At 66.3% G+C, this 101,224-nt stretch carries 90 protein-coding genes, 3 tRNA genes and 1 riboswitch; of the genes, 26 read left to right on the top strand and 67 right to left on the bottom strand.

Features of this window, described 5'->3' with window-relative positions; translation table 11 throughout:
• Positions 1-34: 34 nt before the first annotated feature.
• From AL3_RS15345 to AL3_RS15335, 3 genes are all read left to right on the top strand, one after another.
• Positions 35-1,180: a pyridoxal phosphate-dependent aminotransferase gene (locus AL3_RS15345; protein WP_066302652.1), complete on the top strand. Its 1,146-nt coding sequence runs from the start codon at positions 35-37 to the stop codon at positions 1,178-1,180.
• A gap of 282 nt (positions 1,181-1,462) precedes the next feature.
• Positions 1,463-4,393: a beta-glucosidase gene (locus AL3_RS15340; RefSeq protein ID WP_161599358.1), complete on the top strand. Its 2,931-nt coding sequence runs from the start codon at positions 1,463-1,465 to the stop codon at positions 4,391-4,393.
• A 167-nt stretch (positions 4,394-4,560) separates the two neighbouring features.
• Entirely contained in the window at positions 4,561-5,790 is a 1,230-nt protein-coding gene (locus tag AL3_RS15335; RefSeq protein WP_151724063.1) for a ScyD/ScyE family protein, read from the top strand.
• 144 nt (positions 5,791-5,934) lie between these two features.
• Here AL3_RS15335 and rbfA read toward each other — a convergent pair whose 3' ends face one another.
• From rbfA to rimP, 5 genes are all read right to left on the bottom strand, one after another.
• On the bottom strand, positions 5,935-6,411 hold the full coding sequence (gene rbfA / locus AL3_RS15330) for a 30S ribosome-binding factor RbfA (RefSeq protein WP_066302644.1): 477 nt from the start codon (positions 6,409-6,411) through the stop codon (positions 5,935-5,937).
• A gap of 132 nt (positions 6,412-6,543) precedes the next feature.
• Positions 6,544-9,456 carry a translation initiation factor IF-2 gene (infB, locus tag AL3_RS15325; protein ID WP_066302642.1) on the bottom strand — a complete coding sequence of 971 codons (2,913 nt, stop codon included), beginning with the start codon at positions 9,454-9,456 and terminating at the stop codon, positions 6,544-6,546.
• Positions 9,457-9,602: 146 nt separating this feature from the next.
• Positions 9,603-9,992: a YlxR family protein gene (locus AL3_RS15320; protein WP_151724066.1), complete on the bottom strand. Its 390-nt coding sequence runs from the start codon at positions 9,990-9,992 to the stop codon at positions 9,603-9,605.
• 57 nt (positions 9,993-10,049) lie between these two features.
• On the bottom strand, positions 10,050-11,021 hold the full coding sequence (nusA, locus tag AL3_RS15315; protein WP_066302640.1) for a transcription termination factor NusA: 972 nt from the start codon (positions 11,019-11,021) through the stop codon (positions 10,050-10,052).
• The gene (rimP, locus tag AL3_RS15310; protein WP_066302638.1) at positions 11,022-11,648 is read right to left on the bottom strand and encodes a ribosome maturation factor RimP; all 627 of its coding nucleotides are present in this window, start codon (positions 11,646-11,648) and stop codon (positions 11,022-11,024) included.
• Between the two features lie 86 nt (positions 11,649-11,734).
• Here rimP and AL3_RS15305 point away from each other — a divergent pair, with 86 nt between their 5' ends.
• Together AL3_RS15305 and AL3_RS15300 are read left to right on the top strand one after the other, a co-directional pair.
• A complete protein-coding gene (locus AL3_RS15305; protein WP_157075271.1) occupies positions 11,735-12,829 on the top strand; it encodes a DUF4439 domain-containing protein in 1,095 nt (364 codons plus the stop codon).
• A 262-nt stretch (positions 12,830-13,091) separates the two neighbouring features.
• Positions 13,092-14,084, top strand: a complete 993-nt coding sequence (locus AL3_RS15300; RefSeq protein WP_066302634.1) for an aminoglycoside phosphotransferase family protein — start codon at positions 13,092-13,094, stop codon at positions 14,082-14,084.
• Positions 14,085-14,118: 34 nt separating this feature from the next.
• Here the strand turns inward: AL3_RS15300 and AL3_RS15295 are convergent, their stop codons facing one another.
• The 3 genes from AL3_RS15295 to AL3_RS15285 all read right to left on the bottom strand — a co-directional run bounded on the left by AL3_RS15295 (position 14,119) and on the right by AL3_RS15285 (position 17,529).
• Positions 14,119-14,916, bottom strand: coding sequence for a sulfite exporter TauE/SafE family protein (locus AL3_RS15295; protein ID WP_066302632.1), 798 nt, complete (start codon positions 14,914-14,916; stop codon positions 14,119-14,121).
• A 9-nt stretch (positions 14,917-14,925) separates the two neighbouring features.
• The gene (locus tag AL3_RS15290) at positions 14,926-16,725 is read right to left on the bottom strand and encodes a proline--tRNA ligase (protein WP_066302630.1); all 1,800 of its coding nucleotides are present in this window, start codon (positions 16,723-16,725) and stop codon (positions 14,926-14,928) included.
• 120 nt (positions 16,726-16,845) lie between these two features.
• Positions 16,846-17,529, bottom strand: coding sequence for a FadR/GntR family transcriptional regulator (locus AL3_RS15285; RefSeq protein ID WP_066302628.1), 684 nt, complete (start codon positions 17,527-17,529; stop codon positions 16,846-16,848).
• A 23-nt stretch (positions 17,530-17,552) separates the two neighbouring features.
• Between AL3_RS15285 and AL3_RS15280 the strand changes: the two genes are divergently transcribed.
• On the top strand, positions 17,553-18,836 hold the full coding sequence (locus tag AL3_RS15280; protein WP_083521804.1) for a CynX/NimT family MFS transporter: 1,284 nt from the start codon (positions 17,553-17,555) through the stop codon (positions 18,834-18,836).
• A 33-nt stretch (positions 18,837-18,869) separates the two neighbouring features.
• On the opposite strand, the gene AL3_RS15275 is transcribed toward AL3_RS15280, so the two are convergent.
• From AL3_RS15275 to AL3_RS15205, 15 genes are all read right to left on the bottom strand, one after another.
• On the bottom strand, positions 18,870-19,781 hold the full coding sequence (locus AL3_RS15275; RefSeq protein WP_306303039.1) for a GNAT family N-acetyltransferase: 912 nt from the start codon (positions 19,779-19,781) through the stop codon (positions 18,870-18,872).
• A complete protein-coding gene (gene ispG / locus AL3_RS15270; protein ID WP_066302623.1) occupies positions 19,735-20,901 on the bottom strand; it encodes a flavodoxin-dependent (E)-4-hydroxy-3-methylbut-2-enyl-diphosphate synthase in 1,167 nt (388 codons plus the stop codon). The genes AL3_RS15275 and ispG overlap by 47 nt, the downstream gene beginning before the upstream one ends.
• A gap of 124 nt (positions 20,902-21,025) precedes the next feature.
• On the bottom strand, positions 21,026-21,319 hold the full coding sequence (locus tag AL3_RS15265; RefSeq protein WP_066302621.1) for a YciI family protein: 294 nt from the start codon (positions 21,317-21,319) through the stop codon (positions 21,026-21,028).
• A gap of 20 nt (positions 21,320-21,339) precedes the next feature.
• On the bottom strand, positions 21,340-21,810 hold the full coding sequence (locus tag AL3_RS15260; protein ID WP_066302619.1) for a hypothetical protein: 471 nt from the start codon (positions 21,808-21,810) through the stop codon (positions 21,340-21,342).
• 62 nt (positions 21,811-21,872) lie between these two features.
• Positions 21,873-22,499 carry a MarR family transcriptional regulator gene (locus AL3_RS15255; protein WP_306303038.1) on the bottom strand — a complete coding sequence of 209 codons (627 nt, stop codon included), beginning with the start codon at positions 22,497-22,499 and terminating at the stop codon, positions 21,873-21,875.
• A gap of 79 nt (positions 22,500-22,578) precedes the next feature.
• A complete protein-coding gene (locus tag AL3_RS15250; RefSeq protein WP_066302616.1) occupies positions 22,579-23,919 on the bottom strand; it encodes a M50 family metallopeptidase in 1,341 nt (446 codons plus the stop codon).
• Between the two features lie 31 nt (positions 23,920-23,950).
• Positions 23,951-25,249: a 1-deoxy-D-xylulose-5-phosphate reductoisomerase gene (gene dxr / locus AL3_RS15245; protein ID WP_083521803.1), complete on the bottom strand. Its 1,299-nt coding sequence runs from the start codon at positions 25,247-25,249 to the stop codon at positions 23,951-23,953.
• A 47-nt stretch (positions 25,250-25,296) separates the two neighbouring features.
• Complete coding sequence (locus AL3_RS15240; RefSeq protein WP_066302614.1) at positions 25,297-25,974, bottom strand: SDR family oxidoreductase; 678 nt, start codon at positions 25,972-25,974, stop codon at positions 25,297-25,299.
• A gap of 79 nt (positions 25,975-26,053) precedes the next feature.
• Entirely contained in the window at positions 26,054-26,872 is an 819-nt protein-coding gene (locus AL3_RS15235) for an HpcH/HpaI aldolase/citrate lyase family protein (protein WP_066302612.1), read from the bottom strand.
• 86 nt (positions 26,873-26,958) lie between these two features.
• Positions 26,959-27,474 (bottom strand): MaoC family dehydratase, encoded by a 516-nt coding sequence (locus AL3_RS15230; RefSeq protein WP_066302665.1) that lies wholly within the window; start codon positions 27,472-27,474, stop codon positions 26,959-26,961.
• 28 nt (positions 27,475-27,502) lie between these two features.
• Positions 27,503-28,144, bottom strand: a complete 642-nt coding sequence (locus tag AL3_RS15225) for a CoA transferase subunit B (RefSeq protein WP_066302611.1) — start codon at positions 28,142-28,144, stop codon at positions 27,503-27,505.
• Positions 28,144-28,941 (bottom strand): CoA transferase subunit A, encoded by a 798-nt coding sequence (locus AL3_RS15220; RefSeq protein WP_066302610.1) that lies wholly within the window; start codon positions 28,939-28,941, stop codon positions 28,144-28,146. Before AL3_RS15220 ends, AL3_RS15225 begins: the two co-directional genes overlap by 1 nt.
• 44 nt (positions 28,942-28,985) lie before the next feature.
• Positions 28,986-30,149, bottom strand: coding sequence for an acyl-CoA dehydrogenase family protein (locus tag AL3_RS15215; protein WP_066302609.1), 1,164 nt, complete (start codon positions 30,147-30,149; stop codon positions 28,986-28,988).
• A 15-nt stretch (positions 30,150-30,164) separates the two neighbouring features.
• Complete coding sequence (locus tag AL3_RS15210) at positions 30,165-32,267, bottom strand: acetyl/propionyl/methylcrotonyl-CoA carboxylase subunit alpha (RefSeq protein ID WP_066302603.1); 2,103 nt, start codon at positions 32,265-32,267, stop codon at positions 30,165-30,167.
• Between the two features lie 6 nt (positions 32,268-32,273).
• A complete protein-coding gene (locus AL3_RS15205) occupies positions 32,274-33,878 on the bottom strand; it encodes a carboxyl transferase domain-containing protein (protein ID WP_066302602.1) in 1,605 nt (534 codons plus the stop codon).
• Positions 33,879-34,024: 146 nt separating this feature from the next.
• On the opposite strand from AL3_RS15205, the gene AL3_RS15200 reads away from it, so the two are divergent.
• Both AL3_RS15200 and AL3_RS15195 read left to right on the top strand, forming a co-directional pair.
• Positions 34,025-34,639, top strand: coding sequence for a TetR/AcrR family transcriptional regulator (locus AL3_RS15200; RefSeq protein WP_066302601.1), 615 nt, complete (start codon positions 34,025-34,027; stop codon positions 34,637-34,639).
• Between the two features lie 37 nt (positions 34,640-34,676).
• Positions 34,677-35,144, top strand: coding sequence for a GNAT family N-acetyltransferase (locus AL3_RS15195; protein ID WP_151724061.1), 468 nt, complete (start codon positions 34,677-34,679; stop codon positions 35,142-35,144).
• A gap of 143 nt (positions 35,145-35,287) precedes the next feature.
• Here the strand turns inward: AL3_RS15195 and AL3_RS15190 are convergent, their stop codons facing one another.
• Genes AL3_RS15190 through pdhA form a run of 3 tightly spaced genes read right to left on the bottom strand, consistent with a single transcriptional unit; the run spans position 35,288 to position 38,984 of the window.
• Positions 35,288-36,817, bottom strand: coding sequence for a dihydrolipoamide acetyltransferase family protein (locus AL3_RS15190; protein WP_066302598.1), 1,530 nt, complete (start codon positions 36,815-36,817; stop codon positions 35,288-35,290).
• Positions 36,814-37,836, bottom strand: coding sequence for an alpha-ketoacid dehydrogenase subunit beta (locus AL3_RS15185; RefSeq protein ID WP_066302595.1), 1,023 nt, complete (start codon positions 37,834-37,836; stop codon positions 36,814-36,816). The genes AL3_RS15190 and AL3_RS15185 overlap by 4 nt, the downstream gene beginning before the upstream one ends.
• A complete protein-coding gene (pdhA, locus tag AL3_RS15180) occupies positions 37,833-38,984 on the bottom strand; it encodes a pyruvate dehydrogenase (acetyl-transferring) E1 component subunit alpha (RefSeq protein ID WP_066302593.1) in 1,152 nt (383 codons plus the stop codon). Before pdhA ends, AL3_RS15185 begins: the two co-directional genes overlap by 4 nt.
• Positions 38,985-39,152: 168 nt before the next feature.
• Here pdhA and AL3_RS15175 point away from each other — a divergent pair, with 168 nt between their 5' ends.
• Positions 39,153-39,629: an Lrp/AsnC family transcriptional regulator gene (locus AL3_RS15175; protein ID WP_066302591.1), complete on the top strand. Its 477-nt coding sequence runs from the start codon at positions 39,153-39,155 to the stop codon at positions 39,627-39,629.
• Positions 39,630-39,715: 86 nt separating this feature from the next.
• Here AL3_RS15175 and AL3_RS15170 read toward each other — a convergent pair whose 3' ends face one another.
• Positions 39,716-41,338: a monocarboxylic acid transporter gene (locus AL3_RS15170; RefSeq protein WP_066302589.1), complete on the bottom strand. Its 1,623-nt coding sequence runs from the start codon at positions 41,336-41,338 to the stop codon at positions 39,716-39,718.
• Entirely contained in the window at positions 41,335-41,706 is a 372-nt protein-coding gene (locus AL3_RS15165; protein ID WP_066302588.1) for a DUF485 domain-containing protein, read from the bottom strand. Before AL3_RS15165 ends, AL3_RS15170 begins: the two co-directional genes overlap by 4 nt.
• A 218-nt stretch (positions 41,707-41,924) precedes the next feature.
• Between AL3_RS15165 and AL3_RS15160 the strand changes: the two genes are divergently transcribed.
• From AL3_RS15160 to AL3_RS15145, 4 genes are read left to right on the top strand one after another with little or no spacing between them, the layout of a single operon-like run.
• A complete protein-coding gene (locus AL3_RS15160) occupies positions 41,925-43,121 on the top strand; it encodes a sensor histidine kinase (protein ID WP_066302587.1) in 1,197 nt (398 codons plus the stop codon).
• 37 nt (positions 43,122-43,158) lie between these two features.
• Complete coding sequence (locus AL3_RS15155; RefSeq protein WP_066302663.1) at positions 43,159-43,890, top strand: LytR/AlgR family response regulator transcription factor; 732 nt, start codon at positions 43,159-43,161, stop codon at positions 43,888-43,890.
• Positions 43,887-44,264, top strand: a complete 378-nt coding sequence (locus AL3_RS15150; RefSeq protein ID WP_066302586.1) for a hypothetical protein — start codon at positions 43,887-43,889, stop codon at positions 44,262-44,264. Before AL3_RS15155 ends, AL3_RS15150 begins: the two co-directional genes overlap by 4 nt.
• An 18-nt stretch (positions 44,265-44,282) precedes the next feature.
• A complete protein-coding gene (locus tag AL3_RS15145) occupies positions 44,283-45,758 on the top strand; it encodes a sodium/solute symporter (RefSeq protein ID WP_066302661.1) in 1,476 nt (491 codons plus the stop codon).
• Positions 45,759-45,786: 28 nt separating this feature from the next.
• Here AL3_RS15145 and AL3_RS15140 read toward each other — a convergent pair whose 3' ends face one another.
• The 6 genes from AL3_RS15140 to rpsB all read right to left on the bottom strand — a co-directional run bounded on the left by AL3_RS15140 (position 45,787) and on the right by rpsB (position 50,893).
• Positions 45,787-46,365, bottom strand: a complete 579-nt coding sequence (locus AL3_RS15140) for a DivIVA domain-containing protein (RefSeq protein ID WP_174522151.1) — start codon at positions 46,363-46,365, stop codon at positions 45,787-45,789.
• A 112-nt stretch (positions 46,366-46,477) separates the two neighbouring features.
• Entirely contained in the window at positions 46,478-47,356 is an 879-nt protein-coding gene (locus AL3_RS15135) for a phosphatidate cytidylyltransferase (RefSeq protein ID WP_066302583.1), read from the bottom strand.
• Between the two features lie 77 nt (positions 47,357-47,433).
• The gene (gene frr, locus AL3_RS15130) at positions 47,434-47,991 is read right to left on the bottom strand and encodes a ribosome recycling factor (protein WP_066302582.1); all 558 of its coding nucleotides are present in this window, start codon (positions 47,989-47,991) and stop codon (positions 47,434-47,436) included.
• A gap of 157 nt (positions 47,992-48,148) precedes the next feature.
• A complete protein-coding gene (gene pyrH / locus AL3_RS15125) occupies positions 48,149-48,880 on the bottom strand; it encodes a UMP kinase (protein ID WP_066302581.1) in 732 nt (243 codons plus the stop codon).
• Positions 48,881-49,036: 156 nt separating this feature from the next.
• Positions 49,037-49,876 (bottom strand): translation elongation factor Ts, encoded by an 840-nt coding sequence (tsf, locus tag AL3_RS15120; RefSeq protein ID WP_066302579.1) that lies wholly within the window; start codon positions 49,874-49,876, stop codon positions 49,037-49,039.
• Between the two features lie 135 nt (positions 49,877-50,011).
• Positions 50,012-50,893, bottom strand: a complete 882-nt coding sequence (gene rpsB, locus AL3_RS15115; protein WP_066302578.1) for a 30S ribosomal protein S2 — start codon at positions 50,891-50,893, stop codon at positions 50,012-50,014.
• A 525-nt stretch (positions 50,894-51,418) separates the two neighbouring features.
• Here rpsB and AL3_RS15110 point away from each other — a divergent pair.
• Positions 51,419-52,132 (top strand): M23 family metallopeptidase, encoded by a 714-nt coding sequence (locus tag AL3_RS15110; RefSeq protein ID WP_306303037.1) that lies wholly within the window; start codon positions 51,419-51,421, stop codon positions 52,130-52,132.
• Between the two features lie 27 nt (positions 52,133-52,159).
• Here the strand turns inward: AL3_RS15110 and AL3_RS15105 are convergent, their stop codons facing one another.
• The 14 genes from AL3_RS15105 to AL3_RS15040 all read right to left on the bottom strand — a co-directional run bounded on the left by AL3_RS15105 (position 52,160) and on the right by AL3_RS15040 (position 67,377).
• Positions 52,160-53,344 (bottom strand): acyl-CoA dehydrogenase family protein, encoded by a 1,185-nt coding sequence (locus AL3_RS15105; RefSeq protein ID WP_066302574.1) that lies wholly within the window; start codon positions 53,342-53,344, stop codon positions 52,160-52,162.
• 293 nt (positions 53,345-53,637) lie between these two features.
• Positions 53,638-53,711 (bottom strand) — tRNA-Ile (locus tag AL3_RS15100).
• Between the two features lie 363 nt (positions 53,712-54,074).
• Positions 54,075-55,271 (bottom strand): glycosyltransferase, encoded by a 1,197-nt coding sequence (locus AL3_RS15095; RefSeq protein ID WP_066302573.1) that lies wholly within the window; start codon positions 55,269-55,271, stop codon positions 54,075-54,077.
• A gap of 43 nt (positions 55,272-55,314) precedes the next feature.
• The gene (locus tag AL3_RS15090) at positions 55,315-56,241 is read right to left on the bottom strand and encodes a DMT family transporter (protein WP_066302572.1); all 927 of its coding nucleotides are present in this window, start codon (positions 56,239-56,241) and stop codon (positions 55,315-55,317) included.
• Positions 56,242-56,280: 39 nt separating this feature from the next.
• Positions 56,281-56,913, bottom strand: a complete 633-nt coding sequence (locus AL3_RS15085) for a CDP-alcohol phosphatidyltransferase family protein (RefSeq protein ID WP_083521799.1) — start codon at positions 56,911-56,913, stop codon at positions 56,281-56,283.
• A 33-nt stretch (positions 56,914-56,946) separates the two neighbouring features.
• A complete protein-coding gene (locus AL3_RS15080; RefSeq protein WP_066302571.1) occupies positions 56,947-57,741 on the bottom strand; it encodes a phage holin family protein in 795 nt (264 codons plus the stop codon).
• Between the two features lie 100 nt (positions 57,742-57,841).
• Positions 57,842-59,311, bottom strand: coding sequence for a sugar porter family MFS transporter (locus AL3_RS15075; protein WP_246168699.1), 1,470 nt, complete (start codon positions 59,309-59,311; stop codon positions 57,842-57,844).
• 205 nt (positions 59,312-59,516) lie between these two features.
• A complete protein-coding gene (locus AL3_RS15070) occupies positions 59,517-60,686 on the bottom strand; it encodes an NAD(P)-dependent malic enzyme (protein WP_066302567.1) in 1,170 nt (389 codons plus the stop codon).
• Positions 60,687-61,042: 356 nt separating this feature from the next.
• Positions 61,043-61,118 (bottom strand) — tRNA-Asn (locus AL3_RS15065).
• Positions 61,119-61,245: 127 nt separating this feature from the next.
• Positions 61,246-61,318: transfer RNA gene (locus AL3_RS15060), tRNA-Asn, on the bottom strand.
• Positions 61,319-61,424: 106 nt separating this feature from the next.
• On the bottom strand, positions 61,425-63,419 hold the full coding sequence (gene dnaG, locus AL3_RS15055) for a DNA primase (RefSeq protein ID WP_066302565.1): 1,995 nt from the start codon (positions 63,417-63,419) through the stop codon (positions 61,425-61,427).
• 61 nt (positions 63,420-63,480) lie between these two features.
• Positions 63,481-64,764 carry a deoxyguanosinetriphosphate triphosphohydrolase gene (locus tag AL3_RS15050; RefSeq protein WP_066302563.1) on the bottom strand — a complete coding sequence of 428 codons (1,284 nt, stop codon included), beginning with the start codon at positions 64,762-64,764 and terminating at the stop codon, positions 63,481-63,483.
• Positions 64,765-64,770: 6 nt separating this feature from the next.
• A complete protein-coding gene (dusB, locus tag AL3_RS15045; RefSeq protein ID WP_066302558.1) occupies positions 64,771-65,943 on the bottom strand; it encodes a tRNA dihydrouridine synthase DusB in 1,173 nt (390 codons plus the stop codon).
• 51 nt (positions 65,944-65,994) lie between these two features.
• Entirely contained in the window at positions 65,995-67,377 is a 1,383-nt protein-coding gene (locus AL3_RS15040; protein ID WP_083521798.1) for a YibE/F family protein, read from the bottom strand.
• A gap of 208 nt (positions 67,378-67,585) precedes the next feature.
• Here AL3_RS15040 and AL3_RS15035 point away from each other — a divergent pair, with 208 nt between their 5' ends.
• Genes AL3_RS15035 through AL3_RS15025 form a run of 3 tightly spaced genes read left to right on the top strand, consistent with a single transcriptional unit; the run spans position 67,586 to position 71,001 of the window.
• Positions 67,586-68,263 carry an ATP-binding cassette domain-containing protein gene (locus tag AL3_RS15035; protein WP_066302556.1) on the top strand — a complete coding sequence of 226 codons (678 nt, stop codon included), beginning with the start codon at positions 67,586-67,588 and terminating at the stop codon, positions 68,261-68,263.
• Entirely contained in the window at positions 68,263-70,386 is a 2,124-nt protein-coding gene (locus AL3_RS15030; RefSeq protein WP_066302555.1) for a YhgE/Pip family protein, read from the top strand. Before AL3_RS15035 ends, AL3_RS15030 begins: the two co-directional genes overlap by 1 nt.
• Before the next feature lie 51 nt (positions 70,387-70,437).
• The gene (locus tag AL3_RS15025; RefSeq protein WP_066302554.1) at positions 70,438-71,001 is read left to right on the top strand and encodes a TetR/AcrR family transcriptional regulator; all 564 of its coding nucleotides are present in this window, start codon (positions 70,438-70,440) and stop codon (positions 70,999-71,001) included.
• A gap of 97 nt (positions 71,002-71,098) precedes the next feature.
• On the opposite strand, the gene AL3_RS15020 is transcribed toward AL3_RS15025, so the two are convergent.
• From AL3_RS15020 to AL3_RS15010, 3 genes are all read right to left on the bottom strand, one after another.
• A complete protein-coding gene (locus tag AL3_RS15020) occupies positions 71,099-72,004 on the bottom strand; it encodes a GNAT family N-acetyltransferase (protein ID WP_066302553.1) in 906 nt (301 codons plus the stop codon).
• Positions 72,004-73,392: a glycine--tRNA ligase gene (locus tag AL3_RS15015; protein WP_066302551.1), complete on the bottom strand. Its 1,389-nt coding sequence runs from the start codon at positions 73,390-73,392 to the stop codon at positions 72,004-72,006. The genes AL3_RS15020 and AL3_RS15015 overlap by 1 nt, the downstream gene beginning before the upstream one ends.
• Positions 73,393-73,550: 158 nt before the next feature.
• Positions 73,551-74,537 carry a DMT family transporter gene (locus AL3_RS15010; protein ID WP_066302549.1) on the bottom strand — a complete coding sequence of 329 codons (987 nt, stop codon included), beginning with the start codon at positions 74,535-74,537 and terminating at the stop codon, positions 73,551-73,553.
• Positions 74,538-74,635: 98 nt separating this feature from the next.
• Between AL3_RS15010 and AL3_RS15005 the strand changes: the two genes are divergently transcribed.
• Positions 74,636-74,866, top strand: a complete 231-nt coding sequence (locus AL3_RS15005) for an RNA-binding S4 domain-containing protein (RefSeq protein ID WP_066302547.1) — start codon at positions 74,636-74,638, stop codon at positions 74,864-74,866.
• Here AL3_RS15005 and AL3_RS15000 read toward each other — a convergent pair.
• Complete coding sequence (locus AL3_RS15000; protein ID WP_066302654.1) at positions 74,863-75,516, bottom strand: alpha/beta hydrolase; 654 nt, start codon at positions 75,514-75,516, stop codon at positions 74,863-74,865. The two genes, AL3_RS15005 and AL3_RS15000, sit on opposite strands and share 4 nt — an antisense overlap.
• Positions 75,517-75,617: 101 nt before the next feature.
• On the opposite strand from AL3_RS15000, the gene AL3_RS14995 reads away from it, so the two are divergent.
• Positions 75,618-76,520: an SGNH/GDSL hydrolase family protein gene (locus AL3_RS14995; RefSeq protein WP_083521807.1), complete on the top strand. Its 903-nt coding sequence runs from the start codon at positions 75,618-75,620 to the stop codon at positions 76,518-76,520.
• Positions 76,521-76,532: 12 nt separating this feature from the next.
• Here AL3_RS14995 and metX read toward each other — a convergent pair whose 3' ends face one another.
• Positions 76,533-77,669 (bottom strand): homoserine O-acetyltransferase MetX, encoded by a 1,137-nt coding sequence (gene metX / locus AL3_RS14990; protein ID WP_066302545.1) that lies wholly within the window; start codon positions 77,667-77,669, stop codon positions 76,533-76,535.
• On the bottom strand, positions 77,666-78,982 hold the full coding sequence (locus tag AL3_RS14985; protein ID WP_066302544.1) for a bifunctional o-acetylhomoserine/o-acetylserine sulfhydrylase: 1,317 nt from the start codon (positions 78,980-78,982) through the stop codon (positions 77,666-77,668). The genes metX and AL3_RS14985 overlap by 4 nt, the downstream gene beginning before the upstream one ends.
• Positions 78,983-79,050: 68 nt before the next feature.
• Positions 79,051-79,168, bottom strand: a riboswitch (SAM riboswitch).
• A gap of 145 nt (positions 79,169-79,313) precedes the next feature.
• Between AL3_RS14985 and AL3_RS14980 the strand changes: the two genes are divergently transcribed.
• On the top strand, positions 79,314-79,955 hold the full coding sequence (locus tag AL3_RS14980; RefSeq protein WP_066302542.1) for a VOC family protein: 642 nt from the start codon (positions 79,314-79,316) through the stop codon (positions 79,953-79,955).
• 800 nt (positions 79,956-80,755) lie between these two features.
• Positions 80,756-81,544: a hypothetical protein gene (locus AL3_RS18520; protein WP_157075270.1), complete on the top strand. Its 789-nt coding sequence runs from the start codon at positions 80,756-80,758 to the stop codon at positions 81,542-81,544.
• Between the two features lie 241 nt (positions 81,545-81,785).
• Here AL3_RS18520 and AL3_RS14975 read toward each other — a convergent pair whose 3' ends face one another.
• The gene (locus AL3_RS14975; RefSeq protein ID WP_066302541.1) at positions 81,786-83,711 is read right to left on the bottom strand and encodes a glycoside hydrolase family 2 protein; all 1,926 of its coding nucleotides are present in this window, start codon (positions 83,709-83,711) and stop codon (positions 81,786-81,788) included.
• A 6-nt stretch (positions 83,712-83,717) separates the two neighbouring features.
• A complete protein-coding gene (locus AL3_RS14970) occupies positions 83,718-84,503 on the bottom strand; it encodes a CPBP family intramembrane glutamic endopeptidase (protein ID WP_066302539.1) in 786 nt (261 codons plus the stop codon).
• Positions 84,504-84,662: 159 nt separating this feature from the next.
• Between AL3_RS14970 and hutH the strand changes: the two genes are divergently transcribed.
• Positions 84,663-86,237, top strand: coding sequence for a histidine ammonia-lyase (hutH, locus tag AL3_RS14965; protein ID WP_066302538.1), 1,575 nt, complete (start codon positions 84,663-84,665; stop codon positions 86,235-86,237).
• A 9-nt stretch (positions 86,238-86,246) separates the two neighbouring features.
• Positions 86,247-86,552 carry an acylphosphatase gene (locus tag AL3_RS14960; RefSeq protein WP_066302536.1) on the top strand — a complete coding sequence of 102 codons (306 nt, stop codon included), beginning with the start codon at positions 86,247-86,249 and terminating at the stop codon, positions 86,550-86,552.
• Positions 86,553-86,809: 257 nt separating this feature from the next.
• On the opposite strand, the gene AL3_RS18515 is transcribed toward AL3_RS14960, so the two are convergent.
• The 9 genes from AL3_RS18515 to AL3_RS14915 form a co-directional block, all read right to left on the bottom strand.
• The gene (locus AL3_RS18515; RefSeq protein WP_151724059.1) at positions 86,810-87,934 is read right to left on the bottom strand and encodes a hypothetical protein; all 1,125 of its coding nucleotides are present in this window, start codon (positions 87,932-87,934) and stop codon (positions 86,810-86,812) included.
• A 185-nt stretch (positions 87,935-88,119) separates the two neighbouring features.
• Positions 88,120-89,211, bottom strand: coding sequence for an NAD(P)/FAD-dependent oxidoreductase (locus AL3_RS14950; protein WP_066302529.1), 1,092 nt, complete (start codon positions 89,209-89,211; stop codon positions 88,120-88,122).
• Complete coding sequence (locus AL3_RS14945) at positions 89,204-90,004, bottom strand: protein phosphatase 2C domain-containing protein (protein ID WP_066302527.1); 801 nt, start codon at positions 90,002-90,004, stop codon at positions 89,204-89,206. Before AL3_RS14945 ends, AL3_RS14950 begins: the two co-directional genes overlap by 8 nt.
• 20 nt (positions 90,005-90,024) lie before the next feature.
• Entirely contained in the window at positions 90,025-90,921 is an 897-nt protein-coding gene (locus tag AL3_RS14940; RefSeq protein WP_066302525.1) for an aminoglycoside phosphotransferase family protein, read from the bottom strand.
• A 141-nt stretch (positions 90,922-91,062) separates the two neighbouring features.
• Entirely contained in the window at positions 91,063-92,580 is a 1,518-nt protein-coding gene (gene gatB, locus AL3_RS14935; protein WP_066302524.1) for an Asp-tRNA(Asn)/Glu-tRNA(Gln) amidotransferase subunit GatB, read from the bottom strand.
• Positions 92,580-94,082 carry an Asp-tRNA(Asn)/Glu-tRNA(Gln) amidotransferase subunit GatA gene (gatA, locus tag AL3_RS14930; protein ID WP_066302519.1) on the bottom strand — a complete coding sequence of 501 codons (1,503 nt, stop codon included), beginning with the start codon at positions 94,080-94,082 and terminating at the stop codon, positions 92,580-92,582. Before gatA ends, gatB begins: the two co-directional genes overlap by 1 nt.
• Positions 94,083-94,090: 8 nt before the next feature.
• Entirely contained in the window at positions 94,091-94,387 is a 297-nt protein-coding gene (gene gatC / locus AL3_RS14925; protein WP_066302518.1) for an Asp-tRNA(Asn)/Glu-tRNA(Gln) amidotransferase subunit GatC, read from the bottom strand.
• Positions 94,388-94,523: 136 nt separating this feature from the next.
• Positions 94,524-95,018 (bottom strand): GNAT family N-acetyltransferase, encoded by a 495-nt coding sequence (locus AL3_RS14920; RefSeq protein ID WP_066302517.1) that lies wholly within the window; start codon positions 95,016-95,018, stop codon positions 94,524-94,526.
• 170 nt (positions 95,019-95,188) lie between these two features.
• Complete coding sequence (locus tag AL3_RS14915) at positions 95,189-95,635, bottom strand: TraR/DksA family transcriptional regulator (RefSeq protein ID WP_083521795.1); 447 nt, start codon at positions 95,633-95,635, stop codon at positions 95,189-95,191.
• 292 nt (positions 95,636-95,927) lie between these two features.
• Here AL3_RS14915 and AL3_RS14910 point away from each other — a divergent pair, with 292 nt between their 5' ends.
• Positions 95,928-96,179, top strand: a complete 252-nt coding sequence (locus tag AL3_RS14910) for a hypothetical protein (protein WP_151724058.1) — start codon at positions 95,928-95,930, stop codon at positions 96,177-96,179.
• Positions 96,180-96,195: 16 nt separating this feature from the next.
• Here the strand turns inward: AL3_RS14910 and AL3_RS14905 are convergent, their stop codons facing one another.
• Both AL3_RS14905 and ligA read right to left on the bottom strand, forming a co-directional pair.
• Positions 96,196-97,005, bottom strand: coding sequence for an inositol monophosphatase family protein (locus tag AL3_RS14905; RefSeq protein ID WP_066302514.1), 810 nt, complete (start codon positions 97,003-97,005; stop codon positions 96,196-96,198).
• Positions 97,002-99,251, bottom strand: coding sequence for an NAD-dependent DNA ligase LigA (ligA, locus tag AL3_RS14900; protein WP_066302512.1), 2,250 nt, complete (start codon positions 99,249-99,251; stop codon positions 97,002-97,004). Before ligA ends, AL3_RS14905 begins: the two co-directional genes overlap by 4 nt.
• Positions 99,252-99,428: 177 nt before the next feature.
• Between ligA and AL3_RS14895 the strand changes: the two genes are divergently transcribed.
• Complete coding sequence (locus tag AL3_RS14895) at positions 99,429-99,872, top strand: YciI family protein (RefSeq protein WP_066302510.1); 444 nt, start codon at positions 99,429-99,431, stop codon at positions 99,870-99,872.
• A gap of 4 nt (positions 99,873-99,876) precedes the next feature.
• The gene (locus AL3_RS14890; RefSeq protein WP_066302509.1) at positions 99,877-101,133 is read left to right on the top strand and encodes an RNA polymerase sigma factor; all 1,257 of its coding nucleotides are present in this window, start codon (positions 99,877-99,879) and stop codon (positions 101,131-101,133) included.
• The last annotated feature ends 91 nt before the right edge of the window (positions 101,134-101,224 follow it).

Below are 101,224 nucleotides of genomic sequence, written 5' to 3'. Positions count from 1 at the left end.
CCGGCACCGGGCACCCCGCCGGTAGCATTCGGGTATGCCACAGCTCGCCGCTCACGTGCGTACCGTCGACCCTAACCAGATCCGCGAAATCACCCAGGCCGCATGGGCCGTCCCCAATGCCGTTGTCCTCAGTATCGGCGAGCCGGGCTTCCCAACCCCCGCCCATATCCTCGAGGCGGGGGAGGCAGCACTGGCGCGGGATGAGACGGGGTACACACCGAACGCGGGCATCGCTCCCCTGCGCGCAGCGTTTGCCGACCGGGTGTCCCGGATCTCCGGCAGCACGGTTGACCCCTCCCGGGTGTTCGTCACCGCGGGCGCCCAGCAGGGCCTGCACCTGGCCATGAGCCTGCTGCTGGACGCCGGGGACGAGATCCTGGTGCCGAACCCGGGGTATCCCACCTTCGCCATGACGGCCCGGCTGCTGCACGCGGTGCCGGTGGAGTATCCCCTCCACCCGGCAGACGGTTTCCAGCCTCGGCTTTCCGAGATCGAATCGAGGATCACCGCCCGGACCAGGGTCCTGCTGCTGAACTCCCCCTCCAACCCCCTGGGATCCGTCTTCAGCGCCGAGCTGACCCGCGGGCTCGTGGAACTGGCCCGGCGGCGGGGACTGTGGATCCTCTCCGACGAATGCTATGAGGCGTTTACCTACGATGTGCCCCATGTGAGCCCGCTGGAGTTCGACGGCGGCGGGGAGCTGGTGCTGGCGTCCTACACGCTTTCCAAGACCTACGGCCTGACCGGACTGCGGATCGGGGCCCTGGTCACGCCGCCGGGGCTGGAGGCACGCATGAGCACGGTGATGGAGTCGATCGTTTCCTGTGTGGCTTCACCGTCGCAGTATGCAGCCCTGGCGGCGCTTACCGGACCGCAGGAATACGTGGAGACGGCCGCCGCGCATTACCGCGCCAACCGGAATGCGGCATCCGCGGTTTTGGCAGACAAGGGCCTGCCGTTCCTGGCCGCGCAGGGCGCCTTTTATCTGTGGGCTGACCTGTCCTCCGTTTCCGGCGGCGATATCCGCCAGTGGACCCGGCGGTTCCTCACGGAATCCCAGGTGGCCCTGGCGCCCGGGACCGCCTTTGGATCATTTGGGGAAGGCTGGGTCCGGATCGCCCTGTGCGGCCGGCGGGAGGACCTGGTGGAAGGGCTCAGCCGGCTTCCTGCCGCCGCTTAGCGGGACAGGCTAGCGGCGCGGTGCATGCACCGCAGCCCCGCGCTCCAAAGCCGAACCTTTTCAGGAATTTCACGGCTGCAGCACAGGTTCCACTCAACTTCGCGTTTACAGGTCACATCCGTGTACCTAGTCTGTGGACTGTTTTTCGGCTGGGGAAACGGTTTGGGGTTCCGCGCCGGAACGAGTCTCGCATTGAGCAGGCCCAATGCGAAGGAGACACTCGTGGGAAAAAAGCCAGCAGTATTTCAGACGGTCCGCCGCGGCCTTTTACAGCACGGAAGCATGCGCAGCGGCCGTGCCTCGGTCCCCCGAAGTACGCTTCCATCCAAGCGGCGGAGGCGTGCTGCCCGCACCCTGGCGGCGGTGGTCTGTGCGCTCGCACTCGTGGCTCCGGCTACGGCCAACGCCCACCGCGGCAGCAATCAGCCCCAGCCCCCGGTCTCCTACTGGGACACCGACCAGTCGGCAACCGCCCGTGCCGCCGCCCTCCTGGGCCAGATGACGCTCGATGAAAAAGTGGACATGCTCCACGGAGAGCTCAACAATGACTACGGCTTCTACAACGCTCCGATCGAACGCCTGGGCATTCCTGCCCTGACCATGACTGACGGCCGCAACGGCGTCCGGCTGGGCTCAACTGAATTCAACGGCGGGCGCTCCACCCTGCTGCCTTCGGCGATCAGTGCGGCTGCCTCCTGGGACGCTGAGGTGGCAGATCTGCATGCCGGGGTCACCGCCGACGAGGCCTTCCGGACGGGCATGAACACGGTGCTCTCCCCCTCGGTCAACATTGCCCGGGTACCGCAGAACGGCCGCAACTTCGAGTCCTTCGGCGAGGATCCGCTGCTGATGTCCGCGATGGGTAATGCCTGGAACGGCACCATCCAGGAGTACGGCGGGCTGCTTGGGAATATCCAGGACTGGGCGGTCTACACCCAGGAATACAACCGGCTGCAGGACGCCAACATGGTGGTGGATGACCGCACCCTGCAGGAAATCTATAACCGTCCCTTCGCCGAGATCATCAACGGGACGCATCCCGGATCCGTGATGTGCGGGTTCAACAAGGTCAACGGGGAGTACTCCTGCGGCAACGATTTCCTGATCAACCAGATCCTGAAGGAACAATACGGCTTCCAGGGCTTCGTGATGAGTGACTACAACGCTGCCCACGAGACCCTTGACATCAATGCCGGCCTCGACCAGGACCAGCCGGGCAACTACACACCGGGACAGGTGGGCGACTGCCTGTTCTGCCAGCCGCTGATCGATGCGGTGAACGCCGGGACAGTGTCGATTGACCGGATCAACGACGCCGTGACGCGGATCCTGCGGCCAATGATCGGACTGGGGCTTTTCGACCGGACGCTCGACCAGCTGCCCATCGACGAAGCGCTGCACAACACGCAGTCCGCCGAAGCGGCAGCCCAGGGCATGGTCCTGCTGAAGAACGACGACGTGCTGCCGCTGGCGGAGGACCTCGGCTCCCTTGCGGTGATCGGCACGGACGCCGACGAAGTGGTCCAGGGCGGCGGCAGCTCCCACATCATGAATCCCACGTCGGAAACGTCACCGCTGGCAGGCATCCAGGCCAGGCTGGCAGGCACCGGGACTGAGGTTAGCTACGTTCCGGGCACCGACCCGGTAACATCGGCAGCCCTGCTCCCCGGCGCAGCACCCATTCCGTCATCGTTCATGACACCAGCCGGCGGTGCCGCAGGAACCGGACTCTCGGCCGAGTATTTCCTGAACCAGGACTTCTCCGGTGCCCCTTATCTGGACCGGGTCGAACCGTACGTTGGCCTCAACACCGGTTTCTACAGCTTCACGGCCTTGAACGCCGATTCACCGCATTTCCCGGACATCCCCCAGGATCTGAACACCAACATGTCAGCACGGTGGAGCGCCACCCTCACGGCACCGGTCACCGGAACGTACGAGCTGCAGGTCGTCACCAACGGAAAGACAACCCTGACCGTTGACGGAACCGAAGTGGTCAACGTGGCCGACTTCTTCACGCCGACGCCGTCCCAGCAGAACCAGACCGTCTCTGTTCCGCTGGACTTCACCGCCGGCTCCACCCATTCCATCGAACTGACCTACATCTACGACACCAGCTCCACCTGGAACCAGGTCCAGTCGCAGCTCAAACTCGCGTGGGTTCCGCCGGAAGGCGTCGTTTTGCCGCAGGCCGCCAACGCAGCCGCGCAGGCAGCGGAGTCCGATGCCGCCGTCGTCCTGGTGCGGGACTACTCCACCGAGGGTGGAGACCTCAGCACCCTCGAGCTGCCGAACTGGCAGGCGGACCTGATCCGCGCCGTCGGTGCTGCCAACCCGAACACCGTGGTGGTGCTGACGGTGGGCGGTGTGGTTGAGGTGGTTGATTGGCAGGACGCCGTTGGCGGCGTCATCCATGGCTGGTACCCCGGGCAGAACCAGGGAACTGCCATCGCCAGCGTGCTGTTCGGGGATGTTAATCCCTCCGGAAAACTGCCGATTACCCTGCCCGTCAACGCGGACGAGACCCCGGTCAGCACCCCGGCGCAGTACCCGGGCGTGGATGGACTCAATGCCGAATACACCGAAGGGATCTTCGTCGGCTACCGCGGCTACCAGCAGTTCGGCATCGAACCGGCGTATCCATTCGGCTACGGGCTTTCCTACACCAGCTTCGACTACTCGGACCTGCGCATCACCTGCAGGATCTACAGCACGGGTGGAAAGAACGGAAAGTTCGATGCGCTGGAGGGCGAGGCCGAAACGCCGGGAGCGGATGCAGAGGCCACGGCTTCCGGCGACGCCGGTGTTGGAACCCCGCTGCACGGAAGCAACCGCGGATGGGGCAAAGGCAAGGGCCACCATCACGGCTGGGACAAGGGCAGGTCCTGCAGGAACAAACCCCTGCAGGCGTCGGTGCGCATCACCAACACCGGTGACACGGCAGGCAGCGAAGTTGTGCAGGCCTACGCCGGAGCCAACCCCAACGCACCGGTCCAGATGGCACCGAAGTCCCTCGCCGGGTGGACCAAAGTGGATCTCGCACCGGGCGAAAGCACCCGGGTACGGATCCCCTTGGATATTGAGTCCTTCTCCTACTGGGATGTGAACACCGACCGCTGGGTCACCCCCACGGGAACGGTGCCCGTGTACGTCGGCCCCAACTCCGAGGACACTCCGCTGACCGCTGATCTGCGGATCCGCCCGCGCCGCTGACCGCGGCCCCATCCTCGGGGGCGGGGGACGCGGACTGTTCCCCCGGTTCCCGCTCCCCCGCCCCCGGCACCACACGCGGCGGCCGCGCCGCGGCCCCACTCACCCACCCATCCACCCATCCACCCATCCACCCATCCACCCATCCACCCATCCACCAGGAGATCATCATGAAAAAACGAGCATCATCCCTGTTGCCGCTCGTGGCAGCAGGGGCCCTGCTAGCAGGGCTTGCCGGCGCACCGCCGGCGGCTGCCCATAACCGGCACCACCCCAAACCGCTGCCGGTGGCAGGAGAGGTGACCACGCTGGCAACCGGGCTGGTCACTCCGCTGCGGATTGCCCTGGGCAGCTACCGGTCCGTCGACGTCGCCCAGACCTTTGCCGGCAGTGTGAACCGCATTGGCCAGGACGGCACGCTCACTACCCTGGACCCGGGAATTCCCGGCTACATCTCAGACGCCGTGTCCCGGGTAGGCGGCACCACGTACTACTCACTGACAACGGGCGAAGGCCTCGGGATGCCGGAGAACAACGTCGCGCTCCTGCGTTCCGTGGACCGCCGGGGCACCATCCGGACCATCACCGACCTGGCAGTTTATGAACGGAGCGCCAACCCGGATCAGGTCAACACGTATGGATTCCGGGACCTGGATGCAACGTGCCTCAGCCAGATTCCTCCCGAAATTCCTGCCAATTACACGGGGATGATGGACTCCCACCCCTACGACACCATGCGGGTCCGGGGCAGCATTCTGGTAGCGGACGCCGGAGCCAATGCCATTCTGCGGGTTTCGGAGCGCAGCGGGCAGACCTCCACCGTGGCCGTGCTGCCGCCGGTGCCGGTCACCATTACCCAGGAATCCGCCGATCAGCTCCAACTGCCTGCCTGCACGGTGGGCCATGACTACTATTCGGAGCCCGTGCCCACTGACATGGCCATGGGACGTGACGGCCAGCTGTACGTCACGTCGCTCCCGGGCGGCCCGGGCGGTGGTGCCGGCTCCGTCTACCGGGTCAACCCGCGCAGCGGATCGGTGGATCTGGTGGCATCGGGACTTGTGAGTCCGACGGGCATTGCGGTCAGCAGCCGCGGAGACATCTTCGTCGCAGAGCTGTTCGCGAACCGGATTTCAGTCATCCCGCGGGGAACGGCCACACCCCAGCCCTGGTACGAGGTCACCGGCCCGGCAGACGTGGAGCTCCGCGGCTCCGCCCTGTACGCCAGTGTTGATGCCCTGCCGCCGGGCGGTATACCCGAACCGGGTGCGCCGGTTGATCCGAACGCCCCGCCACCGGTCTTCGACGGAAAGGTCATCCGGATCCAGCTCACCAGCGGCGGGGACCCGCACGGGCTGGCACAGCCCGGCGGTGAACCTGCCGAGCCAAACAGTGATTAGCGAACTAGTGGACCAGCGGATTGACGGCGTGACTGGCTGACACCCGGCCCGCCGCCAGCAACACAACACAGAAGGAGCGGCACCATATCAAATGGTGCCGCTCCTTCTGATGCAACCAGCCGGTTGTGGGCGCCGGCCGCGGGATTAGCTGCGGGCGTCCGAGTCTTCAGCCGGAGCGTCCTGCAGGTCCTCTTCGTCGTCTTCTTCGTCCCTGCGGTAGGGGTCAGCGTCTCCGGCGTAGGCGGCACCCTTCTTCAGTGCCGCCAGCTCCTCGTCACGCTTCTTGGCTTCCCGGATGAGTTCTTCCAGGTGGCTCGCGTTGACCGGGATTTCGTCTGCGACGAATTCCAGGGTGGGTGTCAGCCGGACCGTGATGTTCTTCCCGACCTCCGAGCGCAGGATTCCGCGTGCGGAATCCAGGGCTGCCTTGGTGTCAGCCTGCTGCGCCTCATCACCAAAGACGGTGTAGTAGACGGTGGCATGCTGCAGGTCATTCGTGACGCGGGCGTCGGTGATAGTCACAAACCCCAGCCGCGGATCCTTGATCCGGCGCTCGAGTGCCTGGGCAACCACTACCTTGATACGGTCAGCGAGTTTCGCAGCGCGTGCTGGATCTGCCATTGCCTCTCCTTCAGTAAAGTCTGGGGTTTCGCTGCGGCGGCCGCCGGACTGGCCGGCGGCGCCGTCGTGCGATGGTGGCTGCTAAAGCAGCCGGTGCGGGGCTGCCGGAAAACCGGCAGCCCCAGCCGGGAATTAGACCCGCGGCTTCTCGCGCATCTCGAAGGTCTCGATGATGTCGCCTTCCTTGACGTCGTTGAACGAGCCCAGGCCGATACCACACTCGAAGTCCGTCCGGACCTCGGTGGCGTCGTCCTTGAACCGCTTGAGCGAGTCAACGGTGAGGTTGTCACCGATGACCTTGCCGTCGCGGGTGACCCGTGCCTTGGCGTTTCGGCGGATGACACCGGAGCGCACGATCGAGCCGGCAATGTTGCCGAACTTGGAGGAACGGAAGACTTCGCGGACCTCGGCGGTGCCGAGCTGCACTTCCTCGTACTCCGGCTTGAGCATGCCCTTGAGGGCCAGCTCAATGTCATCAATTGCTGCGTAGATGACGGAGTAGAAGCGCATGTCCACGCCTTCGCGCTCGGCCAGGTCGGCCACACGCTCGGCAGGCTTGACGTTGAAGCCGATGATGATCGCGTTGTCCACGGTCGCCAGGTTGACGTCGTTCTGCGTGATGGCACCAACGCCGCGGTGGATAACGCGCAGCTGCACGCCGTCCCCGACGTCGATCTTGAGCAGGGAGTCTTCCAGGGCTTCCACGGCACCGGACACGTCACCCTTGAGGATGAGGTTGAGGGTGTCAACCTTGCCATCGGCCACAGCCTGGTCGAAGTCCTCCAGGCTGATGCGCTTGCGGCGCTTGGCCAGGGCGGCGTTGCGGTCCGCAGCTTCACGCTTCTCGGCGATCTGGCGGGCGGTGCGCTCGTCGTCGGTCACGAAGAAGGTGTCGCCGGCACGCGGGACGTTGGACAGGCCCAGGACCTGGACCGGACGCGACGGCCCGGCTTCGGTCAGGTTGTCCCCGTTCTCGTCGAACATGGCACGGACGCGGCCGTGGGCCGTTCCCGCCACGATCGTGTCGCCGACCTTCAGCGTTCCGGACTGCACCAGGACGGTCGCGACGGCGCCGCGGCCCTTGTCCAGGTTGGCTTCGATCGCGATACCGCGAGCGTCCTTGTCCGGGTTGGCGCGCATATCCAGGGCTGCGTCCGCGGTGAGCAGGACAGCCTCGAGCAGCGCATCGATGTTCAGGTGCTGGCGGGCAGAGACCTCGACGAACATGGTGTCGCCGCCGTACTCTTCCGGAACCAGTCCGTATTCGGTCAGCTGGCCGCGGACCTTGTCCGGGTTAGCGCTTTCCTTATCGATCTTGTTCACGGCGACCACAATCGGCACGTTCGCTGCCTGTGCGTGGTTGAGCGCTTCAACGGTCTGCGGCATCACGCCGTCGTCCGCTGCAACAACCAGGACCGCAATGTCGGTGACCTTGGCGCCACGGGCACGCATGGCGGTGAACGCCTCGTGGCCCGGGGTGTCAATGAACGTGATGGCACGGTCGGTGCCCTCGTGCTCGAACTCGATCTGGTAGGCACCGATGTGCTGGGTAATACCGCCGGCTTCGCCTTCAACAACCTTGGTGTTGCGGATGGCGTCGAGCAGGCGGGTCTTACCGTGGTCAACGTGGCCCATGACGGTGACTACCGGAGGACGTGCCTCGAGTTCGTCGTCGCCTTCGGCTTCCAGCTCAGCCTCGAAGTCGATGTCGAAGCTGCTGAGCAGTTCACGCTCTTCGTCTTCCGGCGAGACGACCTGGATCTTGTAACCCAGTTCCTCACCGAGAACGCCGAACGTTTCTTCATCCAGCGACTGCGTGGCTGTTGCCATTTCACCGAGGTGGAACAGCACGGTGACCAGAGCTGCCGGGTTTGCCTCGATCTTGTCGGCGAAGTCCGTGATGGACGCGCCGCGCCGCAGGCGGACAACAGTGTTGCCGTCGCCGCGGGGTACCGAAACGCCGCCCAGCGACGGAGCTGACATCTGCTCCAGTTCCTGCCGCTTCGCCCGCTTCGACTTGCGCTGCTTGCCGCGTCCTGCGCCGCCCTTGCCGAAAGCACCGGCCGTGCCGCCGCGTCCGCGGCCGCCCTTGCCGAAGCCGCCGCCAACGGGAGCACCGCCGCCGGCGCCGGGAGCGCCGCCGGGACCGCGGCGGGGACCGCCTGCACCCGGACGTGCCGGGGCTGCGGGCCGCTCAGTGCGGTTGGGCATCATGCCCGGTGTGGGCCGGGGGCCGGAGGTTCCGCCGGGGCGGGGTGCTCCGGTACGGGGAGCACCGGGGCGCGGTGCACCCGGACGCGGAGCGCCCGGACGGGGACCGCCTGCACCGGCTGCCGGACGGGGCCCTGCGGCGCCGGGCGTGCCGGTCCGCTCGGTCTCGTCACGGCGCTGGCCGGGCCGGGGCATGCCCTGGGACGGGGCGAACGGGTTGTTGCCGGGGCGGGGACCGCCCTGGCCGCGCTCACCCTCGCCGCGTCCGCGGGGACGCGGCATGCCCTGTGAGGTTGCGAAGGGGTTGTTGCCGGGGCGCGGGCCGGAAGCTCCGGGCCGCGGTGCACCCGGACGGGGTGCGGAGGATTCAGCCGGGGCCGCCGGAGCAGCAGGCTTTTCCTCGGACTTGGGTGCCGGTGCCGCCGGCTTGCTGGCTGCCGGAGCAGCTTCGGCGGCGGGCTTCTCGGCTGCGGGGGCGGCCGGAGCAGGTGCTGCCGGTGCCGGAGCAGCCGGCGCTGCCGGAGCAGGAGCTGCCGGAGCAGGAGCTGCGGGCTTGTTCGCTGCCGGAGCAGCTTCCGCGGCGGGCTTTTCAGCTGCCGGAGCTGCCGGAGCGGGTGCTGCCGGACGCGGTGCGGATTTCGCGGCACCGGAGTCGCCGGCTGCGGGCTTACCCGCTGCGTCGGGGAATGCCCCGCGAAGTTTCTTGACTACGGGTGCTTCGATTGTCGAGGATGCCGAACGGACGAATTCGCCCAGTTCCTGCAGTTTTGCAACTGCATCCTTCGAAGTGATGCCGAGCTCTTTGGCGAGCTCGTGTACGCGGACCTTGGCCACATTTCTCCTGTCTCAGTCCGCACCGAGCCAGGCACGAACCGTCTATTTACTGCGGGCTTCCACTGCAGGTGCAGGGTTGCCCATCACAGAGCACAACAAAGTACTCATCGTCGGGTACTCATCGCTGGGTACTCATCGGGTTTCCATCAGATTTCAGACCCGCTTTCAGGTTGGACGGTTTCGAGGCGTCCCCGGCTGGGACCCGCCTCTTGAGCTTCGAACCACTGTTCCACTGCCGAGGAATCGACCTGCGCCCGGAAGGCACGGCCGAAAGCCCGGCGTTTCACAGCGGTTGCGAGGCATGCTGCCTCGGGGTGCAACCAGGCACCCCGGCCAGACATGCGGCGGTTTTCATCGACCAGGACGGCAGGTGTGCCATCCCTCGAATCCAGCGCCAGCCGCATCAGAGCAGCCTGGTCATCCTTCTTCCTGCAGCCAATGCATGTCCGTTGCGGAACGTGACTGCTGCCTGCCGCAGGCCGCACCGATTCCACGGGCTCCTGCGGTTGCTGGAAGGCGGACGGTGACCCGGCCATGAACATTCTACCGCTTTTCTTTTCTCTTGCCCTCATCCGGCCTCCCGGAAGAGGAACTTAGGCAGACTTCGCGTCGGAAACGATGTCGATCCGCCAGCCGGTCAGCTTCGCGGCGAGGCGGGCGTTCTGCCCTTCCTTGCCGATCGCCAGGGACAGCTGGTAGTCAGGCACCACTACACGGGCGGAGCGGGCGTCCTCATCGGTGATGGTGACGGAGTTGACGCGCGACGGCGAGAGGGCGTTGGCGATGAACGTCGCCGGGTCCTCGCTGAAGTCCACGATGTCGATCTTTTCATCGTGCAGCTCCGTCATCACGGCGCGGACCCGGGAGCCCATTTCGCCGATGCAGGCGCCCTTGGCGTTGATGCCGGGGGTGTGTGCCTTGACCGCGATCTTGGTGCGGTGACCGGCTTCGCGGGCCAGCGCCACGATCTCCACGGAACCATCGGCGATCTCGGGGACCTCCAGTTCGAAGAGCTTGCGCACCAGTCCGGGGTGGGACCGGGACAGCGTGATGGACGGTCCCTTGAAGCCGCGGCGGACGTCGACGACGAACGCACGCAGGCGCGAACCGTGCAGGTACTTCTCTCCCGGGACCTGTTCGGTCGGCGGGAGCAGCGCTTCGACGGAGCCCAGGTTTACCTGGATCATGTGCGGGTTGTTGCCCTGCTGGATCTGGCCGGAGACCAGTTCGCCTTCGCGGCCCTTGAACTCGCCCAGGATGTTGTCATCCTCCACGTCGCGCAGGCGCTGGAGGATGATCTGCCGGGCCGTGCTCGCGGCAATGCGGCCGAAGCCGGCAGGCGTGTCATCGAATTCCCCGACGGCCTCGCCGTCGTCGTCGCGCTCAGTGGCCCAGATCGTGACGTGGCCGCTCTTGCGGTCCAGCTCGGCGCGGGCTTTATCCTGCGATCCGGTGGTTTTGTGGTAAGCAACCAGCAGTGCCTGTTCGATCGTGGGGATCAGCAGGTCCAACGGGATTTCCCGTTCCGCCTCAAGCAGCCGCAGCGCACTCATATCAATATCCATTTAGGCCTCCTCGGCTGTGCTTTCAAATCCGTTGGCGTCTTCGCCTGCCGGGTCGTCCTCAAGATGGGCGAATTCAACTTCCACGCGGCCCTTGGCGATACCGTCAAAGGGCAGCCGGGTTTTCTCGCCCTGTTTGGGCTTCATGCCCTTTTTCACGGGCAGTTCGGGAACCAGCGTGATTCCCTCCGCGTCCGCCTCCAGCAGGCGCCCGGTCACCGCGTCGCCTGACACCGGGGTCACCAGGACCATCCGGCCGATGTTCCTCCGCCAGTGCCGGGGCTCGGTCAGCGGCCGCGACACTCCCGGGGAGGAAACCTCCAGGCTGTAGGGGCGGCCGTCGTCGTGCGGATCCTCGTCCATCGCGTCCGAAAGAACACGTGAAATGTCCGCGATCCGGTCCAGGCTGACGCCGCCGGTTTCGGTTTCAGGAAGGTCCACCGTGACGTGGACCGTGCGGTGGACGCCGGCAATCCTGATTTCGATGTCCTCCAGGAAGAGGCCTTCCCCGGCTACGGTGGGGGCAAGATAGTCCTTCAGCCGCTGCGTCTCTGCCGCGGTCTCGGCGCGCTGGGCGTTCTTGCGGTAGTCCGACGAAGTGTCTTTTTTGGGGCTGGGCCGAACCGCCATTATTGCCTCCCACTAGATGATGTTGTATCTCCTAGCCTACCGACTTTCCCGGGCGCCCGGGTCACGGCCGCAAGCGAAGCGGGTTCGTGACATCATCGAGTGTTGTGAACACGCGTCCCTCTCCTCCGACGTCCCCTGCCCCGCGCCCGTCCCGGGCCGCTGCTGCAGCCGGCGTCCTGCGGCGTACGCTGACGCTTGGTGTCCTGGCCTGCGTGATCGCCAGCTTTGGGCTCACACTGGGCACCCGCGCGGAGGCTGACCGGCCGCGGACATTCTCCGAGAAAGCCCTGAATGAGGCGTTCGCCACTGTCCGGATCCTCGCAGCGGAGGCTGATGCCCTGGCCGCCTCCGGAACCGGCGCTTCAACCGGTGAAATGCAGCGCCAGGCCCAGACGCTGAAGGACCAGGCACTGCTCCTGACCAGTCCCGGCGGGGCTGCCGCCCATGCGGCCGCCCTGCAGTCCCCCGGCAGCGAGGAAGGTGCCTACCCGGCGGCGATGGAGAGCGCGGCGCGGGCCAATCTGGAAGCCGCCGGCCGGGCCGACTACGGCACTGCGCGCCTCCTGGCCTCGGTTGGAACCGCCCAGCTGCTGCTGGCCGAGCGCGCCGGAGATGTGCTGGGCGTGCCGGTGGAGACCGCCGGTGAGTCGCAGTGGACACCCGTTCTTGATGAGGAAACCACCGTCCGCTGCACCACCAGCGGCGATGCCTCGGCCCGCACGGAGCTGCGCGACCGGCCCGGCGCTGCCGAAGCCCTGCAGTCCGCACTGGACGCCGAGTACGGGGCCGTTTATGCGTATGAAGTGGCCCAGGCGCAAAGCAGCGGAACGGCAACGGTGCTGGGTGAAGCGCTGGCCGGGCGCCGTACCGCGCATCTGGAGGCCGGCCGCAGCGGAGTCGAGCTCCTGCCCGCCCTGTGCCTGCCGAAGGTAAGCCCGGTTCCGGCCTATTCCCTGTCCGCAGGATTTTTCACTGATCCTGCCCGGTCCCTGGCGGGCATGGAGGCAGCCTTGCCTGCCGTCTATGCCGATCTGGTGGGCTCCAGCGACGGAGCAGTGCGTTCGTGGGCAATCGACCGGCTCGTGGAGGCCTCCCGCCTGGTGTACGCCGGCGCAGGCACTGTACCCGCCTCCCCCGGCCTTGATGCTGAGCCGGCAGCACTGCCGTGGGTGGATGGCTGAGACTGATCGCTGGGCCGGCGGGCTGACCCGGTTGACTGGGGAGGCCGGCTGAGGCTGCCGGGACGTTTGGCGTGAAATCCAGGCCGGCTGGGGTGGCTGGACCGCTTCCACCCCCTTTAGGCTGGTCAGGTGCCCGGCGGACCGAACCGCTGGACCGGTTTGCTGAATCCGCCCGGTTGGCGGCTCCCCCGCCCATTCCCCAGCTGCGCTGGAGGCCCTGGCATCCCACCCCAGCCCATCCCAGACCATCCAGGAGGAATCCATGGCTCCCGCCGTCGTCGTACCCGAAGCGCTGCGCCAGCGCTATCTGCGGACGAGGGGCGGCCGTGACTGGCTGGATGGATTGCCGGCCCTGGTCCAGGAGAGCCTTCAGCATTTCCGGATGCGCCCTGATGCCGCTGCCGGGACCGCTGCGTGGCATGGGTACGGTGCTCTGGTGCTGCCTGTCGTCGCCGCTGCCGGGGATGCCCCGGCTGTACTGAAGTTCCCGTATCCCCATCCTGAGGCCGTGACGGAACCGGCTGCACTGGAGCTTTGGGACGGCAACGGGGCAGTGCGCCTGCTCGAACGGAACGCCTCCGGAACTGCCCTGCTGCTGGAGCGGCTGGACCCTGGGAGCACCCTGCTGGATGTCCCAATGGAAGCGGCAGTTCAGATCTGGGGCGGATTGGTCCGCCGCTTGGGACTGCAGGGCGGCGACGAGCCACAGTGGGCCGCGGTTCCCTCCGTTGCTGAGCGGGCCGAACAGTTCTCCGACGAACTCCCGGCGGAGTGGGAGGCATTGGGCCGTCCCTTTGAGCGCTGGCTGCTGGAAGCCGCGTTGGAGGTCTGCCAGACACGGGGCGCGGTGGGGCGCCGGTCCGGCCGGGATGTCCTGGTCCACGCGGACCTGCACTACGGCAATATCCTCCGCCGGATTGACGGTTCCGGAGAATACGCCGCCATCGATCCGCAGGCGGTGTTCGGGGAAGCGGAGTACGCCGTCGCGCCGATGCTGTGGAACCGGTTGGAGGACCTGGATCGGGCGGCACCGCAGCAGGCCCTGCAGGACCGTCTCTCGGCCTTGTGCACCGCTGCCGGCCTTGATCCCCAGGCGGCGCGGGAGTGGAGCATCCTGCGCGAAGTGGAGAACGCCCTGGATTACCTTCGGGACGGTCTGTCCGGAGACGCCCAGCGTTCGGTGTGGGTTGCCGCCGCACTGGCCGGGCGTGATCATCCGGGGCTTCCGTCGGTGGGCGATCTGCCGGCGGCTTAGGCGGCTGTAACGGCTGTGCCCGCGGTGCGGGAAGCTAGCCCTGGAAGTTCTCCATCCAGACATCTGTTCCGAGCTTGATGATCAGCGCGCCAACCACCACCAGGAACACGATCCGGATGAATTTGCTGCCCTGCTTCACGGCCATCCGTGCCCCGATGTAGCCGCCGGTCATATTGGCGATGCCCAGGATCAGGCCGATGCCCCACAGCAGGGAGCCGTGCGGCAGGAAAAACGCCAGGGCACCGATGTTCGTGGCCATATTGACGATTTTGGCCTTGGCGCTGGCGGCCAGGAAGTTGTAGCCGAGCAGCGTCACCATCGCGATGATCAGGAAGGATCCGGTGCCGGGTCCGATCAGTCCGTCGTAGAAACCGATAACGCCGCCAATCGCCCCGGCCGTGATGTAGTGCCGGTTGCCGGTGTGCCGCAGTTTGGTCAGCTCCCCGACGGTGGGCTTGGTGGCGGTGAAGATGGCTACGGCGATCAGCGCCACCACGATGATGGGCTTGAAGACCGACGCCGGCAGGGACGCCGCCAGGATCGCTCCCCCGAAACTTCCGGCCAGGGCGACGCCGGCCATCGGCAGGGCCGTTTTCAGGTCCGGGTGGGCACGGCGGTAATAGGTGACGGCGCTGGTGGTGGTTCCGAAGACCGAGCCCATCTTGTTGGTGGCGAGGGCCTCGACGGGGGCGATTCCGGGCACGAGGAGAAGAGCCGGCAGCTGGAGCAGGCCGCCGCCGCCTACGACGGCGTCGACCCATCCGGCCGCCAGGCCAGCCACCACGATCAAAAGGATGGTGGCGAGCGTTATCTCCTCGAGCCCGGAGACCAACTATGCTGCTTAGGCCCGGGCAGCGCGGAGTACGTACTCCACGGCCTCGGCAACCGGCACGTTCTCGGCCACGCCGGTGGCGCGGTCCTTGATTTCAACGACGCCGTCCGTCAGTCCGCGGCCAACCACCAGGATGGTGGGCACACCGATCAGCTCGGCATCGCCGAACTTCACGCCGGGGGAAACCTTCGGCCGGTCATCGTAGATGACCTCCAGTCCGGCGGCTTCGAGTTCCTCGGAGAGCGTGGCTGCCGCTTCGAAGATCTCCTCGCCGCGGCCGGTGGCAACAACGTGCACGTCTGCCGGCGCGACCGAGCGCGGCCAGATGATGCCCTTGTCGTCGCGGTTTGATTCGGCCAGCGCTGCGACGGCGCGGGTGACACCCACGCCGTAGGAGCCCATGGTGACGGTCGCGAGCTTGCCGTTTTTGTCCAGGACCTTCAGACCCAGGGCCTCGGCGTACTTGCGGCCGAGCTGGAAGATATGGCCCATTTCGATGCCGCGGGCGGCTTCCAGGGGGCCGGAACCGTCCGGAGCTTCATCGCCTTCGCGGACCTCAACGGCTTCGATGACGCCGTCCCAGCCGAAGTCGCGGCCGGCGACCAGGCCGATCACGTGCTTGCCCGGCGCATTGGCACCGGTGACCCAGCTGGTGCCGGAAACAACGCGCGGGTCCACCAGGTACAGCAGGCCGGTCGCGGATTCGGTGCCGAGGACGGCTTCGTCCAGGCTCAGGCCCGGGCCGATGTAGCCCTTGACCAGGCCGGGGTGCTTCTTGAGGTCCTCTTCAGTGGCAGCTTCAACGCCCAGTTCACCGGACATCCCGACGTGGGAGCCGATGTTGGCTTCGATGCGCTTGAGGTCCACGGCACGGTCACCCGGGACGCCGACGACGACGATCTGCCGTTCACCGGTGGGCAGCGATACCGCCAGCACCACATTCTTGAGCGTGTCAGCCGCGGTCCAGGCGCCGTCGTCCTTCGGGAAGCGGGCGTTGACGTCCTCGACCAGGGTGTCGATGGTGGGGGTATCCGGGGTGTCCACGACCATCGCTGCGGGCGCTGCGGAATAGTCGAGGGGTGCCGGTGCGACCGTGGTGACGGCTTCGACGTTGGCTGCGTAGCCGCCGGCGGAGCGGACGAAGGTGTCCTCGCCGACCGGGGTCGGGTGCAGGAATTCCTCGCTCTTGGAACCGCCCATGGCACCGGAGACAGCGGAGACCACAACGACGTCGAGGCCCAGGCGCTCGAAAATGCGCAGGTAGGCACCGCGGTGTGCCTGGTAGCTGGCCTCCAGGCCTTCGTCGTCAATGTCGAAGGAGTAGGAGTCCTTCATGATGAACTCGCGGCCGCGGAGCAGGCCGGCACGCGGACGGGCTTCGTCGCGGTATTTGTTCTGGATCTGGAACAGGGAGACCGGCAGGTCCTTGTAGGAGCTGTAGAGGTCCTTGACCAGGAGGGTGAACATTTCCTCGTGGGTCGGGGCGAGCAGGTAGTCCGCGCCCTTGCGGTCCTGCAGGCGGAAGAGGTTCTCGCCGTATTCGGTCCACCGGTTGGAGGCTTCGTACGGTTCGCGCGGCAGCAGAGCCGGGAAGTGGACTTCCTGGGCGCCGATCGAGGCCATTTCTTCGCGGATGATGGTCTCAACCTTGCCCAGCACGCGCAGGCCGAGCGGGAGCCACGAGTAGATGCCCGGGGCAGCGCGGCGGATGTAGCCCGCCCGGACCAGCAGGCGGTGGCTGGCGACGTCGGCATCGGCCGGGTCTTCGCGCAGGGTGCGCAGGAAAAGAGTGGAAAGTCGAAGGACCACGCTGGGAATCCGTTTCTGCAGCAGTGCTGCACGCTAAGGAAGAAGTTCTCCCTACTAATCTAGCCGCTTGCTCCGGGGTTCCCGGACAGGCTTTGCGTGTGGCGGGCGCCGGAAGGGCGGCTACGAATCACCCATGAGGTCGGCGCGGGCGTGGAAATCGGCGGCCGCCCCGTCGTGTCCGCGGATTGCCTGCACAATGGCCTCGTGCGGCCGGCGGGTTCCGGGCTGCATTGCGCCTATGCGCCGGCGCAGGATGCTGCGCCAAACCTCGTCGAGATCCGCGTACAGGCTGATGAGCGAGGCGTTGTGGCTGGCAGCGACAATCGCGCGGTGGAATTGTGCATCAGCTTCCAGATAGTTTTCCAGGCCGCCAGAGTCCCAGGCCCGATCGCGCTGCTCCAGCAGCACTTCGAGCCGCTCCAGATCCGCGTCGGTGCGGCGCTGCGCAGCGAGCCGGGCACCGCTGGCTGCGAGCTCACGCAGCAGTTCGGTGACGTCTTCGGTTGAATCCTGCGCAAACCGCCGCTGCATCACTCCCGCCAGTTCGCTGGTGGCGATGACGTAGGTGCCGGAACCCTGGCGGATATCCAGCAAGCCGTTGTTCGCCAACGCGCGCACGGCTTCCCGCACCGTGTTCCGGGCAACGCCAAGCTGTTCAACCAGGGCCTGTTCGGTGGGGATGCGCAGCCCCACCGGCCAGTCGCCCCGCGTGATCCGGCTGCGGAACTGCTCAATAACCTGTTCCACCAAGGACTCACGCCGGGGCTGCGGCAGCAGGCCGGCGGGATCTGACGAGGCATTCATCCCATCATTATATGATCAGTTGAATGCGCAAGAATCCTAGCCCTGCCCCCTGGTTTCCGGCCGTCCTTTTGACGGGGATCCTGCTGGCCGCAGTGAACCTGAGGCCGGCTATTTCTTCGCTGGGGCCCTTGCTTGACAGCGTTATCGCTGACCTGCGGCTGAGCGGTCTGATCGCTGGCCTGCTGACGGCTGCCCCGGCCGCGTGTTTTGCCCTTTTCGGCTCCCTGGCACCGAAGCTGGCGCTGAAACGCGGCCCGGAGGTCATTGTGCTCGGTGCAATGACGGCAATCGGGCTGGGGCTGCTCCTGCGTGCGGCAGCGCAAAGCACTCCGGTCTTCCTGTTCTTCAGCGCTGTGGCACTGAGCGGCATTGCCGTGGGCAACGTGCTGATGCCGGTGCTGGTCAAACGCTGGTTCCCCGACCGGATCGGCAGGGTCACCGGGCTCTATACAACAACGTTGTCCCTCGGGACGGCCGTTGTTGCGGCGGTCGCGGTTCCGGTCAACGACGCCTTCGGGGGCAACTGGCGGCTGGGACTCGGGGTCTGGGCTGTTCCCGCACTGGTGGCGGTTGGGGTCTGGGCCGCCGTGTATGTCGGCGTGCGCAGGATGCGGCCGGCCGGCGGGACGGCAGCCCCCGTCCAGACACCGGTCCACACGCCGGTCCGGGTCAATCCGTGGCGGAGTTCGACGTCGTGGTGGCTGGCGGTGTTTTTTGGCCTGCAGGCCAGTGCTGCCTACATCAGCATGGGCTGGCTCGCAAAGATATTCAGTGACAACGGCCTCAGCGAAGCCACAGCAGGCCTGCTCCTGGCGATCGTTATGGGCGTTTCGATTCCGCTGGCCTTTGTTATTCCCAACCTCGCAGCACGCCGGCCCCATCAGGGACCAATAGTCCTGGTGCTGGGCTTCTGCGGCCTGCTCGGCCATATCGGACTGTGGATTTCCCCGGCCACGGGATCTTTCGTGTGGGCTGCGCTGCTGGGAATCTCCTCCTGCACGTTCTCCCTGGCCCTGACCATGATCGGCCTGAAATCACGCAGCAGCGTCGGTGTGATCAAGCTTTCGGCATTTACGCAGAGCGTCGGGTACCTGATTTCGATTCCCGGACCGCTGGTGGTGGGCGTTCTGCATGAGCTCACCGGCGGCTGGCGGGCGTCGATTGGCTTCATGACGGCGCTGCTGGTGGTGCAGATCTTCGCGGGTTACATGGCAGGGCGTCCCGGAACGGTTGAGGGACCAGTTCAGGCAGAGGGCACGCTGCCGGAACCACGGAAAACTGCACCAAAGGACGTCCGGAGCTCCTAGGATCTTCGGCCCGGCGTCAGCTTCGGCCGAACCTCAGAACAGGATCGTTGCGAACGTACCGACCTGGGTGAATCCCACGCTCTCGTACGTGGCCCGGGCCGGAGCGTTGTAATGGTTCACGTAGAGACTCGTGACAGGTGCCAGCTCCTGGGCGAAATCCACCACTGCGGACATGTAGGCGGCGCTCAGGCCGCGGCCCCGGTAGGCCGGGTTCATCCACACGCCCTGCACCTGGACAGCGCTGGAAGAGACAGTCCCCAGTTCGGCCTTGAAAATTACCTGGCCGGCGGCATCGAATTCCACGAGGGAATGGCCGTTTTTGATGAGGGAAAGCACGCGCTGGCGGTAATGCCGGCTTCCGCCGGACACCGGAGAGTAACCAACTTCTTCCTCGAACATGGCGGTGCAGGCCGGCAGCAGGAGGTCCAGGTCCTCCGGGCGGGATTTGCGCAGGCCGGGGGCCGGCGGCACAGCGGAGGGACCGGTGATTTCCAGCAGGGGCTGGTCGCTGCGGATATCGAACGGACGCGGCGAGGCATGCCGGAGCTCGGACCACAGGGAAAGGACGGCTTCGGCGGGACCGAACAAGGAGGAGAACCTGCGCCCGGTCCGGGCCAGGTACGCACCAATTTCCGGACCGGTTTCCGCGGTGACGCCCGTGGGCACCACATTGACGCCGACCCAGCAGGCGGCCGTCAGGTGTTCGCCGTCGAAGACGCCAAGCACCTGCCCGCCTGCCGAGGTGGGTGCGGCTGTGCCCGTGATTTCCAGATGGGAGAGCAGGAAGGTGTTCGCCACCGGGTCAGCGGCCGCGAGGCCGGTCAGCGCCGCGGTATCAGCGGCGCCCAGAACCCGCAGCGTGCCCGAGGGGTGTCCGCTGCGGATTTCCGTGCCTGCTTTAGCCGACTGTAACCATGGGGCCACCCGTGCCAGCATTTTCGCCATCGGCCTCCCCCATATCCTCTGCGATCCTCATCGCTTCTTCGATAAGGGTTTCCACGATCTGGTCTTCGGGAACAGTCTTGATGACTTCGCCCTTGACAAAAATCTGGCCCTTGCCGTTACCGGAGGCTACACCCAGATCGGCTTCGCGTGCTTCTCCGGGTCCGTTCACGACGCAGCCCATCACGGCGACGCGCAGCGGAACCTCCATGCCTTCGAGGCCGGCGGTGACCTGCTCGGCCAGGGTGTAAACGTCCACCTGGGCCCGGCCGCAGGAGGGGCAGGAGACAATTTCCAGTTTCCGCGGGCGCAGGTTCAGCGACTGCAGGATCTGGTTTCCAACCTTGATTTCCTCCACCGGCGGAGCGGAGAGCGAAACCCGGATCGTGTCGCCGATGCCCTTGGACAGCAGCGCGCCGAAGGCGGTCGCTGACTTGATCGTCCCCTGGAAGGCGGGGCCGGCTTCGGTGACACCCAGGTGCAGCGGCCAGTCGCCGCGTTCGGCCAGCAGCTCGTAGGCGCGGACCATCACCACCGGGTCATTGTGCTTCACGGAGATCTTGAAGTCGTGGAAGTCATGCTCTTCGAACAGGGAGGCTTCCCAGACGGCGGACTCCACCAGGGCTTCCGGCGTGGCCTTGCCGTATTTCGCCATCAGGCGCGGGTCGAGCGAGCCGGCGTTGACGCCGATGCGGATCGAGACGCCGGCGGCCTTGGCCTCGTTGGCGATCTGCTTGACCTGGTCATCGAACTTGCGGATGTTTCCGGGGTTCACCCGCACGGCGGCACAGCCGGCGTCGATCGCTGCATACACATACTTCGGCTGGAAGTGGATGTCTGCGATCACCGGGATCTGGGACTTCTTGGCGATGATCGGCAGCGCCGCAGCATCGTCGGCGCTGGGGCACGCGACGCGGACAATGTCACAGCCCGACGCCGTCAGCTCGGCGATCTGCTGCAGTGTCGCGTTGATGTCGGTGGTCGGCGTGGTGGTCATCGACTGGACACTGATCGGGAAGTCCGACCCGACGCCGACGGAGCCCACCTTGATCTGGCGGGTCTTCCGCCTCGGGGCGAGGACGGGCGGCGGTGCTGCTGGCATTCCAAGGTTGACCGAGGTCAAAACTTCCTCCATGTGCCCGGGGGCAAATATGTGGTCTGTGAACAGTGCGGAGTTAGCGCACCGTTCCTATTATCCACCCGGCCGCGCAGCCCGCGCTGACCGAGGGGGGAATATCACTCTGGGCTTAGGACGCCAGGTGAGCGAAGGCTCCGGTAACCGGCTTCCATTCCGTGGTCTTCAGCCCGGAAATTCCGCCGCCCACGGCGAGGGGATCCTGCTTCAGCAGGTTGTTCAGGTCTTCTTCATCTTCGGCCGTGAGGATCAGCAGGGCGCCGGCGCCGTCGCTGAACGGTCCGCTGGCCAGGACACGGCCGTCCTCCACCAGGGCGGCCAGCCACTCACGGTGCGCGGGGCGGTGCTGGTCGCGCAGGTCTGCGGATTCGGCGTCGTACACGTATTCAACGGCAAAGATACTCATGGAATCCACCCTAAGGTATCTCAGCCCGGCAGCAGCGCCGTCCGCACCGCCACCGCAACTCCCACGGCCCACAGCATCGAGGTCAGCGTGCCGATGATGAAGCGCTCCGCCGCTGCGGGGGTTTCCTTCAGCTCGGCGTACCGGCCCAGTCCCTTGATGGCGACCACGTAGGCGATCGCGACGGGTTCATCGGCCAGGACAGCGGTGGCGACGGCCAGGCGCTCCAGGAAGCCGATGACCAGGCCGCCGCGCAGGATCACCGGCCCCGCCGGCGCCGGCGGCCGCGCGGGCAGGGGCGGCAGCGGCGCATAGCGTTCCTGGGCAACACCACCGGCCAGCTCATGCACCTGGTCGGCAGCGGGATCGTGCCGGGGGTCCCTGCCTGGACGGGCCGCCTCCACTGCACGGGCGGCCCTGAGCACGGCTGCTGTCACCGGCCATCCGCCGGCGGCAGCAACCACCAGGCCCAGCACAATCCATAAGACTTCCATGCAGCTGCCTTCCTCTTCCTGTCAGGACCGGCCGGACCGGGGTCACCGGATCCGGAGACGGTTCAGGGCGTTTCTCCGGCCACTACCCGTTCCACCCGCTCCAGCAGGGCTGCCGCAGCGGGCCTGGCTGCCCATTCCTCGTTCCAGCCGGCGCGCTGGACGGCGTTGCTGACTGCCTGGGAGCTGATGCCGAGCTTACGGGCTGCCGCTGTCTGCGCTCCCCATTTGAGCGGTTCGACGTGTTCCAGGATGCGCCATTCGGCTTCCGTCCGGTCGCGGACCAGCCGGGCGATCAGCACCAGGACCGCCTCGGCGTCGGCGGCCGCAGCGGCTGGCCCGGCGCCCGGGGACGGCTCCGCCACGGCGACGGCGAGGGGCGGCCGGTCTCCGGTTTTCTTTGCCCGCTCGACGGCGGTGCGCGCCGCGATGAACGCGTCTCCCCCGGCCTCCCGGGAGGACGCCGGGAGGGGCAGGTCCACGGTTCCGGCGCCGATCCCGACAGACCAGCCCCCGAGACGAAGGACCTGCAGGGCGGCGTCGACCACCACCGCCGCCGAGGACGCGGCAGCCTGCACTTCATCCCCCACCGTCCGTTCGAACGGCAGGTCAAGGTCCAGTCCGCGCAGATGCCGGAGGAGCTCGGGCACACGGTCCGCGGTATTACGGCTGTCCTTCTGGTCAATCGTCATAACGAACATGATGAAACCATATTCGCTTGCAAATTGAATTACAACCTAAATACGCTTCAATCAGTTTTGAAACCAGAGGCTAGAAGAGGCTGACCGGCTTCACGATGTCCGCATAGATCAGCAGGGCTCCCATACCCATCAGCAGCACAGCCACGGCGTAGGTCACCGGCAGCAGCTTCGCCATGTCGAAGGGTCCGGGGTCCGGCCGCTTGAAGAGTTTGGCGACCCGCCGCCGCAGGCCTTCCCACAGCGCGCCGGCAACGTGTCCGCCGTCGAGCGGCAGCAGCGGGATCAGGTTGAAGACGAACAAAGCCAGGTTAACGCTGCCGACCAGGCCGATCAGCGTCGCAACCCGGTTCTGGACCGGAGCCTCCTCCATCGAGGAGATCTCCCCGGCGATCCGGCCCACTCCCACAACACTCATAGGCCCGTTGGGATCGCGTTCCTCGGAGGAGAAAGCAGCCTGCGCCACATCAGCCAGCCGCTGGGGCAGGTTGATAACGACGCCGGCAATCCCCTGCAGGTTCTCGCCCACCATCGGCAGGACTTCGGTGGCGGGCTGGCGCACCAGGGCGGTCTGCGAACCGACGCCGATGAAGCCCACTTCCTGGGTCACCGGGTTGCCGCTTTCGTCCAGGACCACTGTGCCGTCCTCCTCAGTCACGGGACGTTCGGTGAGCAGCGGCGTAATGGCGGCTTCAGCCTCCACGCCTTCGCGCTCATAGGTCACGGTGACACTTCGGCCGGCTGCCTCGCGGATCAGCTCCGAGAGTTCGGCCCAGCCTTCCACCGGCTTACCGTCGAAGCCAGTGATCTTGTCCCCGGGCAGCAGCCCTGCCTGGTGCGCCGGAGCCGCGGGATCGGACTCCGTGCACTCCGCCTGCCCGGCCGCTGCCTGGCTGCCCGTGACCACGCATTCGCTGACCGAGGCCAGGGTGGTGGTGCTCTGGGCGGTGCCGAAGCCCATCAGCAGGACGGCAAAAAGGACGATCCCGATCAGCAGGTTCATAAACGGCCCGCCTAGCATGATGATGATCCGTTTCCACACCGGCAGCTTGTAGAAAACGCGGTCTTCGTCCCCCGGTTCCAACCGGTCGGTTTCGGCCTGCCGGGCGTCGACGGCCAGCTGCTGGAACATCCCGGTGCTGGACCGGCGGACACCGCCGTCGGCCGTTTCCTTGTTGGGCGGGAACATACCCACCATCGAAACGTAGCCGCCCAGCGGAAGCGCCTTGAAACCGTATTCGGTTTCACCGCGGCGCCGGGAGAAGACCGTGGGACCGAAACCGATCATGTACTGGGTGACGCGCACCTTGAAGGCCTTGGCGGGTACCAGGTGGCCAACCTCATGCAGCGCAATCGACACTGCGATCCCGACCGCCACGAACAGCACGCCCAGGATAAAGAGTAAAACGCTCAACGGACTTCCTTTGGATCAGAGCGGACTTCGCTTACCTGCCGCAGCGGGCGCGGGCGGCGGAGCGTGCCCATTTTTCAGCGGCCAGCACCGATTCCAGGGTCAGTGGGCCTGAGTCGGTGTGCTCTGACAGCACGGCCGAGATCGTATCAACTATGTCTGTGAATCCAATGAGTCCGTCATGGAAGGCATCCACGGCTTCCTCGTTCGCTGCGTTGTAAACGGCCATGCCGGTTCCACCGGAGGCTGCTGCCTCCTTCGCCAGGCGCACTGCCGGAAAAGCGTCTTCGTCGAGGGGTTCGAAGGTCCACTCCGCGGCCCTGGTCCAGTCGCAGGGCGCAGCGGCGCCCGGCACCCGGTGCGGCCAGCCCATTCCCAGGGCGATGGGCAGCCGCATATCCGGCGGCGAGGCCTGCGCGATGGTGGAGCCGTCGATGAACTGCACCATGGAATGCACCACCGACTGGGGATGGACCACAACGTCGATCCGGTCCAGTGGAATATCGAACAGCAGGTGCGCTTCGATCACCTCAAGGGCCTTGTTGACCATGGAGGCCGAGTTGGTGGTGACCATCCGGCCCATCTTCCAGGTCGGGTGGGCCAGCGCCTGTTCCGGTGTGACGTCCGCCAGTTCTTCGCGTGCCCGGCCGCGGAACGGCCCCCCGGACGCCGTGACCACCAGCCGGTCAACTTCCTCCGGGGCGCCGGAGCGCAGGGCCTGGGCCAGTGCGGAGTGTTCAGAATCCACCGGCACCAGCTGGCCGGGGCGAGCGGCCCGCTTTACCAGGGCACCGCCCACGATCAGGGATTCCTTGTTGGCCAACGCCAGCAGATGCCCGGCGGCCAGTGCCGCGAGGGTCGGTTCCAGCCCGATCGATCCGGTCATGCCGTTGAGCACAACGTCCGCCTCCGGCCACGCAGCGACGGCGGTGGCTGCACCGGCGCCCACGAACAATTCCGGATCGTAGCCGGTGACCGAAACCTCGGCAGCCGCCCGTGCAACCGCGGCCTTCAGGGTAGGCAGATCCACCGCGGCGCAGCCGACGGCGTCCGCCCGGGTGTGGACTGCCTGCCGGGCCAGCAGTTCCAGGTTGCCGCCGCCCGCGGCCAGGGCCACGATGTCGAAGCGCCCGGGTGCGGCATCGGCGACGTCGATGGCCTGGGTTCCGATCGAACCGGTCGATCCGAGCAGCACCACACGGCGGGGCGCAGCTTCGGGCGCACCGGCATCCGCACCCCAGATCCGGGATGGCGCTGGGGTTCCCCGGTGGCGGCCGGGCGCACCGGAACCTTCTGCACGGAACTGGGAATCGGAAGCCTCGGGATTCTGCATGCTCCAAGTATCCCGCATGCGGTTCTGCCTTGCGCCGCCGCTGTGCCTCACAAAGCGACGGGCAGGGCAGCGACGGCGTCCGGAATGGGTTCTGTTCCAGTGACCAGCTCCAGCACCTGGCCGCCGCCCCGCCCGCTGCTGACCAGCTCTGCCAACACTGCCGCGACGTCATGCCGGGGAATGGTGTTCTGCGGGACATCGACAGCCAGGTCCACCAGACCCACGGGCTCGCCGTTGGTCAGCATCCCTGGCCGCACGATGGTCCAGTCCAGGGCGTCGCGTGCCTCGAGGTCCTCTTCTGCTGCCAGCTTGGCCACCAGATAGGCGTACATCGCGTCGGCGAGTCCGTCCGGGCGCCGGCCGCCGCGGACCGCGTCCGTCCCCATGGAGGAAACCTGGATCAGCCGCGCCACACCGGCCAGCTCCGCGGCCTCTGCGAACAGGACCGCTCCGCCTCGGTCCACGCTGTCCTTGCGTGCAATGCTGCTTCCCGGGCCGGCTCCGGCCGCGAAAATGGCGAGGTCTGCTCCGGTGAGGACCTGGGTGACATCCTCCGTGGTGCTGTTCTCCAGGTCCAGGACCACGGGGGCTACCCTGTCTGCTTCCAGGTCAAAGGCCTGGTCCGGATTGCGGATCAGCCCCGCTACATCGTTGTCAGCGGCTACCAGGAGGCGGCCGAGTTCGCGTGCAATCTGCCCGTGGGCTCCAGCTATGACTATGCGCATACCCCAGTATCAGCGGGAGCACCCCGCTGAGTCCCGTGCGCGCACAAACTTATCCCCGCCGCGCACTGAATGCCTCCGTTTAGCCCGGAATACCTGCCCGGCGCAGCGTCTGCTCTGCCTGGCGGAGCAGCGGTCCGTCGATCATTTCGCCGCGGAAACTGAAAACTCCGCCCTGGCCGCGGGCTGCTTCGAGCAGCTCCCGGGCGTAGGCCTTTTCCTCGTCGGAGGGCGCGTAGGCAGCGCGGACCGCGGCGACCTGGCCGGGATGGATGCAGGCCTTGGCAGCAAAACCGGACGCGGCGCCGTCGCGTGCTTCCTCCGCCAGCCCGGCGGTATCCGCAATGTTGCCGTAGATGGAGTCGATGGCACCCTTTCCGTACGCTCCGGCAGCCAGCAGCACCGTGGACCGGGCATGGACGGCCACCCCGCGGTAGCTGCCCTGCGCGGTCCGGCTGGATTCTCCGCCCAGGGAGGCCAGCAGGTCCTCGGCTCCCCACATCAAGGCCTCAACGTTCTTTTCCCGGGCGAGGTCTGCGGCACGCAGCACCCCCAGGGCAGTCTCCACCAGGGCGATCACGCTGACGTGCCGCAGGGCGTGCCCGATCTCCCCCGGGTCCTCGGCCTTGGCAGCCATCACGTACCGGTAGTTGGTGGCGGCGAGCGCTTCCAGGTCCGCGCGGAAGGAAGTGCTGCTCACGGGGTTCACGCGCACGATCGTCTTGTCCGGGTCCAGGGCGGAGGCAGCCAGGTTCTCCCGTGCCTGTTCCTTGGCTTCGAAGGCGACGGCGTCTTCCAGATCCAGGATCACGGCGTCTGCACGCTCTGCGGCCTTGGCAAACCGGTCCGGCCGGTCCGCGGGACAGAACAGCAGTGCGGGTCCCATGGGAAAGGTGGTCATGTTGGGGTGCTCCTTACGCGGCTTCGACTTCCAAGGCTTCTCCAACTTACCGGTGCGGGCGCCGGGCGGTTACCCGTTGAACCGGTTCAGCTCCCGTTCCGGGCCTGTTGGTAACCGGACTCCGTCCACATCAGGGCGGTCCGGGAGAACGTGGCCACTACGGCGCCGTCCTGATTGAATCCGGCGTGTTCCAGCGTCACGATCCCCTGGCCGGGGCGGGACCCGGAGATCCGCTTGGCCGCCACCCGGGTCTGCGAATACAGGGTGTCCCCGTGGAACAGCGGAAGCGGAAACGCCACGTCGGTGAGGCCCAGCTGCGCCACCAGGGTGCCCTGGGTCAGCTGCCCCACGGACTGCCCGACCATCACCGCAAGTGTGAGCATGGAGTTCACCAGCCGCTGCCCGAAAGGCTGCCCGGCGCTGTAGGCCGCGTCCAGGTGCAGCGGCTGGGAATTCATGGTGAGCGTGCTGAACAGGACGTTGTCCGCTTCGGTGAGGGTCCGGCCGGGACGGTGCGCGTACACCGTTCCGGGCTCCAGTTCCTCGAACCAGAGGCCACGCTGGAGAACCACGCGCTTCGGTCCGTCCGGCTGGCCGGCCAGCCCCGGGCCGCCCGCCGGCGTCCGGGGCTCAGACACCAAGGGCCACTTCCAGCGGTGCTCCCGTGGCGGCCACCACGTCCTCCACGGTGACTCCGGGGGCAGTCTCCAGGAGCACCAGGGACTCCGGGCCCACTTCGATCACCGCAAGGTCGGTGATGATCAGGTCCACGCAGCCGCGGCCGGTCAGCGGGAGGGAACATTCGGAGACGATCTTCGGCGCGCCGCTGCGGTCCAGGTGCTCCATCATGACGATCACCCGTTTGGCCCCGAAGACCAGGTCCATGGCCCCGCCCATACCCTTGACCATTTTCCCGGGAACCATCCAGTTGGCCAGGTCCCCGTTGGCGGCGACCTCCATGGCGCCGAGCACGGCAACATCCACGTGCCCGCCGCGGATCATGCCGAAGGACGCCGCGGAATCAAAGAACGCCGCGCCCCGGTTGACGGTCACGGTTTCCTTCCCGGCGTTAATCAGGTCAGGATCCAGCGCGGACTCCTCCGGATACGGCCCGACGCCCAGGATCCCGTTTTCGGAGTGCAGCACCACTTCCACGCCCTCGGGAATGTAGTTGGGGATCAGGGTGGGCATTCCAATACCCAGGTTCACGTACTGCCCGTTCTGCAGCTCCTGCGCCACCCGGGCCGCGAGTTCATTGCGTGTCAGTGCCATTACAGGCCTTTCCTGGGTGCTGTGCCGGCTGAAGTGTCTGCTGTCCTGGGTGCCGACACCGTCTTCTTCTCGATTCGTTTCTCCCCCGGACCGGCAAGGACCACGCGCTGGACAAAAATGCCCGGAACATGGATCTCCCCGGCATCAAGGTCACCGGCTTCCACCAGTTCCTCGACCTCGGCGATCGTGACCTTTCCGGCCATCGCGCAGAGCGGGTTGAAGTTCATGGCCGAGGCATGGAACACCAGGTTGCCGTGCCGGTCACCCTTCCAGGCATGGACCAGGGCAAAATCCGGGGTCAGGGATTCTTCCAGGACGTAGTCCTGGCCGCGGAAGGCGCGGACCTCCTTGGGCTCCGATGCCTGCGCGACGCCGCCCTCGGCGTCGTACTTCTGCGGCAGTCCGCCTTCGCTGACCTGGGTGCCGACGCCGGCGCTGGTGTAGAACGCCGGGATTCCTGCCCCGCCGGCCCGGAGCTTCTCGGCCAGGGTGCCCTGCGGGGTGAGGACCACCTCCAGTTCGCCGGCCAGGTACTGCCGGGCGAATTCCTTGTTCTCTCCCACATAGGAACTGACAGTGCGGCGGATCCGGTGATCGGCCAGCAGCAGGCCGAGCCCCCAGTCGTCCACGCCGCAGTTGTTGCTGACCGTTTCCAGCTGGTCCGCGCCCTGATCGTGCAGGGCCTCGATCAGGGCCACGGGGATCCCGCAGAGCCCGAATCCGCCGACGGCCAGGGAAGCGCCGCTGGGGATGTCGGCCACGGCGTCCGCTGCCGTCGCCACTGTCTTGTCAATCATGGAACCGTCCGTTCGTTAATCACCGTTGACCAACTTTCGCCGCTTCAGAGCCCCAGTTCACGGGCAATCAGCATCAGCTGAACCTCGGAAGTGCCTTCACCGATTTCGAGGATCTTCGAGTCGCGGTAATGCCGTGCCACCGTGAACTCGTTGATGAAACCGTAGCCGCCAAAGACCTGGGTTGCATCCCGTGCGTTGTCCATGGCGGCTTCTCCCGCGATCAGCTTAGCCATGGCTGCCTGGGTCTTGAACGGTTTGCCGGCAAGCATCCGGGCCGCGGCGTCATAGTAGGCAAGCCGGGCGGTGTGCGCCCGGGTCTGCATCCGCGCGATCTTGAAGGCGATGGACTGGTTGCTGCCGATGGGCGCACCGAAGGCATAACGTTCCGACGCGTAACGCAGGGCCTCGTCCACGCAGCCCTGCGCGGCCCCGGTGGCCAGCGCTGCGATCGCGATCCGGCCCTCATCCAGGATCTGCAGGAAGTTGGCGAATCCGCGGCCCTCGGCTCCCAGCAGGTTCTCCTGCGGCACGCGCACATGATCCAGGGTCAGCGGATGCGTGTCCGAGGCGTTCCAGCCCACCTTGTTGTAGGGCTTCTCCACGGTGAACCCTGGGGTTCCGGCCGGGACGACGAGCGTGGAGATTTGTTTGCGCACGGTTCCGTCGGGTTCTTCGGAGGTGCCGGTGACGGCAGTGACGGTGACCAGGGAGGTGATGTCAGTGCCGGAGTTGGTGATGAATTCCTTGCTGCCGTTGATCACCCATTCCCCCTCCGCCAGGCGGGCGGTGGTTTTGGTGCCGCCGGCGTCGGAACCCGCTTCGCGTTCGGTGAGTCCGAACCCTGCGAGCGCGGTTCCCTCGGCCAGGGCCGGCAGCCACTGCTGCTTTTGTTCCTCGGTGCCGAAGCGGTAGATCGGCATGGCACCGAGGGAAACACCGGCTTCCAGCGTGATGGCCACCGACTGGTCCACCCGGGCCAGCTGCTCCAGGGCAAGGGCCAGGGCAAAGTAGTCGCCGCCCATACCGCCGTATTCCTCAGGGAAGGGAAGCCCGAAAAGGCCCATCTCCCCCATCTGCGCCACCACCTTATAGGGGAAGCTGTGCTCCTCGTCGTGCTTGGCGGAGACCGGGGCCACCACCTCGTCGGCAAATTCCCGGACCGTGTCCGAGAGCACCTGGTGTTCCTCGCTGAGCTCAAAGTCCGGCATGCCCTGCTCCTTCGGTTAGGTGTGCGTTTCCGCGGCCGGGATCGGGCCGTCGGATGCTGGGGGTTGGGGTGGTGCGGCAGGCGGGGACACGGTGGCCAGCACCTGACCGGCCTTGACCAGGTCCCCCGGGCGCAGGCTGATGGAGACCGTGCCGGCCACGGGCGCGGTGAGCTGGTGTTCCATTTTCATGGCTTCCACGCTGAGCAGTGCCTCGCCGGCGTCCACGGTGTCCCCGTTCCCGACGGCGACGGTTACGACGGTGCCGGGCATCGGCGAGCGCAGAACGGGATCCGCTGCGCCTTCGGCGCGTCCCGCGGCGGCCAGGGAAGCACGGAGCCGTTCCCTGCGCTCCGGGAGGTCCAGCGCAGCGGTGAAGCCGTTCCTGGCGGTCCAGAGCACCTGGCCCTGGCCGGGCGGCGGCACCGGAGCGGCGAGCCAGAGGAAATGGACCACACCGTCAAGGACCAGCCGCGCCCGGCCTCCGTCCAGGTGCAGGGCCGCCCGGCGAACCCCCGCACCGTCAACGCGTACCTCCGCAGCAGCCGGAGTGCCGGTGACCTCCACCGTGTGTGTGGTGTCTCCTGCGGTGACGGTGACCGTCAGCGGCCGCGCCGCGCCGATGCGCCAGCCGTCGGCGCGCTGCCAGGGGGCCCCGGGGCTTGGCGCTGCCCCGTGGTTCTGCAGCGGGGCCGCCTTCCCCTGCAGCACAGCGAGCCGGAACAGGGCAGCGGCAGCCAGTTCGACGTCGTCGGGCGCCTGGAACTGCAGGTCCGGGAGCCGGCGTTCGATCAGGGTGGTGTCCAGATCCCCCGCCTGGACCTCAGGATCCGCCAGCAGCAGCCGCAGGTATTCGATGTTGGTGCCGATCCCGAGGATCACGGTTTCGGCGAGCGCTGCGTCCAGCCGGGCGAGGGCCTGCCGCCGGTCCGGTCCCCACGCGATGACCTTGGCAAGCATCGGATCGTAGCTGGTGGACACCTGCTGGCCTTCGAGCAGCCCGGAGTCGGTGCGCACCCCGTCGCCGGAGGCTTCGTGCAGGAGCTGCACGGTCCCGGCGGTGGGGAGGAATTCCCGGGCCGGGTCCTCGGCATACACGCGGGCTTCCACCGCATGGCCGTTCAACCGGACCGTTTCCTGGGCAAATCCGAGTGGCTCGCCGGCGGCGATGCGGACCTGCCACTCCACCAGGTCTATGCCGGTGACCATTTCCGTGACCGGATGTTCAACCTGCAGCCGGGTGTTCATCTCCATAAAGAAGAACTCGTCCGGGGCTTCTCCGGAGACCAGGAACTCCACGGTCCCGGCCCCGGTGTACTCCACCGAGCGGGCCGCTTCGCAGGCGGCGGCTCCGATCCGGCCGCGGGCGGCTTCATCGAGCAGCACGCTCGGTGCTTCCTCGATGACCTTCTGGTGCCGGCGCTGCAGGGAACACTCGCGTTCGCCCAGGTGGATGACGTTGCCGTGGGTGTCCGCGAGGACCTGCACCTCGATGTGGCGCGGCGCGGGAACCAGCCGTTCGAGGAAAAGCGTGTCGTCGCCGAAGGCCGAGGCCGCCACCCGGCGGGCGGAGGCCAGGGCGGCCGGCAGCGCGGCGGGGCTGCGCACGGCCTGCATGCCCTTGCCGCCGCCTCCCGCTGAGGGCTTGATCAGCAGCGGGTAGCCGACCCGCCCGGCGGCAGCCGCCAGGTCCTCATCCGTGAGCCCGGGCTCAGCGATACCGGGGATGACCGGAACACCGTACCCGGCGACGTGGTTCTTGGACCGGATCTTGTCCCCCATCAGCTCCAGTGCTTTCACGCCAGGACCGATGAAGGTGATTCCGTTTTCCTGCAGCAGGCGCGCGAAGGCGGCGTTTTCGCTCAGGAACCCGTAGCCGGGGTGCACAGCCTGGGCGCCGGAGGCCCGGCAGGCGGCCAGAACGGCACCGGCGTCGAGGTAGCTTTGCCGCGGATCAGCCGGGCCCAGCCGGATGGCCGTGTCAGCTTCCCGCACGTGCCGGGCATCGGCGTCGTCGTCGCTGTAGACGGCGACGGTCCGCAGTCCCAGCCGTTTCAGCGTGCGGATGATGCGGCAGGCGATTTCGCCGCGGTTGGCCACCAGTACGGTTTCGAAAGTCATGGGGGGTCACATCCGGAAGAGGCCGAAGGAAGTTGCGGGCAGCGGAGCATTGGCGCAGACGTCCAGGGCCAGGCCAAGGACGGTGCGGGTGTCCTGCGGGTCGATGATGCCGTCGTCCCAGAGCCGGGCCGTGGAATAGTAGGGGCTGCCCTGGGCCTCGTAGTCCTGCCGGATGGGTTCGCGGAATGCGTCCTCCTCCTCGGAGCTCCATTCCCCGCCCTGGGATTCCAGCGCGTCCCGCCGTACCGTCGCCAGCACGGCGGAGGCCTGGTTTCCGCCCATGACGGAAATCCGGGCGGCCGGCCACATCCACAGGAAGCGCGGCGAGTAGGCCCGTCCGCACATCGAATAGTTCCCCGCCCCGAAGGACCCGCCAACCACCACGGTCAGTTTCGGAACCCGGCAGGTAGCGACGGCGGTGACCATCTTGGCGCCGTGGCGGGCGATTCCCCCGGCCTCGTAATCCCGGCCGACCATAAAGCCGGAAATGTTCTGCAGGAAGATCAGCGGGATGCCGCGCTGGTCGCAGAGTTCGATGAAGTGGGCACCTTTCTGCGCGGATTCGCTGAACAGGACACCGTTGTTGGCGACGATTCCCACCCGGTGTCCGTGCAGCCGGGCGAAGCCGGTGACCAGGGTGGTGCCGTACTCCTTTTTGAACTCGTGGAATTCGCTGCCGTCCGTGAGACGGGCGATGATCTCCCGCACGTCGTAGGGGGTCTGCAGGTCAGCGGGCACTGCACCGTAGAGTCCGTCCGGGTCCACGGCGGGTTCCGCCGAAGGCCCCGGTTCCCAGGCACGCGCCGGGGCCGGAAAGGTCTCAGCGATGTTCCGCACTATTTCCAGGGCATGGGCGTCGTTTTCGGCCAGGTGGTCCGTGACCCCTGAAATCCGGGAGTGCAGTTCCCCGCCGCCGAGCTCTTCCGCTGTGACGACTTCTCCGATGGCAGCCTTCACCAGGGGCGGACCGCCCAGGAAGATAGTGCCCTGGTTCCGCACGATCACGGTTTCGTCGCTCATGGCCGGGACGTAGGCACCGCCGGCGGTGCAGGAACCCAGCACGGCGGCGACCTGCGGAATTTTCGCGGCGGACATCCGGGCCTGGTTGTAGAAAATCCGACCGAAGTGATCCCGGTCCGGGAACACCTCGTCCTGCAGGGGCAGGAAGGCGCCGCCGGAATCCACCAGGTAAATGCACGGCAGCCGGTTCTCCAGCGCGATTTCCTGGGCCCGGAGGTGTTTCTTCACCGTCAGCGGGTAGTAGGTGCCGCCTTTGACCGTGGCGTCGTTGGACAGCACCATCACATGCCTGCCGTGCACCAGCCCGATGCCGGCGATCAGCCCCGCTCCCGGGCAGTCGCCGCCGTACATGCCGTTGGCCGCCAGCGGTGCGATCTCCAGGAACGGGCTGCCGTCGTCGAGCAGCATTTCCACCCGTTCCCGGGGAAGCAGTTTCCCCCGCCCGGTGTGACGCTCACGGGACCGGGCCGGACCGCCCTGGGCGGTTTCGGCGAGCAGTTTGCGCAGCTCCCCGGCGAGGATCCGCTGGGCCGAATCATTGGCTGCGTAGGACGCCGAGGCGGCATCCACACCGGTAACAAGGGTCTCCATCGACTTCCTCTGGTTTCACCGCGTGGGAACCTGCGCCAGTGCCGACGCCGGTTAATGACCACTAACCCAAATTAGGTTAGTGGCTATTAACTGACCTGTCCACCACAATGGAGGAGTTGCCCATACAGGACCGCGGAAAGGCAGGCATGGAAGTCACCAAGACCACCCCGCGCACCACAACCGGCCGCAGCGCGGCCAAGGCGTCGCGCCGTGCCGCCATGCTCGATGCCGCTGCGTCGCTGTTCGCGGAGCGCGGCTACAACGGTGTCTCAATCGAAGAACTCGGCGCGGCCGCCGGAGTCAGCGGACCGGCCGTGTACCGCCACTTCAGCGGTAAGCCGGCGGTGCTGGCCGCCCTGCTGATCGGTGTGAGCAAGGATCTGCTGGAGGGCGGGACCGCCGTCGTCGCCGAATCAAGTACCGCCGAGGACGCATTGACCGGCCTGATCGAATTCCAAGTGGACTTCGCCCTGCGCCAGTCCAACGTCATCCGGGTCCAGGACCGGGACCTCGCCAGCCTGCCGGAAGAGGACGAGCGCACGGTGCGCTCCCTGCAGCGCCAGTACGTCGAGGTGTGGGTGGACGCCATTTCCGCCCTGCACCCCGATTCCGGCCTGCCGCTGCTTCGCCACCGCGCGCAGGCGGTGTTCGGCCTGATCAACTCCACGTCCCACACCCTGACCAGCAAAACCACGGCGCGGGAGACAGTGCGGCTGCGCGCCCTGCTGGAACGAATGGCGTGGGCGGCACTGAATGCCTAGTACGCTGGACAAAACACCCCGAGCAGAAAGACCTGCCGTGATTGAGCTTCGTGCCGTTGTTCCAGCCGATCTGGATGAATTCTTCAACCATCAGCTGGACCCGGGCGCCAACCATATGGCCGCCTTCGCCGCCAAAAATCCGTCAGACCGGGGCGTCTTCGACCTCCACTGGCAGCAAATCCTCAGCGACCCTTCGATTACCGTCCGCACCATCGTGGCCGACGGCGATGTGGTGGGATCCATCCTGGCCTACCGCGAGGGCGACGTCCCGGAGATCAGCTACTGGATCGACCGTTCCCGCTGGGGACAGGGGATTACGACGGCGGCCGTGGGCCTCTTCCTCGAAGAGTTCCCCGAGCGTCCGGTGCGGGCACGCGCTGTCGCGGACAATGTCAGCTCCATCCGCATCCTGGAACGCTACGGCTTCAAGATGATCGGTGAGGAACGCAGCTTTGCCAACGCCCGCGGCGCCGTTGTCCGGGAACTGGAACTCGAGCTGGCCTAGGCCTGCCCCGCAGCAGTTCCGCCAGGGCCCGCTCCCGCACTTTGCGTGGGAGCGGGCCCTGACGCATTCCTCCGGACTTTCCAGCCTGGTTTCCCCGCCTGGTTTCCCCGCCTGGTTTCCCTGCCTGATGACACCGCCCGGCCTCAGGCCAGCGCCAGGACCATGGCGGGTTCGGTCAGGACATCCCCGATGTCCCGTAGGAACGCTGCCCCCTCCGCGCCGTCCACCAGCCGGTGGTCAAAGGACAGGCTCAGGGTGGCTACCTCCCGCAGGGCAATGTTGCCCTCGTATTCCCAGGGCTGGCGCCGGACAGCCCCCAGCGCCAGGATGGCTGCCTCACCGGGGTTCAGGATCGGCGTCCCGGCGTCCACACCGAACACTCCCACATTGGAGATCGACATGGTTCCGCCCGACAGTGCCGCCGGCGGCGTCCGGCCGTCACGGGCGGTGCCGGCCAGATCTGCAATCGCCAGCGCCAGTTCGCGCAGGCCCAGCTCCTGTGCGTCCTTAATGTTTGGCACCAGCAGCCCCCGTGGAGTCGCGGCAGCGATGCCGAGGTTTACATACCGGTAGCGGATGATCTCCCTGGCCTCCTCATCCCAGCGGGCGTTCAGGCCCGGATGCCGCTGCAGTGCCAGGCAGACTGCCTTGGCGGCCAGGACCAGCGGAGTCAGCCGGACGCCCTCAAATTCCTGCCGGGCCTTCAGTTTCTTCAGCAGGTTCATTGAGCCCGTCACGTCCACCGTGAGGAAGACCGTAGCGTGCGGGGCCGTAAAGGCACTGCTCACCATTGCCGCCGCCGTATGCTTCCGGATTCCGGAAACCGGTATGCGCTCCTCACGTGCCCGGCCCGGGTGCGGGGCGTCCTCGCCCACGGCGTGACTCCTCGGAACAGCGTCGTTCCTCGGGACAGCTTCGTTCCCGGCCGCCGCTGGGGCGCCGGTGCCAGTGCCAAGACCGGCGCCAGTGCCCGTGCCCGTGCCGAGGCCATCCGCGCCGGCCGGCAGGACGGCCGCTTCAACGTCCGAGCGCAGAATCCTGCCGTCCGGTCCGGTCCCGGGGACAAAGGCCAGATCGATTCCTAGGTCCCGGGCGAGTTTCCGGACGGGCGGGGTGGAGCGCAGGCGCTCCACCGGCGGATGGGCGTTCGGCTGGCCGGCGACCGGCTGCCCGGCCTTGGGCTGCATGGGAGGATTCGGTTCTTCCGCTGGACGGGCGTCCGGGCCCCGCGTCTTCGTCAGTCCAGGGCGGGGTTTCCTGACCGGGCGCCCTGCCGGCTCCGGTTCGGCACCGTATCCCACCAGGGTTGGCTGCCGGCGCGGCGCCTCCTGGTTCGAGGCCACCTGGCCCGGCGCCTCCTGCTGGGGCACAGCGGATATGGCGGCAGGCGAGTCGTCCTGTGCTCCGCCGTCGCCGTCCAGCGGCCGCTCCGGATCCGGAATGTCGAAGGAGATGATGGTCGATCCCACCTCCACGACGGTTCCCGGCAGCTCATGCAGCCGGGCCACCACACCGGCAAAGGGAGACGGCAGCTCCACCACGGCCTTAGCGGTTTCCACTTCGGCGATGACCTGGTTCAGCGCCACCGTCTGCCCCTCCGCCACCCGCCAGTTGAGGATCTCCGATTCAGTCAGGCCCTCCCCCAGGTCCGGAAGCCGGAATTCGCGGATCATCCCTGGGCTCCTTCCAGGACGGCCGGCCGGTCCAGCGAGTTGGGCCGGCGCATCACCCGGTCCACTCCGTCTAGGATCCGGTCCAGGTCCGGGAGGTGGTGTTTCTCCAGCCGAGCCGGCGGATAGGGAACGTCAAACCCGGTCACCCGCACCGGGGCATGCTCCAGATAGTCGAAACAGCGCTCGGTGATGCTTGCCGCGATCTCCGCGCCCAGGCCGCCGGACTGGGCTGCTTCGTGGGTGATAACCAGCCGGCCGGTCTTCCGCACGGAGGCTTCCACGGCGTCGTAATCTATGGGTGCCAGCGAGCGCAGGTCGATCACTTCCACGGACAGGCCTTCGTCCTGTGCCGCGGCGGCCGCATCCAGGGCGGTCATCACCAGCGGCCCGTAGGCCACCAGGGTCACATCGGTACCCGGTGCGGCCACCCGCGCCGCACCCATCGGCAGGGCTTCATCCAGTGTCAGGTCCACCTCACCCTTGGTGTGGTAGCGCCGCTTGGGCTCGAAATAGAGAACCGGATCATCGCAGGCGATGGCCTGCCGGATCATGGTGTAGGCATCCTGCGGATTCGAGACACTGATGACCCGCAGTCCGGAGGTGTGCGTGAAGTACGCTTCCGGCGACTCGGAATGATGCTCGGGGGAACCAATCCCCCCGCCGAACGGCACCCGGATGGTCAGCGGCAGCTTCACCGCCCCGCGCGTCCGGTAGTGCATCTTGGCGACCTGGGACACTATCTGGTCAAACGCCGGATAGATGAACCCGTCGAACTGGATTTCCACCACCGGCCGGTAGCCGCGGTACGCGAGCCCGACGGCGGTCCCCATAATCCCGGACTCGGCCAGCGGTGTGTCGATCACCCTGCGGGGACCGAAATCGGCCTGCAGCCCGTCAGTTATCCGGAAGACGCCGCCCAGCTTGCCGATGTCCTCCCCCATCAGGAGCACCTTCGGGTCCCCGGCGAGGGCCTCGCGCAGTCCGGCGGTGATGGCGCGGCCAAAGGTCATGCCGGTCATCGCAGGCCTCCTTCCGCGGCGCTGCCCATCATGGCGAGATACTGCCGGTAGTGCTCCTGCTGGCGGTCCAGCCAGCTGTTGGGCGTCGAGTAGACGTGGGCAAAAACGTCCAGGGGCGCCGGCTCCGGCATTCCCGTGCAGGCGGCGCGGAGCTCCCGGGCCAGCGACTCGGCGTCGTGCTCCACTGCTCTCCGGAAGGCGTCGTCGAACTCCCCTTCGGCTTCCAGGAGCGCGCCGACCCGGCTGATTGGATCCTTCGCCTGCCAGGCCAGGAGTTCAGCGGGATCCCGGTAGCGGGTCGGATCGTCGGCTGTGGTGTGCGGGCCCATCCGGTAGGTGACAGCCTCGATGAAGGTGGGGCCTCCCCCGCTGCGCGCCCGGTCCAGGGCTTCCCGCGTGGCTGCCAGCGTAGCCAGGACGTCGTTGCCGTCCACACGGGTGGACGGGATGCCGAAGCCCGGCGCCCGGTTGGCGACCGGGATCTGTGCCTGCAGCCCCACGGGTTCGGAGATCGCCCACTGGTTGTTCTGGCAGAAGAAGATCACCGGTGCCTGGAAGCTCGCCGCGAAGACCATTGCTTCGTTGACGTCGCCCTGGCTTGTGGCGCCGTCGCCAAAGTAGCTGATGGCGGCGTCGTCCAGACCATCCTGCTGGATGCCCATGGCATAGCCGGTGGCGTGCAGGGTCTGCGCTCCGATGATGACCTGGGTGGGTGCCATGTTCACCGAATACGGATCCCAGCCAGCGGAGGCGTTGCCGCGCCAGACCCGCATCAGGTCCTCGAACCCCACTCCGCGGACGAACGCCACGGCGTTCTCCCGGTAGCTGCTGAAAACGAAGTCGGAGGGCCGCAGCGCCCGGGCCGAGCCCACCTGCGCGGCTTCCTGTCCAAGCAGCGGTGGCCAGAGGCCCAGTTCACCCTGCCGCTGCAGGGATGTGGCCTCGGTGTCGATCCGCCGAACCAGGACCATGTCGCGGTACAGGCTGCGGAGCGCCGCGGCGTCGATGTCCTCGACCCAGCGGTCGTAGAGGGCGTCGCGGACGCGGGAACCATCGGGGCGGATGAGCTGGACTACTGGATCGTGCGGTTCCGTCCCGGTGTTTTCGGGATGGTCCGCCGGGATATGCAGGGACACTTTGATACGCATCCTTCCGTGGTGGAACCCCGGGGGTGGTGGGGTTCAAACCTGTTGCCGGGCACCGTTGCCCAGTTAGGTGTGACACTACTCACACCGGGCAGGCGGTACAACTGTGCCCGCTCGGATTGCGCATCCTGCCCTGCCGGGAGCGATTTCGCCGTGCTAGCGTTGCGCACTATGCAGATTTTGGACGGCACCGACTTCAGGGTCCTGCGGGCCATGGCCACCGATCCGAGGCGGACTGTCGTGGCCCTGGCCGGCCGGCTGGGCATCTCCCGCAACACTGTCCAGGCACGGCTTTCCAGGATGGAATCCAAGGGTGCCTTCCTCACCTTCGAACGCCGGATCAACCCCGTGGCGCTGGGCTACCCCCTGATGGCCTTTGTCCATGTCCACGTCCAGCAGCAGCGGCTCGCTGAGATCACGGCGGAACTCTCGGCCATCCCCGAAGTAGTGGAAGCCCACGGTCTCACCGGCGCCGCGGACATCCTGCTGCGGACGGTCGCCGTCGATGCCGAGGACCTGTTCCGGGTCAACAAGGCCATCCTGGCGGTGCCCGGCGTCGAACGCTCCGACACCACCCTGGCGATGGGTGAGCTGATCCCCTACCGGGTGGCTCCGCTGCTGGACCGCGGCCCGGCCGATGGGGACTGATCTTCCGGCTGGCTTATGGCTTAACGGGACAGGCGCCTCCCCCTGCGGGGAAGGCGCCTGTCCTGTCCGCTGTCGGGCCGGCGGACCTAGTGGTCCACGGCCTTTTCTGCTCCGACGCCGGTCAGCGAGCGGATTTCCATTTCCGCCTGCTTTTCCGGCGACTCGTTGTCCTTGCTCGTGATCGTACCCAGCCAGCCCAGGAAGAAGGCCAGCGGGATCGAGACGATACCCGGGTTGTTCAGCGGGAAGAAGGAGAAGTCGACGCCGGAGATCATCGAGGTTTCCGCACCGGACATCACCGGCGAGAAGATGATCAGGCCGATGGCCGAGCCCAGGCCGCCGTACATGCTCCAGAGGGCACCGCGGGTATTGAAGCGGCGCCAGTAGAGCGAGTAGAGGATGGTCGGCAGGTTCGCGCTGGCGGCGACGGCGAAGGCCAGCGCCACCAGGAACGCGACGTTCTGTCCCTGGGCTCCAATGCCGCCGAGGATCGAGACGACGCCGATGACCAGCACCGTGCGGCGGGCCACCTTCACTTCACTCTCGGAATCAACCTTGCCCTTCCGCACCACGTTCGTGTAGATGTCATGGGCGAAGGACGCCGCCGCCGTGATGGTCAGGCCTGCCACAACCGCCAGGATAGTGGCGAATGCGACGGCGGATATGAGTCCCAGCAGCACCGGACCGCCGAGCGCGAAGGCCAGCAGCGGAGCAGCCGAGTTCACTCCACCCGGGGCGGAGGTGATGGTTTCGCGGTCAATCATGGCGGCGGCACCGTAGCCGAGCACCAGGGTGAACAGGTAGAAGAGGCCGATCAGCCAGATCGCCCAGACCACGGAGCGCCGGGCTTCCTTGGCGGTCGGCACCGTGTAGAAGCGCATCAAGACGTGCGGCAGGGCCGCAGTGCCAAAGACCAGGGCCAGGCCGAGCGAGACGAAGTCCAGCTTGGAGGTTTCCGACTTGCCGTACTGCAGTCCCGGATCCAGGATCGCGGCGTTGCCTGAGGTCTCGACGGCGGCACCCAGCAGCTCCGAGAGGTTGAAGCCGTTCAGGGCAAGAACCCAGACCGTCATCACGGCGGTGCCGGCGATCAGCAGGCAGGCCTTGATGATCTGCACCCAGGTGGTGCCCTTCATCCCGCCAACCAGTACGTAGATGATCATCAGGGCGCCAACGATCGTGATCACCAGGGACTGGCCGATCTTGGAGTCAATGCCCATCAGCAGGGACACGAGTCCGCCGGCGCCCGCCATCTGCGCCAGCAGGTAGAAGAAGCAGACCGCCAGCGTGGTGATCGCGGCGGCGATGCGCACGGGGCGCTGCTTGAGCCGGAAGGACAATACGTCCGCCATGGTGAATTTGCCGGTGTTGCGCAGCATTTCAGCCACCAGCAGCAGGGCCACGAGCCAGGCGACGAGGAAGCCGATCGAGTACAGGAACCCGTCATAGCCGTTGATCGCAATGGCGCCGACAATGCCCAGGAAGGACGCCGCCGAGAGGTAATCGCCGGCAATGGCGGTTCCGTTCTGCGGTCCGGTGAAGGAACGTCCGGCAGCGTAGTAGTCCGCCGCGGTCTTATTGTTGCGGCTGGCACGGAGCACCACCACAAGCGTGACAGCGACGAACAGGCCGAAAATCAGCATGTTCAGCCAGCCGCTCTCCTGCACCTTCTCCGCGGTGACGGTGGCGGAGATGTTCAGCGTGTTCATTTGGTCTCCTCCGGAAGGGATACGCCCTTGGCTTCGAGTTCCCCGCGCAGTTCAGCAGCAATCGGGTCCATCCGGCGGTTGGCGTAGCTGACGTACCACATGGTGATGCCGAACGTGCTGACAAACTGCAGCAGGCCCAGAATGATGCCGATGTTGACGTTGCCGAACACTGGCGTCGACATGAATTCGTGGGCGTAGTCAGCGAGCAGGACGTAAGCGAAGTACCAGATCAGGAAGACTGCGGCCATGGGAAAGATGAAGCTGCGCTGGCGTTTGCGCAGCTCCTGGAACCGAGGCGACCGCTGGACTTCCTGGAAGTCGACCGGTGCCGCGCTTCCGGGGTGTGATTGTGGCTGGTGTTCAGCCATCTCTCCTCCTTGGGTTGGGCACGTGCGGTACGGCATCCGGGTCCGGGAACCGTAACGGACCCCGAACACCACGCACCGTCTGTGATGGCCATCACTTTTCCAACTCCGGGAGCCTCCTGCCACTTTCGCCGCGCCCAGGTCGGTGAACGGACCGTTCCGTGCGCCCAACGGCATGTCAGCGGCCGGTTGACCGTCGCGGGACTGGGTAGGGTTTAGGCATGCCTGCAGCCGTCGACGTCGCCCTGGTCTGCGCCATTGCCGTGCTCACGCTCGCGGCGGTAGGTGCTCTCGGCTACCGGCTGAGCCGCTCGCAGCGCGATTTGGGCACCGACGCTGAGCGGGCTGCGTACGCCACCCTGCACACCGCATCACTGGCGGCCAGGCATTTGAGGTCCGGCCTGACGCCGGCCGGTGCGTCCCGCGCGAGCCGGCATCTGCGGGGGCTGCTGCGGTGCGAGACGCTGCTGCTGACAGATACCTCTGCGGTGCTCGCCTGGGAGGGCTCACTGGCGGACACTCCGGAACGCCGCGAGCGTGTGCTGCTGGCCGCGCGGGGTGTCCAGGACAGCGGCCGCACCAAGGTATTCCGCGGTCCGGCGCTGCGGGCGCTGGGCCTTGACGACGGCGGTGAGCTGCTCATCTGCCCGCTGCGGGTGAACGGGCAGGCGGCAGGAACGCTGGGGGTTTTCGCCCCGGCGCTCAGCGCCGGGCTCATCCGCGCCACGAACGATGTGGCCGACTGGGTGGCGGCGCAGCTGGAACTGACCGAGCTCGACACCTCGCGTGCCCTGCTGATGGAAGCCGAGGTGAAAGCCCTGCGGGCCCAGATCAGCCCGCATTTCATCTACAACTCGCTGAACGCCATCGCCTCCTACATCAACACGGACCCCGCCCGGGCGCGGGAACTGGTGGTGGAGTTCGCCGATTTCACCCGGTACTCGTTCCGCCGGCACGGAGATTTCACCACGCTGGCCGAAGAGCTGACCTCCATTGACCGCTACCTGCTGCTGGAACGGGCCCGCTTCGGCGAACGCCTGAAGGTCAGCCTGCAGATCAGTCCCGAGGTCCTGGGCGCCGTCATCCCGTTCCTGTCTCTGCAGCCGCTGGTGGAGAATTCGGTGCGGCATGGCCTGGAGGCGATCGACGGCGTTGGGCAGATCTCCATTTCCGCCCGTGATGCCGGGGCGATGGCGGAGATTACCGTGGAGGACAACGGTGTGGGTATGGATCCGGACGCGCTGCGCACACTGCTCGCGGGACACGCCGACGGGGATCATGTGGGGCTGCGCAATGTCGATGTGCGCCTTCGCCAGCTCTACGGTGATGCCCACGGCCTGGTGATCGACACGGCCGAGGGTGCCGGAATGCTCATCACGATGCGTGTGCCCAAGTCGCAGCCCGGACATCGAACCTAGAGCAAGTAGTCTGTGTCACATGTCCAAATCCGCAAAGCTGCTGAACGTGGTGGTTGTCGACGACGAAGCGCCGGCAGTGGAGGAACTGGCGTTCCTGCTGGGCCGGGACGCCCGGATCGGGACCATCCTGCGTGCCTCCAGCGGGGCCCAGGCCCTCCACGCACTCGAGACCGCCGACGTCGACGCCATTTTCCTGGACATCCACATGCCCGCACTGTCCGGGCTGGACATCGCACGTGCCCTCGCCCGCAGCGAACGTCCGCCCGCCGTCGTTTTTGTCACCGCCGATGAAGAGCACGCGCTGGATGCCTTCGAACTCGCGGCCCTGGACTACCTGCTGAAACCGGTGCGCCCCGAGCGGCTGGCCGAGTCGGTGCGGCGGATCAGCGAGTCGCTGGCCGGCGCGGAGCCGGCGGCAGCCGGCGGCGGCGATGTGGTGACGGTCGTCCAGGGGGCCACCACCCGGATGATCCGGCGCGAGGATATCCGGTATGTCCAGGCGCAGGGCGATTACGCCCGGCTGCACACCGCGGAAACCAGCTACCTGATCAGGATTCCGCTGGCGGAACTTGAAGCGCAGTGGGCGGACGCCGGCTTCCTTCGCATCCACCGCTCGTATTTGGTGGCGCGGCACCAGATCCGGCAGGTTCGGCTCTCCGCAGGCCGCGCCAGTATCCGCATTGGCACGGTGGAGCTGCCGGTCAGCCGCAGGCACCTGCCGACAGTGCGCAGCACACTGGCCACCGGCCGGGTCAGGCCCACCGCATGACCGCTGAAAACCGCCCGCAGCGGGTCCGGGTGACCGCCCCGTCCCGCCCAGGCTCAGCCGCGCCGGTTTTCCCGGTTGCCCGCGAACTCGATGAGCAGTCCGAGGTGGGGGAAGTCTTCCTGTCCTCCCTGATCCGGTCGCAGCTGCGGCTGTCTCTGGTGGTGGCCGGAGGATTCGGCCTGATCCTGCTCGGTGTTCCGCTGCTGCTCGCAGCCGTCCCGGAGATCGGTGAACTGGCGGCATTCGGCATTCCGGTGCCCTGGCTGCTGCTCGGCCTGGGCGTGTATCCGCTGGTGATTGTCAGCGGGGCGTTGTATGTGCGCAGCGCCAACCGGAACGAGGCCCGTTTCCAGGACCTGCTCGACGATGCGTAGCCCCGCGTGACCTGGGAGGTGAGTGCCGGCGTCGGATACGCTGCCCTGGCCGCCGTGACCGCCGCAACCCTGCTGATCGGTGCCTACGGGCTGCGGATTTCCCGCACCACCAGCGATTTCTATGTTGCGTCCCGAACCGTGAAACCGTGGTGGAACGCCTCAGCGATCGGCGGCGAGTATCTTTCCGCGGCGAGTTTCCTGGGAATCGCCGGCCTGGTGCTGGTCTCCGGGGCCGATGCCCTGTGGTTCCCCATCGGATACACGGCCGGCTACCTGATGCTGCTGCTGTTCGTGGCGGCTCCCCTGCGCCGGTCGGGCGCGTACACGGTTCCGGACTTCGCCCGGGCAAGGCTGGAGTCCCTGCCGGCCCGCCGGGTCACCAGCCTGCTGGTGGTGGCGGTCGGCTGGCTGTACATCGTTCCACAGCTGCACGGTGCCGCCCTGACCGTCAGCCTGACCACCGGCCTGCCCGGATGGGTTGGGTCCGCGGCAGTGGTGGTGATTGTGTGCCTGAGCGTGCTGAGCGGTGGAATGCGCTCCATCACCTTCGTCCAGGCCTTCCAGTACTGGCTCAAGCTGGCGGCCCTGGCCGTACCTGTCCTCTTTATCCTCTTCCGGCTCGGCGCCGAAGGTACCTCCTGGACCGGCAACGGCGCAGCCTTTGCGTCCGGGCTGGATCCGGTCATGGCGGACTCTGTTTACCGCAATGTCTCGCTGAGCATCGCGCTGCTCTGCGGCACGCTGGGCCTGCCGCATGTCCTGGTGCGGTTTTATACCAATCCCGACGGCGTCTCCGCCCGGCGCACCACCCTGATTGTGCTTGGACTGCTGTCCGTGTTCTACGTTTTCCCCACCCTCTACGGGATCCTTGGCCGGGTCTACCTGCCGGAGCTGGCGGTGGAGGGCAATGCGGACGCCACCGTCCTGCTGCTGCCTGCACAGATTTTTGACGGCGCGCTGGGCGACCTGCTGGCAGCCTGCGTGACGGCGGGAGCGTTCGCCGCTTTCCTCTCCACCAGCAGCGGGCTGATCGTGTCCCTCGCGGGGGTGATCAGCCAGGAGCTGTTCCGCGGCAGCGTCAGCGGATTCCGCGCCGGAACCCTGCTGGCCGGGGCGGTTCCGCTGGGCCTGGCCCTGCTGACGAACACGCAGGCGCTGGCCGGCAGCGTGGGGATGGTCTTTGCGTTCACGGCGTCCACGCTGTGCCCCCTGCTGCTGCTGGGTATCTGGTGGCGGCGGCTCACGGCGGCCGGCGCGGTGGCCGGGATGCTCACCGGAGCACTGCTCTGCGGCGGAGCCATCGTGGCCGGCGGCGTGCTCTCCCTCTCCGGAGCTGCTGTGCCGGTCTGGCTGGAGCAGCCTGCCGCGTGGACGGTTCCGGCAGCGTTTGCGGTTACCGTGGGGGCCTCGCTGCGGGGCCCGGGTGCGGTGCCGGCGGGAACCGCACGGTTCCTGGCCAGGCTACATACCCCTGAGCGCCGGGTCAGCCGCTAGCAGCGCCGGTGTTTCGGTCCTCTGCTAGTTAGTCGATTGCGGCCATGAGTTCGACGACGCGGTCCAGGAATGCGTCCACCTGGGTTTCCTCATAGCCTGCGTCGCCCTTGGCTTCGCGGAAGACGGCCCTGCGGACGACGTCGACGCTCAACGGCTTGTCGTGTTCGAAGTAGCCGAGGAGTTCGTTGCACAGCGCGTCGACGTCCCGCACGTTGTAACTGTGCGCCCGTTTTTTGGACGGACGGCGGAACCGCTCCCCCGGTTTACGGTGCAGGCGTGCCCGCAGGACGGCTGATGTACGGCCGATCTGGAGCAGCCAGGCTTCTTCGCCCTTTTCCTGAATGAGGCGGTCGCGCTCACGCTGGGAGAAAACATCTTCCAGCCGGTCCAGGGCTGCGTCGACTGCCTGTGCTTCGTAGCCGCCCTTGGCGGGGTCGAAGGCCATGGAACGGACGTGAGTGCTGGTAATGACTTTCGCTCCAGGTTTTTCAGAGTTGTAGTAATTCCGGGCCCTGGTCAGGAAATCGTCGACCTGGCGGACGTTGTAGCCGTACTCCCTGCGGCCCACACGCTCAAAGGGGGCACTGGCCTGCCTCACATCGTTCATGGTCAACTAATCCTTTAGTGTCAAGTCTTCTTCCGCCACGGGATGCGGGACCGTCGAAAATATCTTACGTGCAAACCGGCCCGGGACCCGGTAAAGACTCCCCGGCCGGGCGCTACATTGCCCCGGGCACCAGCAGGACGGAGAGCAGGAAGACCACCGGAGAAGCGAAAACCACCGAATCCAGGCGGTCCATGGCTCCGCCGTGGCCGGGCAGCAGGTTGGACATATCCTTCACGCCCAGCTCGCGTTTGATCATCGATTCCGAGAAGTCACCGGCCGTCGCCGCCGCAACTGTGGCTACCGCCAGCACCAGGCCGAACCACCACGGCTGGTCCAGGAAAAGTACGGCCGCGAGAATGCCAACGATGGTGGCACCGGCAACTGATCCGCCAAACCCTTCCCAGGATTTCTTGGGGCTGATCTTCGGGGCCATCGGATGCTTGCCGGTGAGGGCTCCCACCAGGTATCCGCAGGTGTCATTGGCAACCACCAGCAGCAGCAGGACAGCGACCCTGATCTGCCCTTCCGGCTCGCGGAGGAGCAGCAGGGCGAAGCTGAGCAGGAACGGAATCCAGAGGACGACGAACACGCCGGCGAGGATGCTGCGCAGGGCGTCCTGAGCCGTATCGATGGCCCGCCACAGCAGGATCGCGATGCCGGTCCCGGCCAGCGCAAACGCCAGGGCTTCGGTGCCGCCGAAATAGGCTGCCAGCGGCACGGCTACGGATCCCACCAGCACCGGCACGTGCGGAACCTTGATTCCGCGCACCTCCAGCGCACGGGAGACCTCCCAGACGCCGACGACGGAGAAGGCTGCGGCAATAGCCACGATCGCCAGCGGGCTGAACAGCAGGCCCACCATGAGGGCGCCCAGGAGGACGACGCCGACTGCTATGGCAGCGGGCAGGTTCCGCCCCGCTTTCGAAGGCTTGCGTTCGGCACGCTTGCGGGCAGCGGAGTTACGTGCCCGTCGTCCGTCAGGAACGCTCATATCCGTGCCCTTCGCTGCCGGGCCTGCCTCAGGAGACGGGGAACCGCCAGCCTGGGTTGGAGGCTGGGATTGGCTCATCAGACCTCGAGCAGCTCGGCTTCCTTGCGCTTCAGCAGGTCATCGATGGACTCTGTGTGGGCCTTGGTCAGTGCATCCAGGTCCTTTTCGGCACGCGCGCCGTCGTCTTCGCCGATTTCGCCGTCCTTGACCAGGCGGTCCAGTGAATCCTTGGCCTTGCGGCGGATGTTGCGGACCGAGACCTTGGCGTCTTCGCCCTTGCCGCGGACGATCTTGACGTATTCCTTGCGGCGGTCCTGGGTCAGCTCCGGCATAATGACGCGGATGACCTTGCCGTCGTTGGAGGGGTTCGCGCCCACCTCGGAATCGCTCAGAGCCCGCTCAATGGCGCGCAGGGCGGTCACATCGTAGGGGGTGATCAGGAGCGTGCGGGCATCCGGCGTCGCGAACGAAGCCAGCTGCTGCAGCTGGGTCGGGGAGCCGTAGTAGTCCACCAGGACCCGGGAGAACAGCGCCGGGTTTGCGCGCCCTGTCCGGATGGTCGAGAAGTCCTCCTTGGCGACCTCCACAGCCTTGTCCATTTTGACGGCCGCCTCTTTCAAGGTCTCTTCGATCACGGTGTCTCCTCAGTGCAGGGAAGGCCAATGCAGGAAAATACCCATGCAGTGGCACGGTTGGGCTCTCTTACCATCCTAACCCGCGCGACTCCCCGCCTGCGCACCTGCGGCGGTACCGCAGGTGGGCAGGCGGAGAACAGCCGCCGGGCGGGAGGCGCTAGTTGGAGACGACTGTTCCGATCTTTTCACCGCGGATGGCCCGGGTGACGTTGCCTTCGCCTTCCATGCCGAACACCACCATGGACAGGTCGTTGTCCTTGCACATGGTCATCGCCGTCTGATCCATGACCCGGATATCCTGGCGCAGCGCGTCGTCGTACGTCAGCGTTTCCAGCCGGGTGGCCGTGGCGTCCTTGTTCGGGTCAGCGGTGTAGACACCGTCCACACCTGACTTCGCCATCAGGACCTCGTCGGCATGGACCTCGAGGGCGCGCTGGGCAGCGACGGTGTCCGTGGAGAAATAAGGCAGTCCGGCACCGGCACCGAAGATGACCACGCGGCCCTTCTCCAGGTGGCGGATGGCGCGCCGCGGGATGTAGGCCTCGGCCACCTGGCCCATGGTGATGGCGCTCTGGACGCGGGTTTCCACGCCTGCCTGCTCCAGGAAGTCCTGCAGGGCGAGGCAGTTCATCACCGTGCCGAGCATCCCCATGTAGTCCGCGCGTGAGCGGTCCATGCCGCTGAGGGAGAGCTCAGCTCCCCGGAAGAAGTTGCCTCCGCCCACAACAATTGCGGTTTCGACCTCGCCGACCGTTGCAGCGATCTGCTTGGCGACTCCGCGTACCGTCTCGGGGTCCACACCTAGCTTGCCGCCGCCGAACACCTCTCCGGACAGCTTGAGCAGTACGCGGCGGCGCGGGGTTTCGGTTTCATTCAGGGCATGATCCATGGTGCCTCCCGGGGCATTGGCTGAGGATAAGTTTGTCAGCTGTTTTCAAGAATAGTGAGGTGTTTCGGACAGGCAAAAGGGGTGGCCACCTTTCGGTGGCCACCCCCTCTATGCCATCATGGCGCGTCCGCGATGCGTCCGCAGTTGCTTAGGGCCTTAGGCGCCTACGCGGAACCGGGCGAAAGCAACCGGCTTGACGCCGGCTTCGTTCAGGACGGCAGCGACAGTCTTCTTGGCATCCTTGGCGAATGGCTGGTCCAGCAGGACGATCTCCTTGAAGAAACCGGTCAGGCGGCCTTCGACGATCTTCGGCAGCGCGGCTTCCGGCTTGCCTTCGGCGCGTGCGGTTTCATCCGCGATGCGCCGCTCGTTCTCCACGATGTCCGACGGAACTTCGTCCCGGGTCAGGTAGGTCGGAGCGTAGGCAGCGGTGTGGACTGCGACGTCGTGGGCTGCGGTGAAGGCAGCGTCTCCTTCGCCGTCAACAGCGAAGAGCACGCCAACCTGTGCCGGCAGATCCTTGGAGGTCTTGTGCAGGTAAGCGTCAACGGTCTTGCCTTCAACGCGTGCTACGCGGCGGATGACGACCTTCTCGCCGAGGATGGCGCCTTCTTCGACGACGATCTCGGAGAGCGGCTTGCCGTCAACTTCGTAGGCCAGCAGGGTCTCGGCATCGGCAGCGCCGGATTCGATTGCAGCAGCCAGCACGCGGTCTGCCAGTTCAATGAACTTGGCGGACTTGGCGACGAAGTCGGTCTCGCAGTTGAGTTCGATCATCACGCCGGCGGTGCCGTCGATGACCTTGGCAGCAACCAGGCCCTCAGCGGTCGAACGGCCTTCGCGCTTGGTGGCGCCCTTCAGGCCCTTGATGCGGATGAGCTCCATGGCCTTGTCGGCATCGCCGTTGGCCTCGTCGAGAGCTTTCTTCACATCCATCATGCCGGCGCCTGTGCGCTCGCGCAGAGCCTTGATATCAGCAGCGGTGTAGTTCGCCATTTGGACTCCAGTCCTCCCGTAATAAAAGTAATGGTGCTGTTCCGCCGCGCGGCCGGCAGGGAATCCCGGCCAGCCGCGCTGAGCAGATTTCCCAAAGATGGCCGCCTCGCGGCAGCCATCTTTGGGGACTTCGTTTTACTTCTCCGTTGCGTCCTCAGCGGGAGCTTCGGCAGCCGGTGCTTCTGCAGCTTCGGCGGCCGGTGCTTCAGCGGCTTCAGCAGCCGGTGCTTCGGTGGCTTCAGCGGCCGGAGCAGCTGCGCCTTCGAGCAGTTCGCGCTCCCACTCAGCCAGCGGCTCTGCCGGGGCTTCGGTGTTGCCGGCCTTGTTGTGGCGGGCGATCAGGCCCTCCGCAACGGCGTCAGCAATAACGCGGGTCAGCAGGTTGACGGAGCGGATGGCGTCGTCGTTGCCCGGGATCGGGAAGTCGACGTCGTCCGGATCGCAGTTGCTGTCGAGGATGGCAACAACCGGGATGTTCAGCTTCTGGGCCTCGTCAACTGCGAGGTGTTCCTTCTGGGTGTCCACGATCCAGACCACGGACGGAGCCTTGGTCAGGTTGCGGATGCCGCCGAGGTTGGTTTCCAGCTTGGTCAGTTCACGCTTGAGGAGCAGGAGCTCCTTCTTGGTGTGACCGGAAGCCGCGACGTCGTCGAAGTTGATCTCTTCGAGTTCCTTCATGCGCTGGATGCGCTTGGCGACAGTCTGGAAGTTGGTGAGCATGCCACCGAGCCAGCGCTGGTTGACGTAGGGCTGGCCAACGCGGGTGGCCTGCTCAGCGATGGCTTCCTGGGCCTGCTTCTTGGTACCGACGAACAGTACGGTTCCGCCGTGGGCAACGGTGGCCTTGACGAACTCGTAGGCGCGGTCGATGTAGGACAGCGACTGCTGCAGGTCGATGATGTAGATGCCGTTGCGCTCGGTGAAGATGAAGCGCTTCATCTTCGGGTTCCAGCGGCGGGTCTGGTGGCCAAAGTGGACGCCGCTGTCGAGCAGCTGGCGCATTGTAACGACGGGCATGTCGTCACTCCTTCCGGCAGCCGGCGGCGCTGAGCGCACGCAGGATTTTCTGCCATTGACGGTTGATTGCGAAGCACCCGGCGGGTGCTGCTCCTGGTGCCCATCAGCCGTCGTCCTGTGACAGATGCCGGCGTGCGTCCCTTACCGGTGTTGACCGGACCGCAGGAACGCACCCATATTCCCGTTACCGGGACCATGGATAATTGGGGCACGCGTAGTCAGCATGCGGCGCGTGGATCTGTTCCGCTCTCCGTCCGGAAAGGGTTCCGTCAACCGTTTTGAGGCGGTTACCCGGGAAATCCTGACTGGGCAGAGTGAATCAGCACGCAGCAAACTGCTTCGTCAAGTGTACTACAGCAGCGGCCCCGCTCCGTCCCGTTCTCCTCCACAGCCAAGGTGTTCCTGCCTCAGGTTCCCGGCCGGTCCACAAACCGGTTGACAGTCACCCGATCTACCGGGCGCCGGAGTGGACTGTGCATCATGTCCGATCACGCCGCTTACCCTCAGAAACCGGTTGGAAATCCAGTGTGCCGCTCCTCCCCCGGCGGCGCTGAACCCACTCCGCACCCTGCACGGGCCGGCGGTCGCCCTGCTGCCGCTGCTGCACTGCTGGCGGCGGTGCCCGCGGCACTCCTGGTGGCGTTCCTGGTGGCGCTCACCGTGGATATCCGGCCGACGGACGCCGCATTACCCGCTGCGCCCGCTGACCGGCTGGCTCCCGCCGGCCAGTGGAGCTGGCCCCTGGCACCTGCGCCCGCCGTCGTCCGTCCGTTTGACAAACCGGGCCAGCGCTGGCTGGCCGGACATCGCGGAGTCGACCTCGCCGCTTCCGCCGGTGATGCCGTCCGAAGCCCGGCTGACGGCACGGTCCGGTTCACCGGGTACGTGGTGGACCGCCAGGTACTCACAGTCGACCACGGCAATGGGACGGTGAGCAGTTTCGAACCCGTTACGGCCACCGTGTCCGTGGGGAAACCGGTTAGCGCCGGCCAGAGCATTGGAGTGGTGGACTTCCGCGGAAGCCTGCCCGGCGGCGCCGCTGATGGGGCTTTCACTGACAGGGTTCTCGCTGATGCGAAGGCACCGGAAAGCAGGCAGCCGCACTGCCCCCGCAGTTGCCTGCATTGGGGAGTGCGGCTGGACGGGGAGTATGTGGATCCCCTGCGCTATCTCATGGACCGCCGGCCGAGCGTTCTGCTCCCGCCGGCCGGTGGGAGCAGAAGCCCGGCCCGGCCCTAAGCACCGGAGGCCGGACCGGATAGCCGGCTAGACGAATGCGGCGATGCCGGTGATCGCCCGGCCGGTGACCAGGGTATTGATCTCGTAGGTTCCCTCGTAGGAGTAGATCGCTTCGGCGTCGGAGAAAATCTTCGCCATCCCGTAGTCCGTCACAATTCCGTTGCCGCCGAGGATGCTGCGCCCCAGGGCAACCGACTCACGCATGCGGGCCGTGGTGAAGGCCTTCGCCAGTGCGGACTGCTCATCCTTGGCACGGCCCTCATCCTCGAGCTGGGCCAGGCGGACCATCATGCCCATCGAGCTGACCGTGTTGCCGAGAATCTGCACCAGCTGCTCCTGCACCAGCTGGAAGGAAGCCAGCGGTTTGCCGAACTGCTCCCGCTCCACCGCATAACGGCGGGCAACGTCAAACGCTGCCATCTGCTGGCCGACGGCCTGCCAGGCAACGGCAAGCCGGGTCACTTTGAGAACCTTGTTGGTATCCCGGAAGCTGTTGGCCCCCTTGAGGTGGAAGTCATCGCTCACGACGACGTTGTCCAGCACAATGTCGGCGTTCTGCACGGTCCGCAGCGCGATCTTGTTTTCGATCTTGGTGGCCGAGTAGCCCTCGGTCCGGGTATCCACGAGGAAACCCTTCACCTGGTTGTCCGCTTCGTCGCGGGCATAAATGACCACCCAGTCGGAGAACGTGGCGTTCCCGATCCAGCGCTTGGCTCCATTGAGGATCCAGTTTCCGCCCTCGCGCCGTGCAGTGGTGCGGGTTCCACCGGCGACATCCGAACCACCCAGGGGTTCGGTGAGCCCAAAGGCGCCGATCTTCTTCAGCGAGTAGATATCCGGAAGCCAGGCTTCCTTCTGTTCGTCGGAGGCCAGCGCTTCGATCGACCCGGTGAAAAGGCCGTCATGCACGCCCATAAACGTGGCAAAGGAAGTGTCGGCGCGGGTGAACTCGGCATGGCAGAGACCGGCGAAGAGATTCGAATAGCCCTGCCGGTACACCGGGGAGACGACGTCGAGTTCGGCCAGCTTGGGAATCATGTGCATCGGGAATTCCCCGGCGTTCCACCAGTCGTTGGCGTGGGGCTTGACCTCAGCCGTGAGCCAGGACCGGACCTCATGCAGGCGGTCCCGCTCCTTATCGCTGAGCAGGTCCTCGAATGCGTAGAAGTCACCGTCCGGGTACGGGAGGTTATCGACGTCGATAGTTGCCATGAGATGTCCTTCGCTGATCCTGGGCTCATCCGGACAGTCAAGCCGGCTGCCCTTATGTTACCCACGAGTAACATCGAAGCACAATCCCCCAATCCACGCGGCCGCCCTTCCCTGCAGGGCCCGGGCCAGTGCGCCTGCGGATCACAAAAAAACACCCCGGACCGAAGACCGGGGTGTTCCTGTTGCCGCGGCTCAGCGGACTGTGTGCAGACTTAAGAACTTTGTGCAGACTTAAAGGAGAACCGGGAACCCTCGGAGGCTTCAAATACCTCCGAGAATCCCCGGAAACACGGTAGGGCTGGTGGGGCTTGAACCCACGACCCACGGATTATGAGTCCGCTGCTCTGACCGGCTGAGCTACAGCCCCGTGTGAACCCGCCGTATCCGGCAGGCAGTATAGACATCCTAAGGTGCAGCGGGCCCGGCAGCCGAATTTCCCGGACGGGCCTGGGCATACCAGGCCTGGGTACGCTCCAGGAGGGGTTCCCTCCGGCATCGTTCGGCGAGTTTCTGCTGGGTTCGGCATCTCCCGGCGAGTCTCTGGTGTCCCCTCCGTTGTGGGACTTCCCTGCCAGCCCGGAACTTCCCTGCCGCGGTGCCGCGGCAGGGAAGTTCCAGACTCGAAGGATTGTCCCAAAACGGGGCAAGTCCACGGACCGGCCGGGACTGAGTACATCCGGGTAGAGACTCAGTACGTCCTGATAGAGACTTAGTACATCCGAGTAAAGGCTTAGGGAATCCCGGCCACGCTGCTTGCGCCGCGGTAGAGGTCCTCGAAGGTGGACAGGGTGCCTTCCAGGCTGTGCGGCTCCACCATGGCGCGGCTGTGCCGGCCCATGGCAGCGCGCTCCTCAGCGGGCAGCGTCAGGATTTCTGTAATCCGCTGGGCCAGCTCGGCGCTGTCGCCGGGCTGGAACAGGTAGCCGTTGCGGCCGTGGTCCACGAGGTGCGGGAGCGCCATGGCGTCGGCAAGGAGAACCGGTGTCGAGGCGGACATGGCTTCGAGGGTGACGAGGGACTGCAGTTCGGCGGTGCCCGGCATGCAGAACAGGTCTGCGCGCAGGTAGGCCAGGCGGAGTTCGGCGTCGTCCACCAGCCCGCGGAACACCACCCGGTCCTGGAGGCCAAGCCGGGCAGCTTGGGCCACCAATGCGGACTTCACCTCACCCCCGCCCACGATTTCCACGTGCACGTTGAGCTCCCGCGGAGTCTTCGCCACTGCGTCGATGATGACGTCCACGTGTTTTTCCTCGGCGAGCCGGCCGACGAACAGCACGGTGGGATGATCCGGGCGCTGGATCTCCTCCCCGGGCAGGGTTTCGTATGCCGAGGCATCAATGCCGTTGGACAGCGGCAGCACGTCCGGCAGGGATGCGTATTCCGTCATGGCCTTCGCCGCCAGCGGAGTCGGAGTGGTGACGACGGCGGCACTGCCCATGACCCGGCCCATGTCACGCCACGAGTTCCGGGCGACGATCCGCTTGAACCATTTGGGGAAGGGCAGGAACGGGTCCAGGTTCTCCGGCATGAAGTGGTTGGTCGCGACCACACGGATCCCGCGCCTGCGGGCTTCATAGAGGGTGTATTCGCCCACCATGTAGTGGCACTGGATGTGCACAACGTCCGGCTTGACCCGGTCCAGCAGCATCGAGATGTGCTTCCTGATTTCCCACGGCAGGCAGATCCGCCAGTATTCGTGGGTGGGTACTCCGTGGGAACGGAGGCGGTGCACGGTCCATGGACCGTCCGTTTCCGAATGGGCCGGGCCGCTGCCGGGGCTGGGTGCCAGCACATGGACGTTGTGTCCCCTGCCGTGCATTCCCTGGGCCAGGCGGAAACCGAACTGGGCTGCCCCGTTCAGGTGGGGCGGATAAGTGTCACAGGCGATCAGGATGGTCAGCGGTTTATCTGCCGGTTCCTCGGTCACGGGGAAGTCCTCTTTTGGAGTTTCGATGGTCAGGTCGGGTGCGTCAGGGCTTGCGGGCAGCCTTGGACGCCGCTGGCTTCTGCCGCCGCCTCTGGTTCGCCCGGCGCTTAATGACATCCGGGTGGTATCTGGACAGGGCGAACACCCCAACAATAGCAATCAGGGCGCAGACTCCCATCGCAACACCCAGGACTGCCGGGACATCGGGGCGAAGTTCATTCAGTACGCCGATCCCGATGGCGATGCCGACCATCGGATCAATGACCGTCAGTCCGGCTATGACCAGGTCCGGCGGGCCGCTGGAATAGGCACTCTGCACGAACCAGGCCCCCAGCCCGCCCGCGACAGCGATGCCCACCAGCGTGTACCAGGGGACGTTGAGCAGGAAGCGTCCATTGGGGTCCAGGAGGTCGGCAGCGATGGTTTTGGTCAATACCGCGACGAAGCCAAAGAGGATACCTGCCCCCATGATGTGCGCAATGGCACCCAGCCGCTTGCCGAACAGCAGGTTGAGCAGACCGAAGAATGCCACGACGACGGCGAGGATCAGCACGATGGTGATCTCCTGGCGCGGCTCAATAGTCTGCTCCGTCTGGGTGGCCCCCACTGCCAGCAGCACAAACAGCATGCTGCCCGCCACGCAGGCCACGATCGAGACCACGGTGATCCGGTTCAGCCGGAGGCCCTGATCCCGTGAGTTCACGATGGTGGTGATAACCAGGGCCAGCGAGCCAATCGGCTGGACGACGGTCAGGGGTGCCAGGGCAAGGGCCACAACATTCAGGGCAGTTCCAGTGGCCAGAAGCAGCAGGCCAAAAAGCCAGCGCGGGTTGCGCAGCAGGCGCAGTATCCCGGAGGAGTTCAGGTTCAGTCCGCCGGTGTCAGCACTGACGGCACTGCCCTGGCGCTGCGCTCCGAAGGCCAGGAAGACGGCACTGGCCAGGGCGCAGGCTATCGCGATTCCGGTCATGGCTGGAAGCCATCCGGCGCGGCTGCAGCCCGGCGGTCGTCAGGAACCATGGGGTGACCCTTCAGGGACCGAAGCCTGGCGCCGGTATTTGCGCCAGGACTGCAGCATGTACCCACCAAAGGCCAGCAGGTGTCCCAGGCAGCCGAGCAGCAGCACGGTGTTGCCGGCGGCGCCAAGCCAGGCGTAGTCAAAACCCGGGACCCGCTGCAGCAGGAGCAGCGGCGCCCCGAGCAGCAGCAGAGCGGTCCGGATCTTGCCAATATTGCTCACCGGCAGGTTGGGGCTGCCCCGGAAGAGGAGCAGCGAATTGACGATGAGGATGGCATCGGGAATGACGATCGACCATACGAGCCAGGCGGGGGCGATCCCATCCACGACAAAAACGACGGCGACGATGATCAGTGCCAGCCGGTCCGCAACCGGGTCAAGCCACTTACCTGTTGTGGAAACCTGGTCCAGACGCCGGGCCAGGTAGCCGTCTACCCAGTCGGTGCACCCGATGATCACCAGTGTCAAAAAAGCCGGGCCGTAACTGTCCCGGGCAATGAGCCAGACAAAAAGCGGGACCCCGAGGAACCGGAGGACCGTGATCATGTTCGGGATGGTCCAGAAGGTATCCAGGACCCGCTCCCCCCGGCCCGGACGAGAACCGGCGCCGATGAGTCTGATCACTATCCGGCTCCCTTTGCCTTTCTGTCCACGGTGTTATTTGCGCAAAAGCCTGCGCAGGAGAATGCCCATGGCCAGGAGTGAAGCACCCAGTACGGCGAGCGGCTGCTTCCGTTCCCGGAGCATCGCACCGACTTCGTCCGCGGTTCCGGAAGCCTCGCCCCCGGAACCTGCAGTACCGGAACGGCGGGCAGCAGCCCTCCGGGCCTTGAGGTCCGACATCTGCTTCTTGACATCGGCTTTCTCTCCGAGGCCGTCGCGGACCGCGGCAATATGCTCGCGGCGCTGGCGAAGCCGGATCCGCAGTTCCTCCGGCGTCGGCTTGCGGACGGCGTCCTCGGGCTTTTCCTGCTTGTCCTTGCCTTCGTCCTTCGCCTTGGGCGGCTTCGGCACGTCCAGGGTGGCCGGGTCGAAGCTGCGGCCTTCCTTGAGGACTCCAAGGTCGTACCGGACTCCGCGCAGGGCGTCTTCCGGCAGCAGCGGCATGGTCTTCTTGAACCGCGAGATTCCGATGAGGGCCGCGATGCCGGCGATCACCAGGAACAGTGCGGCCACGAGCAGGGCCGCCAGCCAGGCCGGCATCACTGTCGCCAGTCCGAGGATTGCGGCCGCAATCAAGGCAACGCCGAGGGCGGCAAGGAACAGGAGGGCGACCACCAGGAGGCCGGCTGCAATGCCTGCCTTGATGCCCTTCTGTTTCATCTCTGCCAGCGCCAGGGACAGTTCGTCACTGATCTGCCGCGGCAGCAGGCGCGCCATGACCTTGGACAGGCCAACGATGGAGGAGCTCCCGTTGGCCCGCTGGGTCCTGGTGCTTGCGGAGCTGTTCATCGGCCCTGCTTCCGTCTGCTGGTTAGTCGTTGCCATTACCCAAAATTACCATTCTCCTCAGATTTCACGACTTAGTCCCTTTTACCGTCTGCCCCAACAGTCACAAATTGTCCCGGTCCGCTTCCAATTCACGGCCTGACAGCTCAGGCAGTTTCGTCTTGACGAACCAGAAGGAGACGACGGCGAAGATGGTAAAGATCGCGTACATGATCCACAATCCGAAGTTTTCGCTGACCCAAGGGAAGGAGAGCGTCACGATGAAATTGAACACCCAGTTCACCATGGTGCTCAGCCCCAGTGCCAGTGACCGGATTTTATTCGGGAAGATCTCACCGAGTGTCACCCACATCACCGGTCCCCAAGTGGCGGCAAAGAAGACCACGAACAGGTTCGCACCAACCAGCGCGATGGCTCCCCACGGCTGCGGAAGCAGGATTTCTCCGCTGCTGTCGTCCGCCTGGAAGAAGGAAATGGTGGCTGCCAGCAGGCCGATAAACATACCCACGGAGCCGATCATCAGCAGTTTCCGCCGGCCGACCCGGTCAACGAAGGCAATGGCGACGATGGTCATCAGCACGTTAACCACCGAGGTAATCACCGACGTCGTAAAGGAGTCGGACTCACTGAATCCGACCGACTGCCACAGGGTGGTCGAGTAGTAGAAAATCGCGTTAATGCCCACCAGCTGCTGAAGTGCGGCGATGGCCATACCGACCCAGAGGATGGGTTTCAAACCGAACATGCTGCCGCGCAGATCCGCGTAGGTTGCCCGTTCCTCGTGCTCGAAACTGTCCCGGATCTCAGTGATCTTGCGGTCCGTGTCCTGCACACCGGTGATGTCCCGGAGCACCCGGGCAGCTTCATCATCACGGTTCTTCCGCACCAGGTACTGCGGAGACTCTGGAATCGTCAGTGCGAGGATGCCGTAGACAACGGCCGGGAAAACTCCGACCAGGAGCATCCACCGCCAAGCGGCCATCCCCCACCACAGTTCGTTGAACGCGCTTCCGGCGGTGTTGGCCAGGAAGGCATCGGAGAGCAGGGCCGCAAAAATGCCCAGAGTGATGGCCAGCTGCTGAATGGAGCCGAGCGCACCACGCCATTTTGCGGGTGCCACTTCGGCGATGTAGCCCGGAGCGATGACCGAGGCGGTGCCGATGGCCAGGCCGCCGATCAGGCGCCACAGCATCAGGTCCCAGACACTGAATGCCCAGGCGGAACCCACGGAGTTCAGAGCGAAGAGGATGGCGGCCGTGACCATCACGGTCTTCCGGCCGAGCCTGTCCGCCAGCTGGCCCGCGAACCAGGCACCAATGGCACACCCAAGCAGGGTGATGGCGACGGTAAAGCCCAGAACACCCGCACTGAGGTCGAATTCGCTCCCAATGGCATCGACTGCACCGTTGATGACGGCGGTATCGAAACCGAACAGCAAACCGCCGACGGCGGCGGCAACAGTTACGCCTATGACTTTGGCGGGGTGCGAAATATGCCCCGCGCCCTCCTGGCTAGGCCCTGTCTGACTGGCACCCATCGGTTCCTCGGCTTTCGTCGTGCTGGGAATAACCAATAAAGCCTACTTCAACAGTAAGCATGCTTTGTGGTGCTGGGAACGGCGGGCTCTCGAATCGGGCAGCGGCGGCAGCGTCAGCCTGAGCCCCGGCCTCAGGGGTATGCCTCAGCGGGATGAGGGAGATGACCCAGCAGCTGGCTCCGGGAACGGAAAAGCGCTCCGGGCCGCGGTCCGGAGCGCTTGGTGGTGCTGGGTCCGTGGGTTACGCCGTGCCGGTGCCGGCCGCCGCGCCCACAGCGGCTGCCACGGCGGGCGCCACCCGGGGGTCCAGCGGGCTGGGGACAACATGGTCAGCGGCCAGGTCATCACCGACCAGGTCGGCGATGGCCCGGGCCGCGGCAACCTTCATGGCGGGTGTGATCCGGCGGGCGCCGCTGTCCAGCGCACCGCGGAAAATCCCGGGGAAGGCCAGCACGTTGTTGATCTGGTTTGGGAAGTCGCTCCGGCCGGTGGCGACCACCGCCGCATAGCGTGCCGCGATATCCGGGTGGACTTCCGGATCCGGGTTGGACAGGGCGAAGATGACCGCGTCCGGTGCCATGTCCGCGAGGACGCTCTCGGGCACGGTCCCTGAGGAAACGCCCACGAAAACGTCTGCTCCGGCCATCGCCTCGGCAACGCCGCCTTCCAGGTTCCGCGGGTTGGTCCGGCCGGCGAGGTCCGCCTTCACACCCTCCAGGCTTCGGCCGGCGGAGAGAATGCCGCGGGAATCCAGGACAACGACGTCGTTGATTCCGGCTTCCAGCAGAATATTGGCGCAGGCAACACCCGCAGCGCCGGCACCGGAAACGACCACGCGGAGACCGGCGAGTTCCTTCCCGGTGACCCGGACGGCGTTGGTCAGGGCGGCCAGCACCACAATGGCCGTGCCGTGCTGGTCATCGTGCATCACGGGGCAGTCCAGGGCCTCGATCAGCCGTTCCTCCAGCTCGAAGCAGCGGGGGGCGGAAATGTCTTCCAGGTTTACGGCCCCGAAACTGGAGCGGAGCCGGACCAGCGTCTCGATGATCTCGTCCACATCCGTGGTTTCCAGGACCAGCGGAATCGAGTTCAGGCCGCCGAAGGTCTTGAACAGCGCCGACTTGCCTTCCATGACCGGAAGCGAGGCCGCGGCACCGATGTTTCCCAGCCCGAGGACGGCCGTACCGTCGCTGACCACCGCAACCAGGCGCGAGGCCCAGGTGTGCGTTCCGGCCAGAGCCGGATCGCCGGCGATCGCCCGGCTGACCTGCGCGACGCCGGGTGTGTAGGCGATGGAGAGCGCGCGGGCGGAATCCAGCGGCATTGTGGTTTCAACCGAGAGCTTCCCGCCTTCATGGGCGGCGAAGATTTCCCCGGTGCTGATGGTGGTGGAGGTGGCTGTGGACGGCATGGTTCTACTCCTGATGAAGGTCCGGAAAGATCCGCGTGGCGGGACCGGCTGGATCAGCGGCCGCAGAAGCGCGGGAAGGCCGGAACAGTAGGGTTCCGGGGCGGGCATCAGGATAGGTTCGCCCTTGCTGCGTCCGGCTCCGGAGATTGGTGTGTCCAGGGCCCAATGATGCAGCAGAGTCCCCAGTGTAGCGGCGGAGCACTAAGTTTCTGCAACTGCGGTTCCGCGGCGGGGCAGGCGGCCAGGCTTTCCCGCAGGCAAGTTCAGGGAAGTCATAGGAAGTCCAGGGATGTTCCGGAACGTCCCTGGAAAAGGAAAACCCCCGAGCAGGCACACGGCCTTCGGGGGTTTTCAGGTGGCTCCCCCGACTGGACTCGAACCAGTAACCCTTCGATTAACAGTCGAATGCTCTGCCAATTGAGCTACGGGGGAAAGCGGCGACATCAGTCTACAGGAGTTTCAGGCTGTCACCGAACCGTTGCTCCTGCCTCCCGCCGTCGGACACCCGGCAGGAAGAAGGCTCCTGACCTGCATTTTCTACAGGTCAGGAGCCTATTTGCTCCCCCGACTGGACTCGAACCAGTAACCCTTCGATTAACAGTCGAATGCTCTGCCAATTGAGCTACGGGGGAAAGCGCGACTATTACTCTACAGAGGATCCGTCCAGAAATGAAATCCACGCCATCCCCGGCGGGCCGCAGACTGGGATGCCGTGGCCGGGCCGGTGTGCAGCTGCTGCTACTGGATCTCCCGCAGCGCCCGGCGCTGCATCTCCAGCTCCATAAGTTCACGGTTCAGCTGCTGGAACAGGGCCGGATCCGCGCCCGGATCCAGCCGCTGGAGCTGGCCGAGCTTCTCAGCCTTGAGGTGGGTCACCTGGAGTTCAAAGAGCCGGTTGAGAATGTCCCGGCAGTACAGCGCCAGGGCGTCCGCGTCCCGGGCCGGAATCGGTGTGACGGCCAGTTCGCTGACAAAGCCGCGCAGCGCATCCGGAAGCTCCTGCCGCACCTGCTCCACCCATGCCGCCGGCGACGCGGGAACCATGCCGGCAGCCCGGATCGCGTTGTGCACGGCAACGTACGCCGGGACGGTGAACCGTGCGGCCTTGAACCGTTCCCATTGACCCTCGTCCAGCAATCCCGGCTGCTGCAGGACCACTTCCAGCGACTGCCGCTCCATCCGCGCCGCCGGATCATTGGGATCAGGGCGTGCGAACGCCTGCTGCGCCGGCGCCGCAGGCTGGCCCGGTTCCTCACCGGGATGCTGCTGGCTGGCATACTGCTGGCCGGCCTGCTGCCCCGGATTCTGCCCGCTGGGCCGCTGGGACCGGTCCGGACCGCCGCGCTGTGCGCCGTTGCCGGTGTCCCGGGCATCCTGCCGGGTGCCGGTTCCCTCGCGCAGCCGTTTGGCAGCCGAATTAACCGCCCGCAGCACGTCGTCCACTTCGCTTCCCAGCCAGCCCGCCAGTTCGCGGGCATAGGCGGGGCGCATTGCCGGATCACGGATGTCCGCTACGACCGGAGCTGCCGCGCGCAGGGCCGCGATCCGGCCCTCCACGGTGTTGAGGTCGAACTTTGCCAGGGTGGAACGGATCGCGAACTCGAACAGCGGGCGCCGGGACCGGATGAGCTCCGCGACGGCGGCATCCCCCTGCTGCTGCCGGATGTCGCACGGATCCATACCGTTCGGATCCACCGCCACGAAGGTTTGGGCGGTAAAGCGCTGATCTTCCTCGAAGGCACGCAGGGCTGCCTTTTGGCCGGCGGCGTCGCCGTCGAAGGTGAAGATGACCTCTCCCCCGGTGCCGTCGTCGGACAGCAGGCGGCGGGCGATCTTGATGTGGTCCGTACCGAACGCGGTTCCGCAGGTGGCGACGGCGGTGGTGATGCCGGCCAGGTGGCAGGCCATCACATCGGTGTAGCCCTCCACCACCACCAGCTGGCGGTCCTTGGCGATGGAGCGTTTGGCGAGGTCGATTCCGTAGAGGACCTGCGATTTTTTGTAGAGCGGGGTTTCCGGGGTGTTCAGGTACTTCGGCCCCTGGTCGTCCTCGTAGAGCTTGCGTGCGCCGAAGCCGATCACCGCCCCGGTGAGGTCGCGGATCGGCCAGATGAGCCGGCCGCGGAACCTGTCATAGAAGCGGGAGGCATCGGACCCGGTGGAGAACATGCCGGTCTGTGCCAGTTCCTCCCGGGTGAAGCCCTTTGTGGTCAGGTGCTTCAGCAGGGAGTCCCAGCCCTGCGGTGCATAGCCCACACCAAAGTGCTCGGCGGCGGCCGGGTCGAAGCCGCGTTCCTGCAGGAAGCTGCGGGCTGCCGCCGCCCCCGGGGTCAGCAGTTGGGTACGGAAGAACTCGGCCGCTACCTTGTGCGCGTCCAGCAGGCGCTGCCGCTTGCCCACGTCCTCCCGGCGGGGTCCGGTCCCGCCGTCTTCGTAGTGCAGTTCGTAGCCCAGCCGGGCGGCCAGCTTCTCCACGGTTTCAGAGAAGGACCCGTGGTCCATTTTCTGGACGAAGGAGATGACGTCGCCGCTTTCGCCGCAGCCAAAGCAGTGGTAGGTGCCCACCTGCGGGCGGACGTGGAAGGACGGAGAGCGTTCGTCGTGGAAGGGGCACAGCCCTTTGTAGGAGCCGATTCCGGCGGACTTCAGCGTGACATATCCATCCACAACCGCCTTGATGTCGGTGCGGGAACGTACTTCGTCAATGTCTTCGCGTTTAATCAGGCCGGCCATACATCCAGCTTATTCTCCTGTGCCAAATTGACCGGTCAGGACAGGTGCCGCTGTGGACGGCTCACCACAGTGCCGGAACCGGGCCAACCAGCCGCTCGTGCAGCGCCAGCGCGGAGCCGTCGGTGAGCGACGCGACCTGGTCGATGACCACGCGCAGCCGGGCGCCGTCGTCCTCCGCTGCCCGCCAGTCCGCGGCAAACATCGGCTCCAGGTGGCGGTCCCCCGTGGCGGCGAGCTGAGCCACCAGGTTGGTGAGGACCTCGCGCTGGCGTTCGTAGAGCGGCTGGCGCTGGTCGGTGGTCATCACGAATGTGGTGGCCAGGCCCTTCATCACCGCGATTTCGAGCTGGGTTTCCTCGGGTACCACCATTTCGGCGTTGTACCGGGTGAGCGGGTCGGTGCCGTAGATTCCGCGGGTCGCTTCGAGAGCGCTGGAGCAGAAACGGCCGATGAGCTGGCTGGTCATGTCCTTCAACGCGGCCATCGCCCGCCGGCTTCCGTCGGATTCCCGCACCCAGACGGCCTCGGCTTCGAGCCGGGCCAGCGCTGCCTCGACGGCCGCCGTTTCAGCCGTGGGGACATACCACTGCTGGGTGTAACCGATCACCCGGGCGCGCTGGTCCGGATTGTCCAGCCACTTGAGCTGGACGTGCCCAGCGACGATCGCGTCCTCGACGTCGTGTACGGAATAGGAGATGTCATCGGCCAGGTCCATGACCTGGGCTTCAAGGCAGGAACGCCCGGCGGGAGCTCCGTCCCGGAGCCAGATGAAGACCGGCAGGTCATCCTCGTAGACGCCGAACTTGGTGGTGCGCTGGCCGTTGACGAGGGGGGCGTCGACGGCGGACCACGGGTACTTGCAGGAGGCGTCCAGGCTGGCCCGGGTCAGGTTCAGGCCTGCCGGAGAACCGTCCGGAGCGATGATCTTGGGTTCCAGCCGGGTCAGCAGCCGCAGGGTCTGGGCATTGCCTTCAAATCCTCCGATGGCATGCGCAATATCGTTCAGGGCCGACTCGCCGTTGTGCCCGAAGGGAGGATGCCCCAGGTCGTGCGAGAGGCAGGCCGCATCAACGACGTCGGGGTCGCAGCCCAGCGCGTTGCCCAGCTCCCGCCCCACCTGGGCCACTTCCAGGCTGTGGGTCAGGCGGGTCCGGACGAAGTCGTCGGTATCCGGGGCGACCACCTGGGTCTTCGCGCCCAGCCGGCGCAGGGCAGAAGAGTGCAGCACCCGGGCACGGTCGCGTCCAAACTGGGTGCGGTTGGTGCTTTTGGCCGGTTCGGTGACCCAGCGTGCCAGGTCGACTCCGGTGTAACCGGCGGTGCGGAAAGCCTGCGGAAGGGTCATATGGAGTTAGCCACCTGAAATATCGAGTTCGGCTGCCGCGATGATGGCCTTCTGGCTGGGGTTCAGTTCCCGTCCGTCGAGCCAGCCTTCCGGCAGGGCTGTTTTCTTGGGCGTGCCGGCCCGCCCGCGGGGGCCTTCGGCATCCGCCCCCGGGTAGGGAGCGGTGGGATCCAGTTCGGCCAGAAGTCCGCGCAGGACCTCGAGGGAGGGCACAGTGGCCAGCTTAGCCCGCAGGTCTCCCCCGACGACGTAGCCCTTGAAGTACCAGGCCATGTGTTTGCGGATGTCCCGCAGGGCGATTACTTCGTCGCCGAAGGTTTCCACCAGCAGCTCGGCATGGCGGTAGACGCTGTCCGCCACTTCTTTCAGGCCGGGCCGGTGCCGCTCGTCGCGGCCTTCAAAGGCAGCCTGGAGGTCAGCGAACAGCCAGGGACGGCCCTGGCAGCCGCGGCCAATCACCACACCGTCCACGCCGGTCTCCTCGACCATCCGGACGGCGTCCTCAGCGGACCAGATGTCCCCGTTGCCCAGCACCGGGACATCCGGCAGCGCTTCGCGCAGCTCGGCGATGGCATTCCAGTCCGCCTTGCCCGAATAGAACTGGGAAGCGGTGCGCCCGTGCAGGGTCACGGCGGCCACGCCGGCGTCGCGGGCGATCCGGCCGGCCTCAAGGAAGGTGAGATGGTCGTCGTCGATGCCCTTGCGCATCTTGATGGTCAGCGGGATATTACCCTTGGAGGCTTCCCGGACGGCGGTCTGGACGATCGCGGTGAACAGGTTCAGCTTCCAGGGCAGCGCGGATCCGCCGCCCTTGCGGGTGACCTTGGGAACCGGGCAGCCGAAGTTGAGGTCGATGTGGTCTGCGCGGTCCTCCTCCACCAGGATCCGGATGGCGGCACCGACCGTCACCGGGTCCACGCCGTAAAGCTGGACGGAGCGGATCGACTCATCGTCGTCGTGCTCGATGATGCGCATCGACTCCGGGGAGCGTTCCACCAGGGCCCGGGAGGTCACCATTTCGGTGACGTACAGGCCGCCGCCGTATTCGCGGCACAGCCGCCGGAAGGCCCGGTTGGTGATGCCGGCCATGGGCGCCAGGATCACCGGCGTCTCCACGGTCAGCCGGCCCAGCTTCAAGGGCGGCAGTTCAAGCCTGAGATTTGGGGTCGCAACAGTCACGTTCCTATTCTCTCAACCCTGTGCAAATCCTGCTCGCCCTGGGATCGCCGGCTAGTCCCTGGCCGGCAGCACCCCGGCGGAGTTAGGGGAATCAGCGGAGTCGGCGCCGGCGGCGCGGCGTGCCTGGGCCAGTCGCCGGGGACTGGGCGGGGCGCCGGCGTCGGTGCCCGCTTCCCTGCTCGAAGCACCGCCTGCCTTTTCATCTTCCCCGGCACGCGGGCTGCCCACGGCCTTGACCACCAGGACGGCGACGGCGGTGGTTACCGGGATGGCCAGAACCAGGCCGATCGAGCCCACCAGGGTGCGGATGACCTCCTCCGCCAGTTCTCCGCCGGTCAGGGACTCCAGCACGGTGCGGTCATAGAGCGAGACCAGGATCAGCACCGGCAGAGCGGCACCGGCGTAGGCGAACGCAATGGTGTAGACGGTGGAGGCAATGTGGTCCCGGCCCACCCGCATGGCACCGCTGAAGAGGCGTTTCGCTGAGGCTCCCGGGGCCAGTTCGTACATCTCCCACACTGCGGAGGACTGCGTGATCGTCACGTCGTTCAGCACCCCGAGGCCGGAAATGATGAGCCCGCACAGGATGATGCCGGAGATGGAGAGCTGATCCGAGGCATTGATGAGGGTATAGGCGTTCTCATTGTCGACGCCGATCAGATGGGCGGCGTCGGTGGCCCAGGCCGCCAGTCCGGCCGTGATGGCCAGGCCGAACAGTGTTCCCAGCAGTGCGGTGGAGGTACGTGCGGAGAACCCGTGCGCGAAGTAGAGGACGCCGATCATGATCACGCTTGAGCCCACCAGCCCCAGCAGCAGCGGCGGTTTGCCCTCCACCAGCCCGGGCAGGATAAAGCCGGCGAGCACGGCGTATGCGCCGCCCAGCCCGATCAGGGCCCGCAGTCCGCGCCAGCGCGCGACGGCGATCACCACAGCCGCGTACAGGACGGCCAGGAGAGCGATGGGCACGCTTCGGACGAAGTCCATAAAGATGTAGGGCGGCGCCCCGCTGTCAACCATGACGTTTTCCAGGTTGAGGTAACGGACAGTGTCGCCGGCCTCCACGGCGTTGGTTTTCGCAACCTCCGGCGGCACCTCGACCGGTACAGCAGCCCCGCCTCCGGACGGAAGCGTATAGGCGACCTGGCACTGGGGGGCCTGGACGCCGGCCTGGGTCAGGGTGGCGGAGGAGGGGCAGTCCTCCACCGAGACCCGCTGGACGGACCCGGTGTCGATGCTGACGCCGTCGGCCGTGGCATACGGATCGGCGACGTTGATTTCCTGGGCCTGCCCGCCCGGCCAGAGCAGCAGCATCCCGACGGCGGCCAGCAGTCCCAGGGGAACCAGGATCCAGGCCAGCAGCCGGTTGGCCCGGCGCCGGGCGGCGAGCGCGGCCCGGGTCGGTTCGCCGGTGGCGGGGAGATGACTGTGTCCCATGCTGTTTCCTCACTGGTTCCTCGGCGGACCAGGTGCCCGGCGGGATAAGCGTCCCCATTCTCCCAAGCCGGAGAACGGATGCCGAATCCGATGCAGGACTTGGTCCGGACTTGCGTTAGACTGACTGGTCAGATCAAACTGACTGGTCAGTACAAATTGAATGATCCAGTCCCGGCCGGGGTTTCCCCGAATCCCAGAAAGGCACCATGTGCAACCGGTAATCACCGCGGAGGGCCTCAGCCTCTCCGCCGCCCGGGGCCGTGTTTACGGCCCGCTCAGCTTCGATGTGCCCGATCCCCTCAGCGTCTTCTGCGGCCCGGCCGGCAGCGGCCGCACCAGCCTGCTGCTCACCCTCGCAGGCCGGATGAAGGCCGGGAGCGGAACCCTGAATGTGCTCGGCCATGCACTCCCCCGGGAGGCCCGTGCCGTGCAGAAGGAAACGGCCATTGCCGGATTCGCCGGCATTGACGAACTGGAGCCGGGCGTTACCGTCGGCCAGGCCGTGCGCGAACGGATGGCCTGGCTCGCTCCGTGGTGGACGTTCGTGCCGAAAACCACTGACCGTCAAGTCTCCCGGGTCTGCGGCCCGGTCTTCGGCGGGCGTCACATCCCCCCGGCGTCTGCCGTGATCTGGAACCTCGATGAGGCGGACCAGTTCCTGCTGCGAATCTCCCTGGCGCTGCTCAGCGGGCCGCGCATCCTTTTCGTCGATGACATCGAGCAGGTCCACAGCGCCGGCGCCCGCCGCCTGGTCTGGGAACGCCTCGCCGCCATCGCGGCCGACGGAACCGCCGTCGTCGTCGGTGCCGCATCCCAGGATTCCGGCCTGTGGGAAAACCTTGATCCCCAGCCCTCCGCTCTGCTCCTCACCCAGGAGGTCAACTGATGTTTGCCCTGTTTTCCCCCGGCACCGAGCTGAGCCGGTTCCGCCGCGGCACGCTGCCGAAGATCGCCGTCGTCGTTATGCTCTTCATTCCCCTCATCTACGGCGCGCTGTACCTGTGGGCCTTTGACTCCCCGGACAAGCACCTGGACGGCCTCTCGGTAGCCCTGGTCAACGAAGACACCGGCGCAGACCGCGACGGCGAACAGCTCAACGCTGGCAAGGAGCTGGAACAGAAGCTCCTGGACGGCGCGGATCTGGACTGGCACGCCACGGACGCGGCCGACGCCGCGGACGGTGTGGAGGACGGCACCTACTACCTCTCCCTCACCATCCCCGAAGACTTCTCCGCCAACGCGGTTTCCGTCGGCACTGACAATCCCGTCCCCGCACGGCTGAAGGTCGCGTACAACGACTCCAACAACTTCCTGGCCGGTGTGCTCGGCAAGCAGGCCATGGCCCAGGTGCAGGCTGCCGTTTCCTCGGAACTGGGCGACCAGGTGTCCTCGACGCTGCTGGTTGGCCTGAACGACGCCGGTTCCGGCCTGCGTGACGCCGCGGACGGCGCGGGCGAACTCAGCACAGGCATCGACTCAGCAGTCGACGGCGCCGGTCAGCTCGTGGCCGGGCTGGACAGCCTGGCCGACGGCACACTGACCCTGCAGGACGGCGCTTTCCGGCTCTCCTCCGGCGCGGGCCAGCTGGCTGCCGGCCTGTCCGACCTGACCGCGGGCACCTCGGCCCTCTCCTCGGGCAGCAGCACCCTTTCAGCCGGCGCCGATTCGCTGGCCGGCGGAACCGCAACACTTTCCGCCGGCGCCTCCGATGTCGCCAACGGTGCCGCGGCACTGGATGCAAACCTCGGAACCCTCTCGGACAAACTCGGCGCAGCTGTGCCCCAGGCAAAATCCCTGGACACCGGCGCGTCCCAGGTCTCTTCGGGGCTGAACCAGGTTGTCGCCGCGGTCAAGGCCTCGGACCCCAACAGCCCGCTCCTCGCCCAGCTTGAACCGCTGGCCGCAGGCGCGCAGCAGGTGGCGGGCGGCACCTCCTCCCTCCAGTCGGGTATCGCTGAAGCAGCCGCAGGCGCCGGGCAGCTCTCGGCCGGCAGCTCCACACTCTCCGACGGTGCGGCCCAGGTGGCCGCCGGAGCGCAGTCCGCCGCAGGCGGCGCGTCAGAGCTTTCCGGCGGCGCAGCAACTCTTGCCTCCGGCGCCGCGCAGGTTGATGCAGGAGCACGCAGCGCCGAAAGCGGTGCCAACGAACTCGCCGCAGGTGCCAGCACCCTGAGCGGCGGCACGACTGACCTTGCCTCCGGTGCCGGCGAACTGCTCGACGGCGGCACGGCACTCTCCGAAGGCGCCGAGCAGCTCTCCGACGGCAGCCATACCCTGGCCGATGCCCTGACAGCCGGCGGCCAGGCGCTGCCGGAAGACTCCAGCGACCTGATCGATGCCAAGGCCTCCGTCGCCGCCAACCCGGTGGAGATGGATACCGAGTACACCAGCGAGGCAGCCAGCTTCGGCGAAGGGTTTGCTCCCTTCTTCCTGGCCCTGGCCACCTTCGTGGGTGCGCTCATCACCTGGCTGCTGCTGCGGGCACTGCCCACCAGGGCCCTGGCCGCCGGCGTGTCCGGCTTCCGGGCCGCCGCCACCGGGCTGATCCCGGCACTGGCGATCGGCCTGGGCCAGGTCATCATCATGATGGCCGTGCTGGTCTGGGGCCTGGACATCCACCCGGCGTACCTGCTCGGCACCGGCGCGTTCCTGTACCTGACCACTGTGGCGTTCCTGGCCCTGCAGCAGATGCTGATCATTGTGCTGGGCACGGCAGCAGGACGGGTCGCCTCCCTGGTGCTGCTGATGCTGCAGCTGAGTTCCTCCGGCGGTACCTACCCGGTGGAGACAACGCCCGGATTCTTCCAGGCCCTGCACCCGTACATGCCGGCCACCTATGTGGTGAACGGCCTCCGGGCACTGATCACCGGCGGAGTGGATGCCCGGATGTGGATCGCGTTCGCCTTCCTGGCAATCCTGACCATCGTCTGCGTCGTGATCAGCTCGCTGAGCGCCGGCCGGCAGCGCATGTGGACGATCAAGCGGCTGCATCCGGAGCTGCACATCTAAGATCGACTGAGAGAACCAACGCACACACGCCTCGTATAAAGGACACTTTGCATGCCACGCGTTTCAGCCACCAAGCGGTCAATCCTCGATGCCGCGGTAGAGCTGGCCTCCCTGCACGGGATCACCGGCACCACCATGGAGGACGTGGCCGTGCGTGCCGGCGTCGCCAAGGGCAGCGTTTATTACAACTTCTCCTCCAAGGACAAGCTGTTTGAGCAGCTGCTGCTGGACGGTGTGGGAACCCTGGCGGAAACCCTGCGGGAGGCCAGAGGCACGAAAACCGGCGCCCCCGCGCTGCGGTCCATGGTGGATGCCATCCTGGAACTCGTCTCCCGCAACCAGCCGATGGCCAAGCTGATCGCGGCGGAGATTTTCCGGACCGACAGGTCCTGGCAGTCGCCGCTGCAGCTGGTGCGCCGCGAAGCGCTGGCGGAGTTCGTGGCGGTCATCCGGCACGCCCATCCTGACCGCCCCGACGCCGAGCTGATGGCCGGCACCGTGTTCGGAGCAGTCCTGGTGGGCGGCATCGAATGGCTGGTCTTCAGCCCGGACCGCACGCTTCAGGAGGTCTCGGATTCGGTGATGTTCATGCTCTCCGGCCATTTGGTCGGCTAGCCGCGAAACCACGAAAGGCCCGCACATAACGACGGCGCCGGTCCCCTGAAAAGGGGGCCGGCGCCGTCGTTATCTGCAGTTGTGGCTGAAGGCGGTGCTAGCTGCTGAGAATCAGCGTGTCCCGGCCGTCCTGCCGGGCAGCACCCGAGGCAAGGAGCGGTTCCAGGACCCGGACCAGCGCGGTCATCGATTCGTCGACTTCCAGCTGCACCGGGTACTGGTAGGCGACCATGGCCAGCAGGGAGGCCACGGCGGCTTCCGCCTCGGATTCCTCCAAGGTGGTGTCATAGCCCAGCAGCACGTCCGCCGGAGCGTCCGTCCGTTCGGAGGTGTAGCTGACGGCGAACGCGGCGATTTTGCCGCCCTCCGCCTTCGGCTTATCCCGCAGCACCACGGCCCCCGCGGCACCGGCCGCGTCGTTGAGCAGCATCTGCTGCGCCCGGCCCAGGCTCATGTCCGCGCGGTCCCAGTCATGGACGGTGTTGTAGAAGTCCGCCACGGCGCGGGTCAGTTCCACCGACCCGGTGGCGGCTTCCTCCAGCTGGGGCCCGTGGTCTTCGAACACCGGCAGTTTCAGCTTGCCGGGTTCCACAATCACCACGCGGGAACGCTGGATTGGTTCCAGGCCCGCAGCTGCGGCAAAGGCAGCACCCGGGGTACCGGGCTCAACCTTGACACGCAGCTTCGTGACGCCGGACGGGGCGCTTTCGGCTTCCTTGCGGAGCATGCCCAGCAGGGTGGATCCCAGGCCGGCGCGCCGGTTTTCGCGCGCCACCTCGATGTACACCCAGAGCCGGTCCGGATGCAGGCTGGTCTCATAGACCACACCCGCCGCCACCGGCACGCCGTCGTCCTCCGCCACAATGCAGCGGCTCCACGGTTCGTTGGAGGACGGCCGCAGCACGGCCCGGAAGTGCCCGGCTTCGCCGGTCTCCGGATCGCCCCAGAGCTGGACCAGCGCCAGGTCATCGTCCTCGCGCCATTCCCGGAAAGTCAGTGCCATTACGCTCCGATCAGCCGTTCGGCGAGGTAACCCTCAACCTTGTCGAGGCTGACACGTTCCTGGGCCATGGAGTCGCGCTCGCGCACGGTCACAGCCTGGTCCTCAAGCGTGTCAAAGTCCACGGTGATGCAGAACGGAGTACCGATCTCATCCTGGCGGCGGTAACGGCGGCCAATGGCGCCGGCGTCGTCGAAGTCGATGTTCCAGTTCCGGCGCAGCTGCGCGGCGAGGTCCTTGGCCTTCGGGGACAGATCCTCATTGCGGCTCAGCGGCAGCACCGCGGCCTTGACCGGCGCCAGGCGCGGATCCAGCCGCAGGACGGTGCGCTTGTCCACGCCGCCCTTGGCATTGGGGGCCTCGTCCTCGGTGTAGGAATCGACCAGGAACGCCATGAAGGAACGGGTCAGGCCGGCGGCGGGTTCGATCACGTACGGGGTGAACCGCTCGTTGGTGGCCTGGTTGAAGTAGCTCAGCTCGGTGCCGGAGTGCTTGGAGTGCGTACCCAGGTCAAAGTCGGTGCGGTTGGCAATGCCTTCCAGCTCGCCCCACTCGGAACCCTGGAAGCCGAAGCGGTATTCGACGTCGGTGGTGCCCTTGGAGTAATGGCTGAGCTTTTCCAGCGGGTGCTCGAACAGGCGCAGGTTTTCCGGCTTGATTCCCAGTTCCGTGTACCAGTTCAGGCGGGTTTCAATCCAGTACTTGTGCCACTCTTCATCCGTGCCGGGCTCGACGAAGAATTCCATCTCCATCTGCTCGAACTCGCGGGTGCGGAAGATGAAGTTGCCCGGTGTGATCTCGTTGCGGAAGCTCTTGCCGATCTGGCCGATGCCGAACGGCGGCTTCTTGCGGGAGGTGGTGAGCACGTTGTTGAAGTTCACGAAGATGCCCTGCGCGGTTTCCGGACGCAGGTAGTGCATGCCCTCTTCATTGGCGACCGGACCCAGAAAGGTCTTGAGCAGGCCGGAAAATTCCTGCGGCTCGGTCCACTGGCCCTTGGTGCCGCAGTTGGCGCAGGCGATGTCCGCCAGTCCGTTCTCCGGCGGGCGGCCCTTCTTCTCTTCGTATTCCTCTTCGAGGTGGTCTGCGCGGTAGCGCTTGTGGCAGCTCAGGCATTCCACCAGCGGATCGGAGAAGACCTCAACGTGGCCGGAGGCTTCCCACACAGCGCGCGGGAGGATGACGGCCGAGTCCAGGCCGACGACGTCGTCGCGCCCGCGGACCATGGACTGCCACCACTGCTTCTTGATGTTCTCTTTGAGCTCCACGCCGAGGGGCCCGTAGTCCCAGGCGGAACGCGAACCACCGTAGATCTCACCCGACTGGAAAACGAAGCCCCTGCGCTTGGCGAGGGAGATGATCGGATCCAGTTTGGATTTGGTCGAAGCCATGGAATGGTACCGCCGTTCTTTCGTGTCACGCAGGCCGCTGGGTGCGGTCCGCTTCTGATCCCGTTTCCGTCCCTGGAACCCCGGCGGACGTGCGCGGGGAGGGCGGTGGAGGGCAAAACCTATAGATACCAGCTTAAGGTCAAGGCAGCGAAAGGGGGCTATCGGCGCGCACGCCGCCGCAGCGGGCGGACACCGGGCATATTCCAGGGCAGCGTGGCGACGACGATCGCGGCCAGTGTCAGGGCGGTGCCAAACACAGTCGCCGCCACAACAGTGGAGCCCGGGGCAGGGAAGATGAGGTCCAGCAGCAGCGAGCCGGTCAGCTGCCCGCCGATCAGGCCGAGGCTGGTCAGCAGCACGCCCAGCGTCCGCGCCAGCATGGCTCCGACGCCGATAAAGATGCAGCCCAGCGGTCCGCCGAGGTAATACCACCAGGTATCCGGCAGCGGGTTTCCGAATCCGGACACCGCCACCTTGATGAGCCAGATAGTCAGCAGCGCCGCGAATCCGGCGACGAAGTTCACCAGCGTGGCGGTGATCGGCGTTCCGTAATGCATTCCGCTGGTGCCGTTCATGGCCTGCTGGAAGCTCATGGCCATGCCGGCGCTGAGCGGCAGCAGGACGGCCAGCAGCCACTGTCCGGTGTCAGCGGTGCCGGTGATTTTCGGGCTGACCGCCCAGGCCACAGCTGCGATGGTGAGCACGGCACCGACCACGCGCATCAAAGTCAGCGCCTTCTTTCCGCCCGGACCGATGCCCATCCGGTCCACGACCAGTCCCGTCAGGGTCTGCCCGGCAACGGTGGCAACGGTGAAGACGGCAACGCCGAGCACGGCGATCGTGAGCGTCTGGGTCAGGACGAACCAGGCACCGATCAAACCCGCGAGGATGTAGATCCGGGGGAACCGCCGCTCGCGCAGCGCCGGAAGGATCTGGGTGAATCCGGCCCGGCCGCGCGGGAGGACGGCACTGACCAGCAGCATCACGGCCAGCCCCATCCCGAAGTTGACCGTGGCTGCGGCCAGGCTGTCATCCAATGCAGTGCTTAACGCACCGTTCACCCTGGACTGGGCAGGAATAGCCATCCCGGCCAGCAGGGCCAGGGGAAGGCCGACGGCGGCGGGAAGGCGGGAGGACTGAGGCACCGTTAAACCCTACGCCTGCGCTGGGGTCCGGGATGCCCCGCCGGGACCGCAGCGGCAGAAGGGAGTCTGCGCCGCGGATTCTCCGGCAGAATAGAGCCATGAGTTCAACCGATCCCCAAGACCTTCCCATCCGCGACGACATGATCCGCCTTGGCCAGGCGCTGAAGCTGGCGAATCTCGCCGAAGACGGCATCGACGCCAAAGAATTGATCGAGAACGGGCTGGTAAAGGTCAACGGCGAGATCGAAGAGCGCCGCGGCCGCCAGCTTCATACCGGTGACACCATCGAGGTGAACGGGCAGAAGGTCCGGATCGCTTCCGGCGGCTAGCGCCGTCCCAGGACGGTGTGCGTCAGGAACTCCTTGACGTGCCCCAGTTCCTGCATGCTGATGCTGTGTCCCATCCCTGCGTAGAGGACCTTTGTCAGCTTGGTGTACCCGTTGAGCCAGCCGTGGGTGTATTCCACCCGTGCTTCGTCAATGACGGGATCCGCCTGGTCCCGGCCCCAGAAGAACGGCACCTTCAGTTCAGCCAGTTCCTCGTCGTGGAAGAAGGCGTTCCCTTCGGCCGGGACCACAAAACCTGAGAGGCCGACGACGGCGGCAAACTCCTCCGGCCGGTGCCGCAGCAGCGTGCTGGCCACGGCCATGCCCATCGAGAAACCGAGCAGGGTAATGCTGCTGTGCTGGTCCTTAACTCCGTCCAGCCAGTCGGAGACGTCCTGAACGGCTGAGACAACCCGGTCCACGGAATAGTCCGGCTCGTTCATCAGCGGGAACCAGGTGTATCCGGGGCCCAGAGCCACCGGTGCGCGGACAGAAGCCACTGTGAACTCCCCGGGCAGGTAACCGGCCAGGCCCATCAGGTCTTCTTCATTGGCCAGGTATCCGTGGAAGAGGACCAGCAGCGGGGTTCCTGCCCGCTCCTCCTCAGGCTTGGAGTAGAGCACAACCGGATTCCAAGGAGTGTTTTCAGTCATGAATTCCATTCTGGCATGCGCCTGCGCGCAACCTACGGTCGCGTAGCCAGGCCCCGGCCCGCAATCATGGACAGGTGACCGAAAATCTTCAGCGCCCTTCGCTGCGCCCCGACCAGGAAACCAGCACCACCGATCCGGCTCCCCGGACAGAGCCCGGAGCATCTCCGGAGCATCCGGGACATCCCGACCACCCGTTCAACCGCTACGTCGCCCTCGGTGATTCATTCACCGAAGGCATCGGCGACCCCAGCCCGGAAAGCCCCGGAGGCCACCGCGGCTGGGCAGACCGGGTGGCGGAAGAGCTCGCCCACGGCCACAAGGATTTCGCATACGCCAATCTGGCCATCCGCGGCCGCCTGCTGAACCAGATCATCACCGAACAGCTCGAGCCCGCCATCGACCTGCATCCGGATCTGGTGACCATCTGCGCCGGCGGCAACGACGTGATCCGCCCGGGCGGGGACCCCGACCGGCTGGCTGAGAAGATGGACGGCACCATCGCCCGGCTTCGTGAGACCGGTGCCACTGTGGTCCTGTTCACCGGCCCGGACATCGGCGCTACTCCGGTATTGGGCAGCGTCCGCGGCCGCGTCGCGATCTACAACGAGAACCTGCGCACCGTGGCGGCCCGCCATGACGCCGTGCTGGCGGATATGTGGGCGCTTCGGGAACTCAGCAATCCACAGATGTGGGCCCCTGACCGGCTGCATTTTTCTCCGCTCGGGCACCACACGATCGCTGCCATGGTGCTGGACACGCTCGGGGTGGACCACTCGCTGGAACCCCATGCGGTCAAGGAAGCCACGCACAAAAACTGGCGGACGGCGCGCTCGGAGGACCTGGTCTGGGCCCGCGAATACCTGGTTCCGTGGGTTGTCCGGCGCGTACGCAAGCGGTCCTCCGGTGACGGCATTTCACCGAAACGGCCCGACGCCGGGCCGTTCTTCGGTTCCGGCATGCCGCAGGGTTCCGGCGAGGCAGCAGACACCCTCGGCCAGGTCTAGGCGGAGAAGCCGTTAGGCGAAGAAACCCTGCTCCAGGACGTCCTTGAGCTGCAGGACATCGGTGAGGAATCCGTCGTGTCCGATCGGCGCGTTGATCAGGTGGACCCGGTGCTCCCCCGGCAGGGCTGCGGCCAGCTCAGCGGACTGTTCCGGAAAGTACAGGCGGTCACTGTCGACGGCGGCTATCAGGAACTCTGAACCGGTGACAGAGAGGGCCTCGGCCAGGCTTCCGCGTCCGCGGGTGACGTCGTGGCTCATCAGCGCTTCGGTGAGGATCACGTAGCTGTTGGCGTCGAACCTGCCGGCGAGTTTCTGCGCCTGGTGGTCCAGGTAGCTTTCCACCTGGTACCGGCCGCGCTCCGCGGGGAGCGCTGCTGCCAGCGGATTCTCTCCCGGCTGCGGGGTCCTGCCGAACCGGTACTGCAGCTCAGCTTCGGACCGGTAGGTGATGTGGGCGATCCGGCGGGCCAGGCCCAGCCCGGCCAGCGGTGCCCGTCCGTTGTAGTAGTCGCCGCCGTTGAAATCAGGGTCCAGCCGGATCGCGGAGACCTGTGCCTGGGCAAACGCGATCTGCTCCCCGGTGCTGGCCGCCGTGGCAGCGATGACTGCGCACCGGGCAACCCGGGACGGTTCGGTCACCGCCCATTCCAGTGCCCGCGCCCCGCCGAGCGATCCGCCCAGCACGGTGTGCCAGCGGCGGATACCCAGCTGGTCGGCCAGCCGGGCTTCCGCCCGCACCGAGTCCCGGATGGTGACGAACGGGAAGCGGGATCCCCAGGGCAGCCCCTCCGGATCGGCCGAAGCAGGTCCGGTGGAGCCGTAGCAGCCGCCGACCATGTTTATCGAGACCACGAAGAAGCGGTTGGTGTCCACCGTGCGTCCCGGACCCACAAAACCGTCCCACCAGCCCGGTTCGTCCGTCTGTCCCCGGGCAACGTGCGTGCTGCCGGTCAGGGCGTGCGGAATCAGCACGGCATTGGAGCCGTCGGCGTTCAGCCGCCCCCAGGTTTCGTAGCCCAGCACCACGTCCGGCAGCACGCCGCCGGTCTCCAGTTCCAAAGTTCCGATGGAGGCGTACTGCAGCACCCCGTCGATGGTGCTGACGGGGTGCTGCGGTGCGGGTGGATACGTTGTCACGCTGTTCTTCATGCTCCCTTGGCGGCGCGGAAACCGGCATCGAGGTCCGCGATGATGTCATCCAGGTGTTCCAGACCGACCGAGAGCCGGACCAGGCCCGGGCTGACGCCCGCCGCTGCCTGCGCTTCGGCGCCCAGCTGGCTGTGGGTGGTCGACGCCGGATGGATCACCAGCGAACGGACGTCACCAACGTTTGCCACATGGGAGTGCAGTTCCAGTGCGTCGACAAAGCGCTTTCCGGCTTCCACTCCCCCGGCGATCTCGAAGGAGACGATGGCGCCGGTGCCGCGGGGTCCGTACTTGCGTCCGCGTTCGTACCACGGGCTGGACTCAAGGCCTGCGTACGCAACCGAAACGACGTCGTCGTGCCCATCAAGCCACTGCGCGACGGCGACGGCGTTGCTCACGTGCCGTTCCACCCGCAGGCTCAGGGTCTCGAGGCCCTGCCCGATGAGGAAGGCGTTGAACGGCGAGACGGCCGAGCCCAGGTCGCGGAGCAGCTGGACCCGCGCCTTCAGGATGTAGGCCAGGTTTGCGCCCAGCACGCCGTCGGCCCCGAGGTCCCGTGCGTACACCAGGCCGTTGTAGCTCTCGTCCGGTGTGTTGAAGCCGGGGAACTTCTCCGGGTCGGCCCCGAAGTCGAAGTTGCCCGAGTCCACAATGACGCCGGCGATTGCTGTGCCGTGTCCGCCGAGGTACTTGGTGGCCGAATGCACCACGATGTCCGCGCCCCACTCGATGGGACGGATCAGGTACGGCGTGGAGAGGGTGTTGTCCACGATCAGCGGCACCCCGGCGTCGTGCGCGACGGCGGAGATCCCTTCCAAATCCAGGACATCCTGGCGCGGGTTGGAGACCACTTCGCCGAAGAACGCCTTGGTGTTCGGCTGGACGGCGGCACGCCACTGCTCCAGGTTGTCCGGGTCAGCCACGAAGGTAACGTCGATGCCGAACTTTTTCAGGGTGTGCTTGAACAGGTTGTACGTTCCCCCGTACAGGCTGGGGCTTGCCACAATATGGTCCCCGGCCTCGGCGACGTTCAGGATGGCGTAGGTTTCGGCGGCCTGGCCGGAAGCCAGCAGCAGTGCGCCCAGACCGCCTTCCAGCGACGCGATCCGGTTCTCCACCGCCTCCTGCGTCGGGTTCCCGATCCGCGTGTAGATCGGAGCCAGCTCGGCCAGGGCGAAGCGGTTGGCCGCTGCTTCCGCACTGGGGAACACGAAGGACGAGGTCTGGTAGATAGGCAGGGCGCGGGCGCCGGTTGCGGCGTCGGGCTCCTGACCTGCGTGAATCTGGCGGGTTTCGAACGACCAATTGGCAGACATTTTGCTCCCTTTATGACCAGGGGCCCCACAGGAAGCGATGCCGGAGGAAGTCCGGAAACGAGACGTGTGGCCCGCGCTTGCCGTGACACCCTTTTGGTGTCCGGCCAGGTCTTCACCCGGGGCACCCCACCGCGGTTGGAGGGTTGCCGGCCAGCAAGCCGGGGCTATCTGCTGGCACTCATGACCTGTACCCATAGAACCAACGGACGCCCAGTTGCGCAACCCATATGACGCAGCGTGAAATCTGCGTCTTCATGTAATGCAGCACGGTTTTCGTGAGCTTAGGGTTGCCTTAGTCGAGACACAGGTCACAACGTGTCAAGATGTTCGCATGCGCCTGGATCACGTCTCTTATGCCTGCGAATCCGACGGCCTGCTGGCCACCACGGAACGCATTGCTGCTGCCCTTGGAACCGAGTACGTCAAGGGTGGCGTCCACCCCCGTTTCGGTACCCGCAATATGATCCTGCCCCTGGCCAACCACCAGTACATCGAGGTGGTGGAAGTCCTCAACCACCCCGCGTCCGACAAGGCTCCTTTCGGCCAGGCCGTCCGTGCCCGGTCCGAGGCAGGCGGCGGCTGGATGGGCTGGTGCGTCGAGGTTGATGACCTGGCTCCCTTCGAGGAACGACTGGGCCGGTCCTCGGTTCCGGGAAACCGGAAATTCCCCGACGGCCAGGAACTGACCTGGCGGCAGATCGGCATCAACGGCCTGATCGCTGATCCGCAGGTCCCCTACATGCTGCGCTGGGACGAGGACAAGGCAGATCTGCACCCGTCCCGTGCCCTCAACGGAACAGTGTCCCTGGACTCCCTGACCATTGCCGGTTCTGCCGCGCGGGTCACCGAGTGGCTGGGCATGCCCGTCGAGGAACCGCTGGAATCCGTGGACGTCACCTGGGTTTCCCCCAAGGGCACCCCCGGCATTATGTCCGTGACCTTCGGAACGCCTTCGGGGCTTGTGGAGATCTAAAACCGTTCAACCCGGATACCCCTCGGCCGACGGACTCCCCTGCTGGGGACAATCCTGCGCGGCGTTCCCCTCCACTTCGGGGCTTTATTTCGGGGCTTGCCTGCCACCTTGGGACGATCCTGTGCGGGGCCGCGGCAGGAGAGTCTCAATCTGGGAGGAATGCCCCAGGTTGCAGGGTCCTCGCGGGTGCATTTCCTTCGCGGGGTTTCAGGGTCAGAGGCCTCGACCCAACTGCGGGCAACGTGCCCCTGTGTTTTGGGGCTTACCGGCCACGCTGGAACTCCTCGCGGCTGTGGCTCCTCGCGCGGGTATTCCCCGCCGGTTAGGGAAAACCCACCCACTCCGTCGTCCATTTCCCTCCGGTTAGGGAAAACCCACCCACTCCGTCGTCCATTTCCCTCCGGTTAGGGAAAACCCACCCACTCCGTGCACCATTCCCCTCCGTTTTGGGAAAATCCTGTCGCTTTGAGACATAGTTCCCCTCCGTTTTGGGAAAGTTCGGCCATTATGGGGTTTCCCTCCGGTGCGCTCTGGCAGGGAAACCCCAAACTGGTCGATTTCCCCCGAACCGTAGGGTTATCCACAGACGAGGACCCCGCCCTCCGGGCAAGGCTGTGACGAGCCAAGATGGGACGATGCAGCCAGCCCTTCTCTTTTCGTCGGACGCAGACAGGGACGGTCCCGGGCGCCGCTCCCTCGCCAGCCGATGTCGCAGCGGGGAGCTTCTCCGGCTGAGGCCCGGCGTCTATGTCTCCAGCGCCGAGTGGGAGCACCTCCCCCGCTGGGAACGCGAAGTCACGATGCTGGTGGCAGCTGCGGAACAAGGCCGGAATCCACGGGTCCTGGTCCAGGAATCAGCTGCGCTCGCATGGGGAATTCCCACCATCGGCTCTACCACCGAGATCATGGTGCTGGCCTCGGCCCCATCGCATGCACGGCGCCGAGGAGGAATTCGCTGGGCCGAACGGCAACTGCTCGAGCCGCTCTCCGAGACCTCAGGCTTTGCTGTCACATCGCGGGCGCAGACCGTCCTCGATATGGCCGCCTATCTGCCCTTTGAGCGCGCGGTTCCGGCCATGGACCACGTACTGCGGCCGGATCCAGGACGCGGACTGGCTCCGTTGGACAAGGTAGTTTTGAGGAATCTGGCTCAGGCGCTGCCAACCCAGGCCAAACGAACGCGCGCTCTCCGGGTCATCAATTTCGCGGACGTGCGATCAGAATCACCGGGTGAGTCGTTTTCCCGGGCCGTTATTCACCGACTTGGGTTCCCACCACCGGATCTGCAGAAAGAGTTCCGCTCTTCCGGTGGCCGGGTCCTTGGCCGGACAGATTTCTTTTGGCCCCAGCGAAATCTGGTCGGCGAGTTCGACGGTGCCGTGAAGTACGGGGCTTCGCTAAACGGCACCGTCGGGCAATCCCAACAAGCCCTGCTGCGGGAAAAGCGACGGGAAGATGCCATCCGTGCCACCGGCGTGGGATTTGTGCGCTGGTCATGGGCCGACGCACTCAGGCCACCGCATGACCCGGGTGGCCTGGCACAAATACTGACTCGGGCAGGACTACCCATAAATCGACGGCAAAAGTGACGGAAAAGCGCCGGGAAGACGCCATCCGTGCCACCGGCGTCGGGTTTGTGCGCTGGTCATGGGCCGACGTCGGGAAGCCGGCGCAGCATCCGGATGGGCTGGTTCAGCGGCTGACGAGCGCGGGATTGCCCCGCCTGCCCCGTAGACGTTCCTCCCGGTGAATCTGCTGCCGGTTTGGGACATCGCTCCGGTCCGCGGCGGCAGCGATGTCCCACACCGGAGCGATCCGCGTCGTGCATTCCTACACTGCGGCCGAAAGCCCCTGGATCAGAGCCGCATTGACCTCCCGGACCGTATCCCGGTCCACCTTTAGCACTTTCCGGTCGTAGGTCAGCAGGCCGTTGACTTCGTCCTCGACGTCGGCGAGCTGGGTGTAGACCGCCGCGGCCAGTCCCTGTTTGACGGCAGGTTCGATCTGGGTGCGGTGCAGTTCCGTGAAGGCGCGCTCCAGTTCCTTCCGGCTGTGCAGGGTTTTCCCGTAGCCGAAGACCTTGCTGTTCCAGGTGTGGCCCGGCACCGGCAGGCTGAAGCCGCCGAATTCCGACAGCACGATCGCACGGGGATCACGCTGCCAGCGCCTGCGGATGTGGAACGGGACGGCGTAGACGTGCAGGCTCTTGGCGTCTCCGGCCCCCTGGTCGTGCCAGCCGCTGGCGTGGTCGATCCCTCGGGTCGGGTCGAGTTTCCGCAGCTCCGCAGTAATCGCCGCTGCGTCGAACTGGCCCCAGCCTTCATTGAAGGGTACCCAGAGAGCAATGCTGGGGACGCTGCGCAGCAGTTCCACCGTCTCGCGCAGTTCTTGCCGAAAAGTCTCCCGTCCGGCAGCGTCACTGCGGCCGAACTTGGCGTAACGCCGGTCGCTGCGGCTGCCACGCCCGGGGAGCGGCAGCGGTTCCGGCGCCCGGCCGTCTCCCAGCCCGCCATTCACCAGGTCCTGCCAGACCAGCATGCCGAGCCGGTCGCAGTGGTAATACCAGCGCAGCGGCTCGATCTTGATGTGCTTGCGCAGCATCGTGAATCCCAGGTCCTTGGCGGTCTCGATGTCATGGATCATGGCTGCGTCCGCCGGTGCCGTGTAAAGCCCGTCCGGCCAGTACCCCTGGTCCAGCAGACCGGCGTGGAAGTACGGCCGGCCGTTGAGCAGCAACCGCTGATGCCCGCCCCCATCCGTACCCATCCCGAAGGTGCGCAGGCCGAAGTAGCTCTGCACCGTGTCCTCCCCCAGCCGCACGCTCACCGAGTACAGGAAGGGATCCTCCGGACTCCACAGCCGCGGCTGAGGCAGACGCAGGGTCAGTGGTTCTCCCGGAGCCGCGGTGCCGTGGGCAACGTCCGTCCCATCAGCGGTGACCGTAATCTCCGCTCGCCCCGCTGCACCGCTGGCTGGCCCCGCATGGACCGTGAACTCAGCACCGTCCAGGGAAGCCAGCGGAGTAATCACGATTCTCTGGATCCAGGTCGACGGAACTGCTTCCAGCCAGACGGTCTGCCAGATTCCGGACTGCGCCTTGTACCAGATGCCGCCGCGCTCCAGTTTTTGCTTGCCCCGGGAAGCACCGTTGGTTTCAGATCCGTCGAGCACCCGCACCACGAGTTCCTGCTCCTGACCAGGGAGCAGCAGGTCGGTGATATCGAGGCTGAAGGGCAGGTACCCGCCGTCGTGCCTGCCCGCCGGGCGGCCGTTGACTCTCACGGTGCAGGACTGGTCCACCGCTCCGAAATGCAGCAGGACCCGCCCGCCGGTTCCACCTTCCGGGTCACCGCCCGCCGGGCCGCCACCCGCCGGGTCACCACCCGCCGGGTCACCAACCGCTGGAGCGCCCGCTGGAGCTCCCGCCGGGTCACCAACCGCTATGGCTCCCGCTGGAACTCCCGCCGGGCCACCCGCCGGGAGCAAGCCGGAGACCGAAAAGCTCCGCCGGTACCAGAGCGCCTCCTCCGGCTGCAGCTGGCGTTCGACGCCGGAGAGCGGGGCTTCGGGCGAAAATGGCACCAGGATCTCCCCGTCCCAGGCCCGGGGCTGCTCCTCGACGCCGGCGGGCGTGAACGCGTAGTCCCAGCTGCCATTGAGGCTCCGCCAGTTCTCCCGGACCAGCTGGGGGCGCGGGTACTCGGGCAGGACGTTCCCGGGATCCAGGGCCTCGCCCCAGACTGTTTTCAAGGCCATGCGGGGCTATTCTCCAATTCCAATGGCTGAACCGAACAGGGCAAATCCCACGAATCCGGCAATGTCCACCAGCGCGTGGGCGATGACCAGCGGCATAACACGCCGGGTTTTGTAGTAGACGTAACCGAAGATCAGTCCCATCACGAAGTTGCCGATGCCGGGACCGATGCCCTGATACAGGTGGTAGCTGGCCCGGATCAGTGCGCTGGTAAGGATCATGGCAGGCACTCCCCAGCCCAGTGCCCGGAGCCTGGTGAACAGGTAGCCCACCACGATGACCTCTTCCAGCACGGCGTGGCGCAGTGCCGAGAGAATCAGTACGGGCAGGGTCCACCAGTATGTGTCCAGCGCCGCCGGAATGAGCGCCGTCGTAATCCCCAGTGCCCGGCCCGCTGCGTAGACCCCCAGCGTTCCCGCCCCGATCACGGCAGCGAGCCCCACGCCGAGACCGAAGTCCCGCAGCGGCCGGGAGAACGTGAAGCCAATCCGCTGAAAGGCGGATTTCCCGGGTTCGGTGAGCAGGAACAGGACCAGCGCAACGGGCATCAGCGAGAAGAAGATTCCCAGCAGCTGGTACAGCAGATCGAAGAACGGGCTTTGCGCCAGCACCGGATTCAGTGTGGTTGTTTGGCCGGCGAGCGGCCCCTGGGTCATCTTGTCCGCCAGCCGGACGACGGCGTAAACACCGGATTGCCCGAGCGACAGCCCCAGGACAATGAGGATTTCTGCGGTGATTCTCCGGCGGGCCCGCGGTTCCAGGGCAGGGGCGGGAACAGTGGAGGCTGGGCGCATGTGCCTATTCTGCCTGATCCGGGGCTCCACTGCGGGGGCGGGAACGCTTGCGGAAGGCGGGCGAATGCATTTCACTGGTTGAAATGCCAGTACCATTCTTCGGCATTTGATTTCCGTTTCCGTTGCACACCGCATCGGATCAAGGCATTGTGAGGTTTCGTGATTTCCCCCCAAAGCACCGCCGTAACCGTGGCCATCGGCCCCGGCCCGCTCGACCCCGCCTCAATCCTCGCCGTCGCCCGTAACGGCGCTCCGGTTCAGCTGGCCCCGGAGGCCCTGACCTCCATGGAGTCCTCCCGCGCGGTCATCGATGCCCTCGCTGCCGACACCCTGCCGCACTACGGTGTCTCCACCGGGTTCGGGGCGCTGGCAACCAAGCAGATTCCCACGGCCCAGCGGGCTGAGCTGCAGCGCTCCCTGGTCCGCAGCCACGCGGCGTCCGCCGGCGCCGAGGTGGACCGTGAGGTTGTCCGTGCGCTGATGGTCAACCGGCTCTCCACCCTCGCGACCGGGCGCACCGGGGTCCGTCCCGCCGTCGCGCAGGCGTACGCGGCACTGCTGAATGCGGGCATCACTCCCGTCATCGGTGAGTACGGGTCGCTGGGATGTTCCGGGGACCTCGCTCCCCTGTCCCATTGCGCGCTGGCGCTGATGGGTGAAGGCCGGGTGCGCGACGCCGGCGGTCAGGTCATGGACGCGGCCGAGGCTTTGGCTGCGGCTGGCCTGGAGCCCCTGGAGCTGAAGGAGAAGGAGGGGCTGGCCCTGATCAACGGCACCGACGGGATGCTGGGGATGCTGACGATGGCTATCGCCGACCTGCAGCAGCTGCTGGCCACCGCGGACGTCGCTGCAGCGATGAGCGTCGAGGGACTGCTCGGTACCGCCGCAGTCTTCGCAGCAGATCTGCAGGGGCTGCGTCCACAGCCCGGGCAGGCGGAGTCCGCAGCCAATATCCGGGCCGTGCTCGCCGGCTCGTCCCTGGTGGAGGAGCAGAACGGTGAGACGTTCACCCGGGTGCAGGACGCATACTCACTGCGGTGCGCTCCCCAGGTGCATGGCGCCGCCCGGTCAACCCTGGCCCACGCCGAACACGTCGCTGCCTGCGAGCGGGCCTCTGCCATCGACAATCCGGTGGTCACGGTCGACGGGCGGGTGGAGTCCAACGGGAACTTCCACGGCGCCCCGGTGGGCTACGTCCTGGACTTCCTCGCCATCGCCGTCGCGGATGTCGCCTCCATGAGCGAGCGGCGGACCGACCGTTTCCTGGACCGAAACCGCAGCCACGGGCTAAACCCGTTCCTCGCCCACGATCCCGGTGTCGATTCCGGTCACATGATCGCCCAGTACACGCAGGCCGGCATCGTCTCGGAGCTCAAGCGGCTGGCAGTTCCCGCGTCCGTGGATTCCATCCCCTCCTCCGCCATGCAGGAGGACCACGTTTCAATGGGCTGGGCCGCCGGGCTGAAGCTGCGCCGGGCACTGGATGGGCTGGCACGCGTTCTGGCCGTGGAGCTGCTGACCTCCGCCCGTGCACTGGACATGCGCGACGGCGGCATCGGCACCTCCCGGAGCGCTCCGGTGTCCACCGCCGTGCGCAGCGTCATCCGCACCCTGGTGCAGGGACCGGGTCCGGACCGTTTCCTGGCACCGGAGATTGAAGCCGTCTACACGTTGGTTGCCGACGGCAGCCTGCTGGCGGCGGCGAACAGTGTGCTGGAGAAGCCGCTCGACTAAGCTGCGGGCATGAATTCAGAGCAGCCATTCGGCGGGCCGGGCAATACCATCCGCGTAACTGCAGCAGTCAACGGCCTGGTTCAGGGCGTGGGCTTCCGCTACTGGGTGATGCGGCGTGCCTTGAATCTGGGGCTGACCGGCACGGTGGTCAACCGCGCCGACGGGTCCGTGCTGATCACTGCGGAAGGCCTGCCCTCGGCCGTGGACGGCCTGCTGGAACTGGTGCGGTCCCCGTCGGCTCCGGGAGCGGTGCAGGACGTCGAAGAGCACCGGTCCGCTGCCACGGGAGAATTTGAAGGATTCGCTGCGGGTTGATCCGCTGCGGTTAAAGTATCCGGACATGAAGAACGCCGGCAGACTGTGGGTTGGTTGGGGGGAACAACCCTAGTCTGCCGGCGCCGGATAGTTCACTACGCTATCCATTCATCACTCGCACCCTTATGAGGTATTAACTACGTTAGGACACCGGTCTGGAAGGCTCCTGTCAGCAAGCTGGCAACTCCCTGAGAGCGGATCCAGCGGCCGGCTGGATCGTCCGCCAGCGTCTGCCAGGGACCGCAGCGCGCAGGAGGTCAGGCTGCCTTCCGGAGTCCCTGTCCGTCCGACTGGGCGTCAGTTCCCGGCGCCTCATCCTGAGCCGTGGAACCGGAGGCAGGGTCCGGTGCCCGGGTAGCCGCGGGTGTCTCTGCTGCCTGGGCAGGCTTTGCCGCAACAGGTTTTCCGGCCGGAGAATTCGCCGGGGCAGAATTCGCCGGTGCAGCGTTCTTCGGTGCGGCAGTCTCCGGTGCGGGATTTCCCTGGGAAACCTGACGCGGTGCGGGATTCTCCCGGCTCGGCCGGTTCGGGCCGGCGACGGGCAGAGGTGCTTTGGCAGCCGGCTGGGTGGCCTCGGCCTTGTTGGCCTTACCCCGTTTTTTCTTCTTGGAGGCAGCCTTTTTGTTAACGGCGGACTTAGCGACTGGGGGTTTCGCCTCTGCCGCAGCCGGCTCGGTTCCGGCGGGCTTGGCAGAGCTGGAAACCTTGGCGGCAGGAGCCTGTGTTCCGGCAGCCGTTGCCCCGGCATTCTTTGCCGCAGCATTCTTAGCCGCTGCGTTCGTGCCCGCAGTGCCCTTCGTCGCGGCATTCTTAGCCGCTGCGCTCTTGCTTCCAGCGCTCTTGCTTCCAGCGTTCTTGCTGCCGGCATTCTTAGCCGCAGAATTCTTAGCCGCTGCATTCTTGGTCCCAGCGGTACCGGCTCCATTGCTGTCGTCCTGCTTGCTGGCGGTCTGCTTGGAGCCGGCGAGGGACGAGGAGGCCGGCACAGCGGCGTCCTGATCCAGGGAGGCCGCTGCGGTCTGCGGCCGGCTGGTGGGCCTGCTGGCGAGGGAGCTGCTGCGGCGCACGTCATGCCGGGCCGGCAGCAGGGCTTCCATGAGTTCTTCGGTGGCGGAACGCGTGGCGTCCAGGAACACGGCTGCCGCCGCATCATCCGGGGCGGTCTCCGTCCGGTGGACGGCCGAGCGCTTCACCAGACGGTACAGGGCCGAGGCGACAACCAGCAGGGCAATGCCCGTGCCGTACATCAAGGTCAGTGAAAGGGCCAGGGAAGTTGTCCCGCCGGAAAAGAACCCATATCCCGCAATTGCCAGGACCAGCCAGATGGTGCTGATGACAGTCAGGACGGAACGCACTTTGACGTAGAAGGGACGCTGCTGCACGTCCGCAATCTGCGGCGGCAAAATATCTGGCACTGATGAGACCTCTCAAAGCACAAAACGGCAGGACTAAAAGTGGAAGTTGGCCGAAGCCTGCCTGCCCTTCAACTCTAGGGACCGCCACGGACCTTCATGACCATTCCCGCGCCCTTTGTCCGATTTGTTACTTGCAGCCGATGAGATCTTGCTCACAGTCCGGGGCGGGCCGGCGAGAGCGCCGCTGAGACGTCCACCGGCGGCCGGTTGCCCAGCAGTTGCGCAGCCGCCAGCTCGGCGATTCCGGACGAGGTTTGGAAGCCGTAACCACCCTGTCCGGCCAGCCAGAAGAAGCCGGGAACGGCGTCGTCGAATCCCACCACCGGCATTCCGTCCTGTGCCTCGGTGCGCAGCCCGGTCCAGGCGCGCCGGACCTCGCCAAGCTCCAGGGACGTCACGGAATTCACCAGGGCGATCAGCGCCTCGATGTCTTCCGGGCGGTGCCGGGCATCTTCCGGATCACTGGGGACAGCTTCCGAAGGCGAGACCAGCACGCCTCCGGAATCGGGCCGGTAGTAGAAGATTTCCAGCGCACTGGCCACCATGGGACCGTCTGGTGCCGGCGGGTTGGCTGCCTCCACCACCGCAGCGGTCCGCCGGTAGGGCTGCAGGCTCCTGGGGCGGACTCCGAAGAGTTCCGCGACGTCGTCGGCCCAGGCCCCGGCGGCGTTCACTACCGTGGCAGCAGCGAACTGCTCACCCGCCGCGGTAACCAGCCAGTGCCCGGATGCGGTCCGTTCCGCGGCCCCGGCCCGGCGGCTGGTCAGGATACGGCCACCGGCGGCCTCGATGCGCGCCCGGTGCCAGTCCATCAGGCGCCCCGTGTCGCAGGAGACGGAGGTGGTGTCCAGGCCGGCGGCCTCGAAGCTGCCGGCGTCCAGTTCCGGTGCCAGGCCTGCAGCCTGGGCCATAGTGATCGGGTGCATGTGGCCGCTGGCGTGGTCGCGGACGTCTTCCTCCTCCCCGACCAGCAGGAAAGAACGCGGCGTGAGGATGGGTTGTGCCAGCTCCGCTTCCAGTTCCCGGATCAGGGCCAGCGTCCGCACCGTCAGGTCCTGCACGGGAGCGGGCCCGTAGCTGGGGATCAGCTGCCGCGCGGACCGGGACGAGGTGTGGTAACCCAGCACGCTCTCCGCTTCGAGCAGCACGACGCCGGTGTGCCCGGCCAGCGCCGAAGCCAGCGACAGCCCGGCTATGCCGCCGCCGATGATCAGGACGGTTCCCTCCGCGGGATAGCTAGGCATTGGGGACGACCGTCAGGATGGTGGCGTCGTCAGCTTTTTCGCCGGAGGCGAGCTGCTGCCGGCGCAGGTCCAGCAGCAGCCGCTGGGCGTCAACCGGAGTCGACGCCGCGCGCAGGAAGCCGGGCGGCCCGTCGACCAGACCCAGGTCAACGGCGCGCCACGCGCCGTCGGAGGCCAGGACCACCCGGCGTGGCGCGGGAAGCCGCTGAAGGTGGGCATGCTGCACGGCCTCGGGTTCCCGCCGGGCGACCCACAGCCGGCCGGGAGTGTTCCGCAGTTCCCGGTCACGGCGCAGCAGCTCGCGGGCCTGTTCGGGGTCCGCCGGATTTTCGCGGTCAACGCGCAGGTCAGCCGGTTCGCTGGTCACATGGACTATGGATCCGTTTTCCAGTTCGACGACGGCGTGGCAGTCGGCGAGTACCAGCACCTCCACCCCGTCTCCGGTCAGCTGAGCCAGACACAGCGCCGCGCTGGGGAATCTGGTCCGTTCCCCCGCGGTACGTTCCTCTGCCACTGCATTCACCCGGTGCAGGGCGTCCTCCAGGATCCCGCCGGCTGCCGATTCCCCCGGACCGGGAGGGGACGGGGTCCGGGCTGCTTCCGCCAGCAGCAGGTCAAGTGTCCGCGCATACCAGGCCGGGTTGGAAGGTCCCGGCAGGTCCAGCTCAGGAAGCAGCGAGGTGGCTCCGTCGATCACCCAGGCGCTGGCACCGGCGAAGCCGCAGCTGTCCTCATTAACGTGCCCGTCACCTTCGGTCTGGACGCGGACGGAATGTCTCCAGTTGGTGGGCATAGCTCATTGTGGCATGCGCCCTAGAGCCAGGTCAGATCGTCGGTGAGGATCTCCATCAGCGTCTCTGATCCCACCAGGTAGAGACCGGGATGCCGCTCGGCGCCCGCCAGCAGATTGGACGCCATGTACACCGCCCAGCCGCGCGCCCGCAGCCAGACGGACGGATCGCCGTCGTACTGGACCCCCAGGGACTTATGCAGGCGCCGGCGGCCGGTGGCGTCAAAAACCAGCCAGGCGGCGGCGAGGTCGGTGGCCGGGTCCCCGGCCGTGAGGTCACCAAAATCGATGACCGCCTGCAGTGTTCCATCCTTGGCAATGAGGTTGGCCGGGTGCAGGTCACCGTGCAGCCACTGGGGCTCACCGTTCCACGGCGGCAGGGCGGCGGCCTGCTCCCAGATCTCGGCGATCCGGGCCGCGTGCGGGACCATGCCGGAGCGCAGCCTGTCCTGCACGGCCTGGCTGCGGCTGGCGAGCAGCCCGCCCACCATGGGGTTGGGCGGATAGTCCCGGGGCGCTGCCCGGTGGAAAGTATTCAGGAATTCGCCCAGCGGTCCGGCCAGTGCCACGTTCCGGTCCCGCGGCTGGAGCGAGACGTCCAGCCCGTCGAACCACTCGCTGATGCTCCAGGGATAGGGATAGGACTCCTCCGGTGCACCGGCGAACAACGGGACTGAGGTTCCGGTTCCCAGCGAGGCCGTGAGTTCAGGGAGCCAGCGCTGCTCTTTGGCCATCAGCCCGGCAACGCTGCCCCGGCGCGGCAGCCGGACCACCAGGTGAGGACCGAGGCGGAACACGTAGTTCACCCATCCGCCACCCACTTCCTTCAGCGGGTGATGTGCCAGCTGCGGATGCTGGCTCTCCAGCAGGGCATGGACCAGGTCTGCATCCACTGCAAGCTGGGCCGGGACCGTCGACATGCTGAGCACCCTACCCTGCGGCCCCTCCCTGGGACAGGTGCCCAGCCGGGTCCCTTAACGCAGACCGGCTTCCGGGCCGCGTGGCTCCCGCTGGTGGGGAGACGCGCGGCCCGGAAGCCGGGTTGAAGCAGGCTGCCTGGGTTAGGCCTGGACGCCCAGACGTTCGAGGATCAGCTCGCGCACGCGGCCGGCGTCGGCCTGTCCGCGGGTCGCCTTCATCACGCCGCCCACGATCGCACCCACGGCCTGCACCTTGCCGCCGCGGATCTTATCCGCGACGTCCGGGGCTGCCGCCAGGGCTGCGTCGATGGCTTCGAGCAGGGCACCGTCATCGGAGACGACGGCGAGGCCGCGCTTTTCGATGACTTCCTCCGGGGTGCCTTCGCCGGCGAGGACGCCGTCGAGGACCTGGCGGGCCAGCTTGTCGTTGATCTTGCCGGCCTGTACCAGGCGGTCCAGCTCGACAATCAGCTCGGGCGTGACGCCGGTGTCCACCGGATCCACTTCGGCTTCCTTGGCGCGGCGGGCAACTTCACCCATCCACCACTTGCGGGCTACCTGCGCGGAGGCACCGGCGGCGATGGTTTCCTCGATGGCTTCCATCACGCCGGCGTTCACGACGTCGCGGAACTCGGCGTCGGAGTAACCCCACTCGGTCTTCAGACGCTTGCGGCGCTCGGCCGGCGGCTCGGGCAGGCGGGAACGGAGCTCTTCGATCCATTCCGGGGTGGTGACCACGGGCAGCAGGTCCGGTTCCGGGAAGTACCGGTAGTCATCGGCGTCTGACTTAGGCCGGCCCGACGTCGTCGAGCGGGTGTCCTCGTGCCAGTGACGGGTTTCCTGGACGATCTTCTCGCCGGAATCCAGGACGGCGGCGTGCCGCTGGATTTCGAAGCGGACGGCGCGTTCGACGGCGCGCAGCGAGTTCACGTTCTTGGTTTCAGAACGCGTGCCGAACTTTTCCTGGCCGTACGGGCGCAGCGAGACGTTGGCGTCGCAGCGCACGTTACCGCGCTCCATCTTGGCATCGGAGACGCCGAGGTTCTTCACGATTTCCCGGATGGCCGCCACGTAGGCCTTGGCCAGCTCGGGGGCACGGGCGCCGGCACCTTCGATCGGCTTGGTGACGATTTCCACCAGCGGAACACCGGACCGGTTGTAGTCCACCAGGGAGAAATCGGCGCCCTGGATGCGACCGGCGGAGCCGCCCATGTGGGTCAGCTTGCCGGCGTCTTCTTCCATGTGGGCGCGTTCGATCTCAACCCGGAAGACGGTGCCGTCTTCCAGTTCGATGTCCAGCCAGCCGTCGTACGCGATGGGATCTTCGTACTGGGAGGTCTGGAAATTCTTGGGCGTGTCCGGGTAGAAGTACTGTTTCCGGGCGAACGTGCAGGATTCGGCGATCTTGCAGTTCAGGGCCAGGCCGATCAGGATCGAGTACTCCACCGCGGTCTTGTTGACCACCGGCAGGACACCGGGCAGGCCAAGGCAGACCGGGGTGACGTTGGTGTTCGGCTCATCGCCGAAGACGTTCGGGGCGTCGGAGAACATCTTGGTTTTGGTGTTGAGCTCCACATGGACCTCAAACCCGAGCACCGGATCGTACTTCTCGATCGCCTCGTCGTAAGGCAGGGTGTCTTCCTGGGTGTGCACGGACATTACTTCACTCCTCCGAGTACGGGGGCCGAAGCCAGCAGCGGGCCGCCCCACTTCTGCTCCAGCAGGCCTTCGAGGGCTGCTCCGGCACGGTACAGGCGCACGTCCTCCCGGGCGGGCGCCAGGAACTGGATACCGACCGGCAGACCGTCGGCCAGGCCGCCGGGAATGGAGATGCCGGGGACACCGGCCATGTTGGCCGGGATGGTGGCGACGTCGTTCAGGTACATGGCCAGCGGATCGTCCAGCTTCTCGCCGAGCTTGAACGCCGTGTTCGGCGACGTCGGGGAGATCAGCACGTCAGCCTGGGCAAACGCCGCGTTGAAGTCGCGCTGGATCAGGGTGCGGACCTTCTGCGCCGAGCCGTAGTACGCGTCGTAATAGCCGGCGGAGAGGGCGTAGGTGCCCAGGATGATCCGGCGCTTAACCTCGTCACCGAAGCCGGCGGCGCGGGTAGCGCCCATCACGCGTTCGATGGTGAGCGGCGGGTCCTGCGGCAGGCGGCGCATGCCGTAGCGGACGCCGTCGTACTTCGCCAGGTTCGAGGAGGCCTCGGACGGCATGATGAGGTAGTAGGCGCCCAGCGCGTACTTGAAGTTGGGGCAGGAGACCTCAACGATCTCGGCACCGGCGTCCTTGAGCAGCTCAAGGGACTCATCAAAGCGGGCCTGCACACCGGGCTGGTAACCCTCGCCCTGCAGTTCCTTGATGACGCCAATGCGCATGCCGGCCACGCTGCCGTTGCGGGCCGCTTCAACCAGGTTGCCCACCGGGTCGGTGAGGGAGGTCGAGTCGCGCGGATCGTGTCCGCCGATGACTTCCTGGAGCATGGCTGCGTCCAGCACGGTCCGGGATACCGGGCCGATCTGGTCCAGCGAGGAGGCCATGGCGATCGCGCCGTAGCGGGACACCCCGCCGTAGGTCGGCTTCACGCCCACCGAGCCGGTGACGGAGGCCGGCTGCCGGATGGAGCCGCCGGTGTCGGTACCGAGGGCCAGGGGTGCTTCAAAGGCGGCGACGGCGGCTGCCGAGCCTCCGCCGGAACCGCCGGGGATCCGGTCCAGGTCCCACGGGTTGCGGGTGGGGCCGTAGGCCGAGTGCTCCGTGGAGGAGCCCATGGCGAATTCGTCCAGGTTGGTCTTGCCCAGCATGGGCATCCGGGCGGCGCGGATCCGGGAAATCACGGTCGCGTCGTACGGGCTCATCCAGCCTTCGAGCATCTTCGAGCCCGCGGTGGTCGGCTGGCCGACCGTGACGATCAGGTCCTTGATGGCGATCGGAACGCCGGCCAGGGCGTGCAGCTCTTCGCCGGCGGCGCGGGCCTTGTCCACCCCGGAAGCAACTTCAAGCGCTTCATCGGTGTTGACGTGCAGGAACGCGTGGATGTCGCCGTCGACTGCGGCAATCCGGTCCAGGTGCGCCTGGGTGACCTCGACGGCGGAGACCTCGCGGGAGGCCAGCTTTTCTGCCAGTACGGCAGCGCTGGAGGTAATCAGTTCACTCATGGAAGTTTTTACTCCTCATCCAGGATGGCAGGGACCTTGAAGCGGCCTTCAGCGTTGTCCGGTGCGCCGGACAGGGCCTGCTCGTTGGTCAGCGTCTGCCCCACCACATCCTCGCGGAACACGTTCACCAGCGGGATCGGGTGGGAGGTGGCCGGGATATCGTCACCGGCAACTTCGCTTACGGATTTGATCGAATCCACGATGACGTCGAGCTCGCCGGCCATTTTGGCCAGCTCGTCATCGGTCATCTCAATGTGGGCCAGCCGCGCGAGATGCGCCACCGCCTCACGATTGATCTCAGACATGAGTCTCCCATGCGTCTTATGCAGTATTTTCGGCTTCCACCGGTATCCCTACCAGTCTACGGCGTACGGCAGCACAGTTCCGGCGGCGTGACGCGCCGGGCTTGGTATGCGGCACCCGGGGCTGCCGCCGCCGGACCTACAGCTCCAGGCGGAAGACCCAGAGAACGTAGTCTTCGCCGGGAACGGTCCAGTCGCGCTCCGGAACCCGTTCGAAACCGAGGGACAGGTACATGCTGTGCGCCCCGAGCATGCTGGTCATGCTGGTCAGGGACACAGCGTGGATGCCGTCAAGGCTGCGGGCGTGGTCCACGATGGCGCTGACCAGGGCGCGGCCCACTCCCCCGCGCTGCACGGCAGGATCGACGGCCAGCATACGGAATTCCAGTTCCCCGTCGTTCGCGATGTCAGCATAAGGCTGGCCGGCAAAGGTAACGGCTGCGGACCCGGCCACGGCCCCGTCTTTCTCGGCCACCCAGAGCTCTGCATGCTCGGCGCGGTGTTCCACGTTCTCGAGGTCCTGGACGTACGGGTTGTCCGCATCGATGAAGCCGGCCTTCAGATAAGCCTCACGGGTAATCCGGCGGATGTCTTCATAGTCTGCTGGGGTAGCCCGCCGAACGGTGATGCTCATGGGTGTTACGGATCCTTACGTGGGGGTTGATTTCCAGCGTAAATTCTATCCGCAGCCACCCGCCCGTCCTTGCCGCTGACGCAGCCCCGGCCGGTGACTCCTGACACAGGGCCCGCGTGGAACGGAGAGCCCCGGCGTTCAGCGGAGCCAACCAGCCATGGGCGGCCCGCTTAGCGGCGCTTGGCCTCGGCCGAGCATGCCACGCAGAACCGGGCTTCGGGCCGGATTTCCAGCCTGGCCTCTGGGATGGGCTCTCCGCAGCGTTCGCAGATTCCGTAAACCCCGTCGTCCAGCCTTACCCTGGCCAGGAGCAACTGAGCGAGAGAAGCTTCAAGCGCCGCAAGCATCGACATTTCGTTAGCGCGTTCCACCGAGACGGTGGTGCCCTCGGGATCGTGTTCATCATCCGCCGGGGTGTCCTTGGCAGCGGCCGTGACTTCCCGGATGTCGGCCAGGACGGTGTCGATTTTCACGCGGACTTCGGCAATGTGCTCATCGATGATCGCGGCAAACCGGTCGGAATCCAGGTCAGGTGGGGTTTGTGGTTTGGCTTCCGGAACACGTGTGGTGACTGCAGATGCCGACTTACGCGCCGCCGGTGTGAGTTTACGAGCCATGATGCGTCCTCCCAAGTCCTAGGAGCTGTGCTGAGTTCCACCAATTATCCGCGCCCGGGCGCCCGTAGCATCCCCCGGGAGGCGCTGCTTTCCTCAGGGCTTAATACCTCCTGCCCGCCGCTGCCGGGCCCGAAGCTCAAGATCTGCTCAAGGCACGCGCAAGGAACCGTAAATTCTCTCCGTAACACCAAATCCGTTAGGCGCATCGGCCCCGAAGCGCCCTTGGATTGGCTAGTCTCGCTTCACCGTTCCTGCTTGGTCTCGGAACGGAGCACTGACACTGGGGGTAGGCATGAAGCAGGAAATAAGGCTCGCGCCAGGGATGATCGTCCGCTGCCAAAAGGGCGTGAGCTCGGTCAAGCTGCGGGTCATGGGTGCGTCGCGCTGCGATGGCTGCAGCACGATGGGCGTGATTGTCCAGGTGATGGAGGACGCCGTCGTGGACAACTTCCACTACTGGAAAGGCCACGTGATCGTGATGGACCGGGACCGGATTACCGTCGACTCACGTTCAGCTGTCCCCTCCTGGATGGGCATGTACTGAGCCGAAGGGCTGGGAACTAGAACCCCGACGGCGGCGCCAGCCACGCCGTTGTCACGGCGGCCAGGCGCTCGGCGTCGTCCATCCGCCGTGACGGTGTTCCCGGACGGTGGACCGTAGCGCCGGCTTCCTCGGCGATCAGCGCACCGGCGGCGAAATCGTGTTCGTTCAGGCCACGTTCCACGTAGGCGTCCAGCGTGCCGTCGGCGACCATACACAGGTCCAGGGCAGCGGAGCCCAGCCGGCGCAGGTCCGCAAAACCCTCCATCAGGTCTGCGAGCGCACCATATTGCTCGGTCCGCACGTCCGGCTCATAGGAGAACCCCGTGCCCAGCAGCTTCCCGGTGCGCTCCGGGTCCGGTCCGGACAGCTGCCGCACGCTCCCGCGCTCGGCCAGCCAGGCACCGTGGCCGCGCGCTGCCCAGTAGACGCGCACCAGGGCCGGGGCGTGGACGACGCCGGCCAGCCACCCGCCGTCGTTGTTCACGGCCGCCACAGACGTGGCATAGAAGGGAATGTTCCGAATGAAGTTGGTGGTCCCGTCCAGCGGGTCCACGGACCAGCGGATACCGGAGGGTTCGGCGGGAACGCTCGCTTCCAGCTCTTCCCCCGTGATTTCGTCGAACGGGCGGAGTTTGTTGATCACCTCGCGGACTGCGTACTCCGCTTCCGTGTCATAGTTGGTGACCCAGTCTCCGGAAGCACCCTTATTCACCGCGTTCAGGCCGTCTTCTGACCGCTTGGCGAGCACGGCGGCTCCCGCAGCGGCCGCCTGGCGGGCGACGTCGAGCAGTTCCAGCGGGTCCGGCGTTCCGGTGTTGGGACTCATGCGCTTGTTTCCTCCACAGGTTGCTCCTCCGCGGGTGCGGCCTCGTCGGATGCGCCCGTCTGAAGAGTGCCGTCCAGCAGGGCCCGGAACCCGTCCTCGTCGAGGATGGGGACGCCCAGGGATTCCGCCTTGTCGCGTTTGGTGCCGGCGTTCTCCCCGGCCACCAGGTAGTCCGTCTTTTTGGAAACCGATCCCGAGGCCTTGCCGCCGCGGCTGATGATGGCTTCCTTGGCCTCATCGCGGCTGAAGTTCGGCAGCGTCCCGGTGACGACGACGGTCAGTCCCTCGAGGGTGCGCGGCAGGCTTTCATCGCGCTCGTCGGCCATCCGCACACCGGCCCGGGCCCAGGCGTCCACGATTTCCACGTGCCAGTCCTCGGCGAACCATTCCTCCAGGGCGGCGGCAATGGTCGGCCCGACGCCGTCCACGTGCGCCAGCTGCTCCTCGGTGGCGGCCCGGATGTTCTCCATGGAACCGAAGGCGGTCGCGAGGGCGCGGGCCGCCGTCGGGCCTACATGCCGGATGGACAGTGCCACCAGGACCCGCCACAGCGGCTGGGACTTGGCCTTTTCCAGTTCCTCGAAGAGCTTGCGGGTGTTGGCCGAGGGCTCGGACGGCTTTTTGGCGGTGCCCTTGGTGTAGAAGTACGGGACCAGTTCGGTGCCCACCACCACGCCCTTGGAGCGCTTGGGCCGTTCGATCCGGACGTCGGCCAGGTCCTCAATTTTGAGGTCAAACAGACCGGCCTCGCTGGTCAGCGGCGGGTTCTCTGGTTCCGCGGGAGAAGTCAGGGCAATGGCCGCTTCCCAGCCCAGGGCCTCAATGTCGAAGGCGCCGCGGCCAGCGAGGTGGAACACCCGTTCGCGCAGCTGCGAGGGGCAGGAGCGGGCATTGGGGCAGCGGATGTCGACGTCGCCCTCTTTGGCCGGTTTCAGCTCGGTGCCGCAGGAGGGGCAGTGGGTGGGCATCACGAAGTCGCGCTCGGTGCCGTCACGGAGTGCGACGACGGGGCCGACGATCTCCGGGATCACGTCGCCCGCCTTGCGCAGCACCACGGTGTCGCCGATCTTGACGCCCTTGGCCTTCACCACGTCCTGGTTGTGCAGGGTGGCCATCTCCACGGTGGAGCCGGCGACCTTGACCGGCTCCATGATGCCGTAGGGCGTGACCCGGCCGGTGCGGCCCACGTTGACCCGGATGTCCAGGAGCTTGGTGTTGACCTCCTCCGGCGGGTACTTGTACGCCACGGACCAGCGCGGCACCCGGGAGGTGTGGCCGAGCGCGCGCTGCAGGGCGAAGTCGTCCACCTTGACCACGATGCCGTCGATTTCATGCGCGAGGTCGTGCCGGTGTTCGCCGTTGCGGGCGATGAACTCCAGCACCTCCTGATAGGTGTCCAGCACCTGGTAATAGGGCGAGGTGGGCAGCCCCCAAGCCTTGAGCAGCTCGTAGGTCTCGGACTGGCTGCTGGCACTGAGCCCTTCCCGCGCGCCGATGCCGTGCACGTACATGCTCAGCGGGCGCTGGGCAGTGACGTTGGGGTCCTTCTGCCGCAGCGATCCGGCGGCGGCGTTGCGCGGGTTGGCGAAGGGCGCCTTGCCGGCTTCGACCATGGTCTCGTTCAGGTGGGCGAATTCCTTGGACGGGATAAACACCTCGCCGCGGATTTCCACCTCGGCCGGCAGGTTCTCGCCCTTGAGGCGGCGCGGGATGGAGGCGATCGTGAGCACGTTGTGGGTGATGTCCTCGCCGGTGGTGCCGTCTCCGCGGGTGGCCGCGCGGACCAGTTCCCCGTTGCGGTAGAGCAGGTTCACGGCCAGGCCGTCGATCTTCAGTTCAGTGAGCCACTGAACCTTCGATCCCGGGGCGATGGACGCGATGGAGGCCACCGCGCGCTTCACCCAGGCGTCGAGCTCGTCCAGGGAGAACACGTCTTCCAGGCTGTACATCCGGGACAGGTGTTCCACCGGAGCGAAGGCCGCAGAGACCTCGCCCCCGACTTCCTGGGTGGGCGAATCGTTGGTCACCAGCTCCGGGTGCAGTGCTTCGAGTTCTTCGAGCCGGCGGTACAGCTCATCGAACTCGGCATCGGAGACCAGCGGGGCGTCCTCGTTGTAGTACGCGAACCGGTACTTGCGCACCTGGTCGGAGAGCGCTTCATACTCTTCGCGCAGGCCGCCGCTGGGCGGCGTATCCGTGCTAACGGCGTCGACGGCTTCTTCCGGGGATGTCTTAGCTGTGCTCACCTATCCAATCTTGCCGTATGTACGACGGCGGCGGGAGCTTTGCTGCGGACGTTGGGGATAGTGCGTCCCCGGACCGGGTGAAAAACAATTCCCCGGCGCCGTCGATATCCAGGCGCACCGTTCGACGGCATAGTAGGAGGCGCACAAAGCGCTCCCCTATCGAGCAGGAGATAAGCCATGAAGTACATGATGATTATGCGCTCCACTGATGCCGCACTTGAGGCGTCCAAGAGCATTCCGTTTGAGGAAATGATCAACCGGATGGGCGCCTACAACGAGTCGATGATTAACGCCGGCGTCCTGCTGGCGGGAGAAGGCCTGGCCGAGGTCACGGAGGACGCCAACTTCGTCGTCGACTTCTCCGCGGATCCGCCGCTGGTCACCGACGGTCCGTACGGCGAGACCCACGAACTCTTCAACGGTTTCTGGATCATCGAGGTCCCTTCGAAGGAGGAAGCGGCGGAGTGGGCCAGCCGGTGCCCGCTGGGTCCGGGGTCGAAGCTGGAAGTCCGGCGGGTCACCGATGCCTCCGACTTCGAGGATTTCTCCGACAACGAGTACATCCAGAAGGAGGAAGGCTGGCGCGAGCAGGAAGAGCAGCTGCGCGCGGAGAATGCCTAGTCCCATGGGACCCCTGGAAGCAACGGGTGAGGCAGCCGCGGCAGTCCGGCACCGGATCGACGCCATTTGGCGGATCGACGGTGCGCGGATTGTCGCGGCCCTGGCCCGCGCCACCGGGGACGTTGGCCTCGCCGAGGACGTTGCCCAGGAGGCGGTGGCTGAGGCGCTTCTCCAGTGGCCGCTGGAGGGGGTGCCGCGGAACCCTGCTGCGTGGTTGACCGCTGTCGCCAAGCGCAGGGCGATCGATGCCTGGCGCCGGGCCGAAAGGCTCCAGGACCGGTACTCGGATCTGGGCAGACGGCTGGAGGATGCGGCCGCACCGGTTTGGGATCCGCTCCCGGATGATGTCCTGAAGCTGGTTTTTGTTGCCTGCCATCCGGTGCTGTCCCGGGAGGCGCAGGTGGCCCTGACGCTGCGGACTGTCGGCGGGCTGTCCACCGGGGAGATCGCGCGCCTGTTCCTGCTTCCGGTCGCCACCGTGCAGCAGCGGATTGTCCGGGCGAAGAAGACCCTGGCAGCGGCGAAGGTTCCCTTTGACGTTCCGGAGCCGAATGAATGGAGCGCCCGGCTCGGCGGGGTGCTCGCGGTGATCTACCTGATGTTCACGGAGGGGTACGCTGCGTCCTCGGGAAAGGCGTGGATGCGCCAGGATCTGGCGTTGGAGGCTCTGCGGCTGGGGCGGCTGCTGTCCCGGCTTGTTCCGCGGGAGCCGGAGGCGCTCGCCCTGGTGGCCCTGATGGAGTTCCAGGCGTCCCGGTTCCGCGCCCGGACCCGCACGGATGGCTCCCCCGTGCTGCTGTCTGATCAGGACCGCAGTCTGTGGGACCGGGGTCAGATCGAGCGCGGGCGGGCTGCCCTGGCGCAGGCTGACGCGCTGGGGCGGGGCCGGGGAAACTATGCGCTGCAGGCCGCGATCGCCCAATGCCATGCGACGGCCCCGGAGGTGGGTGCCACGGACTGGACCCGGATCGTGCTGCTTTATGAGGCCTTGGGCCGGCTGGCACCATCGCCGGTGGTGGAGCTGAACCGTGCCGTTGCGGTGTCGATGGCCACCGGACCGGCGACGGCACTGGAGATGGTGGACCAACTGGCTGCCACCGGCGCTCTCCGCGGTTCGCATCTACTGCCCAGTGTGCGGGCCGAGCTGCTCTCCCGGCTGGGCCGGACGGAAGAGGCCCGGGCCGAGTTCAGTGCTGCTGCCGGGCTGGCGCGGAATGACCGGGAGCGGGAAGTCCTGGAGCGGCGGGCTGCGGGACTGTAAAAGCGCTGTGGATCTAACGGCGTCTTTTCGCCAATGACTTCGGAGGCGATGTTGTGGACCATTCCAGCGGGCACCCCGCCACAAACTGGCT

The organism is Arthrobacter luteolus NBRC 107841, assembly GCF_001552075.1.
Lineage (GTDB): Bacteria > Actinomycetota > Actinomycetes > Actinomycetales > Micrococcaceae > Arthrobacter_B > Arthrobacter_B luteolus.
Note: the sequence above shows the minus strand (reverse complement) of the source record. Positions and strands in the feature narration are given on the sequence as shown.

Coding starts and splice junctions, on each gene's coding strand:
- AL3_RS15345 (WP_066302652.1), top strand. CDS start 35: ATGCCACAGCTCGCCGCTCACGTGCGTACCGTCGACCCTAACCAGATC.
- AL3_RS15340 (WP_161599358.1), top strand. CDS start 1,463: ATGCGCAGCGGCCGTGCCTCGGTCCCCCGAAGTACGCTTCCATCCAAG.
- AL3_RS15335 (WP_151724063.1), top strand. CDS start 4,561: ATGAAAAAACGAGCATCATCCCTGTTGCCGCTCGTGGCAGCAGGGGCC.
- rbfA (WP_066302644.1), bottom strand. CDS start 6,411: ATGGCAGATCCAGCACGCGCTGCGAAACTCGCTGACCGTATCAAGGTA.
- AL3_RS15320 (WP_151724066.1), bottom strand. CDS start 9,992: ATGGCCGGGTCACCGTCCGCCTTCCAGCAACCGCAGGAGCCCGTGGAA.
- nusA (WP_066302640.1), bottom strand. CDS start 11,021: ATGGATATTGATATGAGTGCGCTGCGGCTGCTTGAGGCGGAACGGGAA.
- rimP (WP_066302638.1), bottom strand. CDS start 11,648: ATGGCGGTTCGGCCCAGCCCCAAAAAAGACACTTCGTCGGACTACCGC.
- AL3_RS15300 (WP_066302634.1), top strand. CDS start 13,092: ATGGCTCCCGCCGTCGTCGTACCCGAAGCGCTGCGCCAGCGCTATCTG.
- AL3_RS15285 (WP_066302628.1), bottom strand. CDS start 17,529: ATGAATGCCTCGTCAGATCCCGCCGGCCTGCTGCCGCAGCCCCGGCGT.
- AL3_RS15280 (WP_083521804.1), top strand. CDS start 17,553: ATGCGCAAGAATCCTAGCCCTGCCCCCTGGTTTCCGGCCGTCCTTTTG.
- AL3_RS15275 (WP_306303039.1), bottom strand. CDS start 19,781: ATGGCGAAAATGCTGGCACGGGTGGCCCCATGGTTACAGTCGGCTAAA.
- AL3_RS15265 (WP_066302621.1), bottom strand. CDS start 21,319: ATGAGTATCTTTGCCGTTGAATACGTGTACGACGCCGAATCCGCAGAC.
- AL3_RS15260 (WP_066302619.1), bottom strand. CDS start 21,810: ATGGAAGTCTTATGGATTGTGCTGGGCCTGGTGGTTGCTGCCGCCGGC.
- AL3_RS15255 (WP_306303038.1), bottom strand. CDS start 22,499: ATGACGATTGACCAGAAGGACAGCCGTAATACCGCGGACCGTGTGCCC.
- dxr (WP_083521803.1), bottom strand. CDS start 25,249: ATGCAGAATCCCGAGGCTTCCGATTCCCAGTTCCGTGCAGAAGGTTCC.
- AL3_RS15240 (WP_066302614.1), bottom strand. CDS start 25,974: ATGCGCATAGTCATAGCTGGAGCCCACGGGCAGATTGCACGCGAACTC.
- AL3_RS15235 (WP_066302612.1), bottom strand. CDS start 26,872: ATGACCACCTTTCCCATGGGACCCGCACTGCTGTTCTGTCCCGCGGAC.
- AL3_RS15225 (WP_066302611.1), bottom strand. CDS start 28,144: ATGGCACTGACACGCAATGAACTCGCGGCCCGGGTGGCGCAGGAGCTG.
- AL3_RS15220 (WP_066302610.1), bottom strand. CDS start 28,941: ATGATTGACAAGACAGTGGCGACGGCAGCGGACGCCGTGGCCGACATC.
- AL3_RS15215 (WP_066302609.1), bottom strand. CDS start 30,149: ATGCCGGACTTTGAGCTCAGCGAGGAACACCAGGTGCTCTCGGACACG.
- AL3_RS15210 (WP_066302603.1), bottom strand. CDS start 32,267: ATGACTTTCGAAACCGTACTGGTGGCCAACCGCGGCGAAATCGCCTGC.
- AL3_RS15205 (WP_066302602.1), bottom strand. CDS start 33,878: ATGGAGACCCTTGTTACCGGTGTGGATGCCGCCTCGGCGTCCTACGCA.
- AL3_RS15200 (WP_066302601.1), top strand. CDS start 34,025: ATGGAAGTCACCAAGACCACCCCGCGCACCACAACCGGCCGCAGCGCG.
- AL3_RS15190 (WP_066302598.1), bottom strand. CDS start 36,817: ATGATCCGCGAATTCCGGCTTCCGGACCTGGGGGAGGGCCTGACTGAA.
- AL3_RS15185 (WP_066302595.1), bottom strand. CDS start 37,836: ATGACCGGCATGACCTTTGGCCGCGCCATCACCGCCGGACTGCGCGAG.
- pdhA (WP_066302593.1), bottom strand. CDS start 38,984: ATGCGTATCAAAGTGTCCCTGCATATCCCGGCGGACCATCCCGAAAAC.
- AL3_RS15175 (WP_066302591.1), top strand. CDS start 39,153: ATGCAGATTTTGGACGGCACCGACTTCAGGGTCCTGCGGGCCATGGCC.
- AL3_RS15170 (WP_066302589.1), bottom strand. CDS start 41,338: ATGAACACGCTGAACATCTCCGCCACCGTCACCGCGGAGAAGGTGCAG.
- AL3_RS15165 (WP_066302588.1), bottom strand. CDS start 41,706: ATGGCTGAACACCAGCCACAATCACACCCCGGAAGCGCGGCACCGGTC.
- AL3_RS15160 (WP_066302587.1), top strand. CDS start 41,925: ATGCCTGCAGCCGTCGACGTCGCCCTGGTCTGCGCCATTGCCGTGCTC.
- AL3_RS15150 (WP_066302586.1), top strand. CDS start 43,887: ATGACCGCTGAAAACCGCCCGCAGCGGGTCCGGGTGACCGCCCCGTCC.
- AL3_RS15140 (WP_174522151.1), bottom strand. CDS start 46,365: ATGAACGATGTGAGGCAGGCCAGTGCCCCCTTTGAGCGTGTGGGCCGC.
- AL3_RS15135 (WP_066302583.1), bottom strand. CDS start 47,356: ATGAGCGTTCCTGACGGACGACGGGCACGTAACTCCGCTGCCCGCAAG.
- pyrH (WP_066302581.1), bottom strand. CDS start 48,880: ATGGATCATGCCCTGAATGAAACCGAAACCCCGCGCCGCCGCGTACTG.
- tsf (WP_066302579.1), bottom strand. CDS start 49,876: ATGGCGAACTACACCGCTGCTGATATCAAGGCTCTGCGCGAGCGCACA.
- rpsB (WP_066302578.1), bottom strand. CDS start 50,893: ATGCCCGTCGTTACAATGCGCCAGCTGCTCGACAGCGGCGTCCACTTT.
- AL3_RS15105 (WP_066302574.1), bottom strand. CDS start 53,344: ATGGCAACTATCGACGTCGATAACCTCCCGTACCCGGACGGTGACTTC.
- AL3_RS15090 (WP_066302572.1), bottom strand. CDS start 56,241: ATGACCGGAATCGCGATAGCCTGCGCCCTGGCCAGTGCCGTCTTCCTG.
- AL3_RS15080 (WP_066302571.1), bottom strand. CDS start 57,741: ATGAACAGCTCCGCAAGCACCAGGACCCAGCGGGCCAACGGGAGCTCC.
- AL3_RS15070 (WP_066302567.1), bottom strand. CDS start 60,686: ATGCCGTCCACAGCCACCTCCACCACCATCAGCACCGGGGAAATCTTC.
- dnaG (WP_066302565.1), bottom strand. CDS start 63,419: ATGGCCGGCCTGATTAAACGCGAAGACATTGACGAAGTACGTTCCCGC.
- AL3_RS15050 (WP_066302563.1), bottom strand. CDS start 64,764: ATGACCCTTCCGCAGGCTTTCCGCACCGCCGGTTACACCGGAGTCGAC.
- AL3_RS15040 (WP_083521798.1), bottom strand. CDS start 67,377: ATGGGACACAGTCATCTCCCCGCCACCGGCGAACCGACCCGGGCCGCG.
- AL3_RS15030 (WP_066302555.1), top strand. CDS start 68,263: ATGTTTGCCCTGTTTTCCCCCGGCACCGAGCTGAGCCGGTTCCGCCGC.
- AL3_RS15025 (WP_066302554.1), top strand. CDS start 70,438: ATGCCACGCGTTTCAGCCACCAAGCGGTCAATCCTCGATGCCGCGGTA.
- AL3_RS15020 (WP_066302553.1), bottom strand. CDS start 72,004: ATGGCACTGACTTTCCGGGAATGGCGCGAGGACGATGACCTGGCGCTG.
- AL3_RS15015 (WP_066302551.1), bottom strand. CDS start 73,392: ATGGCTTCGACCAAATCCAAACTGGATCCGATCATCTCCCTCGCCAAG.
- AL3_RS15005 (WP_066302547.1), top strand. CDS start 74,636: ATGAGTTCAACCGATCCCCAAGACCTTCCCATCCGCGACGACATGATC.
- AL3_RS15000 (WP_066302654.1), bottom strand. CDS start 75,516: ATGACTGAAAACACTCCTTGGAATCCGGTTGTGCTCTACTCCAAGCCT.
- metX (WP_066302545.1), bottom strand. CDS start 77,669: ATGAAGAACAGCGTGACAACGTATCCACCCGCACCGCAGCACCCCGTC.
- AL3_RS14985 (WP_066302544.1), bottom strand. CDS start 78,982: ATGTCTGCCAATTGGTCGTTCGAAACCCGCCAGATTCACGCAGGTCAG.
- AL3_RS14980 (WP_066302542.1), top strand. CDS start 79,314: ATGCGCCTGGATCACGTCTCTTATGCCTGCGAATCCGACGGCCTGCTG.
- AL3_RS18520 (WP_157075270.1), top strand. CDS start 80,756: ATGCTGGTGGCAGCTGCGGAACAAGGCCGGAATCCACGGGTCCTGGTC.
- AL3_RS14975 (WP_066302541.1), bottom strand. CDS start 83,711: ATGGCCTTGAAAACAGTCTGGGGCGAGGCCCTGGATCCCGGGAACGTC.
- AL3_RS14970 (WP_066302539.1), bottom strand. CDS start 84,503: ATGCGCCCAGCCTCCACTGTTCCCGCCCCTGCCCTGGAACCGCGGGCC.
- AL3_RS14960 (WP_066302536.1), top strand. CDS start 86,247: ATGAATTCAGAGCAGCCATTCGGCGGGCCGGGCAATACCATCCGCGTA.
- AL3_RS14950 (WP_066302529.1), bottom strand. CDS start 89,211: ATGCCTAGCTATCCCGCGGAGGGAACCGTCCTGATCATCGGCGGCGGC.
- AL3_RS14945 (WP_066302527.1), bottom strand. CDS start 90,004: ATGCCCACCAACTGGAGACATTCCGTCCGCGTCCAGACCGAAGGTGAC.
- AL3_RS14940 (WP_066302525.1), bottom strand. CDS start 90,921: ATGTCGACGGTCCCGGCCCAGCTTGCAGTGGATGCAGACCTGGTCCAT.
- gatB (WP_066302524.1), bottom strand. CDS start 92,580: ATGTCCGTGCACACCCAGGAAGACACCCTGCCTTACGACGAGGCGATC.
- gatA (WP_066302519.1), bottom strand. CDS start 94,082: ATGAGTGAACTGATTACCTCCAGCGCTGCCGTACTGGCAGAAAAGCTG.
- gatC (WP_066302518.1), bottom strand. CDS start 94,387: ATGTCTGAGATCAATCGTGAGGCGGTGGCGCATCTCGCGCGGCTGGCC.
- AL3_RS14920 (WP_066302517.1), bottom strand. CDS start 95,018: ATGAGCATCACCGTTCGGCGGGCTACCCCAGCAGACTATGAAGACATC.
- AL3_RS14915 (WP_083521795.1), bottom strand. CDS start 95,635: ATGGCTCGTAAACTCACACCGGCGGCGCGTAAGTCGGCATCTGCAGTC.
- AL3_RS14910 (WP_151724058.1), top strand. CDS start 95,928: ATGAAGCAGGAAATAAGGCTCGCGCCAGGGATGATCGTCCGCTGCCAA.
- AL3_RS14905 (WP_066302514.1), bottom strand. CDS start 97,005: ATGAGTCCCAACACCGGAACGCCGGACCCGCTGGAACTGCTCGACGTC.
- AL3_RS14895 (WP_066302510.1), top strand. CDS start 99,429: ATGAAGTACATGATGATTATGCGCTCCACTGATGCCGCACTTGAGGCG.
- AL3_RS14890 (WP_066302509.1), top strand. CDS start 99,877: ATGGGACCCCTGGAAGCAACGGGTGAGGCAGCCGCGGCAGTCCGGCAC.